Source organism: Curtobacterium sp. VKM Ac-1393, assembly GCF_015350995.1.
In the GTDB taxonomy this organism is placed as follows: Bacteria; Actinomycetota; Actinomycetes; order Actinomycetales; family Microbacteriaceae; genus Curtobacterium.
Window position 1 is genome coordinate 287599 of sequence record NZ_JADKRW010000005.1, and the last position, 111694, is coordinate 399292.

The window sequence follows — 111694 nt, forward strand, 5'->3', positions numbered from 1 at the left end:
TCGGCGACCACCCGGACCACATGGCGAAGGAGATCAGCGAGCAGGCCGACGTGGTCAGCACGATCCTGGACCGCGTCGCACGCCGCACCGCCGACGGCAGCATGTGGGTCGGCCTCGGGCTGCCCGGCTTCCACCGTCTGGCGATCGTCGCCTGCGGCACCTCGCTCAACGCCGGCCAGGTGATCGCCACCGCGCTGCGCGGCATCGGCGGGGTCCCCACCGACATCGTCGTCGCCAGTGAGGCCGACCAGGCCGTGCTCGGCCCCGACACGCTCGTCGTCGCGATCAGCCAGTCCGGCGAGACCGCGGACGTCCTCCGCGCGCTCGACCGGTTCGAGGACCGCCACCCGGTGCTCGCGCTGACGAACAACATGCACTCCTCGCTCGCCCGCCGGGCCGACGCCGTGCTCGACTGCCACGCCGGCCCCGAGATCGGCGTAGCCGCGACGAAGACGTTCACGGCACAGGTCGTCGTCGGGGTCGCCGCGGTGATCTCCGCGCTCGTCGCCTCCGGCCGCATCGAGGTGACGCGTGCGCACGCCCTCGTCGACGAGCTCCTGGACCTGCCGGCGCGCATCGAGCACGCCACGCAGGTGTCCGCCGACCGGATGCCGCTCCTGGTGTCGAGCGTGAAGGCGGCCACCGGCTTCCTGTTCCTCGGTCGCGGTGCCGGCCTGCCGTACGCCGCCGAGGGCGCCCTGAAGCTCAAGGAGCTCAGCTACCGCTGGGCCGAGGCCTACCCCGCCGGCGAGCTGAAGCACGGGCCGCTCGCCCTGGTCGACGAGGGCACGCCCGTCGTCGTGATCGACCACGGCGAGCCGAAGATCCAGTCCGCCATCGCCGAGGTCCGCGCCCGCGGCGGCTTCGTCATCACCATCGGCGGCGAAGGCTCGGACATCCCGGCGCTCGGCAGCCGCGGCACCGGTGGGCTCGCCTGGGGTGCGATGGCGGCGCCGTGGGGTCCGCTCGAGGCCGTCGTGCCGCTGCAGATGCTCGCGCGTGAACTCGCCCTGCAGCTCGGCTGCGACGTCGACAAGCCGCGCAACCTGGCCAAGTCGGTGACGGTCGAGTGATGCGGGGTCGGATGAACCACCTGACGACGTTCCTGCTCGTGCTCACCGCGTTCTCGATCGCCATGACGACGGTGCTCGTCGTGCTCGTGGCGGGGCCGGCCGTCCTGGGCTGAGGCCGCGCGGGCCGGGCGCCGCCTGGTTCCGACTCGGAACGACGTTGTCGATGTCGTGCGACGTCGAGGGTGTCGTTCCGCGGCGGACGCGGCGGAGCAAGCCGGGTCTCGGGCAGTTCGCGGGACGAGGCTGCGATGCTGGTCCCTTGACCACCGCAGCCCCGCCCCTCGTGTTCGTCGCGCTCGTCGTCGGCGCGCTCCTGCCGTTCCTGCCGCTCGTCGGACGCGTCGCCCGGATCGCCGCGACGATCGCCCACGAGGTCGGGCACTGCATCGTCGTCGTCCCGTTCGGTGGCCGCATCCAGCGCATCGACCTGCACCCGGACGGCTCCGGCGAGGCCTGGGTCCAGCTCGGTCGGCTCCCCGGCGGCATCCGCTGGCTCGTCCGGATCCTCAACCTCTACGCCGGGTACAGCGCTCCGCTCTGGGCCGGGGTGCTGCTGGTCACCGGGGTGCTGCACGGCTCGCGGTGGCTGCCCGTCGCCGTGCTCGGTGTGATCGGGCTCGTGGCGCTGGTGTTCGTGCGGAACTGGTTCGGGCTGCTCGTCGTGCTCGGGTTCGACGTCCTGGCGCTGTGGGTGGCACTGCGTCCGTCCGAGACCACGGTGCTCGTGGTCGCCGCCGTCGGGGCGTTCTTCGTCGTCGACGGACTGCGGTCCGTCGTGCAGGTTGCACGGTGGCTGCTCACCGGGGCCCGCGTGCAGACGGACTTCCACATCGCCGCAGCCGAGATGCGGGTGCCCGCCGGGGTCTGGTTCGTGCTGTTCGTGCTGGTGAACGGCCTCGCGGTGTGGCTCGCCCGGGTCCCGCTGCTCGAGGTCTGGGACACGGTCGCGGCGGGCGTGCGCGCGCTCTTCTGACGCCCCGCGCATCGCGCTCCCAACACGTCCGCGACGATCCACGCGGTGATCGACTCGTGGAGTGTCGCGGAGCGGGTGCGCGCACCGGCTCCGCGTAACGGAACGCCGCAAACGACCGTCCGCGCGGCGGAGGCTGCGAGGCTACCGCCAGACGACTCCCGGAGGTGTCCCATGGCGAACGACGATCACGGTTTCTCGACCGAGCAGGTGCACGGCGGCTTCGTGCCCGACGCCGGCCACGGCGCCCGGATCCCCGCCATCCACATGTCCTCCGGGTTCCTGTTCGACGACTTCGACCAGGCGCGCGACCGGTTCGCCGGCACCGAGGACGGCTACACGTACACCCGCCTCGGCAACCCCACGAACGCCGACGTCGAGCGCCGCGTCGCCCTGCTCGAGCGCGGGGTCGAGGCCATCCTGGTCGGCAGCGGGCAGGCGGCAGCCACCGTCGCGTTCCTCGGACTCCTGCAGGCCGGCGACCACGTCGTCGCCGCCCGCAGCATCTACGAGGGCACCAAGGGACTGCTCGTGCAGAACCTCGGCCGGCTCGGCATCGAGGTCGACTTCGTCGCCGACCAGCGCGACCTCGACGAGTGGGCGCGCCTGGTCCGCCCGAACACCAAGGTCTTCTTCGCCGAGACGATCCCGAACCCGAAGAACGACGTCCTCGACATCACCGGCGTCGCCGACACCGCGCACCGTGCCGGGGTCCCGCTGATCGTCGACAACACGCTGGCGACGCCGTACCTGGTCCGCCCGGTGGAGCACGGCGCCGACATCGTCATCCACTCGGCGTCGAAGTTCCTGTCCGGCCACGGTGCGGGCCTGGGCGGCGTGGTCGTCGACGGCGGCACGTTCGACTGGTCCGCCTCGCCGGAACGCTGGCAGCACCTGACCAGCCCGGAGCGGTCGCTCGGCGGCGAGAGCTACGTGGAGCGCTACGGCAACCGGGCGTTCGTCGTCTTCGCGCGGGACGTCGTCGCCGCGCGCATCGGCCCCGCCCCGTCGCCGTTCAACGCGTTCCTGATCCGCCAGGGCATCGAGACGCTGAGCCTGCGCGTGGAACGCCACAGCGCGAACGCGCTGGCGGTGGCGCAGTGGTTGGAAGCACAGCCGGAGGTGACGAGCGTCGACCACGCGGGTCTGGCCTCCAGTCCGTTCCACGACCTCGCCCAGCGCTACCTGCCGCGCGGAGCCGGCTCCGTCTTCGCCTTCACGCTGGCGGGCGGCGAAGCCGCCGCGCACACCTTCATCGACAGCGTCCAGCTGTTCAGCCGGATGACCCACCTGGGCGACGTCCGCTCGTTGATCCTGCACCCCGCGACGACCACGCACGCCGGCAAGACCGCAGCGGAACGCGCCGACCAGGGCATCGACGACGGCCTGATCCGACTGTCAGTCGGCATCGAGGACGTCGCGGACCTGCTCCGCGACCTGCAACGCGGGTTCGCCGCGTTGCGTTCCGGGATCGACGGGGAGAGCCTGGAGGCCCGTGGCGCGTCCGACGCGGAGCGCGCGTCCCTGGAACACGCGGTCCCGGGCACGCACGTGATCTCGGAAGAGCGCTAGACGATGGCACGACCGCAGCACTTCGGGTACTTCTTCTCGCGCGGCTTCGGTCCGCAGGCCTGGGGGCGCTCGGACTGGGACTGGGGTCACGACTGGACCAAGCCCGACCTGTACCAGCAGTCCGTCCGCACGCTCGAGCAGGCCGGCATGGACCTGGTCATCGCCGAGGACGCCATCTCACTCGGCAACCCGTCGACCCTCGACCTGCGCATCCGCCAGGCCTACGGCGGGCCGAAGCACGACCCGCTGCTGCTGGCGCCGTACCTGTTCGCAGCGACCTCGCACATCGGCATCGCGCCGACCGTCAACGCCGGGTTCACACCGCCGTACCTGGCCGCACGACAGTTCGCCACCCTGGCGCACCTGTCGTCCGAACGGCTCGGCATCAACGTCGTGACGGACGTCGGCAGTGCGCGGCACGCGGGTCTGCCGCCGCTGCCGCACGACCTGGCGTACGACCGTGCCGAGGAGTGGCTCAGCCTGGTCCGCCGACTCTGGCGCTCGTGGGGGCCCGACGGCCACGTCGGGGATGCCTCCGACTGGCACTTCGCTGACGGCGAGGCGCTCGACGCCTTCCACCACGAGGGCGAGTACTTCACCGCGGACGGCCCGCTCAACGCGCTGCCGCTCGACTCGGACCCGGTGGTCGTCTCCCCCGGTGGCTCCGGTCGGGGCCTCGCGTTCGCCGGCACCCACTCGGACGTGCAGCTCGCGCTCGCGCCGCTGTCGGCCGCCGCGGTGGCGGACTACCGCGGACGCGTGATCGACGCCGCCGCCGCCGCGGGACGGACGGCCGCGGACCTCCGGATCCTGTTCGTCCTGAAGCCCGAGATCGTCACGTCGTCCGCCGAGGCCGACCGGATCGTCGAGGCGTCCCGACACCCGTCCGACGACGACCTGCGGACCGCGGCGATCGCGTGGTCGAGCGACTCCGAGACGGACCTGCTCGCACTCGACCTCGACGCACCGGTCCCCGAGGGCACCTTCGGTGACCACGTCTCCGCCGGCACGATCCGCGGGCTGCTCGGCGACACCCCGGACGCTCCCCTGCGCGCGCTCCTGGAGCGCAAGGCCCGCAAGGGTCGGGTGTCCTCGCGCGAGGGCTTCGTCGGGACCGCCGACGAGTTCGCCGACTTCATCGAGGAGCTCGGGTCGGACGCCGACAACGACGGCATCATCTTCTCCGGCGACCTGCACCCGGCGCAGATCCACCGGATGTTCGGCGACCTGGTGCCGGTGCTCCGGCGCCGCGAGCTCCTGCGTCGGGAGTACGGCGCCGGGGGCATCCGGGCGAACCTGTTCGACTTCTAGTGGTGGACCGGCTCGACTAGTGGTGGACCGGCTCGACCACGCCTGATTCCTCGACGTCACGCACGTCGTCGGCGGTGCGGAGGATCTCGTCGCGTGGACTCGCGGAGTTGATCGCCCAGAAGTAAACAACCAGCGAGAACACCGCGACGACGACGATGTCGATCCACAGCGGGAACACCGGGTGCTCCAGCGGACCGAAGTCGCTGAGGAACACGATGAGCCCCATGCCGATCAGGTAGGGCAGCAGCCACTGCGCCGCCTTCCAGTCCCATCGCGGCCGGACGCTCGTCTTGCCGCGGAACACGTTGTTCAGCACGATCACCACGGCGCCGATCAGGATCGCGACGCCGAGCTTCCAGTCGGTGTCCCACCCGGTCCACAGGATGATGAGGTTCGCGACGATGAACGCGACCGGTGACAACACCGACGCGGCGGGCATCCGGTACGGACGTTCGATCTCCGGGATCCGCTTCCGGAACGCACCGAGTGCCAGCGGCGCCCCGGCGTACATCAGGACCGACGCACTCGTGATGAGGCTGACCAGTCCCTGCCACGACGGGAACGGTGCGAAGCACGCGCAGCCCACGACGAACGCCGTCACCAGGCCGACCCACGGCACGCCCTGCTTCGTCGTCCACTCGAAGGCCTTCGGGAAGTACCCGTTGCGGCTGAGGCCGTACGAGATGCGGCTCGTCGCCGTCACGTAGATCAGGCCGGTGCCCGCGGGCGAGATGATCGCGTCGATGAAGATGACCACGGCGAGCCAGGTGATGCCGGCCGCCATCGCGATGTCGGCGAAGGGACCGGTGTACTTCGTGAAGTCCGCGGTCGCCCACGAGCCCTGGATCGCACCGGACTGCAGCGCGCCGAGGAACACGACCTGCAGGAGCAGGTAGATCACGAGGCCGATGAGCACCGAACCGATCACCGCTCGGGGGATGTCACGCTTCGGGTTCTTCGCCTCGCCTGCGAGCTGGTCCGCCTGCTCGAAGCCGAGGAACGCGAAGATGATGCCCGAGGTGGAGACCGCCGCCAGGACACCCTTGGCACCCTCGGGCATGAAGCCATCGGCGGCGATGAAGTTGCCCCCGTGGAACCCGCTGAAGCCCAGGACCATGATGACGAGCAGCGGGATGAACACCTTCCACCAGGTCGCCGCCGAGTTCGTGTTGGCGAGGATCCGCACACTGAACAGGTTGATGACGGTGACGACGGCCATCAGGACGACGGCGATCGCGATGCCCGCGCCGGTGAGCAGCTGCTGGGTCTCGCCGTCGACGACCACGGTGTGCAGCCACGGACGGGCGAACTGCCAGTGCTGGGCGTACTTGATCATCGCCTCGACCTCGATCGGGGCGACGGTCACCGACTGCAACCAGGAGAACCAGCCGAACGAAGCCCCCGCGATCCCGCCGAACGCGATGTGCGGGAACCGTGCCGTGCCGCCGGCGATGGGGAACATGCCGCCGAGCTCGGCGTGCACGAGGGCGAGCACGAGGATCGCCACGCCACCGATGCACCACGAGATGATCGCGGCGGGGCCGGCGGTCTTCAGGGCCTCCTGCGACCCGAAGAGCCACCCGGAGCCGATGATCGACCCCGTCGAGGCCCAGATGAGCCCGATGAAGCCGACGTTCCGCTTGAGGCCTGAGTCCGGCAACGCCGGTGTCGTCGTTGTAGCCACTGCTGCTCCCGTCGAGTGAGCGTCACCCCACGAACGGGGGTCGCGCTCATCGACTCTGGCACTCGGGCAGTGGTTCGGCCGGATTCTTTAACATGCCGGAAACAATTGTGCTGTATAAGAACTCAGGCTACTTCTTGGACTTCTTCTTGCCGTCGGCCTTCTTGTCCGGCTTCTTCTTGTCCGACTTCTTCTTGCTGTCGTCCTTCTTCTTGGACGGCTTCTTCGCGTCCTTCTTCTGCTTCTTGCCGTCGCCCTTCGGCTTCCCCGGCGCCGAGGGCAGCGGCAGGACGGGGGCCTGCTCCGACGACTCGACCCCGTCGATCGGCTCGACGACCACCGCGGAACCGGTGTCCAGCTCGACGTCCACCGCGTGCTCTTCGAGCACCGGAGCGAGCGCATCGGTGACCCGCTCGACGGTCAGCACCGCGTCGTCCTCGGCGAGCCGGAGCAGTGCCTGTGCCGTCCGGACGCGCGTCGTCGTCTTCCGGGCGAGCACGTCGGCGCGGGCACCTTGGAGGAAGGTGCGGAGGGTGCGCTCGACGACCGACCGGCCTCGGGGCGCAGCGCGGTCCAGGCGGTCGAGCTCCCCGGCGACTCCGGCCACGTCGTCGGCGACGTGCTCGTGCCGCACCGACTCGATCAGTGCGGCGATGGCGGCGGCACCCCGTTCGACGGCAGCCGAACGCTGGTCGAGCACGACGAGCATCTCGACGACCGACCCGTACGTGACGGTCTCGAGCCGGACCGGTTCGGCACCCCGACCGCGGACGACCAGGCGAGCATCGGGTGTGGGCAGCCAGGCGGCGAGGGCGGCGACCGTGGCGACGGACCCGACGATCCGCTCGTAGTCGGCGAGCACCACTCGCTCCTGCTCGCGCAGACGGACTCGGATCGCGATCTCCTGCACCACGTGGGGGCCTTCCGTTGGGGGTACGGCGCCAGCGTGTTCTGTGCGCCTGATCCGGAGCGTAGTCCTGGTCCGGCAGCACAACGGCAAACGCCCCGGCTTCGTCCAGGGACGATGGCGGGGCGCTCAGGCAACGGTGACAGCGGCTCGACGACCGGCGAATGGTGGAGATGGGGGGAATCGAACCCCCGTCCATCGCTGCAATTCGACGTCTTCTACGGGCGTATCCGGATAGTTCGTTCTGCTCGGCCCCGTCCTTTGCTACCGGCTTCTAGGACGACGGGCCCAGTCTCAGTGCAAGTCCCGCACGGCCCTGAGGCGCAACCGTGCAGCAAGTCCTCTGGATGACGCCGGGATCAGGTTAGGGGACGGTCACCTGGCCGACGGACTTCATGTGCTGGGCTGCTTACGCAGCGAGAGCGAAGTCAGTGCGCTTGGAATTGGCACTTGTTGTTTTCCACGGATCGTTCACGAGATAACCGTGGGTCCTCGGCCCGCTTCCCGTCGGCACACAGGCAATGTCGAAACCGATCATCCCCATGCGGGCCGGACGTGCGAACCGCTGTCACGCTGTTGAGTTGTGTTGCCAGTGCTCTGATCGGAGCAGTCCCTCAGTCTAGTCGAGGGAGATGTGCGGCGCTACTCGCCGACGCGGTTCTTCGTGCGCATCGCCCGTTCGGCTTCGCGCTTGTCGGTCTTCTCGCGCAGGGCCTGGCGCTTGTCGAACTCGCGCTTGCCCTTCGCGACCGCGATCTCGACCTTGGCACGGCCGTCGTGGAAGTAGATCTGCAGCGGCACGAGCGTGTAGCCGCCCTGTGACGTCTTGTGCGAGATCTTCACGATCTGCTGCTTGTGGAGGAGCAGCTTGCGCTTGCGTCGGGGTGCGTGGTTGTTCCACGTCCCCTCGGTGTACTCGGGGATGTGCACGGAGTCGATCCACGCTTCACCCCCGTCGATGAAGGCGTAGCCGTCGACGAGCGAGGCACGACCCATGCGCAGGGACTTCACCTCGGTGCCGGACAGGACCATGCCGGCCTCGTACGTGTCCTCGATGAGGTAGTCGTGTCGGGCGCGACGGTTCGTCGCGACGATCTTCTCACCGCGTTCCTTCGCCATGACGACTCCTCTCGTTCCGGGTGCTGCACTGCGCAGCCCTACAGACTACCCAACGCAGGACCGGCGGCGCACCTTCCCGGCGCGCCGCGTCAGACCTTGAGGTACCGGCGGATCGCGATCGAGGCCGACGCTGCTGCGAGCAGCACCCCGATGACGATCACCGCCGGGACCACGATGGCCGCGTCACCCATGCCGATGAACGCCGTTCCGGTGAAGCGCTCGGCCAGGAAGTTCCGGACGAAGAACCACACCACGGCGGTGATGGCGCCACCCGCCAGGACTGCTCCGATGGCGGCGGCGATCACCCCCTCGAGCACGAACGGCGTCTGGATGAACCGGTTCGACGCCCCCACGAGCCGCATGATGCCGAGTTCTCGCCTGCGACTGAACGCGGACAATCGGATCGTGGTCGCGATGAGCAGCACTGCGGCGACGAGCATCAACGCCGCGATGCCGATCGCCGTGTAGGACGACGCGTTCAACAGGTTGAAGATCGGTTGCAGGTAGCCGCGTTGATCGACGACGCTCTGCACGCCGGCGACCTTCGACAGACTCTCGACCAGGACGTCGGCCTGCGACGGGTTCTTCAGGTTCACCCAGAAGGTCTCGTTGAGGTACTCCGGCTTCACGAACTCGGTCGCCGCAGAGTCCTTGAACTGCTGCTTGAACCGCGTGAACGCCTGGTCCTGGTTCTCGTAGTACGTCTTCTCGATGTACGGCTTGAGGGTGGACGACTCGAGCTGGGCCTGGACCTGCTTGCGCTGGTCGTCAGTGGCCTTCGCGCCCGTGCAGTTGCCGGTGGTGTCGGTGTCGGTGCACAGGTAGACCGCGACCTGCGCCCGGTCGTACCAGTACCCCTTCATCTGGTTGATCTGCATCTGGAGCAGGATCGCCGTGCCCACGAAGGTGAGCGAGATGAAGGTCACGAGCACGACGGAGACGACCATCGACGCGTTGCGGCGCAGGCCCGAGCCGACCTCGGACATGACGAGTCCGAGCCTCATCGGATGAGCCCCGGGATGGTCTGGATGCCGGTGGTGTTCGACACGGTGCCGCGCTGGATCGGCACCGCCTGGGTCTGGTAGCCGCCGGACTGCTCGTCGCGCAGGACGGTGCCGTTCGACAGCTCGATGACCCGACGCTGCATCTGGTTCACGATGCTGGCGTCGTGCGTGGCCATGAGCACGGTGGTGCCTCCCTGGTTGATGCGTTCGAGGAGCGCCATGATGCCGGCGGACGTCGTGGGGTCCAGGTTGCCGGTGGGCTCGTCGGCCAGCAGGATCGCCGGCTTGTTGACGACGGCGCGGGCGATGGCGACACGCTGCTGTTCACCACCGGAGAGCTCGTGCGGCATACGGGTCGCCTTGCCGGCCAGGCCGACGAGCTTGAGCACGTCGGTCACGGCCTCGCTGATGAAGCCCTTGCTCTTGCCGATCACCTGCAGCGAGAACGCGACGTTGTCGAAGACGTTCTTGTTCGGCAGGAGACGGAAGTCCTGGAACACGACGCCGAGGTTGCGCCGGAAGTACGGCACCTTCCGCGACGCCAGCGACCCGAGGCGCTGCCCGAGCACGTGGATCTGGCCGCGGGACGGCTTCTCCTCCTTGAGCACGAGGCGCAGGAAGCTGGACTTGCCGGAACCCGAGGCGCCCACGAGGAACACGAACTCGCCCTTGAGGATCTCGAGGGTGAGGTTGTCGAGCGCCGGACTCGGGTTGCCCGAGTAGACCTTGGTGACCTGGTCGAATTTGATCATGACCGGATCAGGGTAGGTCGCCCCGCTTGGAAAGCAAGCGAGGCGCGCGGCTCACGAACCCCTACGCGTCGACGGATTGCTTGCGCCAGCGGATGCCCGCGTTGATGAAGCCGTCCAGGTCGCCGTCGAACACGGCTGAGGGGTTGTTCACCTCGTGCTCGCTCCGCAGGTCCTTGACCATCTGGTACGGCGCCAGCACGTAGGAACGGATCTGGTCGCCCCAGCTCGCCGTGATGTTGCCGGCGAGTTCCTTCTTCTTCGCGTTCTCCTCTTCCTTCTTCAGCAGGAGCAGGCGCGACTGCAGCACGCGCATGGCGGCCGCACGGTTCTGGATCTGCGACTTCTCGTTCTGCATCGAGACGACGGTGCCGGTCGGGATGTGCGTCAGACGCACCGCGGAGTCGGTCGTGTTGACGGACTGCCCACCGGGGCCCGACGACCGGAACACGTCCACGCGGATGTCGTTCTCCGGGATGTCGATGACCATCGTCTCCGGCATGAGGGGGATGACCTCGACCGCGGCGAACGAGGTCTGGCGCTTGCCGGCGGCGCCGAACGGCGACATCCGGACGAGACGGTGGGTGCCCGCCTCGATCGACAGGGTGCCGAAGGCGTGCGGTGCGTCGACCTCGAACGTGGCGGACTTGATGCCCGCTTCTTCGGCGTAGGACGTCTCCATCACGGTGGTCTTGAACCCGTGCTGCTCGGCGTAGCGCAGGTACATGCGCATGAGCATCTCGGCGAAGTCCGCGGCGTCGACGCCACCAGCGCCGGCCCGGATGGTGATCACGGCTGGGCGGTCGTCGTACTCGCCGTCGAGGAGCGTCTGCACCTCGAGGTCGCCCATGGTCTTCTGGATCGCCTTGAGCTCCGCGACGGCTTCGTCGGCGGAGTCCTGGTCGTCGCCCTCGTTCGCCATCTCGACCAGCACCTCGAGATCGTCGATGCGCCGCTCGGTGTCGGTGATCTTCTTGAGTTCCGACTGCCGGTGCGAGAGCGCGCTCGTCACCTGCTGCGCGTGGTCGACGTCGTCCCAGAGGTCCTGGGCACCCGCCTGCTCGCTGAGTTCGGCGATGTCACGCTGCAGGCGGTCGACGTCGACCACCGAGCGGATGTTGCCGAAGGTCTCTCGGAGGGCGGAGAGCTGCTCGGTGAAGTCCAGTTCGACCATGGTCACCGATCCTACCGGCGCGAGCTCGCCACGTCGGACCGACCGGCGGCTAGGACCCGCTCAGCGCTGCTTCGTCCGCAGCGAGGTCCTTCTGCACCGCGAACTGGGTCCGGTGCAGCTCCTCGTACCGCCCACCCGCTGCCAGCAGTTCCTCGTGCGTCCCGCGCTCCACGACCGAGCCGTCCTCGACCACGAGGATGAGGTCCGCGCTGCGGATGGTCGACAGCCGGTGCGCGATCACCATCGCCGTCCGACCCTCGAGCGCCTCGCTGAGCGCAGCCTGCACGGCGGCCTCGGACGTCGAGTCGAGCGCCGCTGTCGCCTCGTCGAGGATGACCACGCGCGGCTGGGCGAGCAGGAGCCTCGCGATGGTCATCCGCTGCCGCTCGCCGCCGGACAGTCGGTAGCCACGCTCCCCCACCATGGTGTCCAGCTGGTCCGGCAGCGACCGGATGAGCGGCTCGAGCCGGGCACGGCGGACGGCGTCCCACACCTCGTCCTCCGTCGCCTCCGGCCTCGCGAGGCGCAGGTTGGAGCGGATGGTCTCGTGGAACAGGTGACCGTCCTGCGTAACCATGCCCATGGTGTGCCGCATGGAGGCGAACGTCACGTCGCGGACGTCCGTGCCCGCGAGTCGAACGGCGCCGCTGTCGACGTCGTACAGGCGCGAGAGGAGCTGCGCGATCGTGGACTTGCCGGCACCGGACGTCCCGACGAGGGCGACGGTCTGCCCGGGCTCGATCCGGAAGGACACCCCGTGCAGGACCTCGTCGCCGCCGCGGGTGTCCAGCGTGGAGACCTCTTCCAGCGAGGCGAGGGACACCTTGTCGGCGGACGGGTAGGCGAAGCGGACGTCGTCGAACTCGACGGACACCGGGCCGTCGGGGACGACGACGGCATCCGGCTTCTCCTGGATGAGCGGTTCGAGGTCCAGCACCTCGAACACGCGCTCGAAGCTGACCACCGCGCTCATGATCTCCACCCGGGCGTTCGCGAGGCTGGTCAGCGGCGCGTACAGGCGGGTGAGCAGGAGGGCCAGCGTCACCACGTCACCGGTGTTCAGGCCGCCACCGAGTGCGAGGGAACCGCCGAGCCCGTAGACGAGCGCGAGCGCGAGCGCGGAGACCAGGGTGAGTGCGGTGACGAAGACGAACTGCAGCAGGGCGCTCCGGACCCCGATGTCGCGGACGCGGGCGGCGCGGACACGGAACTCCTCGGCTTCTTCGTCGGGCCGGCCGAAGAGCTTGACGAGCGTGGCGCCGGGCGCCGAGAACCGCTCGGTCATCTGCGTGCTCATCGCGGAGTTGTGGTCGGCGGCCTCGCGGCGCAGCGCGGCCAGACGGCTGCCCATCCGGCGCGCGGGGATGAGGAAGACGGGGAGCATGACCACCGCGAGCACCGTCACGACCCACGAGGTGCTGAGCATGACGACCAGGGTGAGGACCAGCGCCACGACGTTCGTGACCACGCCGGACAGCGTGCCGCTGAAGGCCTGCTGCGCGCCGATCACGTCGTTGTTGAGACGGCTCACGAGCGCGCCCGTCCGCGTGCGGGTGAAGAAGGCGATCGGCATCTTCTGCACGTGGTTGAAGACGGCCGTCCGGAGGTCCAGGATCACGCCCTCGCCGATCCGCGCCGAGTACCAACGGGTCACCAGCGACGCGGCGGCGTCGGCGACGGCGACCAGGGCGATGACGACGGCGAGCCAGACGATCGTGTCGACCGCGCCGCGGGCGGCGATGACGTCGACCACCTGGCCGGCGAGCACCGGCGTCGCGACCGCCAGGAACGCCCCGACGACGGAGAGGACGATGAACACCACCAGCTTGGCCCGGTAGGGCACCGCGAAGGTCATGATCCGCCGGACGGACGCACGGGAGATGCCGTGCTTGCCGTCCCTGGCGGTGGAGATCTTGTAGAGCGAGCTCCAGGCCGCGCCTTCCATGCTCATTGCAGTTCCTTCCGTGGCAGCGGTGCCGCCTGGGTTGCCATCAGGACAGTAGGCCCCGCGCGCCCCTACCGACCCAGCAACGGCTCCCGCGACGCCATTCCCGCCGCCCCCGCCCGCGCGACCGCGTCCGGCAGCGCTGCCAGGAACGCGTCGACGTCGGCGTCGGTCGAGGTGTGGCCGAGGGTGATCCGGAGGGCACCCCGGGCGTCCTGCTCGGACAGCCCCATCGCCAGGAGCACGTGCGACGCCTCGGGCACCCCGGCCTGGCACGCCGACCCGGTCGACACGGCGACCCCGGCGGCGTCGAGGAGGAACAGGAGCGAGTCGCCCTCGCACCCCGGGAACGTGAAGTGCGCGTTGCCGGGCAGCCGGTCGACCGGGTCGCCCATCAGCAGCGCCGACGGCACGGCGTCGAGCACCCCGGCGACCAGACGGTCACGCAGTGCCCGGACCGAGGCGTGCGACGTCGACGCCGCGACCCCGAACGCGGCAGCGGCCGGAGCGTCCTGCGTTCCGCTGCGGACCTGGCGTTGCTGCCCGCCACCGTGGATGAGCGGCTCGACCGTCGCCTTCCGTCCGAGCACCAGCGCACCGATGCCGACCGGCCCGCCGATCTTGTGGGCCGAGACGCTCAGGGCGTCGAGGCCGGAGGCCGCGAAGGACACCGGCACCTGCCCGTAGGCGGCGACCGCGTCGCTGTGCACGGGCACGCCGGCGGCGTGCGCGAGCTCGACGATCCGCGACACGGGCGCGATGGTGCCCACCTCGTTGTTCGCCCAGAGGAACGTGACCAGGGCGACGTCGTCGGCGGAGGCGAGCCGTGCCTCCAGTCCGGCGAGGTCGACGCGACCCTGTCCGTCCAACGGGACCACGTCGACGACGGCGCCCTCGTGCTGCTCCAGCCAGGTGACCGTGTCGACGGTGGCGTGGTGCTCCCCCGCCGGGACGACGATGCGGGGTCGGGCGCGGTCGCGCTGCCGGGCCCAGAACAGGCCCTTCACGGCGAGGTTGATGCTCTCGGTGCCACCGGAGGTGAAGACGACCTCGACGGTGTCGGCGTCGAGCGACCGGGCGACGGCGGCACGGCCGTCCTCGAGCAGCATCTTGGCGCGCTGCCCGGCGCTGTGGATGGACGACGGGTTGCCGACGGTTCCGAGCGCGTCGGTGAGCGCGGCGAGCGCCTCCGGCAGGATCGGCGTCGTCGCGGCGTGGTCGAGGTAGACCGACATCTGCACCCCCTCGTTCGAGCGTGTCCAGGATACGCGCCGGTCCTCGTACCCTTGACGGGTGCACGAGACAGCGATCGACCACACGCCGGGGTTCGACCTCGGGGCCGACGTCCCGCGGTACTCCCTGCGGTCCGCCACCGCCACGGACGTCGTCCTGGTGGCCGAGCGAGCGGACGGCCAGACGGTCCGGTACCCGCTCGAGCGGCTGCCCACGACCGACGTGTGGGCGGCCGAGACCCCCGGCATCGTGCCCGGGGACCGGTACCACCTGCTCGTCGACGGGCCGGTCGGACCGCGCAACGAGTTCGACCGGACGCGGCCCCTGCTCGACCCGTACGCCCGCGGCATCGCCCCGACCGGAGCGGACGGACCCGGACCCGGAACCGGAGCCGGACCCGACCGCGTGACCGGACCCGACACCGGGACGGGACCCGGCTCCGGCGCCGGAGCGCCCCGCTGGACGAGCGTCGTCGTGGACGACGCCTTCGACTGGGGCGGCGTCGTCAAGCCGACCGTCCCGCTCGACCGCGCCGTGGTCTACGAGGCCAACGTCCGCACCCTGACCGCCGCGAACCCGCACCTGCCCGAGCACCTGCGCGGCACGTACGCCGGGGTGGCGCACGAGAGCACGATCGCGCACCTGCACCGCATCGGCGTCACGACGCTCGAGCTGCTGCCGGTGCAGGCCTTCGACACCGAGAACTGGCTGCGGGACGCCGGTCGCGAGAACGCCTGGGGCTACAACACGCTCGGGTTCTTCGCGCCGCACGCCGCACACGCCTCGGCTCCCGCACGGGCCGAGGGTGCATCAGCGGTCCTGCGCGAGTTCAAGGGCATGGTCCGGTTGCTCCACGAGGCCGGCATCCAGGTGGTGCTCGACGTCGTCTACAACCACACGGCGGAAGAGGGCCTCGGCGGCCCGACCACCAGCCTGCGCGGCATCGACGGCGCGAACCGGTACCGGTGGGCCGCGGGGGAACCACCGTTCCGGGACACCTACTTCGACACCACCGGCTGCGGGAACACCCTCGACACCTCGGTCGAGTCCACCGCCGACCTGATCGTCGACAGCCTCGTGTACTGGGCGCGCGAGGTGCAGGTCGACGGCTTCCGCTTCGACCTGATGGCCGCCCTGGCCCGGAACGCCGACCACGTGTTCGACCCGTCGCACCCGTTGCTCGAGCGGATCCGGAACCACCCCGACCTGCAGGACACCCTGGTCATCGCCGAGCCGTGGGACGTCGGTCCGGACGGTTGGAAGACCGGTGCGTTCGGCGCGGCCGGGGACCGCACGAGCGAGTGGAACGACGGGTTCCGCAACACGGTCCGCCAGTTCTGGCTCACCGACATCGCCGAGGAACGCCGCAACGGCATGCCCCAGACCGGCATCGGCGCGCTCGCGGGCGCCCTGACCGGCTCGCGCCACGTCTTCGGCGCCGAGCGCGGCCCGCTCGCGAGCGTCAACTTCGTCACGGCGCACGACGGCTTCACGCTGCTCGACCTGGTGTCGTACGACGGCAAGCACAACGCGGCGAACGGCGAGGAGAACCGCGACGGCTCGAACGACAACCGCTCGTTCAACCACGGCATCGAGGGCGACACCGCCGACCGCGGCGTCCGGGCAGCGCGCGGCCGCTCGATGCGGAACCTCGCGGCGACGCTCCTGCTGTCCGCCGGGGTGCCGATGCTCACGGCCGGGGACGAACGGAGCCGCACGCAGCACGGCAACAACAACGCGTACGTCGTGTCCGAGGACCTCACCCCGGTCGACTGGTCGGACGACGAGGACGCCGAGTCGATGACCGAGGCCGTCGCCGCGCTCGCCCGGTTCCGGAGCGCGCACCCCGCGCTCCGCCCGACGCGGTTCGGCGTCGAGGGCCAGGAGACCCCCGGGGCGTCGCGGATGTCCTGGTACGGCCCGGACGGGCACCCGATGACGCTCGAGGGCTGGGACCAACCGGTGCACCGTGCCCTGCAGTACTTCGCCGAGTCGACGCCCGAGCACGAGCCGTTCGACCGGGTCCTGGTGGTCGTGCACGGCAGCGGTCGCACACGCGACCTGACGCTGCCGGTGCGCGAGGACGTGCTCGGCTACCGCCTCGCCTGGTCGAGCGAGAAGCACCGCGACCACGAGCGGCTCCGTCCCGCCGGCCAGGTCTTCACCGCTTACGGCCCCGGCATCCACCTGTTCGAGCCGGCGTAGCGCGCGATCCGGCCCACGTCCGGAACGCGGCCACGGGGCGGACGGGAGGCCCGTGGCGGCCCCGCCACGGGCCTCCCGTCCGGTTCCTCCACAGGTCCACGGCGCGCCCGACCGTCCACAGCGGGCCGATTCCGGGGAACGCGGAGGCGCTCGCCGGGTAGCGTCGCCTCCGTGGCCACCGCAGACCGACCCCGCCGACCGAAGATCGGGCGCATCCCGATCACCGAACTCGCCCCGAGGACGCCGAACGGTTTCCCCGGCAAGGCGTTCGACGGCGAGGTGATCACGTTCGGTGCGACCGTCTTCCGAGAAGGACACGGCGTCATCGGCGCCGACCTCGTGCTCGAACGCCCGGACGGGGGCACCAGGACCGTCCCCATGCTCCTCGGCGCGCCCGGCACCGACCGCTACGAGGCGACCGTCCAGGTCGACCACGTCGGCGTCTGGACCTGGCACGTGGAGTCCTACTCCGACGACTGGGCGACGTGGCTCCACGCCGCACGCCTGAAGATCGCCGCCGGGGTGGACACCGAGTCGACGCTGCTCGATGGTGCCCTGCTGCTCGACCGGCTGGCCGACGAGACCGGCTCCCCCGCCGCCACCCGTGCGGCAGCCACGGTGCGCGACACCGACCTCGACCCTGCCGAGCGTCTGGCCGCCGTCGACGACCCGCGCATCGTCGCCGAGGTCGAGGAAGCCCCGCTCACCTCGCTCCGGACGCACTCACCGACGCAGCTGCTCGACGTCGAACGCACCCGCGCCGGCGTCGGCGCCTGGTACGAGTTCTTCCCCCGCAGCGAGGGCGCGAAGAAGAACGCCGACGGCTCGTGGAAGAGCGGTGACTTCCGCACAGCGGCCCGTCGCCTGCCCGCCGTCGCCCGGATGGGGTTCGACGTCGTCTACCTGCCGCCGATCCACCCGATCGGCACCACCGCGCGCAAGGGCCCGAACAACACCCTCACCCCCGGGCCGCACGACCCCGGCAGCCCCTGGGCGATCGGTTCCGCCGAGGGCGGGCACGACGCGATCCACCCGGACCTCGGGTCGGAGGACGACTTCCGCGACTTCGTCGAGACCGCGAAGAACACGGGCATGGAGGTGGCGCTCGACTTCGCGCTGCAGTGCTCACCCGACCACCCCTGGGTCACCGAGCACCCGAACTGGTTCACCCAGCGCGCCGACGGCTCGATCGCCACAGCAGAGAACCCGCCCAAGCGGTACCAGGACATCTACCCGATCCAGTTCGACTCCGACCCAGAGGGCCTGGTGGCCGAGGTCCTGCGCGTCCTGCGGCACTGGATCGACTTCGGCATCCGGATCTTCCGCGTCGACAACCCGCACACCAAGCCGCTCTGGTTCTGGGAGCGCGTCATCCGCGAAGTCCGCGACGAGCACCCCGACACCGTCTTCCTCGCCGAGGCGTTCACCCGCCCCGCGATGATGCGCGCACTCGCCGAGGTCGGGTTCCAGCAGTCGTACTCGTACTTCACGTGGCGGAACACGAAGGACGAGATCGAGTCCTACTTCGAGGAGCTGTCGCACGAGACGAGCGACTACCTGCGCCCGAACCTGTTCGTGAACACGCCGGACATCCTCACCGAGTACCTGCAGTTCGGCGGCCGTGCCGGCTACAAGGTCCGTGCCGCGCTCGCTGCGACCGGTGCCCCGACCTGGGGCATGTACTCCGGGTACGAGCTGTTCGAGGACGTCGCCCGGCCGGGCTCGGAAGAGAACATCGACAACGAGAAGTACGAGTACAAGCCGCGCGACTTCGCCCTGGCCGAGGCCGAGGGCGCCTCCCTGGCCCCGTACGTGACGATGCTCAACCGGCTGCGTGCCGCACACCCCGCGCTCCGTCAGCTGCGGAACCTGCACGTGCACGCCGCCGACGACCCGGCGACCGTCGTGTACTCGAAGCACCTGCCCGGCGAGTTCATCCGCTCCGGGCACGCCGACACCGTGATCGTCGTCGCGAACGTCGATCCGCACTCGGCACGTGAGACCACCGTGCACCTGGACCTCGCTGCGCTCGGCCTGCCGGCCGACAGCCGGTTCGACGTCCGCGACGTCGTGACCGGGCAGCGCTGGGTCTGGGGCGCGTCGAACTACGTCCGCCTGGATGCCTTCCAGGAACCCGTGCACCTGCTCGTCGTGGAAGGACTGCACCGATGACGAACGACCCGACCGCACCCCAGCCGCCCCCAGCCTCGGGCCGGGGCCCCGCCGTGCCGCCGGTGCCGCCTCCGCCGCCACCCGTGCCGGCGCGGAAGCCTTCCGGCGCGACGCCCGAGCCGCGGTACGAACCGCGCGTCTCCGCACCGGACGAGGACCTGCCCGGCGCGCCGAACGCACCGCGCGAGACGCCCGACCGCGGCGTCGACGAGTCCGCCACACTGGCCGGGCACCCGGCCGACGCGACGCACCCGCGTGTGCCGTCCGTCGACGCCGCCCCGCAGTCGGGAGGCCCGTCCACCGTCGCCCCGTCGGGCGCCCTGCCGTCGCCGCCGGCTGCAGAGCCCGCCCCGGCCGACGGGACCGGCCCCCGTCCGGCGCCGCTCGAGCAGTGGCTGCGTCAGCAGGTCGCCGAAGGCCGCTGGTCCCAGCCACACGACGTCCTCGGGCCGCACCCGGTCGAGGGCGGCACCAGCGTCCGGGTGGTGCGACACCTGGCGCAGGCGGTCCGGCTCGTCCGGCTCGACGGCGACGACGTCGAGCTGACCCACGAGGGCGACGGTCTCTGGGCCGGTGCCACCGCCGAGGAGCTCGGGCGCTACCGGGTCGAGGCCGACTACGACTTCGACGAGTCCTCGGAAGAGGACGACGCCACCTGGACGACCGACGACGCCTACCGGTTCGCCCCGACGCTCGGTGAGCTCGACCTGCACCTGTTCGGCGAGGGCCGTGACGAACAGCTGTGGCACCACCTCGGCGCGCACGTCCGCACCGTCGACGGCGTGGACGGCGTCGCCTTCTCGGTGTGGGCACCCCGCGCGACCGCCGTCCGCGTGATCGGCGACTTCGAGGGCTGGGAAGGCCGCACCACCGCGATGCGCCGACTGAGCGACCTCGGCGTCTGGGAGCTGTTCTGGCCCGGAGCCGTCGCCGGTCAGCGCTACAAGTTCCAGATCCTGACCGACTCCGGCTGGGTCGAGCGCGCCGACCCGTTGGCGCGCGAGGCCGAGATCGCACCGGCGACCGCCTCCGTCATCACCGAGTCGAGCTACACGTGGTCCGAGGGCGACCGTGCCTGGATGGAGCGCCGCGCCGAGACCACCACGCACGACCAGCCGATGAGTGTCTACGAGGTGCACCTCGGCTCGTGGCGACCGGGCCTGTCGTACCGCGAGGTCGCGGACCAGCTCATCGGGCACATGGAGTACACGGGCTTCACGCACGTGGAGTTCCTGCCGCTCGCCGAGCACCCGTTCGGCGGCTCGTGGGGCTACCAGGTCACCGGGTACTACGCGCCCACCGCGCGGTACGGCTCCCCCGACGACCTGCGGTACCTGATCGACCGGCTGCACTCGGCCGGCATCGGCGTGATCATGGACTGGGTCCCCGGGCACTTCCCGAAGGACGAATGGGCACTCGGACGCTTCGACGGCCACGCGCTCTTCGAGCACCCGGACCCCCGCCGCGGCGAGCAGCTCGACTGGGGCACCTACGTGTTCGACTTCGGGCAGCCTCAGGTCCGGAACTTCCTGGTCGCCAACGCGCTGTACTGGCTCGAGGAGTTCCACATCGACGGCCTGCGCGTGGACGCCGTCGCGTCGATCCTGTACCTCGACTACTCCCGCACCGACTGGCTGCCGAACATCCACGGCGGCCGCGAGAACCTGGACGCCGTCGCGTTCCTGCAGGAGACGAACGCCACCGCGTACAAGCGCTACCCCGGCATCGTGATGATCGCGGAGGAGAGCACCTCGTGGCCCGGCGTCACCCAGCCGACCAGTGCCGGCGGACTCGGGTTCGGCCAGAAGTGGAACATGGGCTGGATGCACGACTCGCTCGAGTACGTGCAACGCGACCCGGCGTACCGCAGCTACCACCACGACGAGATCACGTTCTCGTTCGTGTACGCGTTCAGCGAGCAGTTCACCCTGCCGATCAGCCACGACGAGGTCGTGCACGGCAAGGGCTCGCTGTACGGCAAGATGCCCGGCGACGAGTGGCAGAAGCTCGCGAACGTCCGCGCGTACCTGGCGTTCATGTGGGCGCACCCCGGCAAGCAGCTGCTCTTCATGGGCCAGGAGTTCGCCCAGCCCTCGGAGTGGTCCGAGGCGAAGGGGCTCGACTGGTGGCTCCTCGACCAGCCCGGCCACCGCGGTGTGCAGGACCTGGTCGCCTCGTTGAATCGTGTGTACAAGGACACCCCCGCGCTCTGGACGCACGACAGCACGTCCGAGGGCTTCGAGTGGATCGAGGGCGGCGACGCACCGCACTCGACGCTCGGGTTCCTGCGGAAGGTCGGCGACGAGCGGCTCGCGGTCTTCGTGAACTTCTCCGGCGTGCCGGTCGAGCGCCGGTTCGGGCTGCCGAGCACCGGCGAGTGGCACGAGGTGCTCAACACCGATGCCGCCGAGTACGGCGGCTCCGGGGTCGGTAACCTCGGCGTCGTCACCGCCGAGGATACCCCGTGGGCCGGACGCCCTGCCTCGGCACACCTCGTGGTGCCGCCGCTGGGCGCGGTCTGGCTCAAGCTCGCGCAGTAGACCCGAGCACCAACGGACGGGAGGCCCGTGGCGGATCCGCCACGGGCCTCCCGTCCGTCTGTGCGTGCGGTCTCGAGTGCGCGAGACGCCGTCGTGTTGCCGCGACGCCCCAGACGCAGCGAGACGCCGCCGAATTCGGCGGCGTCTCGCTGACACGACGGCGTCTTGGCTGACCTCGAGCCGGCCTGCGCTGACCTCGAGCCGACCGGCGCCTAGTACAGGGCGCTCGCCAGACGGCGGCGCGCCGCGACCACGCGCGGGTCGTCCGTCCCGATGAGCTCGAAGTACTCGACGAGCCGGACGCGCAGGGCCTCGCGGTCCTCGCCGAACACCGTCGACACCAGGTCGAGCAGGCGCCCGAAGGCGTCGTCGACGTGGCCACCGGAGATGTCGAGGTCGGCGACCGCGAGCTGCGCCTGGACGTCCTGCGGACCCGCACCGGCGGCAGCGCGGATGTCCTCGGCGGTGTGGCCGTTCAGACGGTCCAGGAGCGACACCTGCGCGAGCCCCGCGACGGCCATCTGGTCGTGGGGGTCCTGCAGGATGGCGGTCTTGTACTCCGTGATCGCGGTGGCGTAGTCGCCCTGCTCGATCGCGTCGTACGCGGCCTGGTGGTGCGGCGGGAGCGGTTCCGGCTCCGGCTCGCCCTGCTCGGCGCTGTCTTCTGACCCAACGGCACCGTCGACGCGCACGCGACCGGAGACGCCGTTCTGCTCAGCGGCCTGGAGCACCTGCTCGAAGACGTCGCGGACCTGCGCTTCGGGCAGCGCCCCGACGAACAGCCCGAGGGGCCGGCCGCCGATGACTGCGGCGACGGTCGGGATCGACTGCGCCTGGAACGCCTGCACGAGCTGGGGGTTGGTGTCGGCGTCGACCTTGGCGAGCAGCACGCGGCCGTCGTACTCGGCGGTGAGCTGCTCGAGGATCGGTGAGAGCTGCTTGCACGGCCCGCACCACTCCGCCCAGATGTCGACGATGACCGGCACGACGGACGACATCTCGAGGATGTCCTGGAACGTGGCGTCGGTGACGTCGAGGACGAGCGACGGAACGGTCAGGTCCGCGCCGGTCTCGCCGCCGGGCACCGCTGCGGAGGACGGATCGCCCGGCTGCGCGGCTGCACCGGCGGGCGGCTGGGGCGGCCGCTGTGCGCGGTCGACGAGGGACGACAGGTCCACGGCTCCGCGGAGCCCGGACGGGGTCGGGGGGATGTTGCTCATTGCACCTCACTTGCTGCGGTCAGGCCCTGCGTGAACCCGAGCAGGACCACTTTGTCATCGGAGGCGACCGGCGGCACGTAGAAGAGCAGCTGGACTCCGTACGTGGCACTGATGCCCTTCTTGCTGGTGTCGACCCCGGACAGTGCCTTGACGGCACCCTCGGTGTTGACCTCGGCACCGGAGGCGGTCGGGGTGACCTTCTCGATCTCGTTGAGGTCGGCGGAGACGAGCGCGCCGGCGTCGTCGGTCGCGATCGCGACGGCGGAGTCCGCCGGGGCCTCAGACGAGTACTCGATCTTCGCCGTGTCCGGCAGGGCTTTGGCCTTCTTGTCCTTGTAGGCCTTGCCGATGGTGGTGCGGAGACCGTCGCCCTCGGTGGCGAACAGGTCGGCGTACTCGCTTGCCGAGTCCTTCGACAGGATGTCACCGTAGGCGGTCGCCACCTGGTCCGGAGCGATCGCGAGCAGCTTCGACTGCGGCGCGAGCAGCGCGGCACCGATCGAGGTCGGGGCGAGGCTCGGGATCTTCGCGTCGGCCTCGAGCGAGACGTCGTACGCGACCTTGTACGGGTCGCGTGCCGTGTCCTGCACGAGCGTGAGGGCCTGCGGCGCGGACTTGGCGTCGCAGTCCTCGGCGACGATCACGAAGACCGTGCGCGGCCACGTGTCGGTCTGCTGCGGCAGAGCGACGCACACCTGACCGGCGGAGATCGTCGGCGGGGCCTCGGCCTCGGAGTCCTTGCCGCGGATCGAGTAGTTGGCCAGCCGCAGGTCCAGCGCGGCACCGGTGAACCGGGTCTTCGCCAGATCGCGGTCGCGGGCGCCGTCGGACTGCTTCGCGACGGCGGCGATCCGCTCGACCACGCGGGAGATCTGCTGCTTGGTCGCGGCGGTGGGTTCGGTGGCGTCCGCGGCGCCGGTCGCACTGGCCGTCGGCGTCGGGGTCGCGAGCGACGGGTCGCCGCCCTGCGGCCAGTAGTCGGAGGAGCAGCCGGCCAGGGCGAGGGTGCCGACGAGGACGACCGGCAGCGCGATGAACGCGCGCGGACCGCGGCGGCCACGAGCCGGCACCTGGGCACCGGCGGCGGCGGCACGGCGCGAGGCGCGCACGCGCGGCGGACGGGTGCCACCGCTGCGACGGCGGGGTCCGCGACCACGGCGCTGGTGCAGGAACGCGAGGACCAAGAGCACGATGCCTCCCAGGGCGAAGATGCCACCCGCGACGAGCAGGGGTCCGACGGAGGGCGTCGCGGTGTCCTTCGGCCAGGTCACCGAGACGTCGCTCGGCGCGGCGGCCGTGCCGTCGCTGACGATCAGGACCGAGACGTCCTGCGGCAGGCGGACCGTGAACTGCCCGGAGCCGTCGTACTCCTGGTACCAGAGGTCGCTGCCCTTCGGCGACGGCACGGTGGCCTCGGAGCCGGTGGTCTTGCCGACAAGCTTCGCGCTCTCGGCGTCGAACCGGAGCGTGGTGTGCTCGGCGTCACCGACCCACGCGTCGACGTCGGCGGTCTTGCCGTACGCGGCGAACACCTTGCCGGAGCCGGAGACGTTGATGCGCTGGTAGCCGGGGTTCGCGTTGAGCGTCGACCCGGGGATCACGGTGACCGGAGCGGAACTCTTGGTCGAGCTGTCCGCGACGAGCGAGGACGGCGGCGCGAACACGGTCCGCTGGCCGACCGCCGTCGCGACGAGCAGCAGGCCGATGACGAAACTGACGATCGCCAGGACGAATCGCACGAACACTCTCCCTACCGCGCCGGGGTGGGGATGTCGGCGCGCGAATCAGCGACTCAGGATAGCGAGCATCGCTGAACAGCGCATCCATCCGGGCTGTCGCCGGTCTCAGACGACGCCGACGCCGGTCTCAGACGACCCCATCGGGCCACCACTACACTCGACCGCGGGCCGGATCGGGCCCTCCGCCGAGCACCTGGGAGCGACACGTGGCGAACGACGAGGCCGAGTTCGGGACCGAGCTGCGCGGGTACCGCCGCGACGACGTCGACCGTTCACTGAACGACCTGCGCCGCGAGCTCATCAAGTCGAACACCGACCGTGCAGACGCCGCCAAGGAGATCCGTCTCCTGCAGTCCCGCGTCTCCGAGCTCCAGGGCGAGCTCGACGAGGCCGGCACCCCCACGTACAGCGGACTGGGGACCCGCCTCGAGTCCACCCTGCGCGTCGCCGAGGAGCAGTCCACCCGCCTCATCAGCCAGGCGGACATCGACGCGCAGCGCCTGCGGTCGTCGAGCCGCGCCGAGGCCGACCGCACCGTGCGTGAGGCGCAGGAAGAAGCGCGCGACACCCTCGAGGACGCCCGCACCCGTGCCACGAACGAGCTCACCCGTGCCCGCGCCGAGGCCGCCGACACCGTCGAGCGCGCCCGCGCCGAGGCCGGCCTGCTCACCCAGGACGCCCGCAACGAGGCCGCCGCCATCCGCGGCGCCGCCGTCACCGAGGCCGCCGAGGTGCGTTCCGTCGCCATCCGCGAGACGAACGCACTCCGCGCCCAGGTCGAGCACGAGGTCGCCGAGCTGCGCGAGATCGCGCAGCGCGAGTCGGCCGACTCGCGCACCGCGGCAGCCGACCTCGACCGCGAGACCGAGCACCGCCGCTCGGTCTTCGAGGCCGACCACGCCCGCCGCACCGAGGACCTCGAGCACGAGGAGACGACGCGTCGCGACGCGCTCGAGCGCGAGGTCACCGAGGGGCGTGCCGCCTGGCACCGTGAACGCGACGAGCAGCAGCAGGCACACGCCCTGGCCCTCGAGACCGGACGCGCGGACCTCGAGTCCGAGGTCGAGCGTCGCCGGGCCGAGATCGACAGCGAGTTCGCCGATCGTCGTCGCGCGGTGGACGAGGAGCTGTCCGCCGCCCGCGCCGAGTGGGACCGCGAGCTCGCCTCCGCACGCGCCGCCCTCGCGCAAGAGGCCGAGGCCGAGCGCGCCCAGCTGCGGGTCGACGAGGAACAGACGCGCATCGAGAACGCGCGGCTCGTGCAGGAGACGGCCGATCGCATCGCCCGCGAACTCGAGGAGCACGACGAGCGCATCGCCCGGGAACGCGCCGAGGCCGAGGCCGCAGCCGACCGCGCGGACCGCGAACACGAGATCGCCCTGGCCGCCCGCCGGGAGCGCGAACACGCCGAGGTCGACACCGAGATCGCCGACCGCCGCGTCGCCGAACTCGACACCCTCGAGGCCGAGCGGACCGCGCTGCGCCAGGAGATCGACACCGCACGCGCCGACCTGGCCAAGGAGCGCGACGAAGCCCGTGCCGAGGTCGCCCGCGAGCGCGACGAAGCGCGCACCACGCTCGAGTCCGAGCTCGCCTCGCGCCGCGACGACGCCGAGCAGGACTACCTGCAGAAGCACCACGAGACCGTCACCGAGACCCAGAAGTACCTCGACGAGGCCAACCTGCAGCTCGCCGAGGCGACCCGCCGTGCCACCGAGGCCCGGGAACGCGCCGAGCGGCTCCAGCAAGAGGCCGACGACCTCGAACGCACCAGCACCGCCGAGGCCCAGGAGCACGCCCGCACCATCGTCGCCGACGCGCAGGACCGCGTGCACCGCATGGTGTCGGACGCCGAGGAACGCACCGCCGCCATCACCGCCGAGGCCGAGGACCGCCTGTCGGCGATCCGCACCGAGCGCGAGGCCGTCGCGGGCTACCTCGAGAACCTGCGCGGCGTGCTCACGCACGCGACCGGGCTGCTGGGCACGGCACCCGGCACCGCGCCCGGAGCAGCAGACGACGCAGTGGACGCGACCGACCGCTGAGGCAGGACGGCCTGGAGGCGCGGGTCGCGCCTCCAGGCCGGCTCCCGTCACCGGGCCGGACGCGCCCAGGGCGACGGACGGCCCAGCGCGATCAGACCGGCCAGCGCGATCAGACCGGCCAGTGGGTCGGCAGCGGCGCCGAGCCGGGCACGACGCGATCGGCGATCGCGTCGAGCACGATCCGGACGTACCGCTCCCCCACCCACAGGTGCTTCGCACCCTCGACCGGCACCACCTGCACGTTCGGAGCGACGGCGAAGCGGGCGACCGCCTGCTCGGGGCGGAGGAAGTCGTCGTGCTCCGGGACCAGGGCGACCACGGGCACCTGCACGGCGCCCCAGCGCGCCAGCTCGTCGTCCGTGGTGCGGTGCAGCGGCGGCGAGAGCAGGACGACACCTGCCACCGTGCCGGCCTCGACGTGCTCCAGCGCGTGCTTGAGGATCACCTCGGTACCGAAGGACCACCCGACCAGCCACGGCGTCGGCAACCCGCGGTCCACGACCTCGGCGACGGCTGCGCGCAGGTCGAAGCCCTCGGACACGCCGTCGCCGAACACGCCCTCGGACGTGCCGCGCGGCGAGGTCACCGACCGGAAGTTGAAGCGCAGGACCGCGATGTCGGCGAGGGCCGGCAGCCGCGAAGCCGCCTTCTTGAGCACGTGCGAGTCCATGAACCCGTGCGCGGTCGGCAGCGGGTGCAGGGTGACGATGGTGCCGCGAGCCGGCCGGCTCGCCGGTTCGGCCAGTTCGCCGACCAGGGTCAGGTGGTCGTCGGTGACGAGTTCGACGTCGGTGCGGCGCGCGGGCAGCTCGGTGGCGGACCGGATCTCTCCGTCGGGGGCCGTGCGGGTCTGCGGCGCTGCGTGGCCGTCGGTCATGCGATGCTCCAGCAGTGGTTGTGCCAGTGACGACGAGAGGCCAGGTCCGCAGCATCGCCGAGCACGCCGTCGGAGCGCCAGACCACGACGTGCGCCGTACCGGGCAGGACGGTACCGCCGCACCCCGGGCAGAGGTACTCCTTCTGCGCCGACGCCGCTGACACCGGCTGTACCGTGAACTCGCGCCCACGACGCACCTCGGTGCGCTTCCACCCGCTCATCAGCCGATCGAGGCCGGTGTCCTCGTCAGGCTCGACGTCGCGACCACGGGGACGCCGCGACCGGTTGCTCCGCGGCACCCCAGCGGCCGATCAGTACCAGTTGTTGGCCTGGCTGTGGCCCCAGGCGCCACAGGGCGTGCCGTAGACACCGGCGATGTAGTTGAGGCCCCACGTGATCTGCGTCGCGGGGTTCGTCTGCCAGTCGGCGCCAGCCGTCGCCATCTTGCTGCCGGGGAGCGCCTGCGGGATGCCGTACGCACCGCTCGGGTTGTAGGCGTTCACCCGCCAGCCGGACTCCTTGTTCCACAGGGACACGAGGCAGTTGTACTGGTCGGTCCCCCAGCCGCGGGCGGTGACGAGCTGCAGGGCGATCGCCTGGGCGCTGCCGGCGTCGGGCGTCGCGGCGACGGCGGCGAGGGTGTTCTCCGCAGAGACGCTCGCAGTGTCGGTCGTGGCGGTGTCGTCGGTCGTCGCGTCGTCCGCGGTCGTGTCGTCCTCGACGACCTTCGGCTTCGGCTTGGGCGCCGGCACGGTCACGCCGTAGCCGTCGCGGTCGGCGGTGGCCTCGCCGTAGGTGCCGTGCGCGGTGTACTGCTGCGGGGCCTGCGGCGCCTTGACGAGCACCGGGGTGTCGACGGCCGCCTGGGCGACGTCGGCCTGCAGCGGGTTGAAGAGCGATCCGCCGACGAACAGGAAGACGCCGAAGAACGACAGTGCGGGGATCGTGGAGCGCTTCCGGGCGAACGAGTTGACACCGGCGAAACCGCCACGGGCCTTCGGCTCGGCAGTCGCACGCCGCTGCTTCACCGCACGCGGGTCGATCCGGGCCGCTGGTGCCTCGTGCGCGAACGCGGCGATGCGTTCGTCGGACACGCGGTTCGCGGCGACCGACTTCGGCGTCGCGACCGGGCCGGTCTCGGCCGGCAGCACCTGCGGGTTCGCCTGGAGCACCGCGGTGTCCGCCGTACGGGTTCGGTTCAGTGCCGCGCGGCGCTCACCCGAAGCCTGGAGGCTCAGGTGCTCGCGGAGATCGCGGTCGGAGCTGTGGTCTGCCGTGTGCCTGCCCATGAGTAGGACCAGGGTAACGGAACGATCACGGAAAACGAAGCACCTGTGCGCAGCGCGTCGTCACCGGACGGCGAGCATGACCTCGACGACGGCGTCCAGCAGGGCGTCCACCTGGGCCTCGCGGTAGCCGCCGTGCTTCGGGCGGAACACGATCGAGCGGACCTCGGTGAGGCTCAACGGCTTGCCCTCGCGGAAGTACCCGCTGAGCCGCGCGGCGAACGCGTCGACGTCCTTCGGGTGGTAGCCGGTGCCGAGCACGCTCACGCGGTGGAACCGCTGACCGTCCGGCCGCTCGAGGCGGTCCACGACGTCGGAGGCCTTGGTACGGGCCTCGGCGTACCAGGCCTTCTGACCGGCATCGCCGATCTCACGCTCCCGCTCGCGGGCGGCGAAGGCGTCCTCGAGCCGCTCGAGCGCCGCGTCGACGTGCGAGGTCGAGTAGCCGCCCTTGCGCATCGAGAACGCGGTGGCACGGATCTTCGCCGCTTCGATCCCCGGGGCGCTGTCGTCGGCGGAGTACGAACGACGAGCGTCCTCGAGGAAACGCTCGACTTCGTCGACGTCGTATCCGAGGGCGGAGCGGGCTGCGGTCGGGAAGGTGGTGGCCACGGCGTCATTCTGCCAGTCCCGACCCGTGGCACAACCTGGACGCGCTGTGGGCGGCGTTCAGGCTGAGCGGCCGGGTCGATCGGTGTCGGTCAGTGGTTGACGATCAGGTAGAGCACGTAGGCGACCGCGGCCGAGGGCAGGATGCTGTCGATGCGGTCGAGCAGCCCGCCGTGTCCCGGCAGGAAGGACGAGATGTCCTTGATGCCGAGGTCGCGCTTGATCATCGACTCGGTCAGGTCGCCCAGGGTCGCGGATCCGGAGATCAGCACTCCGAGCACCACACCGGTCCACCAGGGCAGCCCGAGCATCAGCCAGGCGACGAGGATGCCGACGACGATGCTCGCCGCCACCGACCCGGCGAAGCCCTCCCAGGTCTTCTTCGGGCTGATCCGCGGCGCCATCGGGTGCTTGCCGAGGTTGAGCCCGGTCGCGTACGCGCCGGTGTCGACGGCGACGACCACCAGGATGAAGCCGATCACCCACAGGTTGCCGTCGGGCTGGGCGGACAGGAGCACGACGCAGGCGCCGAGCAGCGAGATGTACGCCTGGACGAACAAGCCGTTCGTGACGTCGCGGAACACGTTGCCCGCCGTCGGCTTCTGCCGCGAGACGGCGACCTCGACCAGTCGCCAGAGGGTGATCAGGACGATGCCGCCGAGCAGCGTGAACAGCGCCGCGACCTGCCCGAGCAGGAACGCCGCGGGCACGATCGCGATCGCGACGGCGACGCTCGGGATCCGCGGGACGTCACGGCCGGCGAAGCGCATGGCGCTCGTCAGCTCGTAGACGCCCACGCCGAGCAGGAACGCCGCCACGACCATGAACGACGGCGGCCAGATGAGGAGCGTGCCGAGCATGACGACGGCGAACGCGAGCGCGATGCCGATCGCCGCCGGCAGGTTCCGCCCGGTCCGCGCCGTCAGGGCCTCGTTGCGCACACCGAAGTCGGCCTTGCGCTGCCGGAGCTGCGCCTCGAAGTCGGTGCGGGCGGCTCGGGCGCGCGCATCGAAGTCCTGGCGGAGCCCCTTCTTCACGGGCCCGGTCTGCTCGGGTCCGTGCTCTGCTGTGGGGCGGTCACCGCCCTGGTCCGGGCGGCGCATCAGACCTCGAGGAGTTCGGCTTCCTTCTTCTTCAGCGACTCGTCGATCTGGTCGACGTGCTTCTTCGTCAGGGCCTCGAGGTCCTTGTCGCCGCGCGAGATCTCGTCGTCGGAGATCTCGCCCTTGAGTGCGTCGAGGTCGTCCTTGGCCTTGCGGCGGATGTTCCGGATGACGACCTTGTGGTCCTCGCCCTTCGTCCGGACGAGCTTGACGAACTCCTTGCGGCGGTCCTTCGTGAGCTCCGGGATCGTCACACGGACGATGTCACCGTCGTTCGTCGGGCTGGCGCCGAGGTTCGGGAACGTGGCGATGGCGCGCTCGATCTCCTTGAGCGCCGTCTTGTCGTACGGCGTCACGATGAGCGTGCGGGCCTCGGGCGTCTGCAGCGACGCGAGCTGCGCGAGCGGCGTCGGCGTGCCGTAGTACTCGACCGGGATCTTCTGGAAGAGCGCCGCGTTGATGCGGCCGGTGCGGACGGTCGAGAAGTCGTCCTTGGCGACCTCGACAGCCTTCGCCATCTTCTCGGTGGCTTCGGTCAGGACATCACTGATCACGGTGTTACTCCTTCGGTACTGGCGTCGAGTCTAGTCAGCACGACGGGTCAGTTGCTGACCACGGTGCCGATGCGTTCGCCGCGGATGGCGGCCTGGACGTTGCCGTCGCCCTCCATGCCGAAGACGTGCATCGGCATGCCGTTGTCCATGCAGAGCGAGAACGCGGTGGCGTCGACGACCTTGAGTCCCTTGAGCAGCGCGTCCTGGTAGGTCACGTGGTGCAGCTTCTCGGCCGTGGCGTCCTTCTTCGGGTCGGCGGTGTAGACGCCGTCGACGCCGTTCTTCGCCACGAGGACCTCGTCGGCCTTGATCTCGAGCGCACGCTGCGCCGCGACCGTGTCGGTGGAGAAGTACGGCAGACCTGCGCCGGCACCGAAGATGACGACCCGGCCCTTCTCGAGGTGCCGCTCGGCGCGCCGCGGGATGTACGGCTCGGCGACCTGGGTCATCGCGATGGCGGACTGCACGCGCGTGGCAGCACCGGCCTGCTCCAGGAAGTCCTGCAGCGCGAGGGCGTTCATCACGGTGCCGAGCATGCCCATGTAGTCGGCGCGGCCACGGTCCATCCCGCGTTGGGAGAGTTCGGCGCCGCGGAAGAAGTTGCCCCCGCCGACGACGATCGCGATCTCGACCTCTCGCGCCGCGACGGCGATCTCCTTGGCGATGGCACCGATCACGTCCGGGTTCACGCCGAGCGATCCGGCGCCGAACGCCTCCCCCGACAGCTTCAGCAGTACGCGGCGTCGTCCGGTCTTCTCGTCGGTCATCTGATCGCACCCTTCGTCGTGGTCTCGTGGAAATGTACTCGCGGATGTGTCGCGTGTGTGTCGCGCCCGTGGGCGCGAAAAACGGGGCCAGGAACCTGGTTGGTTCCTGACCCCGTCACGGGTTCGTTACGCGCCGACCTTGACGCGGGCGAAGCCCTGGATCGTGATGCCGGCGTTCTCGGCGGCCTTCGCGACGGAGATCTTGTTGTCCTTCGCGTAGTCCTGGTCGAGCAGCGACACCTGCTTGATGTAGGCGTTCACCCGACCCTCGACGATCTTCGGGAGCGCAGCCTCGGGCTTGCCCTCTTCGCGCGTGATCGCCTCGACGGTCGCACGCTCCTTGGCGATCTCGTCGGCCGGGACCTCGTCGCGCGTCAGGTACGTCGGGTTCGCGAACGCGACGTGCTGGGCGATCGAACGGGCCTCAGCCGCGTTGTCACCCTCGTACGCGATGACGACGGCGATCTGCGGCGGCAGGTCCTGGCTGGTCTTGTGCAGGTAGATCTCGAAGGCCGAGCCCTCGACACGGCGGACCGTGCGGACCTCGAGCTTCTCGCCCAGCGCGGCAGCCGACTCGTTGACGACCTCGAGGACGGTCTTGCCGTCGACGGGGGCGGCGTTCGCGGCGGCGACGTCAGCTGCACCGGCGGCCGCGACGGCCCCGAGCACCTTGTCGGCCAGCGTCGTGAACTTCTCGTTCTTCGCGACGAAGTCGGTCTCGCTCGCGAGCTCGACGACCGTGGCGGCGCCGTTCTCGGAGCTGGCGACGACGACGCCCTCGGAGGTGGCACGGTCGTCGCGCTTGGCGACGGCCTTCGCACCCTTGATGCGGAGCAGCTCGACGGCCTTGTCGTAGTCGCCGTCGGCCTCGACGAGCGCGTTCTTCGCGTCCATCATGCCGGCGCCGAGGTCCTCGCGGAGCTTCTTCACGTCAGCAGCGGTGAAGTTTGCCATTGACTGTCCTTTCTGGACGGTACGTGTGTGGAGAGTGGTGGTGACGCAGGCGCCGGACCCGATCGGGTCCGGCGCCTGCGACGGGTCACTCGGCGGGGGTGGTCTCCGCGGCTGCCTCGGCCTCGGCCGTCGGCTCCGCGTTCTTCGCGTCGTCGGCGATCGGCTCGCCGATCTCCTTCGCGGCGACCTGCGCGTCAGCGTCGTTCTCCTCGACCGGCACAGCGGTCTCGGCGGGCGTCTCGGTCGTGGCGGCGGCCTCGCCACCGAGGAGCTCCTGCTCCCATTCGGCGAGGGGCTCTGCGGCCTCTTCGTCGTCGCCACCGTTGTGACGGGTCTTCAGGCCCTCGGCCGCGGCGTCGGCGACGATGCGGGTCAGGAGGCCGACGGAGCGGATCGCGTCGTCGTTGCCCGGGATCGGGTACGTGATCTCGTCGGGGTCGCAGTTGGTGTCGAGGATGCCGATGATCGGGATACCGAGCTTCTGCGCCTCGTCGACGGCGAGGTGCTCCTTCTTGGTGTCGACGATCCAGAGCGCGCTCGGGGTCCGCGTGAGGTTGCGGATACCACCGAGGGTCTTGTGGAGCTTGTCCAGCTCGCGCTTCTTGATGAGGAGCTCCTTCTTGGTGAAGCCCTTCGTCGTGTCGTCGAAGTCGATCTCCTCGAGCTCCTTCATGCGCGCGAGGCGCTTGGAGACCGTCTGGAAGTTCGTGAGCAGACCGCCGAGCCAACGCTGGTTGACGTACGGCTGGCCGACGCGGGTCGCCTGCTCGGCGATGGAGCCCTGCGCCTGCTTCTTGGTGCCCACGAAGAGGATCGTGCCACCGTGCGCGACCGTCTCCTTGACGAAGTCGTACGCGCGGTCGATGAAGGCCAGCGACTGCTGCAGGTCGATGATGTGGATGCCCGAGCGCTCGGCGAGGATGAAGCGCTTCACCTTCGGGTTCCACCGACGGGTCTGGTGTCCGAAGTGGACGCCGCTGTCGAGCAGCTGGCGGATGGTGACGACGGCCATGTGCCGTCCTCCTTCTGTGTTCTCGGCGCACAGCTGCGCTGTGCCCCTGTTGCGGTTGTGTCGAGCACGACCGGAGGTCGTGATCCCTGGTGCCCTGGCACGCGACCGCCCGCTCGTGAGAGCGGGACCGGTGGTCGGGTCCCGGGTCGGAGACGGCGAACCGTTGACGACCCTGTGGACACGCGAAGTCAGCGCGCATCAGCGCACTGCTGGAGAAATGCTAGCAGACAGGAGGCCCGGATCACGCGCGCCGATCGGCTGACGTGATCCGGGCCTCCTGTCCGGTGATCCGGCGGATCAGGAGGACCTGGTCAGGCCTTGGCCTGCACCGTGTCGCCCTCGGCGGAGATGCCCATCTCCTCGAGCGAGCGCCCCTTGGTCTCGGGGATCTTCGCGATGACGAAGAAGAACGAGATCAGCGCGAACAGCGCGTAGATGCCGTAGGTGACCGTCAGGTTGAAACCGGACAGCACCGGGAAGGTGATGGTGACGATGAAGTTCGCGACCCAGTTGGCCGCCGAGCCGATGCCGAGCGCCGTGGCACGGATGCGGTTCGGGAACATCTCGCCGAGCAGCACCCACATGAGCGGGCCCCACGTCGCGCCGAACGACACGACGAACAGGTTCGCGAAGATGAGCGCGATGACGCCCCAGGAGCCGGGCAGGCTCGGGTTGCCGTCGACGATCGTGGACTGCGAGAACGCGATCGCGACCATCGCCAGCGACACGAACATGCCTGCGGAACCGGTCACGAGCAACGGCTTCCGACCGACCTTGTCGACCAGGAAGATCGCGATGAACGTGACCGCGACGTTGACCACCGAGGTGATCGTCGAGATGAGGAACGAGTCGCTCTCCTTGAACCCGACGGCCTGCCAGAGCGTCGTCGAGTAGTAGAAGATCACGTTGATGCCGACGAACTGCTGCAGGACGGCCAGGATGATGCCGACCCAGACGATGGGCTGCAGACCGAAACGGTTGCCGCGGATGGAGCCCTTCTTCTCGTTGGCTTCCTTCTTGATGCCGTCCTGGATCTCCTCCAGGCTCGTGTTGACGGTCTCGCGCGGCACGATCTTCGTCATGACCTCGCGTGCGTCCTCGGTCCGACCCTTGGCGAGCAGGTACCGCGGCGACTCCGGCAGCGTGATGGCCAGGATGCCGTAGACGACCGACGGGATCACGCCGACCAGGAACATCCAGCGCCAGGCCGGCAGGCCGAAGACCTCAGCCGATGCGCTGCCCGCCGTGACCGCGAAGAACTGGTCGGACAGCAGCGCGGCGAAGATACCGAGCGTGATGGCGAGCTGCTGGAACGAGGCCAGCCGCCCACGGATGGCCTTCGGCGAGACCTCGGAGATGTACGCCGGCGCGATGACCGACGCCGTGCCGATGCCGAGACCGCCGACGAGGCGCCACAGGACGAAGTCCCACGTGGCGAACGCGAAGCCGGAACCGATCGACGACACGAGGAAGAGCACGGCGGCCCAGAACATCACGCGGGTGCGGCCCCAGCGGTCCGCGAGACGACCGGCGAAGAAGGCACCGAACGCACAGCCGATCAGGGCGGACGCGACCGCGAAGCCGCTGGCCGCCTCGGACAGGCCGAACTCGCCCTTGATGGCCTCGACGGCGCCGTTGATGACCGACGAGTCGAAACCGAAGAGGAAACCGCCCACCGCTGCTGCGATGGCGAATGCGGTGACCTTCCCCTTGAACGCACGGTCCTCGCCGTGCCCGGTGGCTGTGTTGGACACGATGCTCCTGGGTTCTGCCGCCGTGCGGGATGCTGCACGGTGCCCCGGCGGTCGGCTCGTTCGCCGTCCGAGCGGCGTTGCGTGGTCCGGAGCGGCCCCGACTGTACTCCTCGTGGGGGATGTGGTCATAACCGGGTGCGTCCGGTGGCGGGGGCGGGGGCGCGCACGATCTTTCCGACATTCCACGCGTTGATCACCTCGTGCTTCGTCGCAAGACGCGTCCACATGCTCGTTCGTTGCGGTTGCGTCGTCCCTCCACAGGCCGGGAGGCCCGCCCCACCCTCCACGGACCGCCTCACCTCGGTCGTGTGGCCGGCCCCAGCCGGACAGAGTGGCGGCATGCTCCTGTTCCCCGGCTCCGGCACCCGGCTGCCCCCGGTCGTCACGATGGTGGTGGTGATCGGGGCGTTCGGGGTGGCCACCGCGTCGTTGCCCACACCCGGGCCCGCGCCGGAGGACGTGCGCGACCACCGGGAGCGCTCGGCGGCGGCTCGTGCTGCCGAGCCGTGGGTCTGGCCGACCGGCACGCGGGTGGTCGAGCGCGGGTGGGAGCCGCCGTCCGACGACTACGCCGCCGGTCACCGAGGAATCGACGTGCCGGCGCCGCTCGGTACGACTGCAGCGGCGGTCGACGACGGCACGGTGGCGTTCGCCGGAACGGTGGGCGGCAGGAGCGTCGTGACCGTCGACCACGGCGGCGGGCTCGTCAGCACCCTCGACTCGGTGCAGCCGCTCGTCGCTGCCGGCGACCACGTCCGACAGGGTGATCCGGTCGGCCGGGTGTCCGTGGGGCATTGCCCGGCCTCGGCTCCCTGTCTGCACCTCGGCGCTCGGGTCGACGGCCGCTACGTGGACCCGACGTCGTACCTTCCCCCGGCCGAGTGGCCCGTCCTGTTGCCGGAGTCCGCTTGGCCGGGGTGAGCGTCGGCGACGGGCGACGTGCGACGGGCGACGTGCGATGGCCCGCTGACTGGCCGGGTGCGTGGGCAAGCGTCAGGCGCGTCAGGCGCGTCAGGCGCGTCGCAACTCCACGACGGCGCAGCGCCACGCCGGTGCTACCGTGCCGCCGGTCGCTCGGTCGCGCCGTTCCAACGTTCCGGCGCCGCGCGGTCGTACGAACGGACGGCGCCGGTCCGGCGGTCGCTCGACGCCGGCCGGTCGTTCCCTCGGCGCCGGTCCGGCGATCGCTCGGCGCCGGTCCGGCGATCACGCGCGGGGCGCGGCGCCGGTCCGACGGACACGGCGTCAGGCGCGCGGGTGTGCCGTCCGGTAGACCTCGCGCAGCCGTGCTGAGGACACGTGCGTGTAGATCTGCGTGGTCCCGAGGCTCGCGTGCCCGAGGAGTTCCTGCACCGCCCGCAGGTCCGCTCCCCCGTCGAGCAGGTGCGTCGCCGCGGTGTGCCGGAAGGTGTGCGGACCGCTCGGCCCCTCGCCGGGCAGGTCGCCCAGCAAACGGGCGACGACCCGGTACGCACTGCGGACCCCGAGTCGGCCGCCCCGATCGCCGAGGAACAGCGCGGGGCTCGCGACCTCTGCCCGGGCCGCGAGGGCCGGGCGACCGCGCGCGGTCCACGCTTCGAGGGCGTCGCGTGCCGGAACACCGAACGGGACGACCCGCTCCTTGCCGCCCTTGCCGAGCACCCGGACCGTGAGCCGCCCGCGGTCGACGTCCGTGACGTCGACGCCCACGAGTTCGCTCACCCGGATAGCCGCCGCGTACAACAGCTCGACGAGCGCCAGGTCTCTGACCGCTGTCGGGTCGTCCGTGGCAGCGCGAGCGCCGAGCCCGTCGAGCATCACGCGCACCTGGTCGGCCGACACCACCCGCGGCAGGTGCGACCCGCCCTTCGGTGCACGGAGTCTGACTCCAGCATCGGAGGAGGTCACCCCGGTCTCGCTCGCCCACCGGGTGAACGCTCGCACCGACGACGACCGGCGGGCGATCGTCGACCGTGCGAGCCCACGCTGGTCGGCCTGCCACAACCAGTCGCGGAGGAGCTCGAGGTCGACCCCGTCGATGCCCGCGATGCCTCGCTCGGCTGCGAACGAGACGAACTGCTCGAGGTCGTTCGCGTAGGCACGCAGGGTCTGCTCGCTGAGTCCCCTGGCGTGCCGAGCATGCCCGAGGAAGGCGTCCACCGCCGCCACGAGTCGCCCGTCCGTCCGCTCCGCCACGTCGTCAGCGTACGGCGGGCCGCTGTCACGACCGCCCCCACCCGCCGCTGCCGTGCACCACGAGGCCCTGGAGCTGTGCGAGGGCGAGGGCGTCGACCACCTCGGCCACCGACAGCCCGGACCGCCGTGCGATCTCGGTCTCCGGCAGGGCGCGACGACCGAGCGCATCGATGACTCGGACGACCTCGGGGTCCCGCTCCACTGACGCGATCGGCTCGTCGGGCACCGCGGACGTGCCGGCTGCGGCCAAAGGACGCATCGCGGCGACCGGATCGCCGGGGTGCACGACCAGCTCTGCACGCCCCTGCGCGACCAACCGGTGGCACCCCACTGACGCCGAGGACGCGAACGCGCCGGGAACGGCGAACACCGCCCGGCCGAGCTGCCCGGCGTGGTGCGCGGTGTTGAGCGCTCCGGACCTGGCGCCGGCCTCGACCACGACCGTGGCGTCGGCGAGTGCGGCGATCAAACGGTTCCGGGCCAGGAACCGCCACCGCGTCGGTCGTGTGCCCGGTGCGGACTCCGCCAGCAGGGCTCCCTGCCGGGCGACGTTCCGGAGCAGCTGCACGTTGCCCGCCGGGTAGAGCTGGTCGATGCCCCCGGCCAGGACCGCGACCGTCGGAGTCCCCGCGGCGATCGCCACCCGGTGCGCAACCGCGTCGATGCCGTAGGCCCCGCCGCTGACGATCGTGCACCCAGCGTCCGCCGCCGTCGACGTGATCTCGGCGGCGGCCTCGGCACCGGCGACGGTGTTCGCCCGCGACCCGACCACGGCCAGAACGGGCGTGCTGTCCACGACGTGCTCCGTCGCGGTGCGCGCCCAGAGCACGAGCGGCGCGTGCGGGCCGAGGTCGTCGAGCGCCGTCGGCCATCCGGCGCCGCCGGGTACGAGCAACCGTCCGCCGACTGCTTCTGCCGATGCCACGACGTCACCGACGTCGGACCGGGCCAGCCGCGGGCGCCACCGGTCGATCGCCGAGTGCAGGACAGCGCCGAACGCGTCAGCGTCCTCCGACCCGGGCACCCCGGCCTCGACGCAGCCGTCCAGCAGCTCGACGAACTCTCCGTCTGCCGCCAGCAGCACCGAGCCGAGCGCGCGTTCGGGTCCGAGTGACGCCATCAGTTCACCGGCGACCGCGTCTCCTGGCTCCACGATCACGGACCACGCGACCCTGGCGGCGGTGTCGACGGGATCCGATGCGCCGTCCGGTCCGAGAACCCGCCGGACGGCGGCGAGCAACTCACCGGGGTGCCCGGACCGGGCGCCGCTCACAGTGCACTCCGCAGCGCGAGCGCGCCGCGGACGTGCGACCCGGTCGGCCGTTCGGCCGCTTCGAGATCGGCGAGCGTCCACGCCAGGCGCATCACGCGGTCCCAGCCGCGCATGGTCAGGGTGCCGAGGTCGAGCGCCCGGTCGAGCTCGGTGGTCGATCCCGGCTCGATGCGTCCGTCAGCACGCAGCCACGCTCCGGTGACCTCGGCGTTCTTCGTCCATCCGGTCCCCCGCAGCCGCGCGGACATCCGCGCCCGAGCCGCAGTGACCCAGGCGCGAGCCTCCGCCGTCGTCGGGGTACCCCCGTCGGCGCCGCGCATCTTGCCGGTCGTCACCCGGGGGACGAGCACCCGGATGTCCATGCGGTCGAGCAGCGGTCCGGACATGCGCCCGAGGTAGCGGCGGACAGCGCTCGGTGGGCACTCGCAGGGCTGCCCGTGTGCACCGCCGGCGTTGCCGCACGGACAGGGGTTGGCCGCGAGCACGACCTGACACCGTGCCGGGAACTCGGCGGCACCAGCAGCGCGGTGGATCGTGATGCGGCCGGACTCCAGGGGCTGGCGGAGGGCGTCGAGCACCACACGTGGGAACTCGGGCGCTTCGTCGAGGAACAGGATGCCACCGGTCGCCCGCGACACCGCTCCGGGGCGCAGCACTCCCGAGCCGCCCCCGATCAGCGAGACCGCCGAGGCGGAGTGGTGCGGTGCCTCCCACGGGGGCTTCGTGCTCCACGACGCCGGACCGAGTCCGGCGACCGAACGAACGGCAGCGACCTCGAGCGCGGTCTCGTCGTCGAGGTCCGGCAAGAGCCCGGGTAGTCGCTCGGCGAGCATCGTCTTGCCGGCACCGGGCGGACCGAGCAGGAGTGCGTGGTGCCCTCCTGCCGCCGCCGCGACGACCGCGCGCACACCGATCGGGTTGCCCACGACGTCCGCCAGCTCGGCCACCGGGCGCAGGACCGACGGGACGGGGATCGGCAGCACCGCATCGACCTCGACGGGCGGCAGGAGCGCTCCGGCGTCGATCGCGGCGGCTCGGAGCGAGTCGACCCCGGTGGTCCGCACACCGCCGACCACGCGGGCCTCCGGCAGGTTGCCGACGGGGAGCACCACCCGGTCGACCCCGGCCTCGCGGGCAGCGAGCAGCATCGGGATCACACCGGCGACCGGTCGGACCCGACCGTCCAGACCGAGCTCGCCGATGTACACGATGCGCTCGCTCACGTCGGGGGCGAGTCCGGCCCCGGCGAGCACGGCCATCGCGATCGCCAGGTCGAACCCGGACCCGCGCTTCGGGATGGCCGCCGGTGTCAGGTTCACCGTGATGCGGCGAGCGGGCAGGGGGCACCCGGCGTTCGCAGCGGCGGCGCGCACCCGCTCGCGGGCTTCGCCGAGGGAGGTGTCGGGGAGCCCGATGATGCTGAAGGCCGGCAGCTGGCTGGTGAGGTGGGCCTCCACCTCGATCCGACGTCCGGTGACACCGAGCAGGGCCACGGCAGCGGCGCGCCCGATGCCCGTCACAGCACACCAGCCAGGTGCTCCACCACGGTCCGGGGTCCGTCGACGTGCACCGCGACGACGTCGACGCGGACGGCCTCCGCCGACACTCCGGGGTGGGCGTCGAACCACGCGGGCACGAGTCGCCGCATCCGCGCAGCCTTCATCGCAGTGATCGCTTCGAACGGGTGCCCGGTCGTCGTTCCGGACCGTGTCTTCACCTCGATGAACGCGAGCGTGCGGGAATCCCACGCGATGATGTCGACCTCGCCGCGCGCGCATCGCCAGTTCCGCTCGATCACGCGGAATCCCCGCCGCTGCAGCCACGCCACCGCCCGGTCTTCTCCGAAACGCCCGAGGCGGCCGTTCCGGAGGGAGCGTCCTGGTGGTCCTTGCACCTTCTGTTCCATGTCGTTGCCTCCACCACAACGATCGCTCGTACGACAACGGTGCAGGGCGACGACGACGAGTCTGTGGAATCAGCCTGGGGCTCTCACCGTTGGGGAGGAATGACGAAGGACCCGGGTGATCGTGATCACCCGGGTCCTTCGGAGCAACGGCTCAGTGTGCGGCTGCGTACGCTTCCTGCACCTGCGTCGAGATACGACCACGGGTCGAGACCTCGTACCCGTTCTCCTTGGCCCATTCTCGGATCTTGCCCAGTTCTTCCGAGTTGCCGCGCTTCGGCGCGGACTTCGGCGCAGTACCAGCGGTGCGACGACCGGACACCTTGCGTGCTGCGGCGATGTAATCGGAGATCGCCTCGCGGAACTTGTCGACGTTGTCGTTCGTCAGGTCGATCTCGTAGGACGAACCGTCGAAACCGAATTCGACCGTACGGCCTTCACCGGTGGTGATGGGGGAATCGTCGAGGTCGTCGACGAGCTGGACGGTGACCTTCTGTGCCATGCGCGGCTCCTGTTCAGTGGACGGGGAAATCCCGTCCAGAATAGCGCGCGCAATTACAGATCGTCACCGATCACCGGCGATTCACCGAATGCACCGGAATTGACGATCACTCGTCGAGTGCGAGTTCCTTCGGGAGTTCGAGTTCTCGCGACGTCAGTTCTTCGACATTCACGTCCTTGAACGTGAGGACGCGGACGCCCTTCACGAACCGATCGGAACGGTAGACGTCCCAGACCCAGACGTCGTTCATCGTCAGTTCGAAGTAGAAGTCGTGCTCGGTGTCGCGGCGCACGAGTTCGACCTCGTTCGCCAGGTAGAAACGCCGCTCGGTCTCGACCACGTAGCGGAACTGCGACACCACGTCGCGGTACTCGCGGTACAGGGCCAGCTCGACCTCGCGGTCGTAGTCGTCGAATTCGTCCTCATCCATTGCGCCCACAGTCTACGGCGACACTCGCAGCAGCGCGCGACAGCTGCTCGAGCATGGCCATCCGTTCCACGTCGAGCGCATCGAGGTTCCACGACATGCCGGGTGCGTTCCACCGAGGTTCCGAGACCGCGCCGGACGTTCGCCGAGATGCCGAGATTTCGGAACCTCGGGGCTGGCGGGGCGGGCCGGCGGACCGGGGCGGGGCGGGCCAGCCAGCGCAGCGCAGGGCAGCGCAGGCGCGCGGACCGCTGCCGGGTCAGCCGACCAGCGCGTCGAAACCGTCCAACGACACGCTCGACGCCTGGTGCAGCCACGACTTGCGGTGCAGCGCGTGCGCCCCGACCGTGCGGATCGCGTCGTAGTGGGCGGTCGACCCGTAGCCCTTGTTCGATGCCCAGGCGTAGTGCGGCGCATCGTCGTGCGCAGCGATCATCAGGGTGTCCCGTGCGACCTTCGCCACGATCGACGCCGCGGCGACCGATGCGCAGTCCCGGTCGGCCTTGACCTGCACGACGACCTCGAGCGGGTCCGTCGTCGGCCGGAGCGAGGCGGGCACGGCTCGGGACAGCCAGTCGAACGAACCATCCAGCACGACCACGGCCCCGTCGAGCGACAGCCCCTCGGCCACCAACGACTCGAGCGCTTGCGCACCCGCGAGACCGAGCGCCGGCACGATCCCCTGCTGGTCGACGTACTCGGCCGAGGCCATGCCCACGGCGGTGCGCGCCCACCGTGTGACGACGGGCACCAGGTCCGTGCGTCGGGTGGCCGACAGCAGCTTCGAGTCGGCCAGGCCCTGTGGCACCCGCCCGACGTCGATGGTCACGGCTGCGACCCCCACGCCCACTGGCCCGGCGATGGCACCGCGTCCGACCTCGTCCATGCCGATGACCGTGACACGGCCTTCGGCCAGCAGGCGCTTCTCGACCCGCAGCGACGGACGGACGACGGTCACTGGTCGCGCTCCTCCACCCCGGCGAACACCTCGGGGTGGTCGTCGAGCCAGGTCCAGCGGCTCGTCGGCCACGAGATCACGAAGGCACGACCGGTGACGTCGGACAGCGGCACGAAGCCCTTCGAGGGCGTGTCCCCGTTGTACCGGGAGTCCTTCGAGTCGTTGCGGTTGTCGCCCATCACCCAGATGGTGCCCTTCGGCACGGTGACGGAGAAGTCCGTCGCCGACGCCGGAGCCCCGGCCGGCAGCTTGAGGTACGGCTCCTTGATCGGCACACCGTTCACCGACATCTGCCCGAGGTCGTTGCAGCACGAGACCTTGTCGCCCGGCAGACCGATCACGCGCTTGATCAGATGGTCGTCGCTGTCACCGGTGCCGAGACCGATCTGCGTCAGCACCCAGTCGATCGCCTTGGCGGGCTGGGTGTCCGGCGTCACGCTCGGCACCTCGGAGCCGGCGAGCCATCCGCCCGGGTCCTTGAACACGACGACGTCGCCGCGCTTCAGCGCGACCATGCCCGGAACGAGTTCGTTGACGATCACGCGGTCGTTGATCTGCAGCGTGTTCTCCATCGATGCCGAGGGGATGTAGAACGAGCGGATCAGGAACGTCTTGACCAGGAACGACACGAGCAGTGCCGCGATGAAGATGATGACGAGGTCGCGGAGGAATGTGAGGACCCCGTTGCGCTGTTTCTCGGGCCGGGGCCTGCGCCCGGGTTCCTCTGTCGTGTCCGTCATTTCCGCTCTCGTTCACACCGCGTCCGCCCGGGTTCAGCGGGCGCAAAGGGAAAGCCCCCCGTCGATGCACAACCGTACATCGGCGAGGGGCTGACAGCGGCCTCCGGCTCGCGGACGCTCACTGTGAAGGCGATCAGGCGTCGCGCTTCTCCTTGATCTTGCGGCGGGCCGCCTTGCCACGCAGTTCGCGCAGGTAGTAGAGCTTCGCGCGACGGACGTCACCCTTGGTGACGATCTCGATGTGGTCGATGATCGGCGAGTGCACCGGGAACCAGCGCTCGACGCCGACCTGGAAGCTCACCTTGCGGACCTTGAAGGTCTCACCGATGCCGTGGCCCTGACGGCCGATGACGACACCCTGGAAGACCTGGATACGCGAGCGCGTGCCTTCGACGATGTTCACGTGCACCTTGATGGTGTCACCGGCGCGGAAGTCCGGGACGTCGGTCCGCAGCGATGCTGCGTCGACGTTGTCGAGGAGCTGGCTCATGGCTGTTCTACTCTCTGCGGACGCACACGGGTCGCCGCGGATCGATGTCTGATGAAGTGGTGGTGCGTGCCCGGTGTCGGCGACTCCCCCGTGGCAGAGTCCAGCCAGGGCACAGCGTTCAATACTGCCACACGGAACGCGGGACGCAAAACAGCGAGGATGGACCCATGATCGAACTGCGCACCCCCGCCGAACTGGACGGCCTGCGCGTCGCCGGTCGGTTCGTGGCCGACGTCCTCGACGAGTTGCTCGACACCGTCGACGTGGGCGTGAACCTGCTGGAACTGGACCGCGTCGCCGCACGGATGATCGCCGACCGCGGTGCCGAGAGCTGCTACGTCGACTACCACCCGTCGTTCGGCAAGTCCCCGTTCGGCAAGAACCTCTGCACGTCGGTGAACGACGCTGCGCTGCACGGCCTGCCCTCCGACCACGTGCTGCAGGACGGCGACCTGGTCAGCCTCGACTTCGCCGCGAGCGTCGACGGTTGGGTCGCGGACTCCGCGGTGTCGGTGCAGGTCGGGACTCCCCGTGACGAGGACCAGACCCTCATCGCGACCGTCGAGCGCGCCCTGGCCGCGGGCATCGCGCAGGCGTCGCCCGGCAACAAGCTCGGCGACGTCTCGCACGCGATCGGGCAGGTCGCGCGCGAAGCGGGCTACGGCGTCAACCTGCAGTTCGGCGGCCACGGCGTCGGCCGCACGATGCACGGCGACCCGCACGTACCGAACGACGGCCGCCCGGGCCGCGGCCTGAAGCTCCGTCCGGGCCTGGTGGTCGCGATCGAGCCGTGGCTGATGCAGGGCACCGACGAGCTCTTCCAGGACGACGACGGCTGGACGCTCAAGAGCGTCGACGGCTCACGTGCTGCACACGTCGAGCACACCGTCGCGGTCACCGAGCACGGACCCGAGGTCCTGACCCTGCGTCGCGCCCAGCGCGCCAGCGCAACCAGCTGACGGACGGGAGGCACGGTGCGGCCCCGCTCCGCGCCTCCCGTCCGTCACTGGTCGCGACCAGTGCCCCGAAGCGACAGATCTCGGCTGCGGCCGCCTTCACGTGCGCCACAGCGACAGTTGCCCGCGGATGTTCCGCGGCAGACTGTCGCTTTCGCGAAAGCGAAGACGACAGCGACAGCGACAGCGACAGCGACAAGCCGGTCAGGCAGGCGGCAGCAGGTCCGGCCGGACGCGCCGCGTCCGCTCCACCTGCTGCTCGTGCCGCCAGGCACCGACCCGCGCGTGGTGCCCGCTGAGCAACACGTCGGGGACGTCGAAGCCGCGCCAGGACGCGGGCTTCGTGTACGAGGGGTACTCGAGCAGACCGTCCTCGTGGGACTCCTCGACCAGCGACTCGGGGTTGCCGACGACGCCGGGGACGAGTCGTCCGACGGCCTCGATCATGGCCATCGCCGCGACCTCGCCGCCGTTCAGCACGTAGTCGCCGAGCGAGAGCTCGACGACGGTGGCGTGTGACGACGCCCACTCGAAGACCCGGGCGTCGATGCCCTCGTACCGCCCGCAGGCGAAGACGAGGTGTTCGGAGGTCGAGGCGAGCGAGCGGGCGATCGACTGCGTGAACCGCGTGCCGGCCGGAGTCGGGACGACCAGCGTCGACGAGCCGTCCGGCCGGAACAGCGACTCCAGTGCGAGCGCCCAGGACTCCGGCTTCATCACCATGCCGGCGCCGCCGCCGTACGGGGTGTCGTCGACGGTGCGGTGCCGGTCGGTCGTCCAAGAGCGCAGGTCGTGCACGTGCAGGTCGAGCAGCCCACCGGAGCGGGCCTTGCCGAGCAGGGACACGTCCAACACGGAGAAGAACTCCGGGAAGATCGTGACGATGTCGATGCGCACGGTCGCTAGTCCGTGACCGTCTCGGGCCGCGATGTGTCCTCGGGGTCCTCGAACAAGCCCTGCGGCGGCGTGACCGTCACGGTGCCGGCGGCGATGTCCACCGCGGGCACGATCGCCGCGACGAACGGCACGAGAACCTCGCCGCGCGACGGCGTGTCGATCGCGAGCAGGTCCTGCGCCGGCATGTGGTCGACACGGGCGACGGTGCCGACCTCGACGCCGTCGCGCAGGACCTTCAGGCCGACGAGCTGGTGGTCGTACCAGGCGTCGTCCTCACCGGTCTCGGCGTCGGCGTCCTGCTCGACCCAGAGGATGATCCGGGCGAGCGACTCGGCGCCGGTGCGGTCGTCGATCCCGGCGAAGAACGCGACCGGGTGACCGTTGTACCAGCGGAGTTCGTCCAGCTCGAGGGTCTTCCCCGACCACGGTGAGTCGTCGGGGACCTGGAGCGTGAACGTGGCACCGGGGGTGAACCGACGATCCGGGTCGTCGGTGTAGAGCTCGAGCTTGATGCCGCCCTTGAGCCCGTGTGCCTTCGTGATTCGACCCACCCGGAGCTGGGTCGTCTCCCTAGGAATCGGTGTCGACCACGTCGACCCGCACACGCTTGCCGTCGGCCAGGGCCGAGACGAGGGTGCGGAGTGCCTTGGCGGTCCGCCCGGCACGACCGATCACGCGGCCGAGGTCCTCGGGGTGCACGCGCACCTCGAGGACCTCGCCCCGCGGGGAGGTGGAACTGGCGACGCGCACGTCGTCAGGGTGATCGACGATCCCCTTGACGAGGTGCGTCAGCGCGGATTCGAGCAAGGACTACGCCTCGGTCGTCTCGTCGGCGGTCTCGGCGTCGTCGGCCTTGGCTGCGGGAGCCTTCTTCTCCGACTTCGGCTTCAGGACGGCCTTCTTCGAGGAGTCGACCTGGAAGGCCTGCTTCGGCTCGGCGACCTTGACCTTGGACGCGGTGTCCTTCTCGCCCTTGAACTTGGCCCAGTCGCCGGTCAGCTTGAGGAGGGCCGCGACCTGCTCGGTCGGCTGCGCGCCGACGCCGAGCCAGTAGAGCGCACGCTCGGACTCGATCTTGATGACCGAGGGCTCCTCGGTCGGGTGGTACTGACCGATCTCCTCGAGGACACGACCATCGCGCTTGGTGCGCGAGTCGGCGACGACGATGCGGTAGTAGGGCGCACGGATCTTACCGAGACGCTTCAGACGGATCTTGACAGCCACAATTGCTCCTGTTTGCTTACGTTGTGGTTGAACCGGAACCGCGGGCGTGGGGGCACACACGGTGAAAGCTCGAGAGAGATCGCTCACAGCTGGATAGAGGGTCGAGCTGCGGCGATTCGACCGTTCATTCTTACAGATTCCGGGCCGCGATGCGAGCCGACGCGCTACGGCGCGAGTCGCCGCACCGCTTCGAGGGCCTCGGACGTCGCGCGGACCGCGTCCACGCTCCGCGCGTCGCGTGCGCCACCGACGACCGCGTACGGCACGCCGGCGGCCTGGAGGCCCGTCACGAGTCCGTCAGGCGCGTCACCATCGGTGTCGATCGCGCGCTCCTGCCCGGCGCAGACCACGACGGTGTCCGCCGGGATCGCGCGCTCCTCGCCGTGCTCGTCGCGGATCCAGAGCGCGCCGGGCTCGATCCGCAGGTACTCCTGCACGCCGCCCACCATCTGCACCCCGGCGTCGCGGAGCCGACCGATCGCGACCCAGCGCGACGTGATCCCGACTCCCTGACCGAACTTGCCCGAGCGGCGGAGCACGGTGACGTCCGTGCCCGGCCGGGTCGTGCGGGGCGCGGCGGGGAACCGCTGGGGGACGTCGCCGACGAGTTCGTCGGACACGTCGAGGTCCCAGCGCGCCGCGAACTCGGCGGCCCGGACGGACTCGTCCGGCGACTCGGTGAGGAACGCCGCGGTGTCGACGCCGATGCCGCCACCACCGATGATCGCCACGGTGCCGGCCGGCACGCCCTCGCGCAGAGCCTGCTCGTACAACACGACGTGCGGCAGGTGTGCGCCGGGGATGTCGATCTCTCGCGGGACCACCCCGGCGGCGACCACGACCGCGTCACTGCCGTGCAGGTCCGCGGCGGTGGCGGGACGCCCGAGGTGCACAGTGGCTCCCCGTTCGTCGAGCTCGGCACGGGCGGCACGGATGGTGGCTGCGTAGTCCTCCTTGCCGGGGACGAGCGCAGCCAGGTCGAACTGTCCGCCGAGTCGGTCCGCGGCCTCCCAGAGCGTCACGGTGTGCCCTCGGCGCGCGGCGTCGACCGCGGCGGCGAGGCCCGCAGGTCCACCACCGACGACGTCGACGCGCTTCGAGTCGGCGGTCGGTCGAGCGGGGAACGCGACCTCGCGGCCGGCGCGCGGATTGACCAGGCACGACACCGGCGCGCCGATGATCGAGCGGTCGAGGCAGGCCTGGTTGCAGCCGATGCAGGTGTTCACGAGGGCGAACCGCCCCTGCAGCGACCGGTTCACGAGCGCGGGGTCGGCGAGGAACGGCCTGGCCAGGGCGACGGCGTCGATGGTCCCGTCGGCGAGGACGGTCTCGCCGTCGCGCAGGTCGGTCATCCGGTTCGACGCGATCACCCGGACGTCGGGGTACGACGACGCGCGCACGACCCCGGCGATGCGCGCGGCGTAGGCGAGCCAGGCGCCGTGCGGCACCGCGGCCTGCACGGTCGGGGTGCGGGACTCGTGCCAGCCGATCCCCACCGAGATGCCGTCGAGCCCGAGCGGGAGCAGGTCGTGCACCAGGGCGTCGACGTCGTCCTCGGTCGATGAACCGGGCATCAGGTCGGCGCCGGAGAGCCGGATCGTCACGGCGAGGTCCGGCACCGCGGCACGCACGGCCGACACCACCGCGATCGTGAACCGGCGTCGGCGTTCGGGAGAACCGCCCCACTCGTCGTCACGCAGGTTCGTCAGTGGCGACTGGAACTGGTTGATCAGGTACCCCTCGGACGCCATGATCTCGACGCCGTCGAACCCGATGTCGCGCGCGGACCGGGCCGCGGCGGCGAAGTCCTCGATGGTGCGCTCGATCTCGGCCGGCGTCAGCTCGGTCGGCACCACGCCACGGGCGGCCGCCCAGGGCAGGGCCGACGGTGCCACCACGCGCTGGGACTCCCCGTGCCGGTCGACCATCCCCGCGGCGAGCGCGTACCGCCCGGCGTGGAACAGCTGGGCGAGGATCGTGGAGCCCTCCTCGTGCACGGCGTCGACCGCCGTGCGGAACCGCTCGTCCGCTCCCCCGACACCGAACACCGCGAAGTCGGGTCCCCCGCGGGCTTCGTCGTTGACGGCGATGCCTCCGGTGATGATGCAGGCGGCACCGCCGGCGGCGCGTTCACGGTAGAACGCCGACATCCCGGCCCCGCCGTCGTCGTGCACCTCGAGCCCGGTGTGCATCGACCCCATGACCACCCGGTTGGGCAGGGTCAGGGGGCCGAGCGTCCACGGCGAGGCGACCGTCCGCAGGGAGTCCGGGACGACGGGCGTGGAAGCGACGCTGCTCATGCCACCACTCTGCCGTGCCCTGCGCCGCCGGGCCGAGTTCGTTGTGCCTTCCCGACAACCGGGCGGGCAGGATGGTCCCCATGGACATCCGCTTCACCGAGTCCCCTCCGTCGACCATCGGCGTCGAGTGGGAGCTCCCGCTGGTCGATCTGTCGACCGGCGACCTCGCGCCCCGCGCCCCCGCCGTCATCGCGGCCGTGCACGAACGGATCGGCGACCGCGAGCGGGTGACCGAAGAACTCCTGACGAACACCGTCGAGGTCGTCTCCAGCGTGCACTCGCGGGTCGGCGCCGCGACGAGCGAGCTGTCCGGCATCATCGGCGAGGTCATCGACGCCGCCGAGCCACTCGATGCGCAGGTCATGTGCTCCGGTACGCATCCGTTCGCCGTCTGGGACCAGCAGGAGATCACCCCGGACAGCGAGCACTACACGACCCTGATCGACCGCACCCGCTGGTGGGGCCGCCAGATGCTCATCTGGGGCGTGCACGTCCACGTCGGCATCGACGACCGCGACAAGGCCCTGCCGATCCTCGGTGCGATGCTCGCGTACGTCCCGCACCTGCAGGCGTTCACCGCGTCGAGCCCGTTCTGGGCCGGCACCGACACCGGGTACGCGTCGAACCGCGCGCTCATGTTCCAGCAGCTCCCCACCGGTGGCCTGCCGCCGGCGCTCGGGGCCTGGGCGAACTTCGAAGAGGTGGTGGGTGACCTCACGCACACCGGTGTCATCGACAGCGTGAAGGACCTGCGCTGGGACATCCGCCCCTCGCCGAAGTGGGGGACGCTCGAGAACCGGGTGTCCGACGGCATCTCGACCCTGCACGAGGTCGGCGCCGTCACCGCGCTCGTCCAGTGCCTGGTCACCGCGATGTCCGACCGTCTCGATGCCGGCGAGACCCTGCCGACCATGCAGCCCTGGTTCGTCCGCGAGAACAAGTGGCGCGCCGCCCGGTACGGCATGGAGGCCGAGATCATCACGAACGCCGCCGGCGACGAGCGGCTCGTGACCGACGAGGTGCACGACCTGGTGCAGCGGCTCGACCCGGTGGCCGAGCGACTCGGGTGCCAGCAGGAACTGCACCACCTCGACACGATGATCGCGAACGGGGCGTCGTACCAGCGGCAGCTCACGGTCGCGCAGGAGCACGGCGGCGACCTGCGCGAGGTCGTCCGGCACCTGGTGACGGAGTTCCGCGAGTCGCTCTGACCAGCGGGGCGCTGGACGCGCGCCACGGCGGACGGGAGGCCCGTGGCGGATCCGCCACGGGCCTCCCGTCCTGGGGGCATCCGTGCCACGCCGCGACCGCTACAGTTCCCCTGTGACGGGGGAAGCTGCGCAGCGTGGACCCACGGTGCTGCGCGCCGGGGCCTTGATGGACGCCGGGCTCCCGGAACGAGCGCTCGCCGAGCTCGCCGCGGTCGAACGCGACGAGGGCGAGTCGATCCCCGGCCTGCGTGTCCGTGCACTCGCACTGCTCGCACTCGACCGGACGGATGCGGCGCGTGACGCTGCTCGACGTGCCGTTGAACTCGCGCCAGGCGACAGCACGTCCCTCCGCATCCTCTCGACCGCCCTGCTCCGGTGCGGGGACCGGACCGAAGCCGTCGATGCCGCGCGCAGGTCGGTCGCTGCGGACCCGGGCTCGTGGCAGGCCCACACGGCAGTGGCCGACGCCCTCTGGCTCGGCGAGCAGAACCGCCTCGAGGCACTGCGGGCGAGTTTCGAGGCGATCCGCCTCGCGCCGACCGAGCCGCTCGTGCACCGCCGACACGGAGACCTCCTGCTCGCGGCAGGACGGCGGCAGGACGCGCAAGCTGCCTACCGACGCGGTCTCGAACTCGCCCCGGAGGACCGTGGAGCGCGGCACAACCTGGCGGTGACACGGCTGCGGCACGGCCACGAGGGCGAATCCGCGCTGGTCTTCGCCGGCATCCTGTCGACAGATCCGACGAACGCCACGGCACTGCGGAACCTGATGGTCGGCGTCGTGAACCCGCTCGGCCGCATCCGCACGGTCCTCGGCGCAGCGGCGCTGTTCAGCGGGTTCGAGTACCTGGCGACGATCGACAGCACGGCTCCTGGAGTGGGTCGATGGGCGGCGGTCGTCATGCCGGTGCTCGCCCTGGCCGGGGTCACGTTCGTCGTCCTCCGTTTCACCACCGAGGCACGGCCACGGCTCGCCTTCCTCGTCTCGGTCGCTCGACGGACGGTTCCGGGTTGGGGAGCCCTGGCAGTGACCCTCGGCGTCGCGACCGCGATCTCCCTGACCGGGCTGTTCCTCCCACCGGTCGGCGCACTCGCCGCACAGGGTCTCGTGTTCGTCGGGGTCGTCGTCGCATCCGTGCGGATCCGCCGCATCCTGCAGGCCTTCCCGAGAACCCGGCCGACTCCCGCGGAAGTCGAGGCCGACGATGACGACCGGTGAACGACTCGCTCGCGCGATGGAACTCCGCATCGCAGGTCGTCCGCGCGAGGCACTCACGGCGCTCGCGGGCCTGCCAGCAGACCATGTCGTCCAGATGGAGCGTGCGCTCGCCCTGGTCGACGTCGGGGAACCAGAGGAGGCCTTCGGCGTGGCTGTGGAGGCCGTCGGAGCGGCTCCCGACGACGTGGACATCCTGCTCGCGTTCGCGCACGTCGCCGACCGGAACGACGAACACGGCGCAGCGCTGGGCGCGGCCGAGCGGGCGATCGCCCTGGCGCCCGACGACCTCCGGGCGCTCGTCTCCTACGCGGCCCGTGCCGTGCGGTGGCCCGAGTACGAAGACCGTGCCGCTGCAGCGATCACTGCTGCGTTCGAGCTGGCGCCGACGGACCCGGACGTCCCGAGGACCCTCGGCGACATGCTCCTGGGCACCGGGCGGTACAGCTCCGCGATCGAGGCGTACGAACGAGCACTCCGACTCTCCCCGACCGACTCCGCGGCCCGCCAGGGACGCGCCGCCGCTCTGTCGCAGCTGGGACGTGAGACCGCAGCCGTCGAGGGCTTCTGGGGCGTCGTCACCGACTCCCCCGGCAACGTCGCGGCGGTCGGTGGACTCCGCTTGGCTGCCCTCGGTTCGCTGCAACGGCTGCGCGTGCTCATCGGCGGGAGCGCGATCGCCGCCTTCTTCGCCGGGATCCGTCTCGACGCCACCGGAGCGACGCCGACGATCGCACTGGTGGGGTGGACGCTTGCCGCCGCGATGCTCGTGGTCGGCGCGGCCCTCGTGGTCCGGCTGGTCCGCCGCAACCGCACGCCGGTCGTGCGGCTGCTCCGCGCCGACCGGCTCCTGGCAGTCACCGTCGCCGTGCTTGGCGTCGCCGCGCTGGCGGTCCTGCTGTCGCCGACGATCCCGACCGACTTCCCGTGGCTGCCCACGACGGCCTTCGGACTGGTCGCGATCACGTCGCTCCTCTCTGTCGTCCTGCACTACCGAGCCGCGCCACCGCCCCCGGCGCGACCCCGCGACGGCTCCTGACCGTGGTCCTTCCACCTGTTGACCCCGAGGACACCCCGTGAACGATGAACCGACCGACGACGACCCCGTGATCGCTGCCCTGCGGCGTGCGATCGGATCGGCCCCGGGTGACGTCGCACTCCGCGTGCACCTCGGGCGCCTGCTGCTCGACGCGGGCAGGACCGCAGAGGCCACGACCGAGGCGGCGGCCGCCCTCGCGGTGTCCCCGACCGATGCCTCGGCGAGCGGGCTGATGCTCGCGACGCTGCAGCCCGGAACCGCCCCGAGCCCCCCGGCGGCAGCGCCGGCGGACAACGCCACCGCGACCTTCGACTGGCACGCCGCAGAGGAGCAGGTCGAACACATCGTCGAACCGGCGTTCGTGGACGACACGACACCGGACGCCGACCTGCCGTCCGCGTTCTCGGTCGAGCGGGCCGGCGTCGGGTTCGCCGACGTCGGCGGCATGGAGACCGTGAAGCAGCGACTGACCGCTGCGTTCCTCGCTCCGCTCGCCAATCCGGAGCTGCGGGCCCTCTACGGCAAGAGCCTGCGCGGAGGTCTCCTGCTCTACGGCCCGCCCGGCTGCGGGAAGACGTTCATCGCGCGCGCCGTGGCCGGCGAACTCGGGGCACGCTTCATGAGCGTGGCGATCACCGACGTCCTCGACCCGTACATCGGCGCGAGCGAACAGAACATCCGGGCGGTGTTCGAGGCGGCACGTGCCGCGGCACCGTGCGTGGTGTTCTTCGACGAGGTCGATGCGCTCGGGCAGCGTCGGAGCCAGACCCGGAGCTCGCACGTCCGCGGGATGGTCAACCAGCTGCTCACCGAACTCGACGGTGTCGACGGCGGCAACGAGGGCGTGTTCGTCCTCGCGGCGACGAACCAGCCGTGGGACGTCGAGCCGGCGCTCCGCCGTCCGGGTCGCCTGGACCGCACCGTGCTCGTCCTGCCGCCGGACGCCCCGGCACGCGAGGCGATCTTCCGTGGACACCTCCGCGACCGACCGGTCGAGGGCATCGACACCGCAGCACTCGCGAGCCGTACCGAGGGCTTCTCTGGTGCGGACATCGCGTACGTGTGCGAGGTCGCCGCCGAGCACGCGCTCATGGACAGCGTCGCGACGGGTACCGCGCGGCTGATCGGGATGCCCGATCTGCTCTCGGCGCTGAGCGAGGTCCGCCCGTCCACGCGGTCCTGGCTCGAGACCGCACGGAACGTCGTCCTCTTCGGCGAGGACGACGGCACGTATGCCGACCTGCGGGCCTACCTGAAGAAGTCCAAGCGCTGAACGACGGACGGGAGGCTCGTGGCGGATCCGCCACGGGCCTCCCGTCCGTCAGTGGGTCACGACTAGCGACCCAGGAACTTCTGCAGGCTCGCCAGCTCTTCCTCGGTCGGCGCCTTGCCGCCCTTGGCGGCGCCGCCGAGGCCGAGACCGGAGCCCTTCGGCGCCTGCTGCGGCGCTGCCGCCGTGCCGGCGGCGATCGCCGCGCGCTTGGCCGGGTTGCCGACCTTCGACTTCTTCTTGCCGCCCTGCTGCTGCTTCTTGCCGCCGTGCATGCCCGGGATCGGACCCATGCCCGGCATCTGCGGCACCCCACCGCGGGCGACGGTCTTCATCATCTTGGCGGCCTGTTCGAAGCGGTTCACGAGGGCGTTGACCTCGGTGACCGTGGAGCCGGCACCCTTGGCGATGCGGAGGCGACGTGAGCCGTTCAGGAGCTTCGGCAGTTCGCGCTCCTTCGGCGTCATCGACTGGATGATCGCCTCGGTGCGCACGATCTCGCGCTCGTCGAAGTTGTCGAGTGCCTCGCGCATGCCCTTGGCGCCGGGGAGCATGCCGAGCATGCCCTTGATCGAGCCGGCTTTGCGGAGCTGCTGCATCTGCTGCAGGAAGTCGTTCAGCGTGAACGAGTCGGACGCGATCTTCTCGGCGACCGCGCGGGCTTCGTCCTCGTCGAAGGCCGACTGGGCCTGCTCGATGAGCGACATGATGTCGCCGAGGTCGAGGATGCGGCTCGCCATGCGGTCCGGGTGGAACGGCTCGAAGTCGTCGAGCCCTTCACCGGTGGAGGCGAACATGATCGGGCGGCCGGTGACGCTGGCGACCGACAGGGCCGCACCACCGCGGGCGTCGCCGTCGAGCTTCGACAGGACGACACCGGTGAAGTCGACGCCTTCCTGGAACGCACGGGCGGTGACGACTGCGTCCTGACCGATCATCGCGTCGATGACGAACAGGACCTCGTCCGGGTCGACTGCCTTGCGGATGTTCGCGGCCTGCTTCATCAGCTCGGCGTCGACGCCGAGTCGACCGGCGGTGTCCACGATGACGGTGTCGTACTGCTGGTCGACCGCGGCCTTGATGGCGTTCTTGGCGACCTTGACCGGGTCGCCGACGCCGTTGCCGGGCTCCGGGGCGAAGACGTGCACGCCGGCCTGCTCGCCGACGACCTGCAGCTGCTGCACCGCGTTCGGACGCTGGAGGTCCGCCGCCACGAGCATCGGCGTGTGGCCGTCCTTCTTGAGCCACTTGCCGAGCTTGCCGGCGAGGGTGGTCTTGCCGGCACCCTGCAGACCCGCGAGCATGATGACCGTCGGCGGCTTCTTCGCGAACTCGAGGCGACGCTGCTGCCCGCCCAGGATGCCGACGAGTTCCTCGTTGACGATCTGGACGACCTGCTGCGCCGGGTTCAGCGCGCGGTTGACCTCGTCGGAGAGGGCGCGCTCGCGCACTGCTGCGGTGAACGCCTTGACGACCTCGAGCGCGACGTCGGCGTCGAGGAGCGCCCGCCGGATCTCGCGGACGGTGCCGTCGACGTCGGACGGAGTCAGCCGACCCTTGCTCCGCAGATTGCGGAAGGTCTCGGTCAGCCGATCGGAGAGTGAACCGAATTGCGCCATGATCCGTCGATTCTACCGGGTCGCCCTCTCGCTCGGGTGCCGCCGTCCTCGGTATCGTCTCGACATGCGTGCCGTACCAGCAGGACTCGACCCCGCCGTCGTCGCCGAGATCGACGGACGGCTGGCCCGTCTGCAGACCGACCTCGGCGTGACGATCCCCTGGGCGATCGAGAGCGGCAGCCGCGCCTGGGGCTTCCCATCGCCCGACAGCGACTACGACTGCCGGTTCCTCTACCTGCGCCGCCCCGACGACTACCTGTCGCTGTGGCCCAGCCGCGACGTCATCGAGACGCCGCTGGACGAGGTGTTCGACGTCAACGGCTGGGACCTCGCGAAGACGGTCCGCCTCGCCGTGAACGGGAACGCGACGGTCGGCGAGTGGCTGCGGTCACCGATCGTCTACACGGGCGACGAGGCGTTCCGCGACCGACTCCTGGCGTTCGTCGCGAGCGTGGCCGACCGCGGGCGGATCGGCCGGCACTACCTGCACGTCGCCGCACGGCAGTACGAGCGGGAGATCACCCTGAAGCGGTTCTTCTACGTGCTCCGGACCGCGGCCTCGCTCCGGTGGCTGCGGGACCACCCGGAGAGCGCGATGCCGCCGATGGACCTGCCGACGCTGCTCGCCGAATCCACGGTCGATCGAGCGGTGACGGACGCGACGGCGGAACTCATCGCGGTGAAGGCACGGACGCGCGAGGTCGGCAACGGCACCCCGCCCGAGGTCCTCGTGCGATTCGTCGACGCGGAACTCGAGCTGGCGCGGCCCTTCGACGACCTGCCGCCCGAGAACCCCTCGGCCGACGCGCACACCCGAGCGGATGCGTACTTCCTCGGCGAGCTCGACCGACTGCGCTGACGACGGGACGGCTCAGCGCAGCAGCACCCCGGGGGCGAGCTCGACCGGGGCGTCCAACCCGAGGTCCACGACCACCGGCGCCGTCGACGGCAGGCGGTCCCCCGTCGGGAACCACCGCCGGTCCGGCGACACCAGGATGACGAGGCCGTCGACGTCACCGACCGCGGCGAAGCCCTCGACGGGCGGGTTGGCGTAGGCCTCGAGCCCGGCGTGGCGCAGCGTCTCGACGGCCCCGAGGACGTCCGGGACGGCGATGCCGACCTCGCTGACCGAGACGAGCGGAACGGCGCCGGCGCGCGCGGGGGCGGGTGCGGGTGCGGCGGACGTGGACGCGGCGAGGTCGCGCCGCTCGATCAGCTCGAGCAGCTGCCGGTCCGGACCCTCGAAGTACACCGATCGCGAGTTCCAGTTCGGCGGCCCGTCGAACTCGTCACGGCCGTCGGCGTCGACCAGCACCGTCGCGACCCCGGCGATCCACGCCACAGCGTCGTCGAACGTGCCCGTCGGGATCGTGATCGCGAGGTGGAGCGCGCCGGTCATCTCCGGCAGGTCCCGGAACACGAGCCGCGTCAACCCCACGTGCACCTCGACCGATTCGTCGGCGCGGTCGACGGGGCAGCCGAGCCGCTCCCAGAACCGAGCGGTGTCGTCGAGCGAGCGGGTGGCGAGCTGTACCTGGCGGATGTCCATGTCCACCACCCGAACCCCTCAACCTCGGTTGAGGTCAAGCCGATCGGTTGTTGTACTCCGTCCAGAAACAGTCGTAGGCTCGCTCGCATGCCGGAACTCGAGATCGTGCGGCCCGCCGGGCTGCTCGACTACGCCGAAGGACTCGCGCTGCAGCGGGACCTCCACGCCGACGTCGTCGCCGGCCGCTCCCCCGGGGCCCTGGTGCTGTGCGAGCACCCGTCCGTGTACACCGCCGGCCGTCGCACCGAGCCGTCCGACCTGCCGACGAACGGCGCGCCGGTGGTCCAGGTCGACCGCGGCGGGCGCATCACCTGGCACGGCCCCGGGCAGCTCGTGGCCTACCCGATCGTCCGGCTGGCCGCGCCGATCGACGTCGTCGCGTGGGTGCGGGACCTCGAACAGGTCATCATCGACGCAGCAGCAGCGGTCCGCGTGGACGCACGACGCATCGACGGGCGCAGCGGAGCCTGGACGACCGGACGCAGGCCGGCAGGCACGCCCGCCGCCAAGGTCGGCGCCATCGGCCTGCACGTCGCCGAGGGCGTGACGACCCACGGCATCGCGATCAACTGCGACAACGCGCTCGACGCCTACGCCGCGATCGTGCCGTGCGGCATCGCCGACGCGGGCGTGACCACGTTGACCGCCGCCGCAGGTCACGCCGTCACGGTCGACGACCTCGCCGACACCGTGGTCGACCGCATCCGCGCCGCCGAGCACGGCATGCGGACCGGCCGCCGGATCAGCAGCGCCGCAGCCCCCAGCACAGCGCCCGCACGACAGGAGACCCTCGTATGACCCTCGCCCCCGAAGGCCGCCGGATGCTCCGCGTCGAGGCCCGCAACGCCGAGACCCCGATCGAGACGAAGCCGGGGTGGATCAAGACCCGCGCCACCCAGGGTCCGGAGTTCCGCGAGCTGTCCGCCCTCGTGAAGGACAAGCAGCTGCACACCGTCTGCCAGGAGGCCGGCTGCCCGAACATCTTCGAGTGCTGGGAAGACCGCGAGGCCACGTTCCTGATCGGCGGCTCGCAGTGCACCCGTCGGTGCGACTTCTGCCAGATCGACACCGGCAAGCCCGAGCCACTCGATCGTGACGAGCCCCGCCGCGTCGCCGACTCGGTCGCCGAGATGGGGCTCAAGTACGCCACGGTGACCGGTGTCGCCCGCGATGACCTGCCCGACGGCGGCTCCTGGCTCTACGCCGAGACCATCCGCCAGATCCACGAGCACTCCCCCGGCACCGGGGTCGAGATTCTGGTGCCTGACTTCAACGGCCGCCCGGACCAGCTCGGCCGGGTCTTCGACGCGCGCCCCGAGGTCTTCGCCCACAACGTCGAGACCGTCCCCCGGATCTTCAAGCGCATCCGACCGGCGTTCACGTTCGAGCGCTCTCTCGACGTCATCACGCAGGGCCGCGACGCCGGGCTCGTCACGAAGTCGAACCTGATCCTCGGGATGGGCGAGGAGCGCGTCGAGATCGAGGACGCCCTGCAGCGCCTGCGCGACGCCGGCACCGACATCATCACGTTGACGCAGTACCTCCGTCCGTCCGCCCGGCACCTGCCGGTGGCGCGCTGGGTCACGCCGGAGGAGTTCGTCGCGCTGCGCGAGGTCGCCGAGGAGATGGGCTTCGCCGGGGTGCTCGCCGGACCGTTGGTCCGGTCGTCGTACCGCGCCGGACGCCTGTGGGCACGCGCCACGGTCGCGCGCGGCGGCTCGGTTCCCGAGCACCTGTCGCACCTGCTGGACGCGGCGCCGGGTCGCCAGGCGGTCTGAAGCCCCTGACCCCGCGGCACTGGTCGCGACCACGGACGGACGGGAGGCACGGTGCCAGCTGGCACCGTGCCTCCCGTCCGTCCATCCGCCCGTTCAGGGCGACGCGATCGCTACGCGCGACCGCGGATGCTCCTGAGGAGCCAGCCGATGACGGCCAGGATGATGAGGACGATCCCGACCCACAGCAGGAACTTCAGGGCACCGACGAAGATGCCGCTGAAGAGCAGGACGAGGCCGACGATGATCGCGATGATCAGGAGTGCTGGCATTGGAGGGGCTCCTTCCGATGTACCTGGACGATCCCTGTACTGCGGAGACGGTACCCGGAATCAGCCGACGAGGTTCTGCACGAACACGTGCGGGGTGAAACCCGTGAGGTCGTTGATGCCCTCGCCCTGCCCGATGAGCTTGATCGGGATGCCGGTCTTCTCCTGCACGCTGAGCACGAACCCGGCCTTCGCGGAGCCGTCGAGCTTCGTGATGACGAGACCGGTCACCCCGGCGCCCTCGATGAACGCCTGCGCCTGGGCCAGCCCGTTCTGCCCGGTCGTGGCGTCGAGGACGAGCAGGACCTCGCTGATCTCGGTCTGCTTCTCGACGACGCGCTTGATCTTCGTCAGCTCGTCCATCAGACCCGCCTTGGTGTGCAGACGGCCGGCCGTGTCGATGACCACGATCTCGGTGTTGTCGCGGATCGCCTTCTCGACGGTCTGGTACGCCACCGACGCCGGGTCCTGTCCGGGCTGCGAGGGGCGGACGACGTCGACACCGGCGCGCTCCGCCCAGGTCGCGACCTGCTCGACCGCGGCGGCACGGAAGGTGTCGGCCGCACCGACGAGGACCGTGCGGTCGTAGGTCTTCAGGAACTTGGCGAACTTGCCGATGGTCGTGGTCTTGCCGACACCGTTCACGCCGACGACGAGCACGACGGCGGGTCGCGCGCTGAGCTTCAGGGTGGTGTCGAGCTTCGACAGCCGTTCTTCGAGCACCTCGCGCAGCATGCGCTGCAGGTCGGCCGGGTCGGTCGTGCCGTACCGGTCGACGCGAGCGTGCAGGTCGTCGATGATCGCCTCGGAGACGTCGGGGCCGAAGTCAGCGCCGATCAGGGCGGTCTCGAGCTCCTCCCACGTGGTCTCGTCGATCGTCTTGCGCTGGAAGAGGCCGCGCAGCCGTGAGGACAGTGACCAGGAACTCGCCATGTTCCCAGCTTAGAGCGCGGCGCATGTCCGTCCGTCCCTGTACGATCTGACACACGAAGGGGAGTATTCCTCCTCGGTGACCCCGTCAGTACGGCCCGGATCGACCCGGGACCCGGGGCGCCGGTCGTGCAGCACCGGCTCCGGTGCGACACGGCGGAAGAGACCTTCAGGCCTCGGCGTACCCCCATTCCTGTGGAACGCCCTATCTGAAGGAAACCGTGGACGTCCCACTCTTCGTCTGGCTCCTCACCATCGCCGGCATCCTGGCCCTGTTGGTGTTCGACTTCTACTCGCACGTGCGCACCCCGCACGTGCCGCACATCCGCGAATCCGCGTTCTGGTCCGTGTTCTACATCGGACTCGCGATCCTGTTCGGGTTCGGCATCCTGGTCTTCGGCGGCGGACAGGCCGGCGGCGAGTACTTCGCCGGATGGCTCACCGAGAAGGCGTTGTCGGTCGACAACCTGTTCGTCTTCCTCATCATCATGACGAGCTTCGCGGTGCCGAAGGAGTTCCAGCAGAAGGTCCTGCTCGTCGGCGTCGCGATCGCCCTCGTCGCCCGCGGCGTGTTCATCGCCCTCGGCGTCACGATCATCGAGAACTTCTCGTGGGTGTTCTACCTGTTCGGCGCGCTGCTGTTCTGGCTCGCGTGGTCGCAGGCCCGCAGCGGCAACGACCACAGTGGTGACGAGGGCGACTCCCGCCTGATCCGGATCCTCAAGCGCATCATCCCGACCTCGGACCACTACGACGGCGACCGCATGACCACCAAGGTCGACGGCAAGCGCCTGTTCACCCCGATGCTGCTCGTCATGGTCGCCATCGGTCTGACCGACGTACTGTTCGCGCTCGACTCGATCCCGGCGATCTTCGGGCTCACGCAGGACGCCTTCATCGTGTTCACCGCGAACGCGTTCTCGCTGCTCGGGCTGCGGCAGCTGTACTTCCTGATCGCCGGGCTGCTCGAGCGCCTGATCTACCTCGGCCAGGGCCTCGCGGTCATCCTCGGCTTCATCGGTGTGAAGCTCGTCTTCCACGCCATGCACGTCAACGAGCTGCCGTTCATCAACGGCGGCGAGCACATCGAGTGGGCGCCGGAGATCCCGATCTGGTTCTCGCTCGGGTTCATCCTGCTGACGATCGCCGTGGCGACGACCGCGTCGCTCATCGTGTCCAAGAAGCGCCAGGAGCGCGGGCTCACCCCGACGGGCGAGCCGACGGAGTCGGTCGAGGCCGACGCGAAGTAAGCGTCACGCCCTGGACGGGCGTCGACACGGACGGGAGGCACGGTGCCAGCTGGCACCGTGCCTCCCGTCCGTCCGTGGTCGCGACCAGTGCCGCGCGCCGGGTTTCGGCCTGAGCGACACTCTGCGCGCTCCGGAGCGCGTGAGCTGTCGCTCAGCGCGAAACTCGGCAGGCCGGCTGCGCTCGGCCGGTCACGCGACCGCGTCGGCCGGCTCGCGCTTCTGCACCCGCTGCCCGACGACGGCGGACACGCCGTCCTGCCGCATCGACACCCCGTACAGGGCGTCCGCGATCTCCATCGTGCGCTTCTGGTGCGTGATGACGATGAGCTGCGACGACTCGCGGAGCCGCTCGAAGACCGTCAGCAGGCGGCCGAGGTTCGCGTCGTCGAGCGCAGCCTCGACCTCGTCCATGATGTAGAACGGCGAGGGCCGTGCCGTGAAGATCGCAACGAGGAGCGCCACCGCAGCCAGGGACCGCTCGCCACCGGACAGCAGCGTCAGACGGTCGATCTTCTTGCCGGCGGGCTTCACCTGCACGTCGATCCCGGTACCGAGCAGGTCGGCGGGGTTCGTCAGGTTGATCGACCCCGAGCCGCCCGGGAACAGGATCGGGAAGATGACGTCGAAGGCGTCCTTGGTGTCGTTGAACGCCGACTCGAAGATCGTCTGCATCTTCGTGTCGAGTTCGTCGATGATCGTCATCAGGTCGGTGCGGGTCTTCTGCAGGTCCTCGAGCTGTTCGGCGAGGAACGCGTGCCGCTGTTCCAGGGCCTGGAACTCCTCGAGCGCGAGCGGGTTCACCTTGCCGAGCCGACCGAGGTCACGTTCGGCGGCCTGCAGGCGGCGCTCCTGCTCGGCGCGGACGTACGGCACGGTCTCGACGTCGGCGGGGTCGACCTCGTCGGTGACGTCGAACTCGGGCAGCGCGGGGCCGCCGGGCAAGGTCGAGTCAGCGTCGACGAGCGCCACGGTGTCGTCGTCGGGGGTGGTGTCGAAGTCGGCGTCGCTGGCGTCCGGCGCGACGTCGACGTCCTCGTCCGCGTCGTCCGCGTCGGACGCGTCGTCCGCTGCTGCAGCCGCCGCAGCAGCGCGCTCGGCCTCCCGGTGCTTCCGCGCCAGCACCCGCGGGTCCACCAACACGTCCACCGGCACGGGCACGGTCGGCCCGTACTCGGCGACGAGCACGGCCTCGGTCAGCCCGAGGTCGCTCAGCGCCCGGTCGAGGACGCCCGACACGTGCAGCTTCTTCTCGTAGATCTCCATCTCGAGCGAGTGCACGCCGTCGGTGATGGTCTGCAGCCGGTCGCGGAGCTCGCGCTCCTCGTTCCGGATCGCCTGCAGCTCGGTGTTCCGCTTCGACCGTTCGGACTCCTCGGTCGCGAGCTGGACGCGCGCCCCGGCGAGGGACCGGTCGACGGCGCCGAGCACGCCCGGCAGGTCGGCGAGCACGGCCTCGGCGGTCTCGATCTGCCCGCGACGGATCACCGCGCGACGGGCGGCTTCCTCGGCCGCCGCGCGCTCGGCCTCGAGCTGGCGTTCGAGCTGGTCGGCACGGTGTCGTTCGGCGCGGACGCGCTCACGGACGGTCTGCACCTGGATGCGCTGTTCGACCTCGGCGGCGCGTGCGGCCTCGAGCGCGTCCTGCAGCCCAGGGCGCTCGGAAGCGTCGACGACGGGCCGCTCCTGCTCGGTGAACGCCCGGTGGACCGCCTCGGCGTCCGCCAGGGCGGCGTCGACGGCCTCGACGGCCCCGTCGGTCTCGGCGAGGGCGGCGCGCAGACGCTCCACCTCGGCCGCCGCGTTCTCGGCCTTCGCGCGGGTCGAGGCGCTGGTCCGGTCGTACTCGGCGGTCGCCTTCGCGTGCGCGCGGGACGCAGCGTCGGCCTCGTCCGCACGGCGGCGCGCGTCCTCGGCGGCGGTGCGTGCTGCCTGGAGGCCCGTGGCTGCGTCCTCGGCGTCCGTCGCGATCGCGTCGCGTCGGGTCACGGCGTCGTCGCGTTCCGCGACCAGCTCGATCCGCGAGGTCACGCGCTCCCCACCGCCGGTGACGCGGACGGCCCGCACGAGGTCACCGGACCGCGTGACGACCGTCGCCTGCGGGGCGGCGGCGAGCACTGCCTCCAGGTCGAGCGTGTCGGCGTCCTCGTTCGCGTTCTCGTTCTCGTTCTCTGGGGTGTCCGCGATCAGCGTGTTCCGCAGGATCGCGGCGAGGGCGGGCGGACCCTGCACGACGTCGAGCGCACGACGGACGCCCGCGGGCAACCGGTCGGGCAGGTCCGTGGGGGCGTCCTGTGCGTCGGCGACGACGACGTCGATACGGCCGATGTCCTCGGACCTGGCGTGCGCGACCGCGTCGAGCGCGACCGACCGGTCGTCGGCGAGGACGGCGTCGGCCAGGCCGTCGAGGGCGATCGCGACGGCTCCCTCGAACCCGGGCGTCACCGTGAGCGCGTCGGCGAGACGGCCGACGATGCCCGCGCGTCCGGCGTCGATGAGCGCCTGCGAGCCGTCGCGGACGTCGATCGACATGCCGAGCGCCGCGACCCGGGCGTCGAGGGCGTCCCGCTCGCGCTCGAGGCCGTGCAGCCGGTCGCGCTGTTCGTCACGGGCGGCCTGCGCTGCCTCCAGCTGCTCACGGGCGGCGGCGAGCGTGGCGGCGAGGGCTTCGTCGTCGACGCCCTCGGACGGATCGGTGCCGAGCTCGGCGAGGGCGGCCGCTGCACGTTCGGCGCGCTCGCCCGCCTCGGCCAGCGCGCGCTCGCGACGTTCGCGGTCCGCCACCGCCGAGCCGCGCTTCGACCGGGCCACGTCGACGGCGTTGGCCAGCCGCTGCGCCTCGAGGTCGTGCTGCGAGACCCGGGCGGCCTGCGCGGCGATGCGTTCGTCGAGGGCGTCGAGCGCGTCACGGGCGGTCTGCACCGCGCGGGCGGCCTCGGCGGAACCGCCCTGCATCGCGTCGGCGCGGGCGGCGAGCCGATCCGCCTCGGCACGGACTCCGGCCACCCGCTCCGGGGTGATCGAGGGGCCCTGCTGCGGGGCGTCGGCCTGTTGCGCCAGGAACATCAGCCGCTGGTTCGCCAGGCTGGACAGCCCGCGCAGGCGCTCCTGCACGCTCTCCAGGCGGTGCACCACGGTCCGGGCGCGGTCGACGTCGTCGCCGACCATGCTCTGCTCGACGTGCTGCTGGCGCACACGGGTCTGGTCGAGGCGTTCGGTCAGGACGATGCGCTCCGACTTGCGACCGGCCTCGACCTCTTGGTGGTCGTGCAGTTCGCGGCGCAACCGGACGACGTCGTCCGCCAGGATGCGGGCCTTGGCGTCCCGCGCGACTGCGGCGACGGACTGGGCCTTGCGCGCGACCTCGGCCTGGCGGCCGAGGGGCTTCAGCTGGCGACGGATCTCGCCCGCGAGGTCGGACAAGCGGGTCAGGTTCGTCTGCATCGCGTCGAGCTTGCGGAGGGTCTTCTCCTTGCGGCGACGGTGCTTCAGGATGCCGGCGGCTTCCTCGATGAAGCCACGCCGGTCCTCCGGGGTGGCGTGCAGCACCTTGTCGAGCTGCCCCTGCCCGACGATCACGTGCATCTCGCGGCCGAGGCCGGTGTCGCTCAGGAGCTCCTGCACGTCGAGCAGCCGGCAGTTCTCGCCGTTGATGGCGTACTCGCTGCCACCGTTCCGGAACAGGGTGCGTGCGATCGTCACCTCGGAGTAGTCGATCGGCAGCAACCCGTCGGAGTTGTCGATCGTCAGGAGCACCTGGGCGCGCCCGAGCGGTCCGCGGGTCGAGGTGCCCGCGAAGATGACGTCCTCCATCTTGCCGCCGCGCAGGGTCTTCGCGCCCTGCTCCCCCATCACCCAGGCGAGGGCGTCGACGACGTTGGACTTGCCGGAGCCGTTCGGGCCGACGATGCACGTGACGCCCGGCTCGAACGCGAACGTCGTCGGCTGCGCGAAGGACTTGAACCCCTTGATGGTCAGGCTCTTCAAGTACATGCGGTCTCCGGGTGTGCTCACGCGTGCTGCGGCGGGGCCGCTGCTGGGCTGTGCTGCTGGGCGTCAGGCTAACGCGTGCGGGCGCGGGGACGCGGTTGGCACACGGGACAGATGTGGCTGGACCGGTTCATGAAGGCCTCGCGCACGATCGTCGCGCCGCAGCGGGGGCACGGCTCGCCCTGCTGTCCGTACACGTTCAGGCGCTGTGAGAAGTACCCGGACTGCCCGTTCACGTTGACGTACTGGGCGTCGAAGCTCGTCCCGCCGTCCTCGAGCGCGCGCCGGAGGACACTGCGCACCTCGGCGAGCAGCAGCCGCAGGTCGGCGCGGGTCAACCGCTCCGCCGGCCGGTCGTAGTGCAGCTTCGCGGCCCACAGCGATTCGTCGGCGTAGATGTTGCCGATGCCGCTCACGACGCCCTGGTCGAGCAGCACCCGCTTGATGCCGCTCGAGCGCTTCCGGGCGATGGCGGCGAACCGGTCGTCGTCGAAGGCGGGGTCGAGCGGGTCGCGCGCGATGTGCGACACCTGCTGCGGGACGCTCCGCCGCCAGACCGCGTCGGGGTCAGACTCGTCGATGTGTCCGGCGAACCCGGCCGGGGCACCGTCCACCGTCGGCACCATCGAGTCGATCGCCATCGAGCCGAAGGTGCGTTGGTCGACGAACTCGAGCTCGACCGCGGGTTCGGTGCTGCCGCCGCGGTCGGTGCCGGTGGGCTGCACGTCGATGAGGATGCGGCGGTGCCTGGCGGCCTCGCGCCCCCGGCCGAGCAGGATCTGGCCGCTCATGCCGAGGTGGGCGACGAGGGCCTCGGGCCGGTCGCCCTCGTGCTCGGGCAGCAACGGCATCCAGAGGAACTTGCCCCGGCGGACGGCTGCCGCGATCATGCGGCCGGTCAGCCGGTCGGCGAAGTCCTCGGCCGGGCCGTCGTGCCGGGTGAGCGCCCGCTCGTCGAGCACGTGCACGGCAAGGACACGCGCGCCGCTGACCGCGGGTTCGAGGCCGGCGCGGACCACCTCGACCTCGGGGAGTTCGGGCACGCGGTCAGGCCGCTCGGCCGGACAGCCGGGTCCAGGCGTCGAGTGCCGCGGACATCTCGGCGGCCTTCTTGCTCGAACCGGTGCCGACCGCGATGTCCTCGCCCTGCAGGACCACGGTCGCGCTGAAGGTCTTGTCGTGGTCGGGTCCGGTCTCGGTGACGCGGTAGGCCGGGTTGCCGAGCGACAGGCTCGCGGCGAGCTCCTGCAGGCTCGTCTTCGGGTCCATGGCCGCACCGAAGCGGTCCGGGTCGATCATGAGCGGTTCGACCAGGCGCAGCACGAGGTCGGTCGCCGGGTCGGGTCCTGCGGACAGGTAGGTGGCACCGATGATCGCCTCGACCGTGTCGGCGAGGATCGACGACTTGTCGCGGCCACCGGTCTGCTCTTCGCCCTTGCCGAGCCGCACGTACTGGCCGAGCTCGATCATCCGAGCGATCTCGGCGAGCGCGACCGTCGACACCAGGCTGGCGCGCCGCTTGGCGAGGTCACCTTCGTCGAGCTCGGGGAAGGACCGGTAGAGCTTCACGGTCACGGCCTGGCCGAGGATCGAGTCCCCGAGGAACTCGAGACGTTCGTTGTGGCGGATACCGCCGTGCTCGTAGGCGTACGAGCGGTGTGTCAAGGCGAGCTGGAGCAGCTCGAGGTCGATGTCGACCCCGAGCTGGCCCTGCAGACGAACGACGTCCGGCCCCACGGGGCTGGACCCCGCGGCGCCGGACGTCGTCGTCATGCGTTCGGTCCGATCAGACGTCAGCGACCTTGCGGCCCTTGTACTCCATGTACAGGGGGGTGCCGGCCGAGTCCTCGACGACCTTCGCGCGGTGCGGGAGGCTGTACGTGACCTGACCGTTCTCGATCGTCTTGACGAGCTGGATCGGCGTGGCCTTCCACTGCGAACGACGGGCGTGCGTGTTCGCACGGGACTGCTTGCGCTTGGGAACGGCCATGGTGAATCTCTTTCGGTTGGTCGGTGGTCGGTACGGGGGCTGGCGGTGACGGGGCCTACTCGGCCTCGGCCCGCTCCTCGCCCTCGGTGGTCTTCGTGTCGGTGGTGTCGCCGTCGGCGGCACGTGCGGCTGCTTCGAGCTGGACGCCGGACAGGGCGGCCCAGCGCGGGTCCAGCGTCTCGTGAACGGGCTGCTCATCGAGATCGGCCAGTCGCTCGCCCGTCACCGGGTCGAGGCCTGGGCAGTCCGGTCGGCAGACCGGCTGGAACGGCAGCGCCAGCACCACCGCATCTCGAACGACCTGTTCGCAATCCACGTGGTCATCGCGAACGAAGAAGTCGAAATCCTCCGAGGCATCATACGCGAACAGCTCGGCGAAATCGACCTCGACGGGCTCGCTGATGTCGATGAGGCAGCGCGAGCACTCCCCCGTCGCGTCCGCCGAGGCGTGACCGGACACGAGGACACCCTCGTGCAGGCCCTCGAGCCGCAGGTCGATCTGGAGCGGAGCGCCCTCGCGCACCGCGATGACACCGGCACCCAGCGCGTCCGGCACCACGATGTCGAGCGAGTGCTCGCGCATCTCGCCCGGACGGTGCGCCAGGTCGCGCACGCGCAGGGCGTAGGGGCTGTTCACGTGGGAAGACACGATCGACAACTCTAGCGTGAACGCGCCTGAGAGTCGAGGCGAGCGGGGGTGTGTCCGCGCAGCGTCGGTCCGAGCTGTCGGTTCAGCGTGCGGCGAGCGCCTCGGCCACGACCTTCGGCACGTAGGGCGTGACGTCACCGCCGAGCGTCGAGACCTGGCGGATGAGCGAGCTCGACACGTGCGACCGCGAGGCGTCGGGCAGCAGGAACACGGTCTCGACGTCGGCGAGGTGCCGGTTCATGATCGCCATCGGGGTCTCGTACGCGACGTCCTCGCCCGACCGCACGCCCTTCACCAGGACCTTCGCCCCGACCTGTCGGCAGTAGTCGACCAGCAGCCCGGCGGTCCACTCCCCGACCCGGACGGTACCCGGTGCGCCGACCTCGACCAGGGACTCCTCGATGAGCCGGACCCGGTCGACCGCGTCGAACATCGCGGGCTTCTTGTCCGGGTTGTGCACCACGAGCACGTGCACCTCGTCGAACAGCCCGGCCGCGCGGCCGATGACGTCGAGGTGCCCGAGCGTGACGGGGTCGAAGGAACCGGGGACCACCGCGATCTGCGCCATGCCTGCGAGGGTACCGGTCCGTCCCGAGCACCACCGATCCGGGTCCGGCGTCCGGCTCCGGCTCCGGCTCCGGCTCAGTTCTTGCCGAGGAAGGCCGCGTCGGACTCGTCGAGGCGGCGCGCCAGGGCCTCGCGCAGCGCCGGGGAGCCCTCGAGCTCGGGATCGGGCTCGAGGACCCGCTCGGCCTCTTCGCGGGCGTCCACGATGAGGTCGGCGTGCTCCACCACCCGGAGCAGGTTGAGCGAGGACCGACCGCCGGACTGCCGCTCGCCGAGGACGTCGCCCTCGCGTCGGAGCTCCAGGTCGACCCGGGCGAGCTCGAAGCCGTCGTCCGAGGCGGCCACGGCGTCGACGCGCTCGCGCGAGGTCGTCTCGAGCTCGGCGGAGGTCACGAGCAGGCAGACACCCGCCCACTGCCCACGGCCGATGCGACCGCGCAGCTGGTGCAGCTGGGAGACCCCGAAGCGGTCGGCGTCGAGCACCGCCATCATCGCGGCGTTCGGTACGTCGACTCCGACCTCGATGACGGTCGTCGCGACGAGGACGTCGAGGTCGCCGGCGGCGAAGGACGTCATCACCCGGTCCTTCTCGTCGGCCGTCATCCGGCCGTGCAGCACCGCGATCCGCCGGCCCTCGAGCACGGGCATGGAGCGCATCCGCTCGGCGGTGGCGAGCACCGTCGCCGGAGCCCGCTTCGGGGCGTCGCCCTCGGGTTCGGCCGGTGCGGGCTCGCCGTCGTCCTCGGCGTGGGCGTCGTCGATGGCGGGGCAGACCACGAAGGCCTGGCGCCCCTTGGCCAGCTCTTCGGCCATCCGCGACCAGATGCGGGACTCCCACCCCGGGTGCTCGGCGAGCGGGACGGTGAAGGTCTCGACGCCGGCACGGCCGGACGGCAGGCCGGTGATCGTCGAGACGTCGAGGTCGCCGAACACCGTCATCGCGACGGTGCGCGGGATCGGGGTGGCGGTGAGCACCAGGACGTGCGGCGGGGTCTGGCCCTTGGTCCGGAGCGCTTCACGCTGTTCGACGCCGAAGCGGTGCTGCTCGTCGACGACCACCAGGCCGAGCTCGGCGAAGTCGACCCGGTCGCCGAGCAGCGCGTGCGTGCCGACGACCAGCCGGGAGCTCCCCGACGCCGCGGCGAGCAGGGCCCGACGGCGCTCGTCGGTGGACTGCGACCCGGTCAGGATCACCGGACGGAGCTCGGCCGCCAGGTCCGGGCCGAGGAACTTCACGATCGAGCGCAGGTGCTGCGCCGCCAGCACCTCGGTCGGGGCGATGAGCGCCGACTGGCCGCCGGACTCGGCGACCGTGAGCATCGCGCGGATGGCCACGAGGGTCTTGCCGGAACCGACCTCGCCCTGCACGAGCCGGTGCATCGGCCAGGTGCGGGCGATGTCGGCGTCGATCTCGGCGCCGACGGCGTGCTGGTCGTCGGTCAGGGTGAACGGCAGGGTGGCGTCGAAACGCTCGAGGATGCCGCCGGGAGCCGCCACCCGCGGGGTCGCCGCGGTTCGTCGGGCCGCGATCCGGCGCTGCACCAGGGCGGTCTGCAGCACGAACGCCTCGCGGTAGCGCAGGGCGTCCTGCGCGCGCTTGAAGTCCGCGACCTTCTCGGGGCGGTGGAGCAGCTCGAGTGCCCGGCGGAACGGGACGAGGTCGAGTCGGCTGCGCGCCGACGCCGGCACCGGGTCGGGCAGGTCCGGCAGGGTGTCGAGGACGATGGCCATCGACTTCGCGATCTGCCACGAGGTGAGCGTGGAGGTCGCCGGGTAGATCGGGATCGGTTGCCGCGACCACCGGATCGCCTCGTCCGAACCGGGGTCTGCCGTGGCGCGGGGGTCGTCGGGGTCGAACAGCTCGTAGTCGGGGTGGGCGAGCTGTCGGGCACCGCGGTAGTCGCCGACCTTTCCGGAGAAGATGCCGCGAGCGCCGGGGACCAGGTCCTTCGTGCGCCACCCCTGGTTGAAGAAGGTCAGGGTCAGCAGACCCTTGCCGTCGCCGATCTTGGCTTCGAGGATCGACCCGCGGCGGGCACGCATCGTGCGCTCACGGACCTCGACCACCTCGGCCACGATGGTGACGGGTTCACCGATGGCGAGCGAGTCGAGTGCCGTCAGGGCACCGCGCTCGGCGTAGCGGCGCGGCGCGTGCTCGAGGAAGTCCCCCACCGTGCGGTGGCCGAAGGCCTTCTCGATCGCGGTCGCGGTCCGACCACCGAGCACGTTCGCGAGCCGCGCGTCGAGGGGCGCCGGACCGAGGTCGGGCGCGGCCGGCGCAGCGGGGGTTCCGGTGGTGACCACGGACACCACGGTACCGGGCACGACCGACGTCCCACGCGCCTCCCGGTCGGCCTGTGGAGACGGCCACCGGCCGATACGGTGGCTGCATGACCCGCATCATCGCCGGCGCCGCCGGCAACACGACGCTCCGGGTGCCGAAGTCCGGCACCCGGCCGACGAGCGACCGGGTGCGCGAGGCGCTGTTCTCGTCGCTCGAGGCCCGCGGGCTGGTCGACGACACCTCGGTGGCCGACCTGTACGCCGGCACCGGCGCCCTGGGGCTCGAGGCGGCGTCGCGCGGCGCGGTCGAGGTCGTGCTGGTCGACCGCGCGTCGGCTGCGGCGCAGGCCTGCCGGGCGAACGCCAAGGCCGTGCAGCAGCGGATCCCCGGGGTGCGCATCGACGTGCAGCCGCAGCCGGTGCTCGGGTACCTGCGCGGGACGGTGCGCACGTTCGACCTGGTGTTCATCGACCCGCCCTACGACGTGACCGAGCACGAGATCGCCGAGGTGCTCGAGACGCTCGTGCCGCGGCTGACCGCAGCGGCCGTCGTGGTCGTCGAGCGGAGCAAGCGCTCCCCCGAACCGACGTGGCCGGCGGGGCTCGAGCCGTTCAGCAAGCGCAGCTACGGCGAGACCGTGGCGTGGGAGGCCGTGGTCGCCGCGTCCTGAGCCGTGCGGGCGACTCAGAACGACTTGATCGACGTCTCACGACGTCGATGGTGTCGTACCGGGTCGACGGCCGGGCCGGGTGGGTCAGCCGGCGGCGCCGTCCCAGTCGGCGTAGGGGTCCCAACCCGTCGTCGGTACCGGGGAGCCCGCGCGCAGCAGGTCCGCATCGCCGCGGTCGCGCACGACACCGATGCGGCGGAAGCCACCGGGCAGCACGGCACCGGCGGGGAAGGTCGCGAGCAGGCCGTGGTCCTCGCCACCGTGCAGCGCCGCCTCGTCGAGCGGGGCGTCAGCATCGAGGTCGAGCGTCACCCGGCTCGCACGGGCCAGCCGCCCCGCGTCGATCGCCAGGCCGTCGGACAGGTCGAGCATCGCCGTCGCCCCGGCGACCGCTGCGCGGGGTCCGTCCGAGATCGGGGGCACCGGTCGGCGCTGCCGGGCGACGTCCGGGTCGGCGTCGGCACCGCTCGCCGTGGTCGCGTTGCGGTCCGGCTCGCCCTGCGCGTCCACGCCGTCGCGGAAGAGTCGGGCGAGTCCGCGGGCGGCCCGGCCGAGTTCACCGGAGACCGCCACGACGTCACCGAGACGGGCTCCGGACCGGAGCACCGGCGCGCGGCCCTCGAGGTCGCCGAACGCCGTCACCGCCACCGTGAAGGTCGCCGAGGTGGACAGGTCGCCGCCGACCACACCGCATCCGGGAGCGAGGGCGTCGACGGCGAGTCGGAACCCGTCGGCGATGCCCTCGAGCACCGCCACGGGGGTGTCCTGCGGTGCGGCGAGGGCGATGACGAGGCCGCTCGGCACCGCACCCATCGCCGCGACGTCGGACAGGTTCGTCGCGGCGGCCTTCCACCCGACGTCCGCGGGCGAGGACCACGCCCACCGGAAGTCCGGGCCGTGCACCATCATGTCCGTGGTCACGACGAACCGGCCGTCGGGAGCGGCCACGACGGCGCAGTCGTCACCGGGCCCCAGGAGCGGCGAGCCCGCCGGCAGCCGGCTCGTGATGCGGTCGAGGACGGCCAGCTCACCGAGCTCCCCCACGGTCGGTCCGGCCCAGGCGTCGTACGTCGCGTCCACACGAGAACGGTAGCCTGGACGGCGATGGACACCGCGCGCCGCACCCCTCGGACCCTCGCGATCGCGGGGGTCGTGATCGCCCTCGCCGCGGGGCTGACCGGGTGCACGAACGCCGTCGGCATGAGTGCGGCACCGTCCGCGAACGCCGCCGCGTGTGCCACGGCCCAGGTCCGGCTGCCCGCCACCGTCGACTCGACGTACGACCTGCGGAACACGAACGCGCAGTCCACCGCAGCCTGGGGCGACCCCGAGGCCGCGCTCTACCACTGCGGTGTGGCGGTGCCCACCGTGTCCGATCTGCCGTGCTTCTCGCTCGGCTCGGTCGACTGGATCCGCGACGACCGGGGCGGGCAGATCGTCTACACGACGTTCGGGCGGTCCCCCGCGGTGCAGGTCGTCGTCGACACGTCGAAGACCGGCAGCGCGGTGCTGCAGGACCTCGCGACGGCGGTGTCGACGCTGCCGAAGGACGGACACAAGTGCCTGGACCCGTCCGACGTGCAGGGCTGAGCCGAACGACGGGGCAGCACCGACCAACCCGGCGCCTGGACCCGTCCGACGTGCAGGGCTGACACGCCCCGACCCCGCCGAGTGTCAGCGGACGGCGGCGCGCCCCAGCTCGATGAGCTCGGTGACCAGCTCGCCGTAGGACACACCCGACGCCGCCCAGCAGCGCGGGTACATCGACAGCGGCGTGAACCCGGGCATGGTGTTGACCTCGTTCACGACGAAGCCGTCATCGGTCAGGAAGCAGTCGACCCGGGCGAGCCCGGACCCGCCGATGGCCTCGAACGCACGGGCACCGATCGACCGGATCTCGTCGGTCTGCTCGTCGGCGAGCGGCGCCGGGCACAGCAGGGACTCGTCGCCGCCGAGGTACTTCGACGCGAAGTCGTAGAAGCCGTCCTCGGCCACGACGATCTCGCCCGGCAGGCTCGTCCGCGGCACACCGTCACGGCCCTCGAGCACGGCGACCTCGACCTCGCGGCCGACGACCCGGGGTTCGACGATCACCTTGGAGTCGTGCTCGAACGCCAGCGCCATCGCGGCACCGAGCTCGTCGGGGCCGTCGACGCGCGAGACGCCCATGCTCGACCCCGCGCGTGCCGGCTTCACGAACAGCGGCCAGCCGTGCGCCGCGATCGTCTCGGCGACGTCGACCGGGTCGGCCGCCCACTGGCGGCGCAGCACTGTCGTCCACGGTGCGACCCGCAGGCCGGCGTGCTCCAGGACGGCCTTGGCGACGTGCTTGTCCATCGCCAGGGCGCTGGCGAGCACGCCGTCACCGACGTACGGCAGACCCGCGATCTCGAGCAGACCCTGGATCGTGCCGTCCTCGCCGAACGGTCCGTGCAGGATCGGGAACACCACGTCGACGGCGATGGTCGTGACCGAACCGTCCGGGTGCGAGACGACGAGCTCGTTGGTCGCCGGCGAGGTCGGGAACGCCACGCGCGTGCCGTTGTCGGGCACGGTCGGCAGCGCACCGTCGCGGATCGCCCACTGCGAGGGGTCGTCGGACTGCAGCGTGAACGCGCCGTCCTTCGTGATGCCGATCGGGACGATGTCGTACTCGGCGCGGTCGACGACGTCCATGATGCCGCCGCCGGTGACGCAGCTGATCTCGTGCTCGCTCGAGCGCCCGCCGAACAGGACGGCGACGGTGGTCGTGGGAACGGTTCCCTCGGGGATCGTGGGCACGGGAGTCCCTTCGTGACTCGGTGCGGGACCGATCACTCGCCCTGGGGCTCGTCGGTCTCGGTGAGGTGCGGCGCGATGTTGCGCGGATCGAGCCTACCGGCGAGGACCTCGCCGACCTGGCTGACGATGGGCATGTCGACGCCGTTCGCGGCGGCGAGCTCGAGGATCGGTGCGACGGACGCCAGACCCTCGGCGGTCTGGTTCATCTGCCGCACGACCTCGTCGAACCGGTAGCCCTGGCCGAGCAGCCGGCCGGCGGTGTTGTTCCGCGACAACGGCGACTGGCACGTGGCGATCAGGTCGCCGAGGCCGGCGAGCCCCGACAGCGTGGACGCCTGCGCGCCGAGCGACACCGCGAAGTCGGTCATCTCGGCGAGTCCGCGCGTGATGATCGAGGCCTTGGTGTTCTCGCCGTAGCCGACACCGTCGACGATGCCGATCGCGACGGCGATCAGGTTCTTCAGCACGCCGCCGAACTCGGTGCCGATGACGTCGGTGTTGATGAACGACCGGAAGTACGGGTTCGTCGCGACGGCGGCCACGGCGGTCGCGGTCTCGATGCTCGACGACGACACCACGGCCGCGGTGGGCTGCCGTCGTGCGATCTCGAGCGCCAGGTTCGGCCCGCTCGCGACGGCGATGCGGTCCTGGTCGATGCCGAGCCCCTGGAGCAGGACCTCGCTCATCCGCAGGCCGGTGCTCTTCTCGACGCCCTTCATCAGGCTGACGACGGGCACGCCGGCGGGCAAGAGCTCGCGGATCGCGTCGAGGTTCGAGCGGAGGGTCTGCGACGGCACCGACACGTACACCTGGGTGGCGCCGTCGAGCACCTGCTCGAGCGACGTCGACGCCGTCAGGGTGCGCGGCAGGTTGATGCCGGGCAGGTAGTCGGAGTTCCGCTTCGTCTCGGTGATCTCGCGGGCGACCTCCGGACGACGTGCCCACACCACTGTGGAGGCACCACCCTCGGCGAGCACCTTCGCGAACGTGGTGCCCCAGCTGCCGGCACCGATGACCGCCACACGGGGCTTGTCGGTCGACTGCATCACCACCCGGATCGCGGCGGTGTCGAAGGCCCCCGGCGCTGCGGCGACGGGGTCGGGACGATCGTCGTGCGGGCGGAGGTCACTCAAACCGGCCGGTCTCCTTCTGGTTGTTCGCCGCCGGGTCCCAGCGGGTCTTCGGCGCCTGCTCGCCACGGAGCTGTTCGAGCAGGCCGGTGATGCGCTGCATGAGCAGCTCGGTGGCCTCGATCAGCATCTGCTGGTCGATCGGCCGCCCGCGGTAGGCGGACAGGTCGACGGGGTCGCCGACGATGACGTCCACGCGCGAACGCGGGAACAGGCGGAGCTTGTTCGAGTAGCGCGCCATGATGCCCTGCGTGCCCCAGTGGGCCATCGGGATCAGCGGCACGTCGTTCTCGAGCGCGATGCGGACGGCACCGGTCTTGCCGCGCATCGGCCACAGGTCGGGGTCGCGGGTGAGCGTGCCCTCGGGGTAGACGATGATCGCACCGCCCTGCTCGATGAGCGACCGCCCGCCGCCGAGCGGGTCGCTCAACCGCGTACGGCCCGAGCGCTCGACCGGGATCTGGCCCATGCCGGACATGAGCTTGCCGAAGACGGGGACCTTGAAAAGCGACGCCTTGGCCAGGAACCGCGGGGCCCGACGACTGATGTAGACGGCGGTGCCGACGACCAGCGGGTCGATGTTCGTGAAGTGGTTCGGGGCGAGCACGAAGGCGCCGTCCGCCGGCAGGCGGTTCGGGCCGTACCAGTGGTAGTTCGACGAGAACCGGAACGTCGGGATGACGATCGACGCCACGATGCGGAACGCGGGGTTGAGCTCCCCGCGCTTCCAGCGCCGTCCACGCACCGGCAGGCCGGTCGCGACCTGCACGGCGGACGCACCACGGGCCTCCCGGCCAACGCCCTGGCGCGACGGGCCGTCGCCCGGACGCGACGGACCGTCACCCGGCTGCGGAACCGACACCGCGACTAACCCGCGAAGTCGAAGTCGGCGCCCAGCTTCCGCAGCTTCGGGATGAAGTGCTCGTAGCCGCGGCTGATGATGCCGACGTTGGTGATGTGGGACTCGCCGTCGGCGGTCAGCGCCGCGATGAGGTGGCTGAAGCCGCCGCGCAGGTCGGGGACCCGGACGTTCGCCGCGTGCAGCGTCGTCGGGCCGGTGATCACTGCGGCCTGCTCGAACGGACGACGGGCGACACGGCGGTCGTGGCCGGGCAGCCCCTCCTTGTGGACGACGATGTCGGCGCCCATCTCGTTGAGGGCGTCGGTGAAGCCGAAGCGGTTCTCGTACACGGTCTCGTGCACGATGCTCTGGCCCTCGGCCTGGGTCAGCGCCACGACGAGCGGCTGCTGCCAGTCGGTCATGAAGCCGGGGTGCACGTCGGTCTCGATGACGACGGGCTTGAGGGTGTCGCGCTCCCGGTAGAACCGGATGCCGTCCTCTTGCACGTCGAAGCCGCCGCCGACCTTGCGGAAGACGTTGAGGAACGTCATGAGTTCCTGCTGGTTCGCGCCCTCGACGAAGATGTCGCCGTCGGTGGCGAGCGCGGCCGAGGCCCAGCTGGCGGCCTCGTTGCGGTCGTTGATCGCACGGTGGGTGTAGCCGCGCAGCGACTCGACGCCCTCGATGAAGATCACGCGGTTCGGCTCGACGGACACGATCGCGCCCATCTTCTGCAGGATCGCGATGAGGTCCATGATCTCGGGCTCGATCGCGGCGTTCCGCAGCTCCGTGACGCCGGTCGCCAGGACCGATGACAGCAGGACCTGCTCGGTCGCGCCGACGCTCGGGTACGGCAGCTCGATGGAGGCGCCCTTCAGCCCGTTCGGAGCCGTCAGGTGGATGCCGTTGACCTGCTTGTCGACGACCGCGCCCATGGCGCGGAGCGCGTCGAGGTGGAAGTCGATCGGGCGGTCGCCGATGCGGCAGCCACCGAGGTCGGGGATGAACGCCTCGCCGAGCTTGTGCAGCAGCGGGCCGCAGAACAGGATCGGGATGCGGCTCGAACCGGCGTGGGCGTCGATCTCGGCGAAGTGCGCCGACTCCACGTTGGCCGGGTCGAGGATGAGCTCGCCTCGTGCAGGATCGGTGATGCGCACGCCGTGCACCTCGAGCAGCCCACGGACGACCTTGACGTCGGAGATGTCCGGGACGTCCTTGAGGATCGACGGGGTGTCCCCGAGCAGCGACGCCACCATGGCCTTGGTCGCGAGGTTCTTCGCCCCGCGGACCTCGATGCGCCCCACGAGCGGCTTGCCCCCGCGGATGACGATCTCGTCCGACTTGAGGCCCACGCGCGCCCCTGCGGCTGCTGCGTCCTGTACGAGAGAGTTCACTACTTCACCGGCAATGTCTTCGGCCGCCAACTGGAGCGGCGGGATTCGAACTCCGTGATCGAGGTCTCGTCACGGAGGGTGAGCCCGATGTCGTCGAGCCCTTCCATCAACCGCCAACGAGTGTAGGCGTCGATCTCGAAGGGGACGTCCACATCCCCGAGCGACACGCGCTGCGCGACCAGGTCCACGGTGGCCGAGACCCCCGGCTTCCGCTCGATCTCGGCCCAGAGCTGCTCGACTTCCGATTCGGTCACGATCGCCGTGACCAGGCCCTGCTTGCCGGCGTTGCCCTTGAAGATGTCCGCGAAACGGGGCGAGATGACGACCGCGAAGCCGAAGTCGCGCAGTGCCCAGACGGCGTGCTCACGGCTCGACCCGGTGCCGAAGTCCGGGCCGGCGACGAGCACCTTCGCACCCTGGAACGACGGCTGGTTGAGCACGAAGTCGGGGTCCTGGCGCCAGCCGGAGAACAGGGCGTCCTCGAAGCCGGTCTTCGTAACGCGCTTGAGGTAGACCGCGGGGATGATCTGGTCGGTGTCGACGTTCGACCGCTTGAGCGGGGCCGCGATGCCGGTGACGGTGGTGATCTTGTCCATCAGAAGGTCCCCTCGGTGGTCGTGCTGGTCGCGGCGGTCGTCGTGCTGGTCGCGGCGGCGCTCGTCGCGGCGGCGCTCGTCGCGGCGGCGCTCGTCGCGGCGGCGATCTCGTCGTCGGTCGCCAGGTCCCACGGGCTGGACAGCGTGCCGCGGATCGCGGTGGCGGCGGCGACGAGCGGCGACACCAGGTGGGTGCGCCCGCCCTTGCCCTGACGCCCCTCGAAGTTGCGGTTCGACGTGCTCGCGCAGCGCTCCCCCGGTGCGAGCTGGTCGGGGTTCATGCCGAGGCACATCGAGCAGCCGGCGAACCGCCACTCGGCGCCGAACTCCTTGATGACGACGTCGAGCCCCTCGGCCTCGGCCTCGAGCCGCACGCGGGCTGACCCCGGCACGACCATGACGCGCACGCCGTCGGCCTTCTTGCGGCCCTCGATGATCGACGCGAACGCCCGCAGGTCCTCGATGCGCGAGTTCGTGCACGAGCCCATGAACACGGCGTCGACGGCGATGTCCTTCATCGGGGTGCCGGCGGCGATGTCCATGTAGTCGAGGGCCCGCTGCGCGGCGGCCTGGTCGTTCGGGTCGTCGAAGTCCGCGGGCGACGGCACGCGCTCGGACAGCGACACGCCCTGGCCGGGGTTGGTGCCCCAGGTGACGAACGGTTCGAGGTCGTCGGCGTCGATGAAGACCTCGGCGTCGAACACGGCGTCGTCCTCGGTCGCCAGCGTGTCCCAGTACGCGACGGCATCGTCCCAGTCGGAACCGGTCGGGGCGTGGTCGCGGCCCTGCACGTAGTCGTAGGTGATCTGGTCGGGGGCGACCATGCCCGCGCGGGCACCGGCCTCGATCGACATGTTGCAGATGGTCATCCGGCCCTCCATCGAGAGCGCGCGGATCGCCGAGCCGCGGTACTCGAGCACGTAGCCCTGCCCGCCGCCGGTGCCGATCTTCGCGATGACCGCCAGGATGATGTCCTTCGCGGTGACACCGGGGCGCAGCGTGCCCTCGACCGTGATCGCCATCGTCTTGAAGGGCTTGAGCGGCAGGGTCTGCGTGGCCAGCACGTGCTCGACCTCAGAGGTGCCGATGCCGAACGCCATGGCGCCGAACGCCCCGTGGGTGCTGGTGTGCGAGTCCCCGCAGACGACGGTGATGCCGGGCATCGTCAGGCCGAGCTGCGGGCCGACGACGTGCACGATCCCCTGCTCCTTGTCGCCGAGCGAGTGCAGGCGGACGCCGAACTCCTCGCAGTTGCGGCGCAGGGTCTCGATCTGGATCCGGCTGGTCGGGTCCGCGATGGGGCGGTCGATCGCCAGGGTCGGGGTGTTGTGGTCCTCGGTCGCGATCGTCAGGTCGAGCCGCCGCACGGGTCGGCCGGCCTGGCGCAGGCCGTCGAACGCCTGCGGGCTCGTGACCTCGTGCACGAGGTGGAGGTCGATGTAGAGGAGGTCCGGGTTCCCGTCCTCACCCTTGACCACGACGTGGTCGTCCCACACCTTCTCGGCGAGCGTCCTACCCATGAGCTCGACTCCCTCGTTCTCGTCAGTGCGCCGCGACCGCGGCACGATCCGGCGACTCTACCACTGGTATACCAACGCCGCGTCGCGTTCCCGACGCGGTGCGGCGGTCGACCGGGAGGCCCGTGGCGACTCGACGACACCCGTCGCGGTGGGAAGATGGTCGGGACATGACGACACCTGCGCACTCGACCCGGACGATCAACCTCGAGGGCGCGGCACGCGCAGCGATCGCGGGTGGTGCGCCACTGGCGCTGCTCATCGCCCTCGGGATGCCGGGCTACGCAGCCTTCGCGATGTTCGCCGGCTTCACCGCGATCTTCGGTGCGACCGAGCCCTACCGCCAGCGCGCCGTCACGACCGGGCTCGCCGGGCTGCTGCAGACCCTGTGCATGTTCGCGGGCATCGGCGTCGCCCTGCTCGGCTCCCCGCTCTGGTTGCAGGCGACCGGACTCGTCGTGGTGCTCGTCATCGCCGTGTGCACCCTGTCGGCCCTGCGGACGATCCCCGCGCAGCCGATCTTCCCGGTGTTCGCGTTCGTGGTCTCCGCGCTCGTGCCGCTGCGCCCTGCCGACGTCCCCCTCGTGGCGACGATCATCGGCTGCTCGGTGGTCTGGGCGTGGCTCGTCGCGATGTCCGGCTCCGTCCTGCGACGGGTCTTCCACCCGCACGCGCCGCACCGGTTCCGCCCACTCGCCGACCGCAAGCACCGCTCCCTCGCGATCCTGCGGTCGGCGGCGCTCTGGGAGACCGTCGCGCTCAACGTCGTCGGCTCGCTCGTGGCAGGGGCGGTCGCGTCGGTGATCCCAGGCCTCGGGCACCCGTACTGGGCGGTCATCGCGGTGGTGTCGACCCTGCCCGCACTCCGCCAGCGGCACACCGTGGTCCGGGCGTTCCAGCGCTTCATCGGCACGATCGGCGGCACCGTGATCGCCGTGGGGATCCTGCTGCTCGAGCCGTCGGCCTGGTGGATCGTCGTCATCGCCGTCGTGGGGCAGTTCTTCGCCGAGATCTTCGTCGCCCGGAACTACGCCGTCTGCCTGCTGTTCCTCACGCCGCTCGCCCTCGCCGTGTCGTGGCTGAGCCTGTCGGAGGCGCCGGAGCTCCTCGCGCTCGACCGGGTCGCGCAGACCACCCTCGGCGCGGTCGTCAGCGTCGGGCTGCTGTTCGCCGGGCGCGCGATCGAGCGTCGCCGCGGCCGGGCCCTCGGCGCCACCAGCGCGATCCGTACCGCCTGACGCCGGGAGGCGCGTGGCGGCGTCGCCACGGGCCTCCCGTCCGGTCGTGGTCGCGACCCGATCGCGAAAGCGACAGATCTCCGCGAACTGTTCGCGCAACTCTGTCGCTCTCGCGGGACTGACCAGCCGAAGTGGCGCGGAACTGTCGCTCTCGCGGGACTGACCAGGTCAGTCGCGGGGCTGGATGTTCCAGGTGTCGATGACGGGGCGGCCGTGCTCGTAGCCGAGGACACTGACCGACGCGGTCGCGAGCTTCAGCACCGCACCGTCCTGCGGCGCGAGACGGATCCACGCGGCGCCGAGGGCACGCAGCACGTGGCCGTGGGCGACGAACACGGCGTCCTGCCCCTCGGCGAGCACGGGTCGGGCGCGGTTCAGGATGCGCTCGACGCGGACGCGGACCTCGGCGGCGTTCTCACCGGGTGTGTCACCGACAGGCACACCGTCGGTCCAGAGGTCCCACGGCCCGTGACGCAGCACCTTGATCTGCGGCGTGGTGAGCCCCTCGTAGGCGCCGTAGTCCCACTCGTACAGGTCCTCGTCGAGCTCGGGTTCGACGCCGATCAGGTGCGCGGTGTCGCGGGCACGCTGCAGCGGACTCGACAGGGCCAGCGCGAACGAGCGGTCGGCGAGGTACCTGCCGGCGCGCTTCGCCTGCTCGACACCGTTGTCCGTCAGCGGGATGTCGGTGCGGCCGGTGTGCTGCCCGCTCTTCGACCACTCCGTCTCTCCGTGACGGACGAGGACGAGTTCGCCGGGGCGTTCCGAGGTCATGAGTTCCTTCCGATCCAGAGGCCGAGCGCGGCTGCGCCGACCGAGACGACGAGCATCCCGAGGCCGTTCAGGGCGGCGAGCCCGGGCTTGCCGGATCGGAGGAGCTGTACGGTCTCGACGCTCGCCGTCGAGAACGTCGTGTACCCACCCATCATGCCCGTCCCGAGCACCGCGACCGCCGGGAGCGGGATCGCGCCCGCCTGCCCCAGGCCGGTGAGCAGGCCGAGCAGGAGCGATCCGGACACGTTGATGAGCACGGTCCCGAGCGGGAACCCGGCGACACGCGAGCGGGCCACGCGCGTCTTGACCAGCCCGTCGAGCAGGAAGCGGAGTGCCGACCCGACTCCCCCGCCGACGGCGATGAGCAGGAGTTCGAGCGGGTTCACGAGGCGCTCCCGTCCGGCCCGGGCGACCGCGGTCGGAGCCGCCCGGCGATCCAGACGCCGAGCGCGACGGCCGCGAGCCCCAGGACGACGGACACCAGTGCGTACCCGCTACCGGCGCCCCACCGACCGCCGTCCAGCAGCTGCGCGGTGTCGTCGGCGAGCGTGCTGTACGTCGTGAACCCGCCGAGGACGCCGGTGCCGACGAGCAGGCGGATCGCGCGGCGACGTCCGACGTCGGCACCATGGTGCGCGAGCGCCTCGAGCAGCAGCCCGAGGCAGAACGCGCCGACGACGTTGATCACGAGGATCGTCCAGCTGACGCCGTCGTGGGCGGGGAACGCCCCGGCGAGCAGCGCTCGGGCTGCGGTACCGATCGCCCCGCCGAGCGCGACGAGTGCGAGGAGGCGCCAGCGGAGGTGCGGCAGGCGGTCTTCGGTCATGGTGCTCCTATCGCCGAGCACGCCGGATCGTCTCCGCGCGTGCGGTGTTCTCGGGATAGGGACCGTTGGCGGCTCGTGCGCGGTTGGGTCCGGCAGGCCCCACTGCCGGGTCTGACGACTCGATCAGCGTACTGCGCAGTCGGCGACGGAGGCGACCGCGGCGATCGCCTCGACCTCGACGAGCTGGTCGTCGTAACCGAGGACGGTCACGCCCAGCAGGGTGCTCGGCACGTCGTGGTCCCCCATCGCCGCGCGCACCACCTCCCACGCCGCGACGAGGTCGTCCTGCCGGGTCGTCGCCACGAGCACCCGCGTCTGCACGAGGTCCTCGATGCCGGCCCCCGCGGCGGCGAGCGCGGTCCGCAGGTTCGCGATGCACTGCGCGGCCTGCCCGGCGACGTCACCGACGGCGACCGTGGCGCCGTGCTCGTCGAGCGGACACGCCCCCGCGAGGAACACCAGGCGGGTACCGGCCGGGACGGTGGAGGCGTAGTCCGCGACGTCGCTGAGGGCTGCGGACCGGATGAGCTGCACGGCGCTGGACACGGGACCAGCCTGGCACACGACGACGAAACCCCCGGCGAGCCGGAGCTCGTCGAGGGTTTCGTGGTACTGGTGACCCCAGCGGGATTCGAACCCGCGTTACCGCCGTGAGAGGGCAGCGTACTAGGCCGCTATACGATGGGGCCGCGGCTGTTGTCGGACTCGGAGCATGTCACCTGTGGTGACCCCAGCGGGATTCGAACCCGCGTTACCGCCGTGAGAGGGCAGCGTACTAGGCCGCTATACGATGGGGCCGTTCCGACAACTCGACAAGTATTGCACAAGCCGCGCATCGCACCAAAACGAGGCGTGTCGCCCGGGTGTGCCGTCATGCCGCGTCCGGCATGCGGCGCTCGTTGCACGTGCATCGAACGACGAAACACCCGTCGAACGACGCGTGTCCGGTCGCAACGTGCACACGGATCGAGCGCGCAGCCGGAGACGCGACCGCCCCGGCGGACGGGAGGCGCGGGGCGGGCCCGCCACGGGCCTCCCGTCCGACCGCGCGCACGTCGAGAGCCGTGCGCCGTCCGCAGGGACCGTCACGAACGGCGCGGTCAGATCGTCAGCGACTCCCCCGGCCGCAGGACCTCGAGCGAGCCGTGCGGGGCGAGCGCCTCGCGGAGCCGACCGGTGTGCATGCCGTAGCCGATGTCGGAGAGCGTGGCCTCGTGGATCGGGTAGGCGCGGGCGGGGGCGATGGCGGCGACGTAGTCCATCATCTCGGCGACCTTGAGCCACGGGGCTCCGACGGGTGCGGCGAGGACCTCGACCGGCACGCCCGGGTCGGTGTACGAGTCGCCGGGGTGGAATAGCTTGCCGTTCACCAGCACGCCGGTGTTGTCGACGATCGGCACCGACGAGTGGATGAGCTGGTGCCGGGTGCCGTGGAAGTCGAGCGCGAAGGGGCCGACGGTGCGGTGATCGCCGTCGGTGACGACCTCGACGACGATGCCGGAGTCGGCGAGCGCCGCGCGGACGCCCTCGGGGCCGAACACGCGGGCGGCGGGGTTCGCGGCGAGGATCCGGTGCAGCTGTTCGGGCGTGACGTGGTCGGGGTGCTCGTGGGTGACGACGACGGCGACGACACCCGTGGCCTCGACGGGGTGGGTGAAGTTCCCCGGATCGAGCACGAGGCGGTCGTCGCCCTCCGTCACGATCTGGCAGGCGTGTTCGAGCTTCGTGACGTCCATGGTGGCGAGGCTACGCGCGGCGGGCGGGGCGGGCTCGGGCCGGAGCCGACTCGGAACGACGTTCCCGTTGTCGTGCGACATCGGGATCGTCGTTCCGAGTCGATCCCGCCCACGCCCCACCTCACCCCGGCGCCAGCCCCGTCGTCGCCCGGACCACCAGGTGCGCCGGCGCCGCAGCGATCGCCCCGGCAGTACCACCGTCGACCTCGGCGAGCACGGCCCGCGCCGCTGCCCGCCCCTGCGCCTCCGGGTCCTGCGCCACCGTCGTCAGGCCCACCGTGGCGCCGTACTCGTGGCCGTCGATCCCGATCACCGAGACGTCGCCGGGTACCGACAGCCCGGCCCGTCGGGCGGCGAGGAGCACCCCGAGCGCCATCTCGTCCGAGGCGCACAACACGGCAGTCGGGCGATCGGGCACGGCACCGGCACCGGTCTGGGCCCCGGCACGCCCGCCGAACAGCGCATCCCCGGCCACGACCCCACCGGCGAACGAGAACCGTCCGTCGAGCAGCCACCGGTCCGGCACCGCGTGCCCGGCGGCCCGCATCGCGTCGACGAAGCCGTCCCGGCGCAGGTGCGGCACCGCCACGTTCATGCCGGCCTCGTCCTGCCCGCCGACGTACGCGACACGGCGGTGGCCGAGGCCGCACAGGTGGTCGACCGCGATCCGCGTGACGGCTCGGTCGTCGACCCCGATGTTCCGCAGGCCCGGAGCCGGTCCGCCGATGACGATCATCGGGTGCCGGGTGAGTTCGAGTTCGGTGCGCTCGGTCGCGTCGAGCACCAGGGACAGCAGGACGAGGCCATCGACCCGGTGCCGCAGCATCGACCGACGGAACGCCCGGTCGCGGTCGCCGCCCGGTCCGCCGAGGTTGTAGAGCACGAGGTCGTACCCGGCCCGCCGGAGTTCTGCGTCGACGCCGCCCAGCGCCTTGACGTAGAACCACCGGTCGATCACCGGCACGACGACACCCACGGCCCGCTGCCGCCCGGTGGCGAGGCCGGCCGCCGCCGAGCTCGGGACGTACCCGAGTTCGTCGGCGACCCGACGGACCTCGTCGATCGTGGTCTCCGCCACGTTCGCCATGCCGCGGAGCGCCCGCGACACGGTGGACTTCGACAGGCCCGTGACGGTCGCGATCTCCTGGATCCCCATCGGTGCGACCCGGGAGGCCCGTCAGCCGTCCGTCCGGTGCGTCACGCCCGCCGGTCGGTCGGCTGCAGTGCCGGGGGTGGGGTGCGCGACGGCCGCTGCGGTCCGGCGCACTCCGTGCGGCGCTCGACGGCCCGCCGGTGCGAGCTCGTCCCACCCGCTGTGCTGGTGGACCCGGCCGTCAGCGGAGGGCCGCGGCCGACGACGGGTGTCGTCGCCGCGCGCCGTGCGGACCGGGGCGATGGCGGGCGTGGCACCGACACCGTCGACCTCGGCCTGCCGGCGGAGCACCCGCACCCGCCACCGGTCGAGCGCCACGACCCCGAGCACGCACACCAGCAGGGTCAGCGCCCAGCCGAGTGCCGGGCGACCGGTGACCTCGCAGAACACCGTGGCGCCGAGGAACAGGATGCCGAACATGCCGACGAAGCCGATCGCCTCTTCGATCCGGGCCGTGGGCCGGAGGGGTCCGCGCTGTGCCATGGTCGTCAGCCCTTCACGCCACCGGCGGTGAGGCCGGCCACGATGCGTCGCTGGAAGACGAGGACCAGGATCACGAGCGGGATCGTGACGATCGTGCCCGCCGCCATCACGGCCGTGTACGGCTCCTGGTGCGGCTGCGACCCGGCGAACGAGGCGATCGCCACCGTGACCGGCTGCGTCGCGTCGCTCGAGAGCTGCGAGGAGATCAGGTACTCGTTCCAGCTGGAGATGAACGCCAGGATCGCCGTCGTGAACACCGCGGGGGCGGCGAGCGGCAGGATGATCCGCCGGAACGCCTGCACGCGGGTGCACCCGTCGATGCGCGCTGCTTCCTCGAGGTCCCACGGCATCTCGCGGAAGAACGACGCGAGCGTGTAGACCGTCAACGGCAGCACGAACGAGATGCTCGGCAGGATGAGCGCCTGGTAGGTCCCCATCCACCCGATGTCCGTGAACAGCTGGAACAGCGGGGAGATGAGCGCGACGCCCGGGAACATCGAGGCGGCCAGGATGGCACCGGCGATGAGGGACTTCCCGCCGAACTCCAGTCGGGCGAGCGCGTACGCCGCCGTGGTGCCGACGAGCAGGGCGATGACCGTCACTGCCACCCCGATGAAGACGCTGTTCAGCAGCGCCCGACCGAGGTGGTTGCCGAGCGCGGTGGAGAACGCCGTCGCGTAGTTGTCGAGCGTCACGTGCGTGAACCACGGCGTCGGGTCGAAGGTGAACCCGACGTCGCGGAAGCTCGTGACGACCATCCAGTAGAACGGCAGGAGGCACCACACCGCGATGACGATCGCCTGCACGGCGGTGCGGATGCGGGGGCCGGTGCCGCGGCGGACGCGGACGTCGGCGCGGTCGACGGTCCGGTCGCGTGCTGCTGCGGACGAGCGCGGGCGGTCTGCTGCGAGGGTCACTTGAGTTCACCCTTCTGCTGGGCGGCCTGCGTCTGGACGACGTTGGCTCCGAGGAACCGGACGAAGACGAACGCCACGATGAACACGATGAGGAACGTGATGGTGGAGAGCGCCGATGCGGCGTTGAACCCCTGCCGGATCTGGTCGACGACGAGTACCGACAGCGACACGGTCGCGTTGCCGGAACCACCACCGCCACCGGTCATGATCGCGATCAGGTCGTAGATGCGCAGCGCGTCGAGCACGCGGAACAGCACGGCGACCATCAGCGCGGGCCGCACGAGCGGCAGCGTGATGAGCACGAACCGCTGGAACGTCGAGGCACCGTCCATCTTGCCGGCCTCGTAGACGTCCTCGGGGATCAACTGCAGCCCCGCCAGGATGAGCAGCGCCATGAACGGTGTGGTCTTCCACGTGTCCGCGATGATGATCGCGAACCGCGATGCCCACTCGTCCGAGAACCACAGGACCTGGTGGCCGATGACGTGGTTGAGGACGCCGTTCGCGTCGAAGATGAAGTACCAGAGCTTCGCGGTGACGGCGGTCGGGATCGCCCACGGCACCAGGATCGCGGCACGGACGAGCGCGCGGCCCTTGAAGTTGCGGTTCATGATGATCGCCATCCAGAGCCCGATGACGGTCTCGAGCACGACGGTCACCGCGGTGAAGAAGAACGTGTTGCCGAAGGCCACCCAGAACTGGGACCCGAGGCTGCCCGGAGGGCACGCGGTGTTCCCGCACCGCTGGCCGAGCCAGTGCACGTAGTTCGTGACGCCGGCGAACCCGCCCTGCACGAACAGGCCGGTGGCCTTGTCGAGGCCCTGGTCGAGCTGGAACGACTGGATGATCGCGCTGACCACCGGGTAGCCGATGACGATCGCCAAGAGCACGATCGTCGGGCCGATGAGGTACACGGCCCACCGGCCGTGCTCGGCGTTGAGCCCGCCCTTGCGCCGCTGGCGCTTCGGTTCCGTGCCCGTCGGGCTGGGGATGGCTGCGGGGATCTCGGTTGCTGCTGACACGTGTCGGCCTCCTTGCCGGGGGTGTCGGAACGCAAGTGGGGGGCGGACGGGAGGCCCGTGGCGGACCCGCCACGGGCCTCCCGTCCGATGCGGCGTGAGCCGCTAGCTGCTGGTCGCCGCCTTGAGGGCGTCCTGCATGTCCTTCATGGCTTCGTCGACCGACTTCGATCCCTTGAGCGCCGCGTAGGTGTTGTCCTGGATCGCCTTCGTCACCGCCGGGTAGAACGGCGTGACCGGGCGCGGCTCGGCCGACTCGATCGACTTGAGCAGCGTGGGCAGGTACGGCAGCTTCTTCGTCAGCTCGGAGTCGGTGTACAGGTCACCGATGACCGGAGCCAGCGAGCCCTGCGTCGCGAAGAACTTCTGCGTCTCCGTCGACTCGAGGAACTCGAGGAAGTCGTGCGCCGTCGCCTTGTGCTTCGAGTACGCGCTGATCGCGGCGTTGTGCCCGCCGAGCGTCGAGGCGCCGGTGCCGTCCGCACCCGGGATCGGGGCGATGCCGAAGGTGTCCTTGACCTTCGACGAACCGTCGGTCTTCGCCAGGCTGTAGACGTACGGCCAGTTGCGCAGGAACAGCAGCTTGCCCGCTTCGAACGCGGTGCGGCCCTGCTCCTCCTGGTACGTGATCGCCTCGGCCGGGATGTTCCCGTCCTTGAAGGCATCGACCAGGTTCTGCAGGCCGGCCTTGGCGTCCGAGGTGTCGACGTCCGGGGCGCCGCTCTTGCCGAGCACCGAACCGCCGGAGCCGTTGATCGCCTCGGACGCGTTCACCGTCAGGCCCTCGTACTTCGCGAACTGCCCGGCGTAGCAGCCGATGCCCTTGTCCTTCGCGATCTGGCAGTCGTCCATCATGTCGCTCCACGTCGTCGGGGGCGTCTTGACGAGGTCCTTGCGGTAGTAGAGCAGCGCACCGTCCGAGGTCTGCGGGGCGGCGTAGAGCGTGTCGTTGTAGGTCGCGGTCTTCACGGTGGCCGGCAGCAGCTTCGACGTGCCGATCTTCATGGCACCGGTGAGCGGCGTCAGCCAGCCCTTCGCGGCGAACTCCGCGGTCCAGACGACGTCCACGTCGACGACGTCGTAGTTCGCGTCCTTGGCCTGGAAGTGCTGCACGAGGTCGTCGTGCTGCTGGTCGGCCTGGTCGGACTGCTCCTTGAAGTTGACCTTCTCGTCCTTGTGGGCCTTGTTCCACTTCGCGATCAGCGGTCGGACGACGTTCGAGTTATCCTTGCCCTGCACGTAGGTGATCGGGCCGCGGCTGTCCTGGCCGCTCTTGGCGTCGTCGTTCGCCGAGCTGCCGCTCGAGCAACCGGTGAGCACGAGGCCGATGACGGCGACCCCGGCAACGGATGCGAACCGCACCCTGGAGCGTGTTGTCTTCACAGCGTTGTCTCCTCGTTGAGATCACCAGGGGGCATCGATCGGGTTCGACGACACTGCCCTGGAGCAGGCGCCGCTGCCTGCTGGTGGAGGAACGTACGCCCGCCCTCGGCGTTCCGCAACCGGTTGCATCGGTTCCGTGACCTGAGTGTGACCTTCAGACTTCCGGAGACTTCCTGGGTGAGCGCTCACCCTCGTTCGAGGGGTCCCCGCGTCCCACTGCGGAACTCCGCATGAACACCGCCTCCGGGGCCCGGCACCGTTGTCCGTGCCGACGGCCCCACGTAGCGTCCACGACATGGCCACCCTCCACACCGCCGACACCGTGCCCGCACCGCGCCGTGTCATCGGCGTCGACCTCGACGCCCCGCTCCCCCGCCTCGTCGCCGACGAGACCGGCGAGTCCGCCATGGTGATCGGCTACCGCGGCGGCCACCCCACCGGCACCCTCGACGTCCGGCTCACCGACGACCCCGCCGACGCGGCTCGCGCCCTCGAGGCGCTGCAGGAGACCGTCCTCGCCGACGTGCCGGCGGTGTCCGACGACGACCTGCCGACGATCTCGGTCGTCGTGTCCACCGTCGTCGACCGCGTCGAGGACCTCGGCAAGCTGCTCGACGTCCTCGAGCACCTCGACTACCCCCGACACGAGGTCATCGTCGTCGACAACCGCGTCCGTGTCCCCGCCGGCGATGCCCTGCCCGCGATGCTCGCCGGGCGGAACGTGCGCCTGGTCGAGGAGCGCCGCCCCGGCCTGTCCGCCGGCCGGAACGCCGGCGTCGCCGCCGCGACCGGTGACGTCATCGCCTTCACAGACGACGACGTCCGCGTCGACCCGCAGTGGCTCCGCGCCATCGGCTCACGGTTCGTCAGCGAGCCCGGACTCGACGCCGTCACCGGCGTCATCCTGCCGAGCGAGCTCACCACCCCCGCGCAGATCTGGTACGAGGCGTACTACGGCGGGTTCAGCGCCGAACGCACCTTCTCGCCCGTGACGATCGTCCCGGACGACGTGCAGGGCACGATGCGGCACGCCCGCGTCTCGGCGGTCACCCCGTCCGGCGAGGTCCTCAAGCACTTCGCCGTCTACGGAATCGGCGCGTACGGCGCCGGCGCGAACATGGCCTACCGTCGCACCCTGATCGAGGCCGTCGGCGGCTTCGACCACACCCTCGGCGCCGGCTCCCCGGCCCGTGGTGGCGAGGACCTGGCGATGTTCATCGAGACGCTGTGGCGCGGTGGGAAGATCGGCTTCGAGCCCCGTGCGGTCGTGCACCACCGGCACCGCCAGACCATCGAGGACCTGCACAAGCAGCTGCACGGCAACGGCGTCGGGTTCACCGCGCTGATGTTCGCACTCGCCGCGAAGGACAAGCGGCACGTCGCCGTCCTCGCCCGCCTGATGCCGCTCGCCGCGAAGGTCAAGTCGAAGCAGATGCTCTCCCGCCTGGCCGGACGCCGGGACGCCGCGACCGAGGTCACCAACGACGCCTCGACCACGCGCATCCCGAAGACCCTGGCGTACCACGAGCTGCGCGGGTTCCCCGCCGGCCCGGCCGCCTGGTTCCGCAGCCGACGCCGCTGGCGCGACGTCGAGGCCGGCCGCTTCCGGCCGTAGTCGCGAAGCGTGACGGACGGGAGGCCCGTGGCAGTGTCGCCACGGGCCTTCCGTCCGTTCGTCGTCGGGTCCGACCGACGCGGTACGACACTCGCGCTGTCGTACGACGTCGACGACGTCACCCCCACGCGCACGCAACCGTTGCACGCGCAACGAGCGACGGAGCCGGTGCCGGCGCCCGCGCCTCAGCGCGCGGCGAGCCGCCCCGCCACGTACCGCCACGGCCCGCCCAGCGCGGCCGTCAGCTCGGCGCGCTTCAGGCCGCGCGTCGCCTCGGTGAACTCGGCGTCGACGGGCCAGCCGCCGCTCGCGTCGACGGGGCGCTCGTCGGCACCCTGCCCGAGCGCGCCGAGCCGCCGGAGCGCCCCGACCGCACGCCGCAGCACCGCGAACGCGGTCGAGGGCCGCAGCACGAGCTTCGTCACCCAGGCGCCGAGCCCGGTGCCGTACCCGATCGCCTGCGAGCGCAACGCGGCACGGTCCTTGCGGTGCTCGTGCCAGACGACGGCCGAGGGTTCCACGGCGAGCGCCCCACCGGCGAGCAGCACGCGGGTGAACAGGTCCGGGTCCTCACCGGCTCGGGCACGGGTGCCGGGGCCGAGGGCGACGTCGAAGCCGCCGAGCTGACGGACGGCGTCGCGGCGCACGGACATGTTCGCGCCGGTGCCGAACGCACCGACGGTGAAGGGGAACAGGGGCTCGTCGACGGGCGGGGCGGACGTGCGGTACACCCGGCGCTCGAGGTTCCGCGCCCAGGTCACCCGCTCGTCGAAGAAGCGCTGCGTGGGGGTCCGCAGCTCGCCGCTGGGGACGAGTCCGGTGACGCACCAGACGTCGGCGTCCCGCTCGTAGGCGGCGACGATCGCGGCCATCCAGTGCGGGTCGACGACGACGTCGTCGTCGATGAACGCGACGATGCCGCCGGTGGCTCGGGCGAGTCCGGCGTTGCGTGCGCGGGAGACGCCGGCACGTGCTTCGAGGACGTAGTGCACGCGGGGGTCGTCGATGGCGGCCACGACGTCCCGGGTACCGCTGGTGACGGGCGCGTTGTCGACGACGAACAGTTCGAAGTCGTCGTAGGCCGAGTCGAGGACGGAGCGTACGGCGCGTGCGAGTGCAACCGGGCGCTCGCGCGTCCCGATGACGACGGAGACGCGTGCGCCGTCTGCGGGGGCGTCGACCGGGAGGCCCGGGGCCGGCAACCGACGCAGGGCCGGTCCCAGCTCGGCCGGGTCCACGGCCCCGTGCGCGTCGACGCGCACGTCGACGAACCCGGCGACGTCGCGGCCGTCGCGGACCATCAGGCGGGCGCGGCGGAAACCGGCGGCACCGGCGAGGTGCACGGTGTCGGCGGCGAGCGCGGCGGACCGGTCGACGGCGCCGACCCACGCGGCTCCGACCCAGGTGGGGGCGTCGGGTGAGGGCATCGCGGGCTCGAGCGTGAGGGCTCGTGCCGCGGTCGTCGTGTGGTCGGTCATGTTCGTCCCGTCGGGCCGGTCTGGTCGGGTGGACGTGGCAATGCTCCGCGCGCGCCGACAGGGGGTCAACCGCGATGCTCGGAGGATGCGGGGAGGCTGCGGTTTGCCGCCACTAGACTCGCGGGAGACACCGGTCGACCCGCCGGTGCGACCGGCGGAACCCCGCCGGACACGAGGAGGACGCATGCCGCTGGCCCGCACGATGGACCGGCTCGGCCTGACCCGGCGTCCACGACCCGTGTTGCACCTGGTTCCGGATCCCGAGGCGTCTGACCTCGTCGTGGTGCACCTCGATGCCGACGACGCCGCGTGCCGCACGTGCGGGCACGCCCAAGCGGCGCACGAGCACTACCGTCCGGGTACGGACTGCGCGCTCTGCGACTGCCCGGCCTTCCGCCGCTCGCGCTGACCGCCCGATCCTCGTCCGGGGGACGCCTGCGGAAAACCGCCGTTCCCCCGCAGGTGGCACCTGGTTGCCTTGTCGGTGCTCCCGGGCCCGCTTAGCGTCGCGGACATGGCCATCACTCCCACGCCACTCGCGTGCATCGTCCTCGCCCACGAGGACCCGGCGCACGTGCGTCGGCTCGTGGCGGCGCTCGACCCGTTCCCGGTGTTCCTGCACTGCGACGCGAGCACCGAAGACGACGTCTTCGAGGCGATGACCGCCGGCCTGCCCGAACGGGTGCGCGTGCTGCCGCGGATGCGCACCGGGTGGGCGAAGTGGGAGAACGTCGCCGCCGAGGTCGCCGGGTACCGCGCTGCCCTCGCCGAGACCGACGCCTCGCACGTGGCGGTGCTGACCGGCAGCGACTACCCGTTGGCCGACGCCGAGGAGATCTCGGCGCTCCTGACGGCGAACCCCGGCCGGTCGTTCGTCGAGGCGAAGCCCCTCCCGCACCCCGCGTGGGGCCGCGACGGCGGTCGGTCGCGCGTGCGGTTCCGGCACTGGGCGTGGCGGAAGCACATGCTGCGCCTGCCGATCCCCCGCCGCGTACCGCGCGACGTGGTGTTCGGTGGCGGTTCGCAGCTCAAGGTCCTGGCCCGGCACCACGCCCAGGGCGTCGTCGACGTGGTGGACCGGCGCCCAGACCTGGTGGCGTTCTGGGAGCGGGTCTGGATCGGCGACGAGACCTTCGTCCCCTCGGTCCTGCTGACCCCCGCGTTCACCCCCGACTTCGCGGACGCGCACGTGGCGCAGACGCTCTGGTGGATCGGATGGGACGGCACGAAGCAGAAGAGCCCGCCGTGGCTCGGGATCGAGGACGCCGGCCGGGTGCTGGAGCGTCGGACCTCGGCCGACCAGTCGACCCCGTACGTGTTCGCCCGCAAGTTCTCGACCGAGCGGAGCACCGACCTGCTCGACGTGGTGGACGCCGCCTTCGCGCTGCGGACCTCGTCCGACGGCCAGACGGCGGTGGTGGCGCAGTGACCGTCCCGCAGACCCGACGTGAGGCACGCGCGGCCGAGGCGGCAGCGCTCGTGGCCGTGGCGTCGGAAGGGCTCGTGACGTCGGCGGCACCGACCCGCGACGACGAGCGCGAGGCGTCCGTGCAGCCCGCGGCCCCCGGCGCGCTGTCCACCGACACCGACTCGATCGCCGTCGCACGCGGCTCGTCGGTGCTGTTCGGCCGCGGCCTGCTGTACGTGGTCGTGTGGTCGATGCAGCTCGTCGTGAGCTCGCTCATCTCCCCCGTGCTCGCGCACCTGATGCCGCCGGCCGAGTTCGGTGTGCTGGCGTCGGCGATCGCGCTCTACCAGGCGCTCGTCGTCGTCGCGGTGTGCGGCATCGACCAGGCGTCCGTGCTGCAACGCGCCGAGGACGGCGACGACCGGCGCGCCCGCGGCCTGATGTTCGTCGGCATGGTCACCGCCGTCACCGTCACGGTGTTCGCGCTCGTGTCCATCCCGCTCTGGGGCGACGCCGCCGGCTTCGTCGACCAGCACCCGCTGCTGCTCGTGGCCGTGCTGTGGACGGGTCCCGCAGCCATCGTGCAGCTGTCCCTCGCGCTCCTCGTCGCCCAGGACCGCATCCGCGTGTTCGCCGTCACGAGCCTGCTGTCCTCGGTCGGCGGCTCGATCATCGGCCTCGGCCTGCTCGCCGCCGTGCACGCCGACGCCACCACGTACGCGTGGGGCGGGGTCGTCGCGCAGGGCGCCGCGATGGTCATCGGCATCGTGGCGACCAAGCCGCGCCTCCGCGGTCTGCTCGACCACCGCACCACGGCCCGCGCGTTCAAGCTCGGCGTCCCGATCGCGCTCGGCAGCCTGTCGTACTTCGTCCTGAACGCCGGCGACCGGCTCGTCGTGCAGCGCCTGCTCGGCGCCGACGAGGTCGCCCGGTACCAGATCGCCTACGTCGTCGGGTCCGCCGTGATCCTGCTGCTGACGTTCACGAACCAGGCGTGGGCACCGCACTTCGCCGCGCTCCGCGACGCCGTCGCCCGCCGCCGGCTCGCGATGCACGCCCGTGACGAGCTCTACATGCTGCTCGCCCCGGTGCTCGTCGCGGTGACGCTCGTGTCCCCGGTCGCCCTCCCGATCCTCGCTCCGGCGTCCTACCGGGTCGGGTCCCTGACCGTCGTCGTCTTCGTCGTCGCGCTGACCGCGTTCCCGGTGATCGCGAGCGGTGCGACCGGTCGACTCCTGCTCGTCGAGCGCCGCGGCGTCACCGTCGGGGTCATCGGCGCGATCGCCGGCGTCGTGAACATCGCCGCGAACCTGGTGCTCGTGCCCCTGACGGGCATCGTCGGCGCCGGCATCGCGACCGTGATCGCCTACGCCATCCTGGCTGCGCTGCAGCAGGCCGCGCTGCCGGACCGACGCGACTGGCGCGGCCCCGGACGCCGGGTGGTGCTCGCCGTCGTGATCGCGCTGGTCGTCGCCGCCGCCTCGCTCCTGCCGCCGCAGGACCTCGCCTGGAACATCGTGCGCATCGTCGGCGTCGCCGCCTGCCTGCCCTGGTTCTTCCGTCGCCTGAAGCTCGCCCGCGGAGGCGCTGCATGACCCGTTCCACCCCGTCCACCCCGTTGCGTGTCGTCGTCGCCACCAACGGTCTCGCCATCACCGGCGGCGTGGAGCGCTGCGTCCTCGAGGACGTCGGCGAGCTCGTCGCCGCCGGCCACGACGTCGAGGTGTGGCACCGCGCCGGACCGGAGGGCGACCCCGACGAGGGGCGCGCACCGTTCGACCGGCTCGGCGTCCGGCTCCGGCACGCCCGCGACTACCGCTTCACCGTGCGCACCGCCCCGGCGGACGTGCTCCGCTTCGTCCGCGAGGGCCTGCGCCTCCGCCGCTCGCGCCCGGACGTCCTCTGGCTGAACCGTCCGGAGTTCCTGCCGTGGGGCCGCGTGGTGTCGTTCGTGTCCGGCGTGCCACTGGCCGTGCACCTGCACCACGCTCCGAACTACCGTCGGCTCGGCCCGTTCGCGGGCGGTCGCACCCGGTTCCTCGCGGTGTCCGCGGTGATGGCCCGCGCGTGGACGGCCGCCGGTGCACGGTCGGACTGCGTCGACGTGGTCCCGAACGGCGTCGACACGGCAGCGTTCCCCGCCGCGACCGCTGCCAGCTCGCGCCGCGCCCGTGCCGCGCTGGGGATCGAGCAGGACCGCCCCGTGGTGCTGTACTACGGCCGGCTCACGCGCTCGAAGGGCGTGCTGGCCATCCTGGAGGCATGGGGTCGCGTCCACGCATCGTCGCGCGTCCTCGTCGGGCACGGCACACCGCCCGCCCCGGCTCCGGTGCTCGTACTGGCCGGCGCGCTCTACCCGCAGGACGCCCCCGCCGTGCGCCGCGCGATCGCGGCGCTCCCCGAAGGGTCCGTGGTCGTGGTGCCCGAGCGGGACGACGTCGTCCCCCTGCTCCACGCGGCCGACGTCGTGGTGGCACCGTCCATCGAGCCCGAGGGCTTCGGCCGCGTCGTCGTCGAGGCGATGTCCACCGGCCGACCGGTCGTCGCCGCGGCGTCGGGCGGCACCGCCGAGATCCTGAGCGGTGAGTGGGCGCGGTTCACCGTCGACCCCACCGCGACCGCGGCGCTGGCCGACAAGGTCGTCGAGGCGCTGCACGCGGCCGAGACCGAACCGGGGCTGGCGGACCGCTGCCGGGCCTGGGTGCGGGACCACCACGGTCGGGAGCGCCACGTCTCGGCGCTGCTCACGGCGCTCGAGGCGCACGCGAAGCGCTGACCGGTCAGTCGGTCGGCGCCGCCGTCGCGGTCACGTCGGGGAGCGACACGCTCGGCTCGGTGCCGGACGCCGGTACGTCGATCGTCACCCAGTCGACGAGCAACGACCCGTCCGCGTCGGCCGGCGGGTTGCCGGCGTTCGAGCCGGCCTGCACCACCAGGTGCATGCGAGCCGTCGGGATGTTCTCCGTCGTGGTGCCGACGACCTCGTCGTCGACCAGGAAGGACATCCGCTGCGGCGTCCACTCGATCGTGTAGGTGTGCCAGTCTTTCAGGGACGCCTCGGTCTGCTGGTGGATGCACTTCTCCGCCGGGTCTGACAGGCAGTGCACGTTGAGCCACGCGGGGGCGCCGAGCGCGCCCTCGGGGAAGTCGATCTCGCCGTCCGACCACAGGTTCTCGTCGCTCCAGAGCAGGACGGCGACCCCGTAGCCGTCGACCTCGTCGCTCCGCATCCGGATGCTGTAGCGGCCGGAGGTCTGTCCGCCCCACTGTCCGTCGACCAGGGGAACGACCCCGCCGGCCAGGGGCACCCCGTCCTTCGTGGTCCGCAGCCGCATGTCGAGCACACCGTCGTGGGCCGACAGGGTGGACGCCTGGTAGCGCCCGGTCCCGGCGGTGTCCGCGAACCCGTGGTACGCCACGAACCGGTCGGAGTAGCGCGACTCGAAGGTGTTGTCGGTGGCGGTGTCGGCGAAGTCCTCGCCGAACACGCGCTTCCAACCGTCGGGCTCCGTGCGCGGCATCGTGACGCCGCTGGGATCGTGGATCGTCACGTCGTCGCCGTTCCCCGTCGTGGTGGTGGTCGTGATGCCGACGACCACGCCGGCGACGACCAGCAGCGCGCCGGCCGCGAGCGCGGTCCGGCGGACGCCGGGCCGCCGCGACGGCCGGTGCCGGGACAGACCCCGACCGTGTGCCGGTGGGGCGCCGTGGGCCGAGGCCGCGTCGTCCGCGAGGTGTCCCGACCACGCGGGGCGGGCCTCCCGGTCGGTGTCCTGCTCGACCGTCACCCGTTCCTCCACGCGCGGATCTCGGAGAGCCCGACGTTGCCCGTGCTGTCCGAGACGCCCGTCACCGTGAACCGGACCCAGGTGACGTCACGCGGGGTGAAGTCGACCGTCAGGGCGTCCCCGCCGTTCGGCAGCGTGCCGACGGCGACCTGGCTGCCGTCCGAGAACGTCAGGGTGCCGCTGGTGACCTGGTCGGAGCTGTTCGGGCGGTCGTGCAGGACGATCCGGCCGAGGCGCTGCGACGCCGCCCAGTCGAGCTGGATCCACACGCCGGTCCGGCCCCACGGCGCGACCCACTCGGCCGTCGCGTTGTCGGGGTAGCCGGACACGATGCCGTCGACGGCCTTCGCGACGGTCTGGCCGGTGGATGCGTCGTCCCACGCGGCGGTCGGGGTGGCCGACCCGGTGACGTCCGACAGCGTCGGCTTGGGCGTGGGGGTCGGGGTGGGCGTCGGCGTCGGCGTCGGCGTCGGCGTCGGCGTCGGCGTCGGGGTGGGCGTGGGGGTCGGCGTCGTGTCCGCGGGTCGGAACGCGCGGATCTCGGCGAGGCCGACGTTCCGGGTCGTGCTGCTCACCGAGCCGACCGTGAACCGCACCCAGCTGACCTGGCGGGCCGTGAACGCGACGCGCTGCACGGCTCCCCCGTTGTCGAGCGACGGGACGGCCACGCTCGAGCCGTCGGAGAACGTCAGCGTGCCGCCGGTGACCCGGTCGTCGCTGTTCGGCCGGTCGGCGAGGTCGATCTCGTGCAGGGTCGTGCCGGCCGCCCAGTTCAGCTGGATCCAGGTGCCGACACCCCCGCCAGGTGCCGCCCACTCGGCTGTCGGGGCGTCCGGGTACCCGCTCACGACGCCGTCGACGGCCTTCACGGCGGTCTGGCCGTCGGCCGGGTTCTCGGCGCTCGCGGTGACGGTCGCACCGGCGGTGACGTCGGTGCCCTGCGCGGGCAGTGGGTCGGTGGGTGGCTGGGCCGACGATCCGACCGCGTACTGCCGGCTGAGCCAGGAGCCCTCCGGACGCGACGCGCAGGCGGACGTCGATCCGCAGGTCTCGCCGTCGTACGCGGCGTACGCGAAGAACGCCGACGACTTCGCCGCGGTCTGCGCGGACGTCAGGTTCGACGGGCGGTCCGCGATCGGGTACCCGAGGTACCCCGTGAACGTGTGCGTCGCCGTGTACGTGGCCTGCGCCTGGTCGGCGAGGTACGCGACGGTGTGGTGGTCGCTGTGGTCGCCGTCGCCGTACGTGCCAGCGTGGTCGAGCGTGTGGATCTCGGTCGGCGCGTACCCGGTGACGAGCCCGGAGAACGTCGCGCGCAGGTCGGTCAGCGAGAAAGAGGTCGGTTGGGCTGCCCCGGTGACGGTGTGGATCGTGCTGATCTGCCCCGCGGAGAGCTTCTGCAGGCTCTCGCCGCCCGTGGCCGCGAAGCCGGAGCCGTCGACGTTGCCGTCCGGCAGCTCGAGGAACACCAGGCTGAGCCGCGGGGCCGTCGCCAGGGTCGCCGTGCGGAGTGTGTGGCCGGCGACCGACAGCTGCCCGGCGGTCCAGGTCGACGAGACGCCGGCGATCGACGCGTACGACGCCATCAACCCGTCCTCGCGGGCCTGCCAGTACCAGGCCGGCTTGCCGGCGTCACCAGCGGTCACGACGACCGAGCGGACGCACTTGCCGGCGTCGACGTCGGCGCGGAGCTCGGTTCCGGAGAACAGCAGGTCGTCGTCGGCGTGCGCCACCATCGTCAGGACCCGGCCGGCGCTGCAGTCGGGGTTCGCGGCGGACGTGCCGCTCGGCGTCGCCGTCGGTGTGCTCGTCGGAGTCGCCGTCGGCGTGCTCGTCGGCGTCGCCGTCGGCGTGCTCGTCGGTGCCGTGGTCGGCGGTGTCCTGCGGCCTCGTGCGTCCGCCGACGTCGCGCCGCCCGGTCCGGCGACGAGGGCGACGACGACCGCCAGGACCGCCAGGACGCCCGCGGCGGACGCGGCGCCGGTGCGCCACGTCCGCCGGGAGGCCCGGGCCGTGCGTTCCTCAGTTCGTCGCATGCGCCAGCCCTGCCGGGGTCAGTTCGTAGACGGCGGTGGTGCCGGAGCCGAAGACGCGCTTCCAGTAGGGCGAGTCGGCCATGGCGGCCGCGAGCTCCTGGTAGTCGGCGTCGGTCTGGTAGCCGTACCGTTCGTCGTAGGCGCCGAAGGGCTCGGCGACGAGCGCGTAGTACTTCGTCGCCGGCCAGTCGAGGACCAGCTGGCGGGTCATCGTGGACACGTCCGCCTCGGCGTCGTAGCCCTGCGGCTCCGGGTACGCCCCGAGGACCTCGCGGGACAACGCCCCGACGTCGAAGTACCGGGCGCCGGTGTTGCTCGGGACGGCGTTCGCCGAACCGGTCAGCAGCATCATGGAGCCCTTCGGCGCGGTCGCGTCGTAGAACTGCGTCGCGGCCGACTGGCTGCGCGTCGGGACGCGGTTCCAGTCGAGGGCGGTCTGGCCGAACGCGCCGATCCCGACCATCGCGGCGACCGCGGCTGCGGCGACGACGACCTTGACCGCCGTCGGCCGCACCGCACGGGTGACGAGCCGGCCGACGGGAGCCAGCCGGCCGCTGGGCATCGGGAGCCCCGCTGCCAGGATCGCGATCCACGGTGTGGCGAAGAGCACGACGCGGAAGATGCCCTCTTGGCCGTAGTTCGTCGCGACGAGCAGCGAGATCGGGCTCGCCGCCGTGGCCAGCAGTCCCCAGTGCACGCGGTCACGGCGCATCAGCACGGTGATCACGGCGACGAGGCCGAGGACCACGAGCGCTGCCGCGGGGATGTCGAACGCGAGGCGCGTGACCAGTGGCTTCGGCAGCACCGTCATGTCGTGCGACGGCGGCTGGACGTTGTCGAGCACCTTGCCGACGGCCCCCAGGGACAGGAACTTCCCCAGGATGTCGTCGTTCAGCAGGGCGAAGCCGACGGCAGGCACGAGCACGACGACGGGCAGCCACCAGGGGCGCAGCAGTCGGAACACGATGAGCGTGACGAGCGCGGCGACGGTCAGGTAGGGCGAGATCTGGTGGGTGACGACCAGCACGATGCCGATCAGGGTGATCGCGATGATCCGCGACAGGCCGACGCGGCGGGCGCGGAGGATCGTCGAGCGGATGCCGTCGGCAGCGGTGACCGCGGTGCGCCGCAGCGGGCCGACCGCCAGCACGAGGATCACCAGGGACATCAGGATGCCCACGGACTGCGGCGAGAAGTACGTCGTGTTGAGCGACCCGGTCATCGCGGTCAGGAACGCCGCGATCCACGGACGACGGTTGCCCGGCAGCCAGTTGGCGGCGAGGACCCCGACGGCGATCGTGGTGCTGAAGGCCAGCAGGACGGGGACCCACGCGGCGATGGTCATCGCGTTGTCGATGCCGCCGACGTCGGCGACCCATGCGCCACCGGCGAACAGGCCGGACCAGGTCTGGAAGATGTCCGCGGTCGGGTTCGTGGCGCCCCAGCGACGGATGTACTCGAGCACGCCGATGTGTCGGGCGGCTGCCATCACGGTCGGCATGCCGTAGGTGATGGCCTGTGCGAGCTGGATCGAGCCGCCGAGCACGACGACCGGGATCGCGAGCCCGCGACCGCGGACCAGGGCGACGACGGCCGCGGCGACGACGAGCGCCAGTCCGATGACCAGGCCCGGGCCGAGCGAGCCGAACAGTCCGTCCGGCACCGGGTCGCCGATGTGCGTGAGCGCGGCGACGACGATGACGAGCAGTCCGACGACCGAGCCGGCGGTGACGGTGTGCGTGGTGGTCCAGCGGCGGGCCGGGGTTCCCTCGGCGACCGGCACCAGGCGGGCACGCTGGAGTTCGGCGACGTCCCGCGGCACGGCGATCGCGAGCGCGACGGCGGTGAGCACGACGACCCCGACGAACGGCACGGTGGGGTTCCAGAGCTGGAAGGTGGCCATCGTGTAGCCGATGCCGATGGTGCCGACGAGCGACGCCGTGACCGCGAAGACGCTGAAGCGGGCCAGCGGCATCGGGCGGACGAGCAGCAGGGGTGCGACGCCGAGCAGCGCGAAGAGGTACACGCCGATCGCGCTCCCGCGGAGCACCGGCAGCCCGGCGATCGCGGCGACACCGGCGACCAGGAGCGTCAGCACGACGATCCCGGCCGCGGTCAGCCGTGCGATCGGGCTCATCGCGTCGACGGCGACCGGACGGGCGGGGCCCGCCGAGGCGAGTCCGTGCCGCAGCTCGTGCCGCCCGCGGGCGTTGCGATCGATCGTGCCGCCGCCACGCAGCCGTTCGGTGAGCGCGAGGAACGGCGCCGTGAGCACCGACCGCCGCTCGACCCCGCGCAGCCGCCGCTGGGTGGCGGCGAACTCCGCGTCGACCGCGTCAGGGACACGTTGCGCGTCACCGGACTGGTCGCCGGCGATGTCCGCCGCACGGTCGCCCTGCTCGAGGCCGAGTCGTGCGAAGGCGCTGAGCGCCTCGGGCGCAGCGTCCACCGATGCGGTGAGCGACTCGCGGTCGAACGCGTTCTTGGTCATCCAGGCTCCGAGTCCGTGGCCGTGCGCGGCAGCGGCGGCGCGCAGCGACGCGACGTCGTCCGCCGATCGCTGCCACGCGATGGCGGCCGGTTCGACGGCGATCGCGGATCCGGCGAACAGCAGTCGTGTGAAGAGGTCGAGGTCGTCGCCGCCGCCCACGCGGGTGCCCGGTCCGAACGCGGTGTCGAAGCCGCCGATCCGGAGCACGGTCGCGCGGTGCACGGCGAGGTTGTCGCCGGTGCCGTAGGCAGCGGCGGCGAAGGGGTGGTGCGGGGGCGCGTCGTCGGTGTCGTCGAGGCGGAACACCCGACGGCGGACGGTCCGGCCGGCCGCGCTGCGGTCGTCGTGCCAGCGCTGTGCGGGGGTGCGCAGCTCGGCGCTGGGGACGAGCCCGGTGACGCAGGCGACGTCGCCGGTCGCGGCGAACGCACCCGCGATCGCGGCGATCCAGTCGCCGTCCACGACGGCGCCCTCGGCGACGAACGCGACGACCTCGCCGGTCGCTGCGAGGAGTCCGGCGTTGCGGGCGGCGGCGAGGCCACCGGCCGGCGCGGCGATCGTGGTGACGCGCCGTCCGCCGATCTCGACCGTCGCGGCGCCGCTGTCGTCGGCGCCGTGCGAGACGACGACGACGTCGAAGTCGGGGTGGTCGTTGGCGAGCACGGACCGCATGGTGGTGCCCGCGGCGCCGTCCGTGCAGAGCACCACGGTGACGGACGGCAGCACCAGACCTGCTGCCGGCCGACGCTCGGGTACCGGCATCGGCCGGATCGCGCGCTGCAGGGCGCGGACGTCGATCGTCCCGCCGATGCGACGACGCTCGGTGATGTCCGCCTCGACGAAGCCGAGCGGCTCGCCGTGGTCGCGGACGAGCAGTCGAGCGCGGCGGTAGCCCTCGGCGCCCTGGAGCGCGACCACGTCGCGGTGGCTGGACGCGTGCACGTCGGCACGGTCCACTTCGCCGACCCACAGGGCGCCGTCCCACGTCGGGGACAGCGGCCCGGTCACGATCGGCGAGATGACCATCGCCAGGGTCGCGCGGGTCACCTCGTGCCCACCGGCTGTGCGACGGGGGCGGCTGCCGGGGTGCGCACGACGACGCCACCCAGCACGCGACCGACGGCGTAGCCGGTGACGGTCGAGGCGACGGAGAGCACGATCGCGAAGGCGCGCAGGCCACCGCCACGACCGATGTGGCGCAGTTCGCGCAGCACCGCACCGGGGATGACCTTCGTCAGGTACGTCGACTCGCTGGCGAGCGAGTCACCCGTGCCGACGCGACGGCTCAGGACGGCCTTCGAGATGCCCTCGTAGTAGCTGCGACGGCGCAGGTAGCGCATCGTCACGCGGTCCGGGGACACCCGGTGCGAGACGTTCGACCGCGGTTCGTGCCGGATGCGCGCACCCGGACGGGCCTGGGCGATGCGGATGCAGAGCTCGGTCTCCTCGCAGCCGAGCGGCTGGTTGCCGACGCGGCCGATGCCGGAGCGGAAGCCACCGGCGGTCATGATCGCATCGCGACGGAACGCCATGCTCGAGCCGATGACGTTGCGGACGTCGCCGGGGGTCTCGGGCAGTCCGCGGTACGAGCAGCCGACGATCCAGAGCAGCTCGTCGGCGTACGGGCCGGCACCGGTGGCGGTCGGCCAGGACGGCGTGGCACGGCCACCGACGCCGACGACGTCGGGGTCTTCGAGCGCGGTGAGCATGTGGCCGAGCCAGTCCGGGTCGGCGGTCGCGTCGTCGTCCAGGAACGCGACGACGTCGGCATCGGTCAGGGCGACACCCGTGTTGCGGGCGCCGGACAGGCCGCGGTCCTCGGTGTTCGGGACGACGCGGAGCTCGGGCCACCGGGCGGCGGCGCGGACGAGCAGCTCGGGTTCGTGGTCGATCACGACGACGACGTCGGGGGCCTCCGGCTGCCGCTTGGCGGACTCGACGCTGTCCTGCAGGTCGCCCCACCGCTGCTGGGTGTAGGCGCAGATGACGACCGCGACGCTCGTCACGCGACTTCCTCCTCGAGGCTCACGACGGCGGCCGCGGCGACGGGCGTGCCGATCGAGCCGGTGTGGCCGAGGTGACCGCCGGACAGGGGTGCGGCCGGGGCGATCGGCGCGACGCCGAGCTGGTCGGCGGGGGCGACGACGGCGATGGCGCCGCGACGGACCTCGGCGCGGCCGATCGCGGCGCGACGACGCTCGTGCATGATCGACTTCAGCACACGGATGCCGTCGGTCACGGCGTTCAGGTTGCTCGTCCCGTGCACACGGAGCTTCTCGTGGCTCGGGACCTCGGTGATCGCGAGCTCGGCGGCCGACCAGCGGCAGGTGAGCACGGTCTCGATCTCGAACCCGTCGCCCCACAGCATCGAGCCGTCGGCCGGCTTCGGGAGCTCCGAGGACAGCAGGCCGATCTCCGGCAGCACGTCGGCCCAGAAGGCGTTGTAGCCGTAGCAGAGGTCGCTGTAGCGGGTGCCGAGGATGACGTTGCAGAGCAGGTTCAGGCCACGGTTGCCGAGGTTGCGGACGATCGTGATGTCGTCGCTGCCGCCGCCGAGCGAGTAGCGGGTGCCCTTCGCGACGTCGGCGCCCTCGACGAGCGCCTGCACGAAGCGCGGGATCTCGTCGGGGTCGGCGGAGCAGTCGGCGTCGAACATGACGACGACGTCGCCCGTGACGGCCTCGAACCCGCAGGCGAGCGCGTTGCCCTTGCCCTTGCGGGTCTGGTGCACGACGCGGATGCCGGGCATGACGCGCTGCGCGGTGGCGACGGTGTCGTCGACGGAGTTGCCGTCGACCAGGATCACCTCGTACACCGGGGGGAGCATCGGCAGGATGATCTCGAGGTTTCGGGCCTCGTTCCGCGCCGGGATGACGACGGAGACCCTCGGGTCTGCAGGGCGAACGGTACGTGCGGGCATGGGCGCGGTCCTGTCGGGTCAGGGTTGCTGTCGGGTTGTGGCTCGCGGAACGAGCGGTGCGTCCTCGGATGACGCATCGACGACGGTGACCGTCATCGGTCGAGCAGCGGGACGCGGGTACGACGCCGCCGGCTTCGCAGGTGAGTGGGTACTCTCCCCCGCGGGTCCAACCATCGTCGCGGGCGGGGTGGGGGTCAATGCGCGGTGCGGTCCATTGCGGACACTCGGCCGCGGATACGGAAACCCGCAACACCGCGTCGCGACCACGCGCAGTGCACGCGACAACGGCCGGACGGGCGCGCCCCGCAGAGCGGCAACGCGAAGCGTTGCGCGGGGCGCGCCGACCGAGCCTGCGAAGGAGGCGTGGCGGGCCCGCACCGTGCCTCCCGTCCGCCCGTGGTCGCGACCACTGCACCGAGTGAGCAGAAGACGTCGCCTCCGGACTGCGGAGGCGACGTCTTTCGCTCACTGGATGTGCGCAGCCTGCTCACTGGACGGAGGCAGCCTGCTCACTGGATGGGCGCGGTCGCTCAGTCGCGGGCCGCGCCCTCCGTCGCGAACGCGGTGCGCAGCGCCGTCGCCAGGTCGGCCACGTGCGGTTCCCGCAGCAGCGAACTGTGCTCGGCCCCGATCCGCACCGTCTCGGTCCGTCCACGCAGCAGGGCGGACCAGCCGGCGGCATCCGGGTTCGCGTCGGCGAGCACGTAGGTCGCCCGCCCGTGGAACGGCGTCGGGTGGTGCCGCCTGGTGACGAGCTCGGCCTGGTCGAAGAAGGCGTCGAAGTCCTTCTGCCCGCCGTGCCGCAGCACACCGGCACTGTAGGCCCGCGCCCGCTTCGCGACGTGCTCGCCCCACGACATGCCGGACGGCAGCACGCGCCGCACGGCCCCCGCGAGGCGCTGGCCGGCGGCGCGCACCGCGGGGTTCCGGTGCTGCCGGGGCTCGAGCCGGCCGAACTGCTGCCGGACCCCCTCGGCGCCCGTCCGCGGCAGGTACGTGTCGAGCAGGGCGACGTGCTCGACCTGCTCGCCGCTCTCGGTGAGCAAGCGGGCGATCTCGAGTGCGACGAGACCGCCGAGCGAGTGTCCGACCAGCAGGTACGGTCCTCGCGGCTGCACGATGCGCATCAGGGCGACGTACCGGCGGGCGCTGGACTGGATGGACCAGTCCGGCACGCCCCGACGCTCCAGGCCGTGCTGCTGGAACGCGTACACGTCGTGCTCGGGCAGGTAGCGGGACAGCGGCAGGAACGTCAGGGCCAGCGCACCGCCACCGGCGAAGCAGAACACCGGGGGCCGGCCGGACTCGCGGGCACCGGACACCTTGACGACGTCGGGGTGGCTCGGCAGCGCCGTGGTCCCGCTCCGGACCCGGCGGGCGAAGGACCGGAGCGTCGGGTGCTGCAGGACGTCCGAGGACCGCAGGTCGATGCCGAGGCGGGTCTGCACGAGCGCGAGCATCTCCTCGGCCGACAGCGAGTCGCCGCCGAGCGCGGAGAAGTCCTCGTCGAGGTGCACGCCGCGCAGGCCCAGCACCTCGGCCCAGATCTGCCCGACGACGAGCTCCCACTGGTCGTACTCGCCCTCGACCATCTCGGTCTCGATGCTCGGGGCACCGGGCAGCTCCGCGCGGTCGACCTTGCCGCGCTCGTTCCGCGGCAGCTCCGTCATCGGCACGATCGACGCCGGCACCATGTACTCCGGCAGACGCTCGCGCAGGGCCAGCCGCAGGGCGGCGGGTGTGGGCGTGCGCTGGCCCGGACGGCCGACGACGTACGCGACGAGGCGGGTCACGGCGGGTGGGTCGACCTGTGCGGTGACGACGGCGTCGTGCACCTCGGGGATCGCGCGGAGCGCCGCCTCGACCTCGCTCGGTTCGACGAGGTACCCGCGGACCTTGACGGCGTCGTCGGACCGGCCGAGCAGCACGAGCCGCCCGTCGGGCTCGATCCGGGCCAGGTCGCCCTGGCGCCAGGTCGGGACGCCGTCGTCGGTGCGTCCGGCACGCTCCGCGGTCTTCTCCGGAGCGCCCCAGTACCCGGCGGTCAGGGCGTCGGAGACGATGACGAGCTCACCGGTCTCCCCCGGGCCGGCGGGGCTGCCGTCCTCGCGCAGCACGAGCACCGTCTTGCCGGGCAGCGGCCAGCCGGCGGGCACGACGCCCTCCGGGACCGCTGCGCCCGGCTCGACGGGGCAGTACGCGACGCAGCCGGTCTCGCTCGACCCGAAGGCGTTGAGGAGCAGCGTGCCGGCGTCGAGGTGCGGTCGGGCGGCGGCGATGTCGGCGCCCGTGACGGCCTCGCCCGTGGTCATCAGGAAGCGCAGACCGCCGAGGGCGGGCGCCGCGCCGGACGCCTGCGCGCCGGGTGCGGTCCGCGAGCCGACGATCGACCGCAGCAGGTGCGGAGTGCACACCAGGACGTTCACACCGTCGTCGGCGAAGCGGGCGAGCAGCCGCTCGACCCCGAGTTCGCGGGGCTCGAGCAGCACGGCGGTGCCGCCGTTCAGCAGGGTGTCGAACGAGAACAGCAGCCCGGCCGCGAACGACAGCGGCAGCACGACACCGAGCCGGTCACCGGGGCCGGTGCCGAGCGCGACGGCGTCCTGCTCGGCGTTCGCGAGCTGCTGCCGGTGCGTCAGGACGACGCCCTTCGGCATGCCCGTCGAGCCGGAGGTGAACACGAGTGCGAAGGGGTCGCGGCCACCGGGGCGGGTGTGTGCCGCCGGGGTCGGGTCGGTCGCGGTCGCGGTCGCGGTCGCGGTCGCGGTCGCGGTCGCGGTCGCGTCGGCAGGGTCGAGCATCTCCGCCAGGGCGTGCACCCGCCCGCTCCGCTCGGCGACGACGGTGGCTGCGACCTCGGCGCGGTCGGCATCCGCCACGATCTCGTCGACGCCGGCGAGCTGCGCGACGTGCCCGAGGCGCACGGCCGGCAGGTGGTCGTCGAGGACCACGACGGTGCGACCGGCGCGCACGAGCGCCAGGATCGCCACGACGGCCTCGGTGGTCTGCCCGGCCATGATGCCGACCGGCTTCGATGCCCCGCCGGGCTCCGCGTCGACGCCCGCGCCGCTCCGGTCGTCGGGCCGGAGCTCGGTGGTCAGGACCGTCGCGAGCGACCGCGCCGCGCGGTCGGCCTCGGCGAACGTGTACGGCCGGCCGTCCCCGGCGAGTGCCGCAGCGTCTCCGTGCAGCGCGACCACGCGGTCCCAGCGGTCCAGCACGGAGTGGTCGTCGGCCAGCGGGACCGCGGCGCGGTGCACCCAGTGGTCGGCTGTCGTCGTCAGCGGTTCTGCGGAGGTCACGATGACACCTCGGGTGCTCGTCGGTGGACCGGCGCGGCCCCCGCGTCGGTACGGCGACGGTACGACCCCGCGGTCCCGACCCACGACCCGCGTTCCGTGGGGTGCGGGGTCACGCAACCCGGCCGGGAGGCACGGCGCACCACCGTCACGGCGCTCGCCTGCCGGACGGGGACGGTCCAGGGCGCGGGACACCGGTCGACGCGCGCCTGGTGGGCTCGTGGCATCGTGCGGTTCCGCGCAACCTCGGAGTGCGCTGTCCGGCTGCTCCGGATCGGCGATGAGGACGCTTCGGATCACCGGAGCCGTGGAACGAGAACAGCCCCCGGGATGTCCCGGGGGCTGTTCGTCGAGTGCTGGGGTACCTGGACTCGAACCAAGAACGACGGTACCAGAAACCGCTGTGTTGCCAATTACACCATACCCCAAAAGGCCTGCTGGCCTTTCGGCCCCGTTGTCCGGGGCACGATCAATTACTGTACAGCATCCCGGAGGTCCGTGAGACCACCCACGAGGTCACGGTGCACCGCCGCAGCCGTCGCGGCACCGTGTCCCGCGGCCACGATGAGCTGCTCCGGCCCGGGAGGCGTCACGTCACCCACGGCGTACAGCCCCGGTACGGTGGTCCGGCCGACCCGGTCGACCACCAGCAGGCCCTGCGCGTCACGCTCGAGGGTGTCCGAGACGCCGGGCGTGTCGGTGCCCGGCCCGGTACGGGCACCGGTCTCGGCCTCGGATCCCCGCTCGCGGGTCGTGTGCAGCCAGTCGAGGTCGGCGTGCCACGTCGGCCGGACGAACCCACCCGACCGCGGCTCGACGTGCCCGTCGGCGAGCCGGACGCCGGTCATCCCGGTCCGGTCGCCCACGAGGTCCTCGACCACCCGCTCGTCGACCACCACACCCGCGCGCGCCAGCCGAGCACGCCCGGCGTCGTCGAGTGGTGCGACACCGTTCGTGTAGACGATGAGGTCGTCGGTCCACGCGGCGATGAGCAGCGCACGGTCGACGACGTCGTCGGTCTCGCAGATGAACGCGAGGGGCTCCCCCGCCTTGTCGTACGCATCGCACTCGACGCAGCTGTGCACCGCGGTGCCGTAGAAGGCACGGAGCATCGGCAGCGCCGGGAACTCCTCGCGCAGGCCCGTGGCGACGACGACGGTCCGTGCCCGGGCGTCCACCTCGGCCCCCCGCCACGTGCCGTGCAGGCGCCAGCCGTCCGCGTCGGGCGTCACCTGGTCGACCACGGCCTGCACGACCGTCGCCTCGGGGTACGCCTCGACCTCGAGCCGACCGAGCTTCCGGAGCTCGAGCGGCGACACCCCGTCACGCGTCAGGAACCCGTGCGAGCGCAGGGTCGCGGCGTTGCGTGGGCGGTTGGCGTCGACGAGCAGCACCGTCCGCTTCGCCCGCACCAGGTTGAGCGCAGCGCTCAACCCGGCGGGTCCGGCGCCGATGACCGCGACGTCGTGGACGACGGACGGATCCGGGGTGGTCATCGTCCGCCGTTCAGCGGGCTGCGAGCGCGCGGAGGCGCGTCAGGGTGGACTCCTTGCCGAGGATCTCCATCGACTCGAAGAGCGGCGGGCTGATCCGGCGTCCGGACACCCCGACGCGCAGCGGGCCGAAGGCGACCCGGGGCTTCAACGCGAGGTCGTCGATGAGCGCCGTGCGGAGCGCGCCCTCGATGGCCTCGGTCCGCCAGTCGTCGAGCTGCTCGAGCGCGGCGATGCCGGCCGACAGGACCGCAGCCGTGTCACCCTTGAGCGACGCGAGCGCGTCCTCCTCGACCACCAGGTCGGCGTCCGCGGTGAAGAGGAACCCGAGCATCGCCGGCGCCTCGCCGAGCAGCTGCATGCGCTCCTGGACGAGCGGCGCCGCCTTGGTCAGCACGTCGAGCTGCTCCGCCGTGGGCGGGTCGGCGACGAGGTCCGTCAGGTACGGCAGCAGTCGGGACCGGAAGTCCGCAGGCTCGAGCAGTCGGATGTGGTCCCCGTTGATCGCTTCGGCCTTCTTGTGGTCGAACCGGGCCGGGCTCGGGTTGACGTCGGTCACCTCGAACGCGGCCACCATCTCGTCGATGGAGAACACGTCGCGGTCTGCACCGATCGACCACCCGAGCAACGCCAGGTAGTTGACGAGCCCCTCCGGGATCATGCCGGCGTCGCGGTGGTGGAACAGGTTCGCCTCGGGGTCGCGCTTCGAGAGCTTCTTGTTGCCCTCGCCCATCACGTACGGCAGGTGTCCGAATACGGGGATCGCCGGTGCGATGCCGATCTCGTACAGCGCCTCGTACAGGGCGATCTGCCGCGGGGTGGAGGACAGCAGGTCCTCGCCACGGAGGACGTGCGTGATGCCCATCAGCGCGTCGTCGAGCGGGTTCGTGAACGTGTAGAGCGGCTTGCCGTTCGGGCGGACCACGACGAAGTCCGGGAACGTCCCCTGCTTGAAGGTGATCTCACCGCGGACGAGGTCGTCGAAGCTCAGGTCGCGGTCCGGGACACGCAGGCGGAGCGCCGGCTCACGGCCCTGGTCGCGGAACGCCTGACGCTCGTGGTCGGTCAGGTCGCGCTCGTGGTTGTCGTACCCCTGCTTCGGGTCACGCCCGGCGGCCTTGTTACGGGCCTCCATTTCCTCCGGCGTGACGAAGGACTCGTAGATGTGACCAGAGGCCTTGAGCTGCGCGATGACGTCGTCGTAGATCGCGGTGCGCTGCGACTGACGGTACGGCCCGTGCTCGCCCCCGGCGTCGACGCCCTCGTCCCAGTCGAGCCGGAGCCACCGCAGCCCGTCGAGGATCTGCGCGTACGACTCTTCGCTGTCACGCGCCGCGTCGGTGTCCTCGATGCGGAACACGAGCTTGCCGCCGGTGTGGCGTGCGTAGGCCCAGTTGAAGAGCGCCGTACGGATGAGCCCCACGTGCGGGGTCCCCGTCGGGCTCGGGCAGAATCGGACGCGGATCTCGGACCCGGAAGCAGTGGTGAATGGCGCAGTCATGGCCCCCTGAGCCTACCGCGGCACCACCTGCCCGCGCCTGGACTCCACAGCCTCGGGAACGCAGAAAACCCCTGACCGAATCGGTCAGGGGTTCCCCGGTGTTACTACGTTAAGTCCGGCGGCGTCCTACTCTCCCACAAGGTCCCCCTTGCAGTACCATCGGCGCTGAGAGGCTTAGCTTC

97 protein-coding genes, 3 tRNA genes and 1 other RNA gene (1 of these 101 cut by a window edge) are annotated in these 111694 nt (G+C 71.3%); 26 read left to right on the plus strand and 75 right to left on the minus strand.

Annotated elements, in window-relative coordinates:
• From glmS to ITJ59_RS13150, 4 genes are all read left to right on the plus strand, one after another.
• Window positions 1-1073, plus strand: partial view of a glutamine--fructose-6-phosphate transaminase (isomerizing) gene (glmS, locus tag ITJ59_RS13135; RefSeq protein WP_194651671.1) — the 3' portion only. It extends 742 nt beyond the left edge of the window; only the last 1073 of its 1815 coding nucleotides appear in the window; its start codon lies off the left edge, out of view; its stop codon occupies window positions 1071-1073.
• A gap of 259 nt (window positions 1074-1332) precedes the next feature.
• Complete coding sequence (locus tag ITJ59_RS13140) at window positions 1333-2046, plus strand: M50 family metallopeptidase (RefSeq protein WP_194651673.1); 714 nt, start codon at window positions 1333-1335, stop codon at window positions 2044-2046.
• Between the two features lie 171 nt (window positions 2047-2217).
• Window positions 2218-3615: an O-acetylhomoserine aminocarboxypropyltransferase/cysteine synthase family protein gene (locus tag ITJ59_RS13145; RefSeq protein ID WP_194651675.1), complete on the plus strand. Its 1398-nt coding sequence runs from the start codon at window positions 2218-2220 to the stop codon at window positions 3613-3615.
• Window positions 3616-3618: 3 nt separating this feature from the next.
• Window positions 3619-4926, plus strand: coding sequence for an LLM class flavin-dependent oxidoreductase (locus tag ITJ59_RS13150; protein ID WP_194651677.1), 1308 nt, complete (start codon window positions 3619-3621; stop codon window positions 4924-4926).
• A gap of 16 nt (window positions 4927-4942) precedes the next feature.
• On the opposite strand, the gene ITJ59_RS13155 is transcribed toward ITJ59_RS13150, so the two are convergent.
• The 9 genes from ITJ59_RS13155 to ITJ59_RS13195 all read right to left on the minus strand — a co-directional run bounded on the left by ITJ59_RS13155 (window position 4943) and on the right by ITJ59_RS13195 (window position 14740).
• Window positions 4943-6586 carry an APC family permease gene (locus ITJ59_RS13155; protein WP_228511475.1) on the minus strand — a complete coding sequence of 548 codons (1644 nt, stop codon included), beginning with the start codon at window positions 6584-6586 and terminating at the stop codon, window positions 4943-4945.
• Between the two features lie 151 nt (window positions 6587-6737).
• A complete protein-coding gene (locus ITJ59_RS13160; protein ID WP_194651678.1) occupies window positions 6738-7520 on the minus strand; it encodes a hypothetical protein in 783 nt (260 codons plus the stop codon).
• A 159-nt stretch (window positions 7521-7679) separates the two neighbouring features.
• Window positions 7680-8056: a transfer-messenger RNA gene (ssrA, locus tag ITJ59_RS13165) on the minus strand.
• Window positions 8057-8156: 100 nt separating this feature from the next.
• A complete protein-coding gene (smpB, locus tag ITJ59_RS13170; protein ID WP_194651680.1) occupies window positions 8157-8633 on the minus strand; it encodes an SsrA-binding protein SmpB in 477 nt (158 codons plus the stop codon).
• 89 nt (window positions 8634-8722) lie between these two features.
• Window positions 8723-9637 carry a permease-like cell division protein FtsX gene (gene ftsX / locus ITJ59_RS13175; protein WP_194651682.1) on the minus strand — a complete coding sequence of 305 codons (915 nt, stop codon included), beginning with the start codon at window positions 9635-9637 and terminating at the stop codon, window positions 8723-8725.
• Complete coding sequence (gene ftsE, locus ITJ59_RS13180) at window positions 9634-10389, minus strand: cell division ATP-binding protein FtsE (protein ID WP_111086441.1); 756 nt, start codon at window positions 10387-10389, stop codon at window positions 9634-9636. Before ftsE ends, ftsX begins: the two co-directional genes overlap by 4 nt.
• A 61-nt stretch (window positions 10390-10450) precedes the next feature.
• Window positions 10451-11560 carry a peptide chain release factor 2 gene (gene prfB, locus ITJ59_RS13185; protein ID WP_194651684.1) on the minus strand — a complete coding sequence of 370 codons (1110 nt, stop codon included), beginning with the start codon at window positions 11558-11560 and terminating at the stop codon, window positions 10451-10453.
• Window positions 11561-11609: 49 nt separating this feature from the next.
• Window positions 11610-13511, minus strand: coding sequence for an ABC transporter ATP-binding protein (locus tag ITJ59_RS13190; RefSeq protein ID WP_194651686.1), 1902 nt, complete (start codon window positions 13509-13511; stop codon window positions 11610-11612).
• Window positions 13512-13576: 65 nt separating this feature from the next.
• On the minus strand, window positions 13577-14740 hold the full coding sequence (locus ITJ59_RS13195) for a cysteine desulfurase family protein (protein WP_194651688.1): 1164 nt from the start codon (window positions 14738-14740) through the stop codon (window positions 13577-13579).
• A 58-nt stretch (window positions 14741-14798) separates the two neighbouring features.
• Here ITJ59_RS13195 and ITJ59_RS13200 point away from each other — a divergent pair, with 58 nt between their 5' ends.
• The 3 genes from ITJ59_RS13200 to glgB all read left to right on the plus strand — a co-directional run bounded on the left by ITJ59_RS13200 (window position 14799) and on the right by glgB (window position 21655).
• The gene (locus tag ITJ59_RS13200) at window positions 14799-16943 is read left to right on the plus strand and encodes a glycogen debranching protein (protein ID WP_194651690.1); all 2145 of its coding nucleotides are present in this window, start codon (window positions 14799-14801) and stop codon (window positions 16941-16943) included.
• A gap of 171 nt (window positions 16944-17114) precedes the next feature.
• Window positions 17115-19115, plus strand: a complete 2001-nt coding sequence (locus ITJ59_RS13205; RefSeq protein ID WP_323749497.1) for an alpha-1,4-glucan--maltose-1-phosphate maltosyltransferase — start codon at window positions 17115-17117, stop codon at window positions 19113-19115.
• On the plus strand, window positions 19112-21655 hold the full coding sequence (gene glgB, locus ITJ59_RS13210; RefSeq protein ID WP_194651692.1) for a 1,4-alpha-glucan branching protein GlgB: 2544 nt from the start codon (window positions 19112-19114) through the stop codon (window positions 21653-21655). The genes ITJ59_RS13205 and glgB overlap by 4 nt, the downstream gene beginning before the upstream one ends.
• Window positions 21656-21867: 212 nt before the next feature.
• On the opposite strand, the gene ITJ59_RS13215 is transcribed toward glgB, so the two are convergent.
• Together ITJ59_RS13215 and ITJ59_RS13220 are read right to left on the minus strand one after the other, a co-directional pair.
• Window positions 21868-22875, minus strand: a complete 1008-nt coding sequence (locus ITJ59_RS13215; protein WP_194651694.1) for a tetratricopeptide repeat protein — start codon at window positions 22873-22875, stop codon at window positions 21868-21870.
• A complete protein-coding gene (locus ITJ59_RS13220; protein ID WP_194651696.1) occupies window positions 22872-24614 on the minus strand; it encodes a hypothetical protein in 1743 nt (580 codons plus the stop codon). Before ITJ59_RS13220 ends, ITJ59_RS13215 begins: the two co-directional genes overlap by 4 nt.
• Before the next feature lie 206 nt (window positions 24615-24820).
• On the opposite strand from ITJ59_RS13220, the gene ITJ59_RS13225 reads away from it, so the two are divergent.
• Entirely contained in the window at window positions 24821-26659 is a 1839-nt protein-coding gene (locus tag ITJ59_RS13225) for a hypothetical protein (RefSeq protein ID WP_194651698.1), read from the plus strand.
• A gap of 109 nt (window positions 26660-26768) precedes the next feature.
• Here ITJ59_RS13225 and ITJ59_RS13230 read toward each other — a convergent pair whose 3' ends face one another.
• From ITJ59_RS13230 to ITJ59_RS13275, 10 genes are all read right to left on the minus strand, one after another.
• Window positions 26769-27536 carry an alpha/beta hydrolase gene (locus ITJ59_RS13230; RefSeq protein WP_194651700.1) on the minus strand — a complete coding sequence of 256 codons (768 nt, stop codon included), beginning with the start codon at window positions 27534-27536 and terminating at the stop codon, window positions 26769-26771.
• Complete coding sequence (locus ITJ59_RS13235) at window positions 27533-27835, minus strand: hypothetical protein (protein WP_416354869.1); 303 nt, start codon at window positions 27833-27835, stop codon at window positions 27533-27535. The genes ITJ59_RS13230 and ITJ59_RS13235 overlap by 4 nt, the downstream gene beginning before the upstream one ends.
• A gap of 12 nt (window positions 27836-27847) precedes the next feature.
• Complete coding sequence (locus ITJ59_RS19140) at window positions 27848-28825, minus strand: lytic transglycosylase domain-containing protein (RefSeq protein WP_228511476.1); 978 nt, start codon at window positions 28823-28825, stop codon at window positions 27848-27850.
• Between the two features lie 60 nt (window positions 28826-28885).
• Window positions 28886-29434, minus strand: coding sequence for a DivIVA domain-containing protein (locus ITJ59_RS13245; protein ID WP_194651704.1), 549 nt, complete (start codon window positions 29432-29434; stop codon window positions 28886-28888).
• A gap of 89 nt (window positions 29435-29523) precedes the next feature.
• The gene (locus ITJ59_RS13250) at window positions 29524-30534 is read right to left on the minus strand and encodes a phosphatidate cytidylyltransferase (RefSeq protein WP_228511477.1); all 1011 of its coding nucleotides are present in this window, start codon (window positions 30532-30534) and stop codon (window positions 29524-29526) included.
• Window positions 30534-31088, minus strand: a complete 555-nt coding sequence (frr, locus tag ITJ59_RS13255; protein ID WP_111086089.1) for a ribosome recycling factor — start codon at window positions 31086-31088, stop codon at window positions 30534-30536. Before frr ends, ITJ59_RS13250 begins: the two co-directional genes overlap by 1 nt.
• A 47-nt stretch (window positions 31089-31135) precedes the next feature.
• The gene (gene pyrH / locus ITJ59_RS13260) at window positions 31136-31855 is read right to left on the minus strand and encodes a UMP kinase (RefSeq protein WP_111086088.1); all 720 of its coding nucleotides are present in this window, start codon (window positions 31853-31855) and stop codon (window positions 31136-31138) included.
• A gap of 126 nt (window positions 31856-31981) precedes the next feature.
• Window positions 31982-32809 (minus strand): translation elongation factor Ts, encoded by an 828-nt coding sequence (gene tsf, locus ITJ59_RS13265; RefSeq protein WP_111086087.1) that lies wholly within the window; start codon window positions 32807-32809, stop codon window positions 31982-31984.
• 85 nt (window positions 32810-32894) lie between these two features.
• The gene (rpsB, locus tag ITJ59_RS13270) at window positions 32895-33821 is read right to left on the minus strand and encodes a 30S ribosomal protein S2 (protein WP_194651705.1); all 927 of its coding nucleotides are present in this window, start codon (window positions 33819-33821) and stop codon (window positions 32895-32897) included.
• A gap of 311 nt (window positions 33822-34132) precedes the next feature.
• On the minus strand, window positions 34133-35575 hold the full coding sequence (locus tag ITJ59_RS13275) for a sugar porter family MFS transporter (protein WP_323749498.1): 1443 nt from the start codon (window positions 35573-35575) through the stop codon (window positions 34133-34135).
• Window positions 35576-35914: 339 nt separating this feature from the next.
• Here ITJ59_RS13275 and ITJ59_RS13280 point away from each other — a divergent pair, with 339 nt between their 5' ends.
• Window positions 35915-36496, plus strand: coding sequence for a M23 family metallopeptidase (locus tag ITJ59_RS13280; RefSeq protein ID WP_194651707.1), 582 nt, complete (start codon window positions 35915-35917; stop codon window positions 36494-36496).
• A gap of 324 nt (window positions 36497-36820) precedes the next feature.
• Here the strand turns inward: ITJ59_RS13280 and ITJ59_RS13285 are convergent, their stop codons facing one another.
• The 9 genes from ITJ59_RS13285 to rplS form a co-directional block, all read right to left on the minus strand.
• On the minus strand, window positions 36821-37750 hold the full coding sequence (locus ITJ59_RS13285) for a tyrosine recombinase XerC (protein WP_194651709.1): 930 nt from the start codon (window positions 37748-37750) through the stop codon (window positions 36821-36823).
• 25 nt (window positions 37751-37775) lie between these two features.
• Complete coding sequence (gene dprA / locus ITJ59_RS13290; protein WP_194651711.1) at window positions 37776-39023, minus strand: DNA-processing protein DprA; 1248 nt, start codon at window positions 39021-39023, stop codon at window positions 37776-37778.
• Window positions 39020-40543, minus strand: coding sequence for a YifB family Mg chelatase-like AAA ATPase (locus ITJ59_RS13295; RefSeq protein WP_194651713.1), 1524 nt, complete (start codon window positions 40541-40543; stop codon window positions 39020-39022). Before ITJ59_RS13295 ends, dprA begins: the two co-directional genes overlap by 4 nt.
• On the minus strand, window positions 40540-40929 hold the full coding sequence (locus ITJ59_RS13300) for a YraN family protein (protein ID WP_194651714.1): 390 nt from the start codon (window positions 40927-40929) through the stop codon (window positions 40540-40542). The genes ITJ59_RS13295 and ITJ59_RS13300 overlap by 4 nt, the downstream gene beginning before the upstream one ends.
• 151 nt (window positions 40930-41080) lie before the next feature.
• On the minus strand, window positions 41081-41428 hold the full coding sequence (locus ITJ59_RS13305; RefSeq protein WP_194651716.1) for a histone-like nucleoid-structuring protein Lsr2: 348 nt from the start codon (window positions 41426-41428) through the stop codon (window positions 41081-41083).
• 106 nt (window positions 41429-41534) lie between these two features.
• Window positions 41535-41858, minus strand: coding sequence for a DUF2469 family protein (locus tag ITJ59_RS13310; protein ID WP_111086072.1), 324 nt, complete (start codon window positions 41856-41858; stop codon window positions 41535-41537).
• 256 nt (window positions 41859-42114) lie between these two features.
• Window positions 42115-42813, minus strand: coding sequence for a ribonuclease HII (locus ITJ59_RS13315; protein ID WP_194651717.1), 699 nt, complete (start codon window positions 42811-42813; stop codon window positions 42115-42117).
• The gene (gene lepB / locus ITJ59_RS13320; RefSeq protein WP_194651720.1) at window positions 42810-43553 is read right to left on the minus strand and encodes a signal peptidase I; all 744 of its coding nucleotides are present in this window, start codon (window positions 43551-43553) and stop codon (window positions 42810-42812) included. The genes ITJ59_RS13315 and lepB overlap by 4 nt, the downstream gene beginning before the upstream one ends.
• A 133-nt stretch (window positions 43554-43686) precedes the next feature.
• Window positions 43687-44043: a 50S ribosomal protein L19 gene (rplS, locus tag ITJ59_RS13325; RefSeq protein WP_123339832.1), complete on the minus strand. Its 357-nt coding sequence runs from the start codon at window positions 44041-44043 to the stop codon at window positions 43687-43689.
• Window positions 44044-44210: 167 nt separating this feature from the next.
• On the opposite strand from rplS, the gene map reads away from it, so the two are divergent.
• Window positions 44211-45002: a type I methionyl aminopeptidase gene (map, locus tag ITJ59_RS13330; protein ID WP_194651722.1), complete on the plus strand. Its 792-nt coding sequence runs from the start codon at window positions 44211-44213 to the stop codon at window positions 45000-45002.
• A 201-nt stretch (window positions 45003-45203) separates the two neighbouring features.
• On the opposite strand, the gene trmD is transcribed toward map, so the two are convergent.
• The 5 genes from trmD to ITJ59_RS13355 form a co-directional block, all read right to left on the minus strand.
• The gene (gene trmD, locus ITJ59_RS13335) at window positions 45204-45896 is read right to left on the minus strand and encodes a tRNA (guanosine(37)-N1)-methyltransferase TrmD (RefSeq protein ID WP_194651724.1); all 693 of its coding nucleotides are present in this window, start codon (window positions 45894-45896) and stop codon (window positions 45204-45206) included.
• Window positions 45897-45901: 5 nt separating this feature from the next.
• The gene (rimM, locus tag ITJ59_RS13340) at window positions 45902-46447 is read right to left on the minus strand and encodes a ribosome maturation factor RimM (RefSeq protein WP_194651726.1); all 546 of its coding nucleotides are present in this window, start codon (window positions 46445-46447) and stop codon (window positions 45902-45904) included.
• 19 nt (window positions 46448-46466) lie between these two features.
• Window positions 46467-46703, minus strand: a complete 237-nt coding sequence (locus ITJ59_RS13345; protein ID WP_111086067.1) for an RNA-binding protein — start codon at window positions 46701-46703, stop codon at window positions 46467-46469.
• Between the two features lie 3 nt (window positions 46704-46706).
• Window positions 46707-47120 (minus strand): 30S ribosomal protein S16, encoded by a 414-nt coding sequence (gene rpsP, locus ITJ59_RS13350; RefSeq protein ID WP_194651728.1) that lies wholly within the window; start codon window positions 47118-47120, stop codon window positions 46707-46709.
• A 164-nt stretch (window positions 47121-47284) separates the two neighbouring features.
• Window positions 47285-49420, minus strand: a complete 2136-nt coding sequence (locus tag ITJ59_RS13355) for an FAD-dependent oxidoreductase (RefSeq protein ID WP_194651730.1) — start codon at window positions 49418-49420, stop codon at window positions 47285-47287.
• An 80-nt stretch (window positions 49421-49500) separates the two neighbouring features.
• Here ITJ59_RS13355 and ITJ59_RS13360 point away from each other — a divergent pair, with 80 nt between their 5' ends.
• The 4 genes from ITJ59_RS13360 to ITJ59_RS13375 all read left to right on the plus strand — a co-directional run bounded on the left by ITJ59_RS13360 (window position 49501) and on the right by ITJ59_RS13375 (window position 54159).
• Window positions 49501-50631, plus strand: a complete 1131-nt coding sequence (locus ITJ59_RS13360; protein ID WP_416354870.1) for a glutamate--cysteine ligase — start codon at window positions 49501-49503, stop codon at window positions 50629-50631.
• A gap of 112 nt (window positions 50632-50743) precedes the next feature.
• Window positions 50744-51850, plus strand: coding sequence for a tetratricopeptide repeat protein (locus ITJ59_RS13365; RefSeq protein ID WP_194651733.1), 1107 nt, complete (start codon window positions 50744-50746; stop codon window positions 51848-51850).
• Window positions 51837-52886 (plus strand): tetratricopeptide repeat protein, encoded by a 1050-nt coding sequence (locus ITJ59_RS13370; RefSeq protein ID WP_194651735.1) that lies wholly within the window; start codon window positions 51837-51839, stop codon window positions 52884-52886. Before ITJ59_RS13365 ends, ITJ59_RS13370 begins: the two co-directional genes overlap by 14 nt.
• Before the next feature lie 37 nt (window positions 52887-52923).
• Entirely contained in the window at window positions 52924-54159 is a 1236-nt protein-coding gene (locus ITJ59_RS13375; RefSeq protein ID WP_323749500.1) for an ATP-binding protein, read from the plus strand.
• A gap of 62 nt (window positions 54160-54221) precedes the next feature.
• On the opposite strand, the gene ffh is transcribed toward ITJ59_RS13375, so the two are convergent.
• A complete protein-coding gene (gene ffh / locus ITJ59_RS13380; RefSeq protein ID WP_123294804.1) occupies window positions 54222-55775 on the minus strand; it encodes a signal recognition particle protein in 1554 nt (517 codons plus the stop codon).
• A 64-nt stretch (window positions 55776-55839) separates the two neighbouring features.
• Between ffh and ITJ59_RS13385 the strand changes: the two genes are divergently transcribed.
• The gene (locus ITJ59_RS13385) at window positions 55840-56634 is read left to right on the plus strand and encodes a DNA polymerase beta superfamily protein (RefSeq protein ID WP_194651737.1); all 795 of its coding nucleotides are present in this window, start codon (window positions 55840-55842) and stop codon (window positions 56632-56634) included.
• 12 nt (window positions 56635-56646) lie between these two features.
• Here the strand turns inward: ITJ59_RS13385 and ITJ59_RS13390 are convergent, their stop codons facing one another.
• On the minus strand, window positions 56647-57324 hold the full coding sequence (locus ITJ59_RS13390; RefSeq protein WP_194651739.1) for a hypothetical protein: 678 nt from the start codon (window positions 57322-57324) through the stop codon (window positions 56647-56649).
• Between the two features lie 87 nt (window positions 57325-57411).
• Here ITJ59_RS13390 and lipB point away from each other — a divergent pair, with 87 nt between their 5' ends.
• Both lipB and lipA read left to right on the plus strand, forming a co-directional pair.
• Window positions 57412-58122 carry a lipoyl(octanoyl) transferase LipB gene (gene lipB / locus ITJ59_RS13395; RefSeq protein WP_194651741.1) on the plus strand — a complete coding sequence of 237 codons (711 nt, stop codon included), beginning with the start codon at window positions 57412-57414 and terminating at the stop codon, window positions 58120-58122.
• Window positions 58119-59102: a lipoyl synthase gene (gene lipA / locus ITJ59_RS13400; RefSeq protein WP_194651743.1), complete on the plus strand. Its 984-nt coding sequence runs from the start codon at window positions 58119-58121 to the stop codon at window positions 59100-59102. Before lipB ends, lipA begins: the two co-directional genes overlap by 4 nt.
• Window positions 59103-59212: 110 nt before the next feature.
• Here lipA and ITJ59_RS13405 read toward each other — a convergent pair whose 3' ends face one another.
• Together ITJ59_RS13405 and ftsY are read right to left on the minus strand one after the other, a co-directional pair.
• Window positions 59213-59371 carry a DUF4175 domain-containing protein gene (locus ITJ59_RS13405; protein ID WP_139199230.1) on the minus strand — a complete coding sequence of 53 codons (159 nt, stop codon included), beginning with the start codon at window positions 59369-59371 and terminating at the stop codon, window positions 59213-59215.
• Between the two features lie 60 nt (window positions 59372-59431).
• Complete coding sequence (ftsY, locus tag ITJ59_RS13410) at window positions 59432-60301, minus strand: signal recognition particle-docking protein FtsY (RefSeq protein WP_194651745.1); 870 nt, start codon at window positions 60299-60301, stop codon at window positions 59432-59434.
• A gap of 218 nt (window positions 60302-60519) precedes the next feature.
• On the opposite strand from ftsY, the gene ITJ59_RS13415 reads away from it, so the two are divergent.
• A complete protein-coding gene (locus tag ITJ59_RS13415; protein ID WP_194651748.1) occupies window positions 60520-61548 on the plus strand; it encodes a TerC family protein in 1029 nt (342 codons plus the stop codon).
• 189 nt (window positions 61549-61737) lie between these two features.
• Here ITJ59_RS13415 and ITJ59_RS13420 read toward each other — a convergent pair whose 3' ends face one another.
• From ITJ59_RS13420 to ITJ59_RS13450, 7 genes are all read right to left on the minus strand, one after another.
• Window positions 61738-65538, minus strand: coding sequence for an AAA family ATPase (locus tag ITJ59_RS13420; RefSeq protein WP_194651858.1), 3801 nt, complete (start codon window positions 65536-65538; stop codon window positions 61738-61740).
• A gap of 68 nt (window positions 65539-65606) precedes the next feature.
• A complete protein-coding gene (gene mutM, locus ITJ59_RS13425; protein WP_194651749.1) occupies window positions 65607-66578 on the minus strand; it encodes a bifunctional DNA-formamidopyrimidine glycosylase/DNA-(apurinic or apyrimidinic site) lyase in 972 nt (323 codons plus the stop codon).
• A 4-nt stretch (window positions 66579-66582) separates the two neighbouring features.
• Window positions 66583-67308: a ribonuclease III gene (gene rnc, locus ITJ59_RS13430; protein WP_228511478.1), complete on the minus strand. Its 726-nt coding sequence runs from the start codon at window positions 67306-67308 to the stop codon at window positions 66583-66585.
• A gap of 13 nt (window positions 67309-67321) precedes the next feature.
• Complete coding sequence (rpmF, locus tag ITJ59_RS13435) at window positions 67322-67525, minus strand: 50S ribosomal protein L32 (RefSeq protein WP_017888273.1); 204 nt, start codon at window positions 67523-67525, stop codon at window positions 67322-67324.
• Between the two features lie 55 nt (window positions 67526-67580).
• Window positions 67581-68162, minus strand: a complete 582-nt coding sequence (locus tag ITJ59_RS13440) for a DUF177 domain-containing protein (RefSeq protein ID WP_194651860.1) — start codon at window positions 68160-68162, stop codon at window positions 67581-67583.
• A gap of 94 nt (window positions 68163-68256) precedes the next feature.
• Window positions 68257-68742: a pantetheine-phosphate adenylyltransferase gene (coaD, locus tag ITJ59_RS13445; protein ID WP_194651751.1), complete on the minus strand. Its 486-nt coding sequence runs from the start codon at window positions 68740-68742 to the stop codon at window positions 68257-68259.
• A 74-nt stretch (window positions 68743-68816) separates the two neighbouring features.
• The gene (locus ITJ59_RS13450; protein ID WP_194651753.1) at window positions 68817-71045 is read right to left on the minus strand and encodes an ATP-dependent DNA helicase RecG; all 2229 of its coding nucleotides are present in this window, start codon (window positions 71043-71045) and stop codon (window positions 68817-68819) included.
• A gap of 86 nt (window positions 71046-71131) precedes the next feature.
• Between ITJ59_RS13450 and ITJ59_RS13455 the strand changes: the two genes are divergently transcribed.
• Entirely contained in the window at window positions 71132-71695 is a 564-nt protein-coding gene (locus tag ITJ59_RS13455; RefSeq protein WP_194651755.1) for an RsmD family RNA methyltransferase, read from the plus strand.
• 84 nt (window positions 71696-71779) lie between these two features.
• Here ITJ59_RS13455 and thiL read toward each other — a convergent pair whose 3' ends face one another.
• Window positions 71780-72775, minus strand: a complete 996-nt coding sequence (thiL, locus tag ITJ59_RS13460) for a thiamine-phosphate kinase (RefSeq protein WP_194651758.1) — start codon at window positions 72773-72775, stop codon at window positions 71780-71782.
• Window positions 72776-72799: 24 nt separating this feature from the next.
• Between thiL and ITJ59_RS13465 the strand changes: the two genes are divergently transcribed.
• Window positions 72800-73285: a DUF3515 family protein gene (locus ITJ59_RS13465; RefSeq protein ID WP_194651761.1), complete on the plus strand. Its 486-nt coding sequence runs from the start codon at window positions 72800-72802 to the stop codon at window positions 73283-73285.
• Between the two features lie 84 nt (window positions 73286-73369).
• Here the strand turns inward: ITJ59_RS13465 and ITJ59_RS13470 are convergent, their stop codons facing one another.
• The 6 genes from ITJ59_RS13470 to leuC all read right to left on the minus strand — a co-directional run bounded on the left by ITJ59_RS13470 (window position 73370) and on the right by leuC (window position 79957).
• Window positions 73370-74476 carry a D-alanine--D-alanine ligase family protein gene (locus ITJ59_RS13470; protein ID WP_323749502.1) on the minus strand — a complete coding sequence of 369 codons (1107 nt, stop codon included), beginning with the start codon at window positions 74474-74476 and terminating at the stop codon, window positions 73370-73372.
• 32 nt (window positions 74477-74508) lie between these two features.
• Window positions 74509-75522: an NAD(P)H-dependent glycerol-3-phosphate dehydrogenase gene (locus tag ITJ59_RS13475; protein WP_194651862.1), complete on the minus strand. Its 1014-nt coding sequence runs from the start codon at window positions 75520-75522 to the stop codon at window positions 74509-74511.
• A 79-nt stretch (window positions 75523-75601) separates the two neighbouring features.
• Window positions 75602-76375: a lysophospholipid acyltransferase family protein gene (locus tag ITJ59_RS13480; RefSeq protein ID WP_323749503.1), complete on the minus strand. Its 774-nt coding sequence runs from the start codon at window positions 76373-76375 to the stop codon at window positions 75602-75604.
• A 98-nt stretch (window positions 76376-76473) separates the two neighbouring features.
• On the minus strand, window positions 76474-77841 hold the full coding sequence (gene murA / locus ITJ59_RS13485; RefSeq protein ID WP_123294811.1) for a UDP-N-acetylglucosamine 1-carboxyvinyltransferase: 1368 nt from the start codon (window positions 77839-77841) through the stop codon (window positions 76474-76476).
• Window positions 77841-78437, minus strand: a complete 597-nt coding sequence (gene leuD, locus ITJ59_RS13490) for a 3-isopropylmalate dehydratase small subunit (RefSeq protein ID WP_194651763.1) — start codon at window positions 78435-78437, stop codon at window positions 77841-77843. Before leuD ends, murA begins: the two co-directional genes overlap by 1 nt.
• On the minus strand, window positions 78437-79957 hold the full coding sequence (leuC, locus tag ITJ59_RS13495; protein WP_228511479.1) for a 3-isopropylmalate dehydratase large subunit: 1521 nt from the start codon (window positions 79955-79957) through the stop codon (window positions 78437-78439). Before leuC ends, leuD begins: the two co-directional genes overlap by 1 nt.
• Before the next feature lie 167 nt (window positions 79958-80124).
• On the opposite strand from leuC, the gene ITJ59_RS13500 reads away from it, so the two are divergent.
• Entirely contained in the window at window positions 80125-81192 is a 1068-nt protein-coding gene (locus tag ITJ59_RS13500; protein ID WP_194651766.1) for an FUSC family protein, read from the plus strand.
• A 168-nt stretch (window positions 81193-81360) separates the two neighbouring features.
• On the opposite strand, the gene ITJ59_RS13505 is transcribed toward ITJ59_RS13500, so the two are convergent.
• From ITJ59_RS13505 to ITJ59_RS13560, 12 genes are all read right to left on the minus strand, one after another.
• Window positions 81361-81966 carry a histidine phosphatase family protein gene (locus ITJ59_RS13505; protein WP_194651767.1) on the minus strand — a complete coding sequence of 202 codons (606 nt, stop codon included), beginning with the start codon at window positions 81964-81966 and terminating at the stop codon, window positions 81361-81363.
• Window positions 81963-82352 (minus strand): fluoride efflux transporter CrcB, encoded by a 390-nt coding sequence (crcB, locus tag ITJ59_RS13510; RefSeq protein WP_194651768.1) that lies wholly within the window; start codon window positions 82350-82352, stop codon window positions 81963-81965. The genes ITJ59_RS13505 and crcB overlap by 4 nt, the downstream gene beginning before the upstream one ends.
• Window positions 82349-82792: a fluoride efflux transporter FluC gene (locus tag ITJ59_RS13515; protein ID WP_194651771.1), complete on the minus strand. Its 444-nt coding sequence runs from the start codon at window positions 82790-82792 to the stop codon at window positions 82349-82351. The genes crcB and ITJ59_RS13515 overlap by 4 nt, the downstream gene beginning before the upstream one ends.
• 123 nt (window positions 82793-82915) lie before the next feature.
• Complete coding sequence (locus ITJ59_RS13520) at window positions 82916-83338, minus strand: RidA family protein (RefSeq protein ID WP_323749504.1); 423 nt, start codon at window positions 83336-83338, stop codon at window positions 82916-82918.
• 67 nt (window positions 83339-83405) lie between these two features.
• Window positions 83406-83481: transfer RNA gene (locus ITJ59_RS13525), tRNA-Glu, on the minus strand.
• Between the two features lie 33 nt (window positions 83482-83514).
• A tRNA-Glu gene (locus ITJ59_RS13530) sits at window positions 83515-83590 on the minus strand.
• A gap of 302 nt (window positions 83591-83892) precedes the next feature.
• Window positions 83893-84528 carry an MBL fold metallo-hydrolase gene (locus ITJ59_RS13535; protein WP_194651773.1) on the minus strand — a complete coding sequence of 212 codons (636 nt, stop codon included), beginning with the start codon at window positions 84526-84528 and terminating at the stop codon, window positions 83893-83895.
• 121 nt (window positions 84529-84649) lie between these two features.
• Window positions 84650-85684, minus strand: coding sequence for a LacI family DNA-binding transcriptional regulator (locus ITJ59_RS13540; protein ID WP_194651775.1), 1035 nt, complete (start codon window positions 85682-85684; stop codon window positions 84650-84652).
• A 21-nt stretch (window positions 85685-85705) separates the two neighbouring features.
• Window positions 85706-86164: a hypothetical protein gene (locus ITJ59_RS13545; protein WP_194651776.1), complete on the minus strand. Its 459-nt coding sequence runs from the start codon at window positions 86162-86164 to the stop codon at window positions 85706-85708.
• Window positions 86165-86169: 5 nt separating this feature from the next.
• Window positions 86170-86982 (minus strand): carbohydrate ABC transporter permease, encoded by an 813-nt coding sequence (locus ITJ59_RS13550; RefSeq protein ID WP_323749508.1) that lies wholly within the window; start codon window positions 86980-86982, stop codon window positions 86170-86172.
• Between the two features lie 95 nt (window positions 86983-87077).
• On the minus strand, window positions 87078-88103 hold the full coding sequence (locus ITJ59_RS13555) for a carbohydrate ABC transporter permease (RefSeq protein ID WP_194651780.1): 1026 nt from the start codon (window positions 88101-88103) through the stop codon (window positions 87078-87080).
• 102 nt (window positions 88104-88205) lie between these two features.
• Window positions 88206-89483, minus strand: coding sequence for an ABC transporter substrate-binding protein (locus ITJ59_RS13560; RefSeq protein ID WP_194651782.1), 1278 nt, complete (start codon window positions 89481-89483; stop codon window positions 88206-88208).
• A gap of 295 nt (window positions 89484-89778) precedes the next feature.
• On the opposite strand from ITJ59_RS13560, the gene ITJ59_RS13565 reads away from it, so the two are divergent.
• Complete coding sequence (locus tag ITJ59_RS13565) at window positions 89779-91098, plus strand: glycosyltransferase (protein WP_194651784.1); 1320 nt, start codon at window positions 89779-89781, stop codon at window positions 91096-91098.
• Between the two features lie 185 nt (window positions 91099-91283).
• Here ITJ59_RS13565 and ITJ59_RS13570 read toward each other — a convergent pair whose 3' ends face one another.
• Window positions 91284-92576 (minus strand): glycosyltransferase family 2 protein, encoded by a 1293-nt coding sequence (locus ITJ59_RS13570; RefSeq protein ID WP_194651786.1) that lies wholly within the window; start codon window positions 92574-92576, stop codon window positions 91284-91286.
• A gap of 184 nt (window positions 92577-92760) precedes the next feature.
• Here ITJ59_RS13570 and ITJ59_RS13575 point away from each other — a divergent pair, with 184 nt between their 5' ends.
• From ITJ59_RS13575 to ITJ59_RS13590, 4 genes are all read left to right on the plus strand, one after another.
• On the plus strand, window positions 92761-92985 hold the full coding sequence (locus ITJ59_RS13575) for a hypothetical protein (RefSeq protein WP_194651788.1): 225 nt from the start codon (window positions 92761-92763) through the stop codon (window positions 92983-92985).
• A gap of 105 nt (window positions 92986-93090) precedes the next feature.
• The gene (locus ITJ59_RS13580; protein WP_194651790.1) at window positions 93091-94005 is read left to right on the plus strand and encodes a beta-1,6-N-acetylglucosaminyltransferase; all 915 of its coding nucleotides are present in this window, start codon (window positions 93091-93093) and stop codon (window positions 94003-94005) included.
• Window positions 94002-95579 carry a lipopolysaccharide biosynthesis protein gene (locus ITJ59_RS13585; RefSeq protein ID WP_194651791.1) on the plus strand — a complete coding sequence of 526 codons (1578 nt, stop codon included), beginning with the start codon at window positions 94002-94004 and terminating at the stop codon, window positions 95577-95579. Before ITJ59_RS13580 ends, ITJ59_RS13585 begins: the two co-directional genes overlap by 4 nt.
• Window positions 95576-96760, plus strand: a complete 1185-nt coding sequence (locus ITJ59_RS13590) for a glycosyltransferase family 4 protein (RefSeq protein ID WP_194651793.1) — start codon at window positions 95576-95578, stop codon at window positions 96758-96760. The genes ITJ59_RS13585 and ITJ59_RS13590 overlap by 4 nt, the downstream gene beginning before the upstream one ends.
• Before the next feature lie 4 nt (window positions 96761-96764).
• Here the strand turns inward: ITJ59_RS13590 and ITJ59_RS19650 are convergent, their stop codons facing one another.
• From ITJ59_RS19650 to gltX, 9 genes are all read right to left on the minus strand, one after another.
• Window positions 96765-97772, minus strand: coding sequence for a glycoside hydrolase family 16 protein (locus ITJ59_RS19650; protein ID WP_194651795.1), 1008 nt, complete (start codon window positions 97770-97772; stop codon window positions 96765-96767).
• The gene (locus ITJ59_RS13600) at window positions 97769-99808 is read right to left on the minus strand and encodes a PIG-L family deacetylase (RefSeq protein ID WP_194651797.1); all 2040 of its coding nucleotides are present in this window, start codon (window positions 99806-99808) and stop codon (window positions 97769-97771) included. Before ITJ59_RS13600 ends, ITJ59_RS19650 begins: the two co-directional genes overlap by 4 nt.
• Window positions 99795-103346, minus strand: coding sequence for a glycosyltransferase (locus tag ITJ59_RS13605; RefSeq protein WP_194651799.1), 3552 nt, complete (start codon window positions 103344-103346; stop codon window positions 99795-99797). Before ITJ59_RS13605 ends, ITJ59_RS13600 begins: the two co-directional genes overlap by 14 nt.
• A complete protein-coding gene (locus ITJ59_RS13610; RefSeq protein WP_194651801.1) occupies window positions 103343-104305 on the minus strand; it encodes a glycosyltransferase family 2 protein in 963 nt (320 codons plus the stop codon). The genes ITJ59_RS13605 and ITJ59_RS13610 overlap by 4 nt, the downstream gene beginning before the upstream one ends.
• Entirely contained in the window at window positions 104302-105219 is a 918-nt protein-coding gene (locus tag ITJ59_RS13615; protein WP_194651803.1) for a glycosyltransferase family 2 protein, read from the minus strand. Before ITJ59_RS13615 ends, ITJ59_RS13610 begins: the two co-directional genes overlap by 4 nt.
• Before the next feature lie 530 nt (window positions 105220-105749).
• Window positions 105750-108521, minus strand: a complete 2772-nt coding sequence (locus ITJ59_RS13620) for an alpha/beta fold hydrolase (RefSeq protein ID WP_194651805.1) — start codon at window positions 108519-108521, stop codon at window positions 105750-105752.
• 353 nt (window positions 108522-108874) lie between these two features.
• A tRNA-Gln gene (locus ITJ59_RS13625) sits at window positions 108875-108946 on the minus strand.
• A 45-nt stretch (window positions 108947-108991) separates the two neighbouring features.
• Window positions 108992-110014 carry an NAD(P)/FAD-dependent oxidoreductase gene (locus ITJ59_RS13630; RefSeq protein ID WP_194651807.1) on the minus strand — a complete coding sequence of 341 codons (1023 nt, stop codon included), beginning with the start codon at window positions 110012-110014 and terminating at the stop codon, window positions 108992-108994.
• A gap of 10 nt (window positions 110015-110024) precedes the next feature.
• The gene (gene gltX, locus ITJ59_RS13635; RefSeq protein WP_194651809.1) at window positions 110025-111512 is read right to left on the minus strand and encodes a glutamate--tRNA ligase; all 1488 of its coding nucleotides are present in this window, start codon (window positions 111510-111512) and stop codon (window positions 110025-110027) included.
• Between the last annotated feature and the right edge of the window lie 182 nt (window positions 111513-111694).

Bases quoted from the DNA above. Each gene is read 5' to 3' on its own strand.
- ITJ59_RS13310 (WP_111086072.1), bottom strand. From the start codon at position 41,858: ATGGATGAGGACGAATTCGACGACTACGACCGCGAGGTCGAGCTGGCC.
- map (WP_194651722.1), top strand. From the start codon at position 44,211: ATGATCGAACTGCGCACCCCCGCCGAACTGGACGGCCTGCGCGTCGCC.
- ITJ59_RS13190 (WP_194651686.1), bottom strand. From the start codon at position 13,511: ATGAGCATGGAAGGCGCGGCCTGGAGCTCGCTCTACAAGATCTCCACC.
- ITJ59_RS13500 (WP_194651766.1), top strand. From the start codon at position 80,125: ATGACGACACCTGCGCACTCGACCCGGACGATCAACCTCGAGGGCGCG.
- prfB (WP_194651684.1), bottom strand. From the start codon at position 11,560: ATGGTCGAACTGGACTTCACCGAGCAGCTCTCCGCCCTCCGAGAGACC.
- ITJ59_RS13385 (WP_194651737.1), top strand. From the start codon at position 55,840: ATGCGTGCCGTACCAGCAGGACTCGACCCCGCCGTCGTCGCCGAGATC.
- ftsX (WP_194651682.1), bottom strand. From the start codon at position 9,637: ATGAGGCTCGGACTCGTCATGTCCGAGGTCGGCTCGGGCCTGCGCCGC.
- ITJ59_RS13390 (WP_194651739.1), bottom strand. From the start codon at position 57,324: ATGGACATCCGCCAGGTACAGCTCGCCACCCGCTCGCTCGACGACACC.
- leuD (WP_194651763.1), bottom strand. From the start codon at position 78,437: ATGGACAAGATCACCACCGTCACCGGCATCGCGGCCCCGCTCAAGCGG.
- ITJ59_RS13420 (WP_194651858.1), bottom strand. From the start codon at position 65,538: ATGTACTTGAAGAGCCTGACCATCAAGGGGTTCAAGTCCTTCGCGCAG.
- ITJ59_RS13580 (WP_194651790.1), top strand. From the start codon at position 93,091: ATGGCCATCACTCCCACGCCACTCGCGTGCATCGTCCTCGCCCACGAG.
- ITJ59_RS13565 (WP_194651784.1), top strand. From the start codon at position 89,779: ATGGCCACCCTCCACACCGCCGACACCGTGCCCGCACCGCGCCGTGTC.
- ITJ59_RS13250 (WP_228511477.1), bottom strand. From the start codon at position 30,534: ATGCGCCGCCCGGACCAGGGCGGTGACCGCCCCACAGCAGAGCACGGA.
- lipA (WP_194651743.1), top strand. From the start codon at position 58,119: ATGACCCTCGCCCCCGAAGGCCGCCGGATGCTCCGCGTCGAGGCCCGC.
- ITJ59_RS13150 (WP_194651677.1), top strand. From the start codon at position 3,619: ATGGCACGACCGCAGCACTTCGGGTACTTCTTCTCGCGCGGCTTCGGT.
- ITJ59_RS13305 (WP_194651716.1), bottom strand. From the start codon at position 41,428: ATGGCACAGAAGGTCACCGTCCAGCTCGTCGACGACCTCGACGATTCC.
- ITJ59_RS13455 (WP_194651755.1), top strand. From the start codon at position 71,132: ATGACCCGCATCATCGCCGGCGCCGCCGGCAACACGACGCTCCGGGTG.
- ITJ59_RS13215 (WP_194651694.1), bottom strand. From the start codon at position 22,875: ATGAGCAACATCCCCCCGACCCCGTCCGGGCTCCGCGGAGCCGTGGAC.
- ITJ59_RS13570 (WP_194651786.1), bottom strand. From the start codon at position 92,576: ATGACCGACCACACGACGACCGCGGCACGAGCCCTCACGCTCGAGCCC.
- ITJ59_RS13615 (WP_194651803.1), bottom strand. From the start codon at position 105,219: ATGCCCGCACGTACCGTTCGCCCTGCAGACCCGAGGGTCTCCGTCGTC.
- ITJ59_RS13475 (WP_194651862.1), bottom strand. From the start codon at position 75,522: ATGCAGTCGACCGACAAGCCCCGTGTGGCGGTCATCGGTGCCGGCAGC.
- ITJ59_RS13355 (WP_194651730.1), bottom strand. From the start codon at position 49,420: ATGAGCAGCGTCGCTTCCACGCCCGTCGTCCCGGACTCCCTGCGGACG.
- rpmF (WP_017888273.1), bottom strand. From the start codon at position 67,525: ATGGCCGTTCCCAAGCGCAAGCAGTCCCGTGCGAACACGCACGCCCGT.
- lipB (WP_194651741.1), top strand. From the start codon at position 57,412: ATGCCGGAACTCGAGATCGTGCGGCCCGCCGGGCTGCTCGACTACGCC.
- coaD (WP_194651751.1), bottom strand. From the start codon at position 68,742: ATGGCGCAGATCGCGGTGGTCCCCGGTTCCTTCGACCCCGTCACGCTC.
- ITJ59_RS13575 (WP_194651788.1), top strand. From the start codon at position 92,761: ATGCCGCTGGCCCGCACGATGGACCGGCTCGGCCTGACCCGGCGTCCA.
- ITJ59_RS13505 (WP_194651767.1), bottom strand. From the start codon at position 81,966: ATGACCTCGGAACGCCCCGGCGAACTCGTCCTCGTCCGTCACGGAGAG.
- ITJ59_RS13545 (WP_194651776.1), bottom strand. From the start codon at position 86,164: ATGGCACAGCGCGGACCCCTCCGGCCCACGGCCCGGATCGAAGAGGCG.
- ITJ59_RS19140 (WP_228511476.1), bottom strand. From the start codon at position 28,825: ATGGGCAGGCACACGGCAGACCACAGCTCCGACCGCGATCTCCGCGAG.
- ftsE (WP_111086441.1), bottom strand. From the start codon at position 10,389: ATGATCAAATTCGACCAGGTCACCAAGGTCTACTCGGGCAACCCGAGT.
- leuC (WP_228511479.1), bottom strand. From the start codon at position 79,957: ATGGGTAGGACGCTCGCCGAGAAGGTGTGGGACGACCACGTCGTGGTC.
- ITJ59_RS13465 (WP_194651761.1), top strand. From the start codon at position 72,800: ATGGACACCGCGCGCCGCACCCCTCGGACCCTCGCGATCGCGGGGGTC.
- lepB (WP_194651720.1), bottom strand. From the start codon at position 43,553: ATGACGGACACGACAGAGGAACCCGGGCGCAGGCCCCGGCCCGAGAAA.
- ITJ59_RS13145 (WP_194651675.1), top strand. From the start codon at position 2,218: ATGGCGAACGACGATCACGGTTTCTCGACCGAGCAGGTGCACGGCGGC.
- ITJ59_RS13195 (WP_194651688.1), bottom strand. From the start codon at position 14,740: ATGTCGGTCTACCTCGACCACGCCGCGACGACGCCGATCCTGCCGGAG.
- ffh (WP_123294804.1), bottom strand. From the start codon at position 55,775: ATGGCGCAATTCGGTTCACTCTCCGATCGGCTGACCGAGACCTTCCGC.
- smpB (WP_194651680.1), bottom strand. From the start codon at position 8,633: ATGGCGAAGGAACGCGGTGAGAAGATCGTCGCGACGAACCGTCGCGCC.
- ITJ59_RS13535 (WP_194651773.1), bottom strand. From the start codon at position 84,528: ATGGACGTCACGAAGCTCGAACACGCCTGCCAGATCGTGACGGAGGGC.
- rplS (WP_123339832.1), bottom strand. From the start codon at position 44,043: ATGAGCCAGCTCCTCGACAACGTCGACGCAGCATCGCTGCGGACCGAC.
- ITJ59_RS13370 (WP_194651735.1), top strand. From the start codon at position 51,837: ATGACGACCGGTGAACGACTCGCTCGCGCGATGGAACTCCGCATCGCA.
- pyrH (WP_111086088.1), bottom strand. From the start codon at position 31,855: ATGACCGACGAGAAGACCGGACGACGCCGCGTACTGCTGAAGCTGTCG.
- ITJ59_RS13540 (WP_194651775.1), bottom strand. From the start codon at position 85,684: ATGGGGATCCAGGAGATCGCGACCGTCACGGGCCTGTCGAAGTCCACC.
- ftsY (WP_194651745.1), bottom strand. From the start codon at position 60,301: ATGGCGAGTTCCTGGTCACTGTCCTCACGGCTGCGCGGCCTCTTCCAG.
- ITJ59_RS13360 (WP_416354870.1), top strand. From the start codon at position 49,501: ATGGACATCCGCTTCACCGAGTCCCCTCCGTCGACCATCGGCGTCGAG.
- ITJ59_RS13280 (WP_194651707.1), top strand. From the start codon at position 35,915: ATGCTCCTGTTCCCCGGCTCCGGCACCCGGCTGCCCCCGGTCGTCACG.
- ITJ59_RS13590 (WP_194651793.1), top strand. From the start codon at position 95,576: ATGACCCGTTCCACCCCGTCCACCCCGTTGCGTGTCGTCGTCGCCACC.
- ITJ59_RS13600 (WP_194651797.1), bottom strand. From the start codon at position 99,808: ATGCGACGAACTGAGGAACGCACGGCCCGGGCCTCCCGGCGGACGTGG.
- rpsB (WP_194651705.1), bottom strand. From the start codon at position 33,821: ATGGCCGTCGTCACCATCCGCCAGCTGCTCGACAGCGGCGTCCACTTC.
- ITJ59_RS13515 (WP_194651771.1), bottom strand. From the start codon at position 82,792: ATGACCGAAGACCGCCTGCCGCACCTCCGCTGGCGCCTCCTCGCACTC.
- ITJ59_RS13230 (WP_194651700.1), bottom strand. From the start codon at position 27,536: ATGACCGACGGCCACGCAGCGCCGCAGACCCGCACGGCCCCCGACGGA.
- ITJ59_RS13405 (WP_139199230.1), bottom strand. From the start codon at position 59,371: ATGCCAGCACTCCTGATCATCGCGATCATCGTCGGCCTCGTCCTGCTC.
- gltX (WP_194651809.1), bottom strand. From the start codon at position 111,512: ATGACTGCGCCATTCACCACTGCTTCCGGGTCCGAGATCCGCGTCCGA.
- tsf (WP_111086087.1), bottom strand. From the start codon at position 32,809: ATGGCAAACTTCACCGCTGCTGACGTGAAGAAGCTCCGCGAGGACCTC.
- glgB (WP_194651692.1), top strand. From the start codon at position 19,112: ATGACGAACGACCCGACCGCACCCCAGCCGCCCCCAGCCTCGGGCCGG.
- ITJ59_RS13300 (WP_194651714.1), bottom strand. From the start codon at position 40,929: ATGGAACAGAAGGTGCAAGGACCACCAGGACGCTCCCTCCGGAACGGC.
- ITJ59_RS13630 (WP_194651807.1), bottom strand. From the start codon at position 110,014: ATGACCACCCCGGATCCGTCCGTCGTCCACGACGTCGCGGTCATCGGC.
- rnc (WP_228511478.1), bottom strand. From the start codon at position 67,308: ATGACGACGACGTCCGGCGCCGCGGGGTCCAGCCCCGTGGGGCCGGAC.